Raw genomic sequence first — 115,343 nt, forward strand, 5'->3', positions numbered from 1 at the left:
GGCGCATGGCCCGGCTGGATAGAGGCGACAATATCGAGCGCATTCAAGCGGGGGATATCGGCGGGATGCATAACTTCAAGATGCTCGATCCGGTGGCGGCTGTCGCGCTTGCCATTTGTTTCCCGCGCAACCTCGAAGGCGTCGATTGTGCGGCGCACGCCCGCGTCACCGATGGCATGGACGGCGATTTGAAAGCCGTGTTTGTCAGCTTCGCATGCAGCGGCGACGAAATGATCCTGCGTGAAGACCTCTTCGCCGGTGTTGCCGCCCGCGCCCATATCGCCGGGATAGGGCTCTAGCATCAGCGCTGTGCCGCTTTCGACCACACCGTCGATGAACATCTTCATATGCCCGCACCAGACCTTGTCCCCTTGATAGGCATCGCGCATCGGTACGCCTTCGGTCACGATCCGGGCGATGTCATCCGTGCCCTTGAAGTGAAACGGTACCATCGTCCGACAGTGCAAACGACCTTCGACCTCAAGTTCGCTCAGCAGTTCCAACTGGTAGCGGTTGCCGTCCATCAAGTGCAGGCCGGTGATGCCCTGCCCCGCGCAATGCAGCAGGCCCTGTTCGATGGCATCCTTATCCATTTCGCGCTCGGCCGGCGTCGCTGCGGGAAATGGGTCGCGCCCCGTGACCAGCCCCAACATGTCGCGCCCCTTGTTGCGGGTCATCTCAAGGATCGGGCCGTAGGCTCCCGGTTCAAGCAATGCCCCGCTGGCTTTGCCATCCGCGCCCATGACGATCTGCGACCCCGCATCCACCGTGCCACCATCCAGCAGATTTGCCGCTTGCAAAGCCGCCGTATTGGCCCAAATCGTATGGTGATCCGGCGCGAATACGGCGAGCGGACGATCCGCGATAATCTGGTCAAGGTCGTGGCGCGTCAGCGTCTGTCCGGTGCCCAGAATGTCATAGTCAGCCATGACGCAGAACACCAAGTCATCATCGGGGTTGGCCTCCGCATAGGGCAGGATATGCGCCTTCTTCTCGTCCAGCCCCTGCACGCCATAAAGGCTAAGCAGGGACAGTTCGACCGACCCGCCAAACAGATGCACATGGCTGTCGATGAACCCCGGCAGCACCGTGCCGCCCTGCGCGTCGATGATGCGGGTATTCTCGCCAGCGAGAGCAGCGATTTCTGCATCGTTACCTACCGCGCTCAGCGTGCCGCCCGTGATGGCAAGGGCCTGCGCATCTGGCTGTTCGGGATCAAAGGTGATCAACCTCCCGTTGCGAATAATGATATCTGGGGCTTCAGTCATGGCCGGTCTCCGGTTGGCACTGCCGCCTTGCTATCAAAGCGGTGCCTTGCCTGCCAAGGCCCCGAGAACCACCGCGCTCAACAATCCGTTGCCCGACAGATAGCCACTGTCGCCCGCACCGGACACGCCACAAGCCGCACCACCGCCTGCATAGAGGTTGGTTATGGCGCTGCCGTCCTGCCGCAGCACCTGTGCGGCGTCATTGATCCGTAGTCCGCCCTGGGTGTGGAAAAGCGCCCCCGTCACGCGCACCCCGCAAAAGGGCGGCGCGAGCGGTTTGCCCTGAAACTTCCGGCCAAAGGCGTCCGGCCCTTCCGTGGGTATATTTGCCAAGGTTTCGCGCAGGGTGTCCGCAGGCAGACCCAGATCCTGTGCGAGCGCATCAATTGTGTCGTGCTGGCGCACGGCACCTACTGATTGCGCCTGTTTGAAATCCTCGAACTGGCCAGCAATCTCGGCGATGCGCCCATCGAAGATTGCAAAGGCTTCGCCACCCTCCTGCGCCAGCACCGCGCGCGCCGCTTCGGAATAGCCTTGCGCCTCGTTCCAGAACCGTTCGCCTGCACGGTTCACCTGCACGCCGCCTTCGCTCATTGTCGCCCATGTGATCAGGATGCCGTGCGGGTGAGCCACATTGCCGTGTCCTTGGTAAGCGCCCATGTGTATCAATGCCGCGTCAAGTTCAGCACCCCAGCGCATGGCGTCGCCCTGATTACCGTCATGGCCGAACCACTGCCCCTCCGCGATGTCCGGCATGTTCTCGGCCACCATGTCGCGGTTGCCGCCAAAGCCGTTACAAGCGAGGATCAGCTTGCGGCATCCGATATGTTCCTGCCCGCCATCCGGGCGGCTGACGCTGACACCGCGCACCAGTGTGCCGTCCGCATAAAGCGTCTTGGCCCGGCGTTCGCAGATGATGTCGATGCCCTGCGCCTCGCAAGCGGCGCGCAATGCGTTAATCAGCTCCGCCCCTGCCCGCGTAGGCAATCCGTGCATCCGGCGGCGGCTGTGGCCGGGGTAGGCAAAATTGGTGACGACAGAGAAAGGCAGGTCATGCGCCGCCATCAGCCAATCGATCACTCGGGCGGCATTCCCTGCTAACAGATCAACCAGCGCCGGGTCGTTTTCGTTGTGCGCCTTGGCCTGAATGTCAGACGCAAACAGCGCGGCGCTATCATCAATGCCGGCCGCCTTTTGCACCTGCGTGCCTGCCGCAGGAATCAAACCAGCCGATAGCGCGGTAGAGCCGGAAGGCACTGCGTCAGCCTCGATCACCAGCACCTCTTGGCCCGCCTCATGGGCCGACAGAGCCGCGACCAATCCGCAGGCACCTGCTCCAATGATCAGCGTCTCGACCTCGAAATCAAAGGCGTCGGGTGGGGAGGCGATGGCGTCAGTCATGGCTGTCGTAGCTTTGTCCCTTGGCCAGCATTTCGTCGGTGCCGATCACCTCGTTCAACCCGTCGAAATCAAACATTCGGTCAGCAAAGGGTTTGTTGCTGCCGTTCTCGTGCAGGCTGGCATAATAGGCTTGCGCGGTTTTCGCCAAGGCCCGCACAATGCCGCCGGGGAAGATCGCGATGGAGAACCCCTGTGCCTGCAAATCCGCAGCGCTGCTGATGGGGGTCGCCCCGCCTTCGACCATATTGGCCAAAAGGGGCACACGGGCCCCGAAGGTCCGGGTGATCTGCTCCATCTGGTCGCGGCTTTGCGGTGCTTCGATAAAGAGCACGTCCGCCCCCGCTTCAAGATACCGCTCCGCGCGGTCGATGGCCGCCGTCAGCCCTTCGACAGCAATCGCATCAGTGCGCGCCACGATCAATGTGTCCTCGGATGCCCGCGCATCAGCCATCGCAGCAACTTTGCCCGCCATCTCTCCCACCGGAATGAGCGACTTGTCCTTCAGATGACCACAGCGTTTCGGGTATGTCTGGTCTTCGACCTGCAAGGCGGACGCCCCCGCGCGTTCATAAAGCCGCATCGTGCGTTGTGCGTTCAGCGCATTGCCAAAACCGGTATCGGCGTCAATGATTACAGGCAGGTTCACGCGGTCGGCGATTAAGGTCATCGTGTCGGCCATTTCGCTAACCGAACTCAGGCCAATGTCGGGCCGCCCCAGCCGCGTATAGGCCACGGCAGCACCACTAAGATACAGCGCCTCGAACCCGGCAGCTTCGGCCAGTGCCGCGGTCAGCCCGTCATAGACACCGGGCGCGGTGAGGATATCGGTTTGGGTCAGACGTGCCTTGAAGCTCATGCTGAGCCCTCCAGCCATGCCAGCGCCTGCGCGCATGTCATCTGATGCGTGACCGTGCCGAGCGACAGAATGGTGGCATCATGCACCTCGTCCCGAAACGCCGCGCAGCCATCGGTCAACATCGCCGTTTCAATATTGCGCAGATGCGCGTCGCGCAGGGTGGAGGCGACGCCGCCGTTGGTCACGATCCCGCCGACGATCAGATGGTCGATGCCCATCGCACGCATGATGTATTCCAGGCGGGTCTGGTAGAAGGCGGAGTAAGCCACCTTTTCGATCACAAAATCCGCCGGATGCAGCGTATCCACAACTGTATGGCCAAAGCTGCCGGGTTCAAAGTCACCTTTCGCAAGAAAGGGACGCAATTCCTTGAGGTGCGGCGCGATCAACGGCTCGCCATCGGGGCCCGGCACCAGTGTAAACTGTGCCGAGATGTAATGTCCTCCCTTGGCTCGCAACGCCTTGACCAACGGCGCGACGCGGTCGGGCAAAGCGGCGATACTGTCCGCCACCTGCCCGGCGCGACCATAGGCCCCTTCGGGATGGATAAAGTCGTTTTGCAGATCAATCGTCAGCAAAGCAGTGCGGGCGGGGTTCCAGCCGGTGGGATCGCTCATGCTGTGTCCTTTGCGGGTTCGATGATGGTATTGCCGAAATCGTCCACACGGCCCTTGAGGCCCGGTTCGATCAGGACGGTTGTGTCGGGCTGTTCCAGAATGGCGGGGCCGTTGATGATTGTGCCCACGGGCAAATTAAGCCGGTCGTAAATCGCCGTCTCGTGCCATTCAGTGCCGAAATGCACAGCGCGCGTCGCCTTGGGACTGACCGCGACTGTTGACGTGGGGGCCAGCGTGGACAGATCGAACTTTGGCCGCTTGCCCGTTACAGCAGAGCGCAGATTGATGATCCGCCGTGTGCCGTTTTTCAGCAGCCTGCCGAAGGTCGCCTGATAGGCGGTGTCGAAGGCGGCCTCAACTTCGGCCTTGGTGGGCAGTGTCACTTTACCATCCTTCACTTCAACGCTCAGCGGGACAGAAACCGTATGCGTCTGCCCGACATAGGCCATGTCCAACTCGAACCCGACCTCGCGTGCTTCGAAGGTGGTGCGAGCGGCATCCAGCAAGGCCATACCACCATCCGTGTGATCTTGCATGAACTGCGCCAATGCGGCTTCATCCAGCGTCGAGACCAGTGTGTTCACCGTCTGCACAAAATCCTGCCGCATGTCGGCAATGACGCACCCCATTGCGGAAGTTACACCGGGATATCGGGGAACAATTGCACTGGCGATGCCGACCTCTGCCAGCATGGCCCCAGCATGCAGCGCACCGCCGCCTCCGAAGGGCATGAAGGCAAAGCGTTTTGGGTCAAAGCCGCGCTCAATGCTGACCAGACGGATCGCTCCGGCCATGCGGGAATTGGCGACCTTCAGGATTGCCTCGGCCGCCGCCAGCGTGTCTAACCCCAGCGGTTGGCCCACATGCACATCAATTGCCTTTTTTGCAGCCTCCACGTCCAGCCGCTCCAGCTTGCCGCCGATGGGGTTTTCCGGATCAATCCGGCCCAGCACCACATTAGCGTCCGTCACCGTGGGGCGATCATTGCCCAGACCGTAGGCCACCGGCCCGGGATCCGATCCGGCGCTTTCGGGGCCGATGTTCAGCAAGCCGCCTTTGTCCACCCAAGCAATGGAACCGCCACCCGCGCCGATTGTGGTAATCTCGATCATCGGCGCACGGACGACCATGCCAAAATCGATGGCGGTTTGCGGCGACAGCATCGATTTGCCTTCGGAGATCAAGGACACATCAAAGCTGGTGCCGCCCATGTCACCTGTGATGACATTGTCGAAGCCAGCGGTGGACGCAATGTAGGCCGCCGCGATGACACCCGCAGCAGGGCCAGAGAGCGCCGTGCGTACCGGCAGGCGGCAGGCAGTGTCCACCGCCATCACGCCGCCGTTCGACTGCACGATCATGAACTCACCGTCAAAGCCGCCCTTTTTGAGGGCCGCTTCCAACCGGCCCAGATAGCCGGAAACCTCGGGTTGCAGATAGGCGTTAAGAGCGGTGGTGGAAAAGCGTTCAAACTCACGGATTTCCGGCAGGATTTCCGAGGATGCCGATACATGGGGGTTGGGCCAAATCTCGCGCACCGCCGCCACAGCATGTGCTTCGTTTTCGGGGTTGGCATAGGCGTTGGCAAAGAGGATCGACACCGCCGCGCAGCCGTCTTCCATCAATTGCTGCGCCGCGTTGCGCACAGCTTCCAGATCGACGGGTGTGCGGATATCGCCGCTCGCCAAGGTCCGCTCCGGCACTTCCAACCGGTTTCGGCGGTCCACCACCGGCTCGAAATCGCCGCGCAGCCCCCATGTGCGGGGCCGGTCGCGGCGGCGCATTTCCAGCACGTCGCGCAGGCCTTCGGTGCAGATCACGCCTGTCTTGGCACCCTTGCGTTCCAGCAGCGCGTTGGTGCCGGCCGTGGTTCCGTGCACCACCACAGAGATCTCTGATAGGTCCGCGACCTCGCGCCGGATGCCGTCCAGAAACCCGCCCGATTGGTCGGGCCGCGTTGTCGGCACCTTGGCGACCGCTGCCGTGCCATCAGCCTCGTTCAGCACGAAAACATCCGTAAAGGTGCCGCCCACATCAACACCGATCATGCGGCCCTTGCTTACTGCGCTCATTGGTCTGCCTCCCGCCATGCGGTGCCATAGGTTTCATCTGCCTTGGTATCTGTCATCAGCCCCCGCGCCACATCGCGAGCGATAGCGCTTGCCGCGCGGTCCGCTGTCGCGCCGTATCCGCCGCCACCGGGGGTTTCCAGCCGCACAGCCTGCCCCTGCTTCAACTTGATACCGCGCATCTTCGAGGCCAATGGCGGGCTGTCCCAGCCGTCGTCCTGTTCAAAATGAAAGACATTCATTGCCGCGTCGCCGCCACCCGCAATTCCTTTGGGCGCAAAGCGACCGCGTTCGCCAAACAGAAACGCCTCGGCACCATTCTTCTCCAGCACTTCAATTTCGTAGGTGGCACCCACCCCGCCGCGATGCGCACCTGTGCCGGCGCTATCAGGCCGCAGTGCCCATTGCCGGAACATCACGGGATAGGCCGCTTCCAGAATTTCCATCGGCGGGATCGTCGCGGTCGAAATGGGCGCATTGCCGTGGTTCAAACCGTCACTTTCTGGAGAGCCGCCGTGGCCGCCCCCGTAAAAGCTGAACATCACCCAGGGCTGCCCGTTGCTGCGCTTGCCTGCAATCGAAAGGGCGTTGATCGTGCCATAGGCATTGGCCACCACGCGGTCCGGTGCCGCACCTGCAAAGGCACAGAACACCACGTCGATCATCCGCAGGATCGTTTCGGTATAACCACCAGTCGGAGCGGGAAATTCCGCCGACAAAAGCGAGCCTTCGGGTACAACCACATTGATTGGGCGCATCACGCCTGCGTTGGCGGGCAGGCTGGGAAAGATATGTTTGATCGCCACATAGGCCGTCGCCACAGTGGTTGGCAGCGCGATGTTCACGGGCCCCGCGCATTGTGGCGCTGATCCGGTGAAATCAAGCGTCATCGTATCGTCCTTGATCTCAAGCGCGACCTTGATCTTCAGCGGCTCATCCACGATGCCATCGTTGTCCAGAAAATCCTCCGCCTCCCAGCGGCCATCCGGCAGCCCCTCCAGCTCCGAGCGCATCAACGCTTCGGCGCGGTGGCCCAGCGCCTCAAGTGCCCCACTCACCGTTTCGGCCCCGTATTCATCCAGCAGTTCGTCCATCCGCCGGATGCCTAGATCAAGCGCGCCCATCTGGCCGTTCAGATCGCCCATCGCTGATTGCGGCAGGCGGGTGTTGCGTAGCAGGATGTCGATGATGTCCTGATTGGTCTTGCCTGCACTGGCCAGCTTGACGGGCGGCAGGACAAAGGCCTCCTGAAAGACTTCGGTCGCGGCAGGGTTGTAGTTGCCGGGCACGTTACCGCCCACATCGTGCCAATGGCCGACCGACGCCAGATAGCAGAACAGCTTACCATCGCGAAAGTAGGGGCGCACCAGCCGCATGTCGCTGAGGTGCGTACCGCCGATATGGGCATCATTGAAAATATAGATGTCACCGTCGGCCAGATCACCATCGGCGGCGGCCTTTTCGATCACAGCCTGTACGGCAAATGACATCACGCCGACGAAAATCGGCAGGCCGGACTTACCCTGCACCAGCGTATCGCCGGACACCGCGTGATACAGCCCATGACTGGCGTCATGCGCTTCGGCGATGATGGGGTTGAAGGCAGCACGGAACAAGGTCGCGTCCATTTCATCGGCGATCTGCTCCATCCGGCCTGACAGGACAGAGAGCGTGATTGGATCAATCTGCGGTTTCGCTTCGGTGCTCATACGTTTGCCTTTACCTCTGCCATGTCGTTCCAGACATCTTGATGTGTGATTTTGCCGTCGATGATTTCGAAGCGGTCAATGAAGCGGATGCCATCAAAGGTTGTGCCGTCCAGCCAGACGCCATGCAATATGCCGCGCGCATAGACTACGGCGGCGGCCCCTTCGGATTGCATTGCGTCAAACCCTTCGTAGGTTTTCGCGACCGATTTATAGCGCGGCTTGGACCATGCGATCAGCTCAGAGAGCCGGGTCATCGGGGCGGCACCGGGAAACTGCATTGCAAAATCAGGGGCCAGCATCGCCTCCGCGGCCCCAAGATCACGCTGCTCCATCGCTGAAAGATAGGTCCGAACGACCGCGACCGGATCGGGCAGCGCTGCGGCCCCTTTGCGCGTGGTGCGCCCCCGGTAATAATGATCGGATTCCATTTCGTGCATCATGATGGTGACGGCGTCCGGCGGCGCTGGCAAAACAAGACGGACCGCATCGGTCAAAGCCTCGCCAAGACGGCGCTTGTCATCGGCGGTATAGCCTTTCAGGATATGCAGTTCGACAATCGGCATCACACCTCCCCTCACAAGTTGTATTATTTATAATACCAGATGCAGGATATTGTGAATACATTATCTTGCATTTCTAGGATTCGCCGATAATGTGAAATGGAACCGAAGGGAGATTGATTTCGTGAACGGGGCGGCACCATCCAGATTGCCAGAAGGCGCCAAGGCGCAGCGCGTCTACCTGTCCTTGCGCGATCAGATCACTGGCGGGGCGCTTGCCTCGGGTGACAGTCTTCCGGGCGAACAACGGCTGGCCGAAAGCTTTGGCGTGTCGCGTGTCACTGTGCGCCGGGCACTTGATGCGCTGGCGGGCACCGGGTTGATCGACAGGAGGGCGGGCAGCGGTACAGTCGTGCGAGACAGAGGTGGCGCGGAGATGCCCGTGGCGATGAACCTCGCCACGCTGATGCCGCAACTGGTCGAGATGGGGCACAGCACTACGGCGCGGCTGTTGGCGTTTTCCTATGGTACAGCACCTGAATTTGTCGCTCGTTCGATGGAGCTGGAAGCGGATGCGGACATCCAGATCGCCATCCGCGTGCGCAGCGCCGATGACACGCCGTTTTCGCATCTCACCACCTATGTCCCGGCCAATATCGCCCGCAATTACTCGGAGGACGATCTCGCCAACCATCCGCTTTTCACCTTGCTGGAACGCAGCGGGGTCGAGATCGCTCATGCCCATCAATCGGTGACAGCCACGCTTGCCGGACCCGAGGTTGCAGAGGCATTGAACGTCGCTGTGGGCACTGCGCTCTTGTCGCTCAAACGGGTGGTGCGGGATGTGGATGGCAAAGGGGTCGAATACCTCTCGGCGCTTTACCGGCCCGATATGTTCCGGCTTGAGATGCCGCTGACCCGCGTTGGCACAGGGGCCGGGCGCCATTGGGAACCCGCCATCGGCAAAGACGGCGAGGCATCGGAATGACCGCGCCGCTCACGCTTCTGGACCGCTTGTGGTCAGCGCATGAGGTGCTGCGCCGTGAGGATGGCACTTCGCTCTTGTGGGTGGACCGGCACTTGGTGCACGAAGGATCGCACCATGCCTTTGCCAAGCTTGCCGCACGTAAAGCAGCCGTGGCAGAGCCTGCACTGACCTTTGGTGTTGTGGATCACTATGCGCCCACACGGGGCCGCGAAGGCGCGATGGCTCCCGATGTGGCCCGCATGATCGACACGCTACGGCGCAATGCGGACCAGCACGGCATCCGCCTGTTCGATCTGATGGACCCTGCGCAGGGGATCGTTCATGTGATCGGGCCGGAACAGGGGCTGACCCTCCCCGGACTGTTGATCAACTGCGGCGACAGTCATACGTCAACACACGGCGCCTTTGGCGCTTTGGCCTTTGGCATCGGTGCCACCGAGGTTGCTCATGTCCTTAGCACCCAGACGATCTGGCAGAAAAAGCCGGATGCGATGCGGATCACGGTGGAGGGTGCGCTGGGACCGGGCGTATCGGCCAAGGACATCGCCTTGCATTGGATCGCCCGTCTGGGGACAGGCGGCGCGCAAGGTTTTGCGGTCGAATATGCCGGATCAGCGGTGCGTGACCTGAGCATGGAAGGACGCATGACTCTGTGCAACCTCTCTATCGAGGGCGGTGCACGGTTTGGGATGATCGCACCGGATGACACAACCTTCGCGTATCTCAAGGGGCGTCCCCATGCGCCAAAGGGTATAGCATGGGACGATGCCTGTGCCGATTGGTCGAAACACCGCAGCGATCCGGATGCCGCATTCACCCGTGAGGTGCATATCGACGCGGCCCAGATCGCGCCGACCGTCACATGGGGCACCAGCCCCGAACAGGCCGTTCCCGTCGATGCCGATATACCAACCCCCGCCGCGTTAGAGGCGGACAAGGCCAAGGCAGCCAGCGCAGCGCTTGAGTACATGGGGCTGACAGCTGGCAAGCCGATTGCGGGCACGCCGGTGGATCAGGTGTTTATCGGGTCCTGCACCAATGGCCGCATTGAAGATTTGCGGGCCGCCGGGGCTGTATTGACGGGTCGCCGCGCGAAAGTGCCCGGCATCGTTTCTCCCGGTTCTGCCAAGGTCAAGGCGCAGGCGGAAGCCGAAGGGTTGGACCGCATCTTTATCGAGGCAGGTCTCGAATGGGTCGCTTCGGGCTGTTCGATGTGCGTTGGAATGAACGGGGATCTGGTTGAGTCCGGAAAGCGCTGTGCCTCTTCCACCAACCGCAACTTTCGCGGACGGCAGGGGCGCGGGGCGCGCACGCATCTGATGTCGCCTGCAATGGTTGCCGCCGCCGCCGTAACTGGAGCAATCACCGATGTACGCCCGATGCTGCAAGGACGGGCGGCGTGATGGCGGGCTGGAGCACATATCGCGGGTCTGCGGTATCCTTGCCGCTTGCCAACGTCGATACCGATCAGCTGATCCCCGCGCGGTTCATGTCCGCACCGCGCAGCGAGGGCTATGGTAAGTTTCTGCTGCACGACATGCGCCGGGATGATAGCGGCGCAGACAGCGCAGATTTCGTTCTGAACCGTCACCAAGAGGCAGGCGTCCTCGTCGCGGGGCGCAATTTCGGCAGCGGATCATCGCGCGAAGCTGCGGTCTATGCATTGGTGGATGCAGGCTTTCGCGCTGTGATCGCGCCGGCCTTTGGCGACATATTTGCCAGCAATGCGGTGAACAACGGATTGCTGCCCGCACAGGTCACCGCCGAAGATGCCGAGGTTCTGCACGCCACACTTGGCAAGGACTGCGCCGAGATGACCATCGACCTTGAAACGGGCGTCATGACCCTTGGCAACCGCTCGATTCCGTTCCAGCTGCGCGACAGCTGGCGCACCAAACTGATCAACGGTTGGGATGACATCGACCTGACGCTGCACCACGCTGGCGCCATCGCAGCGTACAAAGACAAACGACATTCGCAAACGCCCTGGGCCTGGCCCAGCGCTGCAGATTAAGACCAGCCGGCCCAGCGTCGGCACACCCGGGCAAAGGGAGTTGCCCGTCACCAAAAGCCGCAGCACAGCGGCACCAACAGGAAGGAAGAAAAATGAAAATGAATATTCTGGGCGGCTTTATCGCCGGATCGACATTGGTGGCCAGCGCCGCCTATGCCGAAGACACTGTAACGGCGGTCCACGCCTTTCCCGAAACGCTGATCTATACGCAGAGCTTTCTGTCCTTTGTGGACAAGGTGAACGAGGCCGGTAAAGGCGTCGTACAGATCGAAGTGCGCGGCGGGCCAGAGGCCATCGGCATGTTCCAGCAGCCCGATGCGGTGCGCGACGGGATCGTCGACATGGTCTATACCCCCGGCTCATTCTACGGTGGTGCGCTGCCCGAGAAAGACGCGATGGTGACGTCGAACCTGACCGCCATCGAGACCCGCGAGAATGGTGGCATCGCGCTGATCGACGAAATCCATCAAGAGAAAATGGGTCTGAAATACCTCGGTTGGTTTGATTCCGGTGTCTGCTACAACCTATGGACCCGTGATGAGCCCACGTTCGATGCCGATGGCAACCTCGACGTTGATGGTCTGAAGCTGCGCGGCAACAACGTCTATAACGCGTTCTTTACCAACTACCTCGGCGCACAGGTCATCGATCTGCCAACAGGCGAAGTATACTCCGCGCTTCAACGTGGCGTGGTGGACGCGACAGGCTGGACCCAGATCGGTTTGATCGATCTTAAGTGGAACGAGTTCCTCAACTACCGGATCGAACCGTGTTTCTTCTCCACCGACCTTGGCGTCATCGTGAACAACGAAAAGTGGGAGAGCCTGTCGGACGAGTCCAAGCAGATCCTGCAGGACGTGGCGATCCAGCACGAGAAAGACAGCGTCGAAGCCTTGCGCACCAAGCGGGACGAAGATTTTGCAGCCCTTGAAGAAGCGGGAATGAAGGTTGTGACGCTGGAAGGCGAAGCAGGCGCCAACTATCTGGCTGCGGCCCGTGAAAAGACATGGGAGCGGATGAAGGAAGTCATGGCCGAACAGCCTGGCGGCACTGACAACTATGACCGTCTGGTTGAGCTGTTCTACAAGCTCGATTGATCGAATAACGACACTGGGGGGCCTGCCAAACCGGCGGGCCCTTTATCTATAAAAGGCAGGCAGCATGACAGCGATCAGCAGAACCTACACGGCACTTCTTTATGCGATGGCGATTGTGTCGGGGGCCACTTTGGTCTGGCTGATGGTATCGGTCATTGCCTCGGTCACGATGCGAAATCTGGGGCTGCAACCGGCGGCCTGGCTCTTCACCTCCGCAGAATACGGCATTCTTTACATGACGATGCTGGGTGCCCCGTGGCTGGTCCGCGAAAAAGGGCATGTGCACATCGAACTGGTCACAGCCGCCCTTCCTGAAGTGTTGCGCCGCATCGTCAGCCGGGTTGTAGCGGCGGCCTGCGTGCTGGTCTGTGTGATCCTCGCGTGGAAAGGGGCTGACCTGTTTCTGACCAATATCGAACGCGGGGATTTTGACACGCGGGCCTATTACTATCCCCGCTGGCTACTGACCATCGCCTTCCCGCTCAGCTTTGGCATCATGGCGATCGAATTTTCCCGCTTTTTGTTTGGCCGCGACCTGATGCATTCAGGCGAAGCAGGGATTCACGAATAATGGAATGGTATGAAGCACTTGGCCTTCTTCTGGGGGCTATCATGTTCCTCATGGCCCTCGGCATGCCTGTGGCGCTGGCATTCCTCGCAGCCAACATCTTTGGCGCGTGGATATTCATGGGGGGCGAGCGCGGCATCGGGCAACTGCTGAACAACGGTTTGGGGTCACTGACCACCTATGCACTGGTGCCGATCCCGCTGTTTTTGCTGATGGGCGAGATTTTCTTTCACACCGGCCTTGGGGGCCGGATGTTTACTGCCATCGACAAGCTCTTGGGCCGCCTGCCCGGCCGATTGAGCTATGTCACTGTGCTGGGCGGTACGGCGTTTTCAACACTGTCAGGATCTTCGATGGGGTCTACGGCCCTGCTCGGCTCGCTCATGGTGCCCGAGATGAAGGCGCGGGGGTATAAAACGCATATGAGCATCGGGCCAATCCTTGGCACCGGTGGTCTTGCGATCATCATCCCGCCCTCGGCCCTTGCCGTGCTGCTGGCCACGCTGGCGCAGATTGACGTGGCCGCCTTGCTGATTGCCGGGGTGATCCCCGGTCTGATCCTCGCCGCATTCTATATCGGGACGATCTGGCTTCAGACCAAGATCGACCCGGATGCGGCCCCTGCCTATGACGTCGAACCGATGAGCATCGTCACCAAGCTGACGCTACTGATGACCGAAGTGGTGCCGATGGTGGGCGTCATGGTGGTGATCATCGTGCTGATGATCAACGGCATCGTCACCCCGTCAGAGGCGGCGGCCTTTGGGGCCTTCGGCGTGCTGATCCTTGCGGCAGTGTTTCGCTGCCTCACATGGGAAACGATGAAAAAATCAGTGGTTGGCGCGCTGCGCGTGACTTTGATGGCCTACCTCATCGTCTTTGGCTCGGCCACGTTCAGCCAGCTTCTGGCCTTCTCTGGCGCGTCGCGCGGGTTGGTCAACTGGGCCACGTCTTTTGATCTGGCGCCGCTCGTGATGCTGTTGGTGATGTTCGGGGTTCTGCTGCTGCTGGGCATGTTCATGGAGCAGATCTCCATCATGTTGCTGACCGTGCCGATCTTCTTCCCGCTCGCGCAAACGCTGGGGTTTGATCCGATCTGGTTCGGGCTGATCATGCTGCTTGCGCTTGAAATCAGCTTTACCACGCCGCCCTTTGGATTGCTATTATTCGTGATGAAGGGGGTCGCGCCACGCGGCACGACCATGCGCGAGATCTATCTCTCCGCCTTTCCCTTCATCGGGTGTTCATTGCTGGTGGTGGCGCTGTTGGTGGCTTTCCCGCAAATCGCGCTCTGGCTGCCCGGACTTTAAAGTGTCGCCATATGTGCGGCGGTATCCAGCATCCGGTTCGAGAAGCCCCATTCGTTGTCATACCAGCTGACCACACGCACCATGCCCGCGCCCGTCACGCTGGTCTGTGCGGGGGCAAAGACCGAGGACAGGGGGTTGTGGTTGAAGTCACTTGAAACCAGCGGTGCAGGCTCGTAACCCAGCACGCCTTTCATGGCGCCTATAGCGGCCTCTTGCATTGCGGCGTTCACTGTTTTCACCGTGGCGGCGCGCTCGGGCATGATTGTCAGATCCACCATTGATACGTTGGCGGTCGGCACGCGGATGGCTGACCCTTCAAGGCGTCCTTCCAGATGCGGCAGCACAAGCGAGATCGCCTTGGCCGCACCGGTGGAGGTGGGCACCATCGACAGTGCAGCAGCACGCGCGCGATATAGATCGCTGTGGTCGCGGTCATGGGTCGGCTGGTCGCCGGTATAGGCGTGGATGGTGGTCATGTAACCGGTTTGAATGCCGAAGGTATCATCCAGAACCTTGGCCACCGGGGCCAGGCAATTGGTCGTGCACGAGGCGTTTGACACAATCACATCCGACGCGGTCAACTCGGTGTGGTTTACCCCGTAGACAACCGTGCGGTCCGCGCCAGAAGCAGGTGCCGAGCAGAGCACGCGCTTTGATCCGTTCTCAAGGTGAGCTTTCGCTTTGTCGTTGCTGTTAAAGCGGCCGGTACATTCCAGCGCAATATCCACGTCGGACCATGGCAGGTCTGCGGGGTCAGGAATGGCCGTCAGTCTGATCTTGTGGCCCGCAACCACCAGCATGTCACCTTCGACGCTGACATCATGGGCGAACACCCCGTGAACGCTGTCGTATTTGAACAGATGCGCCAGATGCTCCGGCTTGGCCAGATCATTAACCGCGACCACCTCAACATCCGTGCGCCCGCTTTCGAAAACAGCCCGCAGGGTACAGCGGCCAATCCGTCCAAATCCATTGATTGCGATTTTTGTGGTCATGATGAGGGCTCCCCTATTCGTTTGGGGAATAGTTAGCGCTAACAAAGCCGTATTTCAAGGAAAGAGTGAGCGCCGCTTCAAAGCGCTAAAACCAGATCGCGACGAAATTGACGCCCATGCCGGCGACCACCAGCGCACAACGACGCATAGCCGCCCCTTTGCCGATCAGCCCATAGGAAATCAGCGACAGGCCCAAGGCCATGCGCAGAGCAGCCCAAAGCGCGGGCAGTGGTGCTTCGCCCAGGCGGATCAGTTGATCATTGGCGATCATGCCCAGCGGGATCAGGTACAGGCCCACACCCAACGCCATAGCCGTCAGCGCCACGCGCAGCCAGTTCTCGCCAATCATGCCCGCGGCGATAAAGACTGCGCCGCAAACGGGCGGCGTTATGGTCGACAACAGGGCGAACCAGAAGACGAAAAGATGCGCCTGCAGGGGGGCCAACCCCAGTTCGATCAACGCAGGGCCGACCACGGAAACGCAGATCACATAGGCGGCGGTTGTCGGAACCTCCATCCCCAAGAGTAAACAGGCGAGTGCCGTCAGCAGGAGCGCAGGCCAAAGCATCCCGCCCGAGCCGGATAGAATCACACTTGTCAGCTTCACCCCCAACCCGGTGATCCCCAGCACGCCAATAATGATGGACGCGCAGATGATGATAGAGCCGATCATGGCGACCTGCTTGCCCGCGCTTATCGCAGCATCGGCCAGCCTGCTCGGCCATTGCCGCAGGTTCAGTCCTTGCTTGCCGTCAAATGCAAGCGCCAGCACACCGACCAGAACCGCCAGACAAGCGGCGTATTGCGGTGTGTAACCCAGTGCGAACATTGCACTCAACAAGACGGTGAAAGGGACCAGAAAAAACGCGGAGGTGATGAGGACGTCTCGTGCGCCAGGGCGTTCGTCTTCGGGCACACCGCGCAGATCATAGCGCCCTGCATAGGCGTTGATACCCATCCACACTGCAAAGAAATACAGGACCGCAGGCAGGATCGCCGCGACCATGATCTGGGTGTAGGGGACGCCTGTGAGTTCGACCATGACAAAGGCACCTGCCCCCATCAGCGGCGGCATGATCTGCCCGCCTGACGAAGCCACGGCTTCAACCGCGGCGGCCAAGCGCTTGGGGTAGCCCAGCTTGGTCATCGCAGGCAGGGTAATCGCGCCAGTGGAGGCAACGTTGGCAGAGGCCGAACCGGAGATGGACCCGAAAAGCGCAGACGACAACACCGAGACCTTGGCCGCTCCGCCTTTCAAACGCCCCGCCGCCGCAGAGGCCACATTCATGAACCCCTGCCCCGCTTCGCCCGCGTTCAAAACGGCACCGAAAATCACGAATATCGCGACCACGCTCACGGAAACGCCCGTCAGGCTTCCCCAAAGCCCCCCTTCGGCGATTGTCAGCGTGCCGAGAAAGCTGGGCAGCGGCGTGCCGGAATGGCCGAATTCGCCGGGCAGGTATTGACCCAGCAAGCCGTAAGCCAGCGCCGTGATGGCGACGAGCGGCAAAGGCCAGCCGATCATCCGGCGTGCGCCTTCGATTGCGATCAGCAGAAGGGCCACTGCGATCCAGATCTGCGCACGCCCCTCTAGAAAGCCATACTGGTTGCGCAGCATCTGGTGGCTCCAGGCGATCCAGAAACAACAGGCCAGCCCGATCAGGGTGATTACTGCGCCGCTGGCCAATGCCAGCCGCCCCTGCACTGGAAACAGGAAGACCCAAGGCAGCAGCAAGGCCATGTGCAGTGGGCGACTGACCAGATTGGGCACCAGCCCGTAAAAGATCAGCCCGAGGTGAAAGACGCAGGTCAACACGCCAAGCGCGACCCATAGAACGGGGCGGGAGAATTCACTCATGTCGGGGGGCTTTCACAAAACAGATTGCTCCGGCAGCATCCACCGCCGGAGCAAAGCGCGATCACGTATGGTCGTCGCTCAAGCGCGCGCCGATTTCCTCGTAGTACTTCAGTGCGCCGGGATGGATCTTGGAGTTGATGTTAAAGAGCATCTGCAAGTTGACACCGCCCCACCATGCGGCTGAACCCTTGAGCAGCCCCTGACGCTCCCAATAGGTTTTGGTCAGCAGATACGCCGTGTCGTCATCCATCTTGGTCGTGGTAAAGGCTGCAACCGGCAATGATGTTGTGACGATTTCATTGTCTTGGCCTGCGTAAGTGCCTGCCGGGATGACAAGGCGCGTGCGCTTGGATGCGGCGACCTGATCTTCGCTCAGCGAAATCACGTTCACCGGCGTGGATGCCGCCGCTTCGATCACATTGGGTGCCGGATAGGACCCGGCGGTGACAAAGCCGTCAATCTGACCGTTCTTCAACGCCGATACTGCGTTCGACAGTTCGCTGTCGGCAATGGTCACCTTGCCTTCAAGACCGAACAGACCGAGATATTTCTCCCCTTCACGCGCACCAAAGGAGCCACTGCCCAGCAGTATCGTCTTGCCCTCCATGCCGGCGAAATCTGTGACGCCTGAAGCCTCGGACATCACAAAGTGCATGGTCAGGGACGGAATCGGAAAGAGCGCGCGGATCTCGGCAAAAGCAGGATCACCCTTACCTTCGAACATTGCCTTGCCACCTTGGGCCAACCCGACCAAAGCGGGAGGCGTGGTGAAAACGTAGTCCCCGCCGCGTGCGCGCACTTCCATAACATTCTGTACCGAACCCTGGCTTTCCTCGACCGTCACGATCACGTCGCCATTGGTACCTGTCTTCATGGCCTCGGCAATCTGCACGCCCATCTGGTAATAGGACGATGCTGTCTTGGCCGATTTGTAGGTGATCCGCGTTTCGGCCCAAGCGGCCGGTGCGATCAGCGCCAGCGCCACGGCTGTGGCGCTTAATATCTTTGTCAGTTTCATCTGGTGTCCTCCCAATATCTGACGCGCATCCTTTCAATTCGGCGGCAGGGAGACAAGCCTGAACGTCTCGTCGCATTCTGACCCGTGTCGAAAACCTTTTTGTCGGTGTCGTCCGTTCCCACTTGCTCTGTACAGGGTGTGATAGCCGTCAGGCAGCAGCTTCTGCGCGACTTCACGCCACCTAAAACCTGCGCATCCGTCACCGATCGTCTAGCTATCTATATGAAAAAGTCACCGCAGCCGGGGGGGCGCCGCCGCTAGAATAGCGCAGCCAGGCTGCACCAGCATATTTCCGACTGTTTTAATAAGTCATGTTGCCTTTCGCTAGAATCCTGATACTTGAGTATTTAAGTCAACTACTCAGCCATCAGGAGACACCTTATGCGTCGACATATTTCCCTTGCCCTTCTTGCCGCTACAACGGCCCTGTCCGGGGCATTTGCCGCCCAAGCGCAAGATTTGAACCTTTATTCCTCGCGCCACTATGACACGGACGAGCGGCTTTATTCCGATTTCACCGAAGCCACCGGAATCACCATCAACCGGATTGAAGGCAATGCGGACGAGTTGATTGCGCGGATGCAGGCCGAAGGTGCGAATTCGCCTGCCGATGTGCTGCTGACTGTAGACACCTCGCGTCTGCAGCGGGCAAAGGAAGCGGGCGTTCTGCAAGCCATCGACAGTGCAACACTGGAAGAACGTGTGCCGGCAAATCTGCAAGACAGCGACAACCATTGGTTCGGCTTTTCGCAGCGTGCGCGGATCATCTTTTACGCTAAAGACCGGGTCGAGAACCCGCCGATGGATTACCTTTCGCTTGCTGACCCACAATACAAAGGCATGGTCTGTCACCGCTCCTCCTCCAACGTCTACAGCCAGACGTTGCTTGCCTCTGTCATTGAAAACCACGGCGTCGAAGCGGCGCGTGATTGGGCTGCTGGCGTGGTCGACAACTTTGCCCGCGACCCCGAAGGCGGCGATACGGACCAGCTGCGCGGTCTGATTTCCGGCCAGTGCGATATCTCCATTGCCAACAGCTATTACTTCGCGCGTGCCTTGCGCACCGATGTCAGCGGGTTGAGTGCGGATATCGAACAGATCGAATGGGTGTTCCCCGCAGCAGACGCCGAGGGTGCGCACATGAACCTCTCAGGTGGCGGTGTGGCAGCAAATGCACCCAACCGCGACAACGCCATCGCCTTTCTGGAATACCTCACCTCGGAGCAGGCACAGGTCTATTTCTCGGCCGGTAACGACGAATTCCCCGTTGTACCGGGCGTTGAGCTTAGCGAAAGCGTGGCCAAGCTGGGTGAATTCAAGGCCGACGACGTCAACCTTTCCGAAGTCGCCAAGAACCTGCCGGAAGCACAGAAGATCTTTAACGAGGTTAGCTGGAAGTAACGCCAGCGTATTTGTGATACAAAGAAAGGCCGCGCGTCGAAGCGTGGCCTTTTTTATTTGCAGATGGCGCTAAGACGTGGCGGAAACACAATAGACCACTAGACATGCTGCATTGCGGCATTACTTGTAAGAACGGGAGGGCAAATCGCTGTCGGCATAGCTGACATTACAGAAGGTCCGAACCGATGCTTACTGCGTCAAAACTTATCCAGCACAATATCCGCCGCCTTCGGCCCGCAGACCAATCAGAAGTCATGGCGCATTTTCAGCGGCTGGATCGTCCCACACGGCGGCTCAGGTTTCTGGCGCAGGTCACTGATACCTATCTCGCAAAATATGCCAGCGAGCTGCTGTCATCAGACTCTATCGTCTTTGGCGCATTTCCGGATGGTGAGTTGCGCGGCGTTGCGGAATTGCGAGGATTGCACGACAGCTGGCCACGCTCCGCAGAACTGGCGCTGTTGGTTGAGCCGGACTGGCAGCACGCCGGCATCGGGGACGCAATGTTTAACCGCATTATCTCCGCTGCCCGGAACAGGCACATCAGGTCGATCCAGATGTTGTGCCTGCGTGAGAACAAACCGATGCAGACCCTCGCCCGCAAACACGCGGCAGTCCTGAAGTTCGATACCGGCGAAGTGGAGGGCACGCTATCTACCCCATGGCCCACTCCCCTGTCTGTGTTCGGAGAGATCTTCGGCGACCCCAGCGATTATTTCCGCTCTATGATGCATCTGGCAGACCGGAACGCCTGACGGCCTGCCAGATCAACTAAGCTCAGGTCGTCTTTTTATCGTCCACAATGTTCATCGACGCGACCCCGCTGTTGCCCAACTCGACCGAGGCGAAAGGCCCGCCGTGGCACATATGGCCGGGGTCTTGCGGGTCCATCTGTGGTTCGTCGGCCAGAACTTTCTCGGCAAACTGCTCCGCATTATCCTGAGGGCGGTAGCCCAGAAAGCTGGCGCGCGCATTGTCCACCGGCACGCGGTCGTTGTTTGACACGCCGTAGACCACCGAAAAGCCGGTGACCGGCGTCTCAATCGACCGTTTTACCAGCTGGATCAGATCATCGTAGGACAGCCACGATCCCAGTGCACGCGCGTTGTTGACCTGGGCACACGAAAGGATGCGCATGTGAACACTCTCCAACCCGCGTTTGTCCCAATACATGCTGCCCAAATCTTCGGCAAAACACTTGGCTAGCCCGTAAAACGTATCGGGCCGGTGCGGCGCATCGGTACCAATGAAATCGTTCTTGGCGTGCATGCCCACCGCGTGGATCGAGCTGGCATAGACGACGCGGCGCAACTTGTGCCGATACGCCGCCTCCCAGATATTATAGGCTCCCACAAAGTTTGGCCCCAGCAACTCCTCAAAGGGAGCCTCGTCAGCGATGGCCCCGAAATGGACAACCATCTCGGCCCCTTCAAGCACCTGCATCATATCATCAAGGCTGGCCAGATCGCCTTTGACATAGGTCTCGCCAGGATAGAGCGTGCCAATGTCATCGGCCAGGTCGGTCGACACCAGCGTCTCGCACATCTTGGACAATGGTTCGCGCAGATACGATCCCAGCCGCCCGGCGGCCCCTGTCAAAACCAGTTTCTTCATCGCTGTGTCCTTCCAACTTTCATGTCAATTTGCCTTTTACTGTCGCCAGCAAGCTGTCCGTGGCCTTGGCCAGCAGGGACGCATCAGTGCCGCAGGCAACGAAGGTGAAGCCGTCATTCAAAAGCTCTGCCGCAAAATCCGGGTCGAGCACCAGCGTACCTGTGGCCACGCCCTTGTCGCTCAACCGCTTGACCGTGGCGCGGATCAGTTCCCAGACTTCGGCATCCATTGCCTGCCCCACTTTGCCCATATCAGCGGCGATGTCGGCCGGTCCGAAAAACACGCCCGAGACGCCATCCACTGCCGCAATCGCATCGGCCTGTTCAATCGCGGCCTGCGTTTCAAGCTGCAGAATCACGGTGGTTTCCTGCTCTACCCGGGCCACATAATCTGTCATCCGGCCAAACTTGTTGCCGCGCATCGCCCCCGATACCCCGCGTATGCCACGCGGAGGATAACGCGTCGCAGCGACCGCCTGCTCGGCTTCTTCGACCGACTGGATCATAGGGAACAACAAACCGGGCGCGCCCAGATCCAGCAGACGTTTGACCATCACCGGGTCGTTCCATTCGGGCCGCACAATCGCGGTCGTGCCCGAGGCAGCAAAGGCCTGCAGCTGCCCCAGCACGCTGAAATATTCGTTCGGCGCGTGTTCCATGTCGATGAGCGCCCAGTCAAACCCAGCATGCGCTGTCACCTCGGCAACAAACGGGCTGGACAGGCTGATCCACAGGCCCAGCTGCTTTTGCTGCGCAGCCAGCGCGTGGGTGAAAGGGTTGCGCGGCATCTGCATCAGAAATCCTCTCCCTTGGTGATCGCGTCTTGCACCGCCGCGATATCCTGCGGGCTCAACCCATAAATCTCCACTGCATCCTCGGCAGTGATATACCCACGCAGCAGATCGCGGCGTATGGCACTTGGATCACGTGCCTTAGCATCGCCATATCCACCGCCCCCAGGAAAGGCCATGACAACGCGTCGCCCCGGCGGCACGAATTGTTTGCCCTTGCCCTGCATGGCGGGGCCGTCATCCTGCGCGATGGTGGTTGCCGCCCCTGCTCCGCCGCCACGGCGGCCCTGGGCGGGGTGGCGCACGCGGTCGAACATGGCCTGAAAGTCAAACTCATGGCCCTCGCGCGCGCCCACTTCCATATGCTGGCCCAAGCCGCCGCGTTGCTTGCCCGCACCCCCCGATCCGGGGCGCAACTCCTTGCGCCAGATGATCACGGGGCCTGCGTGTTCCGTCGCCTCGACCGGCATGGTCATTACTCCCGAAGGAAAAGCCGTGGCGTTCAACCCGTCAAAGCCGGGGCGCGCGCCGGAACCGCCTGAATTGAAAGTCAGCACCTCGGCCCGCACGGCACCTTCGGGTGCTGCCATATCCGTACGAGGCCGTAGCGACAGCTGGAAATTGCACAGACACCCGGCCCCCTCGGCTGGCACGGTGTCGGGCAGGATCTTGTCCAAAGCGTTGTACACGGTGTCGGGCACGAAATGCCCTACGATGTGGCGCAACGCGACAGGGGCAGGATGCACCGCATTGACGATGGTGCCTTCCGGCGCGAAGATCTCGAAGGGTGCAAGGGAGGCTGCATTGTTGGGGATTTCCGGTGCGATCGCACATTTCAGCGCGTAGCAGGCATATGCTTTGGCGTAGACAAGTGGACAGTTGATGCCTTTCTTGTCCACGCCTGAGGTACCTGTAAAGTCCGACAGGATGCGGTCTTTTTCGATGGTCAGCTTCACGCGCAGGGTAATCGGTGCCGAGAACCCGTCGACCGTCATTTCGCCTGTGGCTTCCGCCTGCGGCAGCGATGCGATCCGCTCCAGCGTGGCGCGACGGGAGTTATCCAAGATGAAGCTCGCAACGCCAGTGAGGTCGTCCAGCCCGAATTCCTGCAGCATTTCGGTCAGCCGACGGTGGCCGATCTCGTTGCAAGTGGCCAATGCATAGATATCACCGACAAGCTGATCCGGTTCGCGCACGTTGCCGCGCACAATTTGCATCAGCGTCTTGTCCACCACGCCGCGCTCCGCGAACTTCATGATCGGCAGATACAGCCCCTCTTCATACACACTCGCCGCGTCTGCACCAAACCCACGTCCGCCGATGTCGACCACATGGGCCGTACAGGCAAAGAACCCGACCAAAGCACCGCCGTAGAAAGAGGGCGTGACCATGGTGATGTCATGCAAATGGCCGGTGCCTTCCCAGGGGTCATTGGTGATATAGACGTCACCCTCGAATATATTCTCGCGCCCGATGCGGCGGATGAAATACGCGACCGCATCGGCCATCGCGTTCACATGCCCCGGTGTGCCGGTCACTGCCTGCGCCAACATCCGCCCTTCGGTGTCGTACACCCCCGCCGATAGGTCACCCGCCTCGCGGACCGATGTCGAGAACGCAGTGCGCACCAGCGCTTGGGCCTGTTCCTCTACCACGGAAATCAGACGGTTCCACATCACCTGATAGGCGACATTCGAGATGTCCTGCGTCATGCGGCGCTCCCTTCGGGCTTGATGTGAATGTCCAGACAACCATCTGGTTGCACCACCAGATTTCGGCTAGAGGGGAGGATCACCGTTGTTTCCGGCTCTTCGATCACTGCCGGACCGCTGACCGCATGGGCTGCGATCTGATCGCGGGCAAAGACCCCGGCAGTGACAAAACTCTGCAACCGGGCATCAAACACTTCACGCGTTTTAACCGTCTGTGCTTCCGGTGGCTTGGCGGTCTGATCGACGGAGGCAACGTCCTGCGGCGGAGTTGTGGCATTGACCGACCAGACGGTCATCTCGATATCCAGCCCCACCACCGGGCGGCCAAACAGCTTTGTGTAATCTTCGGCAAAAATTGTCTCGAGCGTGGCAGCATCAGGCGCCTTAGCCTGCGGCTGCGTCAGGCTGATCGGGATTTCCCAGCCCTGCCCCTTGTAGCGCATATAGACCTTGTATTCAGACAGGACCGTCGCATCGCCGGCACAACTGCGCACAAAGCCTTCGGCCTCTGCCTGTAACTCGGTCAGCAAGGTTACGACCCGTCCGGCGTCAAAGGATGCAAGGGTCATATAGGCCGAGCGTGTCGCTTCAAAACTGAAGGGTGCCCGCAGGAAACCGATGGCAGAGCCCACACCCGCGCCGGGTGGCACAAGACAGCGGTCGATACCCAGCTTTTCACACAAACGCGCGGCATGCAGCGGGGCGGCACCGCCAAAGGCGATCATCGTATAGCCGCTGAGGTCTTCGCCATTCTCGACTGCGTGCACCCGAGCCGCATTAGCCATGTTTTCATCCACCACTTCGGCCAGTCCGAAAGCAGCCGTCGGCGCGTCCATCTCGAGGGTCTGTCCGATGTGCTCCACGAGAGCCGTGCCTGACGCGCTTGCATCCAATGCAATCGAACCACCGGCAAAGAAATCCGGATCGAGCTTGCCCAATACCAGATCGGCATCTGTCACCGCAGGGCGCGTGCCGCCACGGGCGTAACAGGCCGGTCCCGGCTCTGATCCGGCACTTTCCGGCCCGACGCGGATCTGGCGCATTGCGTCCACATGGCCCAGCGATCCACCGCCAGCGCCAATCTCGACCATGTCGATCACCGGGATTGAAATGGGCATGCCCGAACCCTTCTTGAAACGGTAGGTCCGTGCCACTTCAAACACTCGGCTGGTTTTGGGCGTCTGGTTCTGAATCAAACAAATCTTGGCCGTAGTGCCACCCATGTCGAAGCTCAGCACCTTATCCAAACCGTAGCGCGCGGCGATATGCGCGGCAAAGACCGCGCCCCCTGCGGGGCCGGATTCAACCAGCCGCACGGGAAATTCCGCTGCGCTTTCGATAGATATGATCCCGCCGCCGGAGTGCATCAGAAAGACCGGGCAGCCCACCCCTTCACCCGCCAATCGCCCGCGCAAGCGGTCCAGATAGCTTTTCATAAGGGGCTTGATATAGGAGTTGGCAACGGTGGTATTGAACCGCTCGTATTCCCGCATCTGGGGCGAAACTTCGGATGATAGAGACACCATTACATCCGGCAGGCGCTCCGCCAGCACATCGCGCACAAGCCGTTCGTGTGCGTCGTTCAGGTAGCTGTGGATCAGACCCACCGCGACGCTTTGGTATCCGGCCTTGGCAATCGCATCGACCACCGGTTCGATCTGATCGCGCGTCAGCGGCACCAGTTCCGCACCGCCCGCATCCATCCGCCCCGGCACGACATAACGCATCTGGCGCGGCAGCAGTGGTTCGGGCAGCACGAGGTTCAGGTCATATTGCTCGAACCGCGATTCCGTGCGCATTTCGATCACGTCGCGAAAGCCTTCAGTGGTGATCAATGCCGTCTTTGCCCCGCGCCGTTCAATCAGCGCGTTGGTGGCCAACGTGGTGCCATGAATGATCTGACCGATGTCGGACGGTGCAATGTCCGCCTTGGTGCAGACCTGATGTAGCCCGTCGATGATGGCATCTTCAGGCGCGGCATAGGTGGTCAGCACCTTGGTCGAGAAAACGTCTGCGCCGGTTTCCAACACCACATCCGTGAAGGTGCCGCCAATATCCACGCCCAGTCTGATTGATTTTTGTTGCAAGGGACTCATCCGATCTTTTGCACTTACCTTGCGCCACGAAATCAGCGGATGAAACCCCCATCAGACCGGGTTCGGCACGGGCTCTCCATTCGCGAAAGCAATCAGGTTGGCCACGGCCATCATTCCCATCTCTTCGCGGACCTCCTGCGCGGAAGTGCCCAAGTGCGGCAGCAATGTTACATTATCGAGTGCGACCAGTGCGGCGGGTACCTTGGGTTCAAATTCATAGACATCCAGCCCGGCACCCGCGATCTTGCTGTTTTCAAGCGCGTCGATCAAGGCTGCTTCGTCCACCACATCGCCGCGTGCAATGTTGATTAGATACCCCTGCGGCCCAAGCGCGCTCAGCGCCTCTGCGTCAATCAGATGGTGCGTCTGGGGGCTGGCAGGCACGGCCAGCACGACCACGTCGGCGGCTCGCATCACCTCTGTGACACTCTCCAGCTGGGTCGCCTCCACGCCCGGCTCGGCCACTTTCGACCGGTTGTGGAACACCACTTTCATCCCGAACCCCGCCTGTGCGCGTTTGGCAATCGCCTTGCCGATACGGCCCATGCCGATCACGCCCAGCGTCTTACCCGATACATGCAGGCCAAGCAGCTGCGTCGGGTGCCAGCCTTGCCATTCGCCCGCCCGTACCATCCGTTCGCCTTCACCCGCGCGGCGACAAGTCATCAACATCAGCGTCATGGCGACGTCAGCGGTGGCATCGGTCACGGCACCGGGCGTGTTGGTGACTTCAACGCCAGCGGCACGGGCGGCCTTGGCATCGATGTGATTGAACCCCACACCGAAGTTCGCAAGGATCTTGCAGCGCGGGGTGTCCGGAAAAACCTCTGCGGAAAAGGCATCGCCCAAAGTTGGCAGCACCGCGTCATAATCGCTTAGCGCATGCACCATTTCGTCTGTGCTAAGCGGCGTGTTGCTGGAACGTACTGTCACATCAAAAGCATCGCGTGCCGCCGCAATCACGCGGTCAGGCAGAGGGCGGGTGATTAGAAGGGTTTTGGGCATGGGCGCTCTCCGTGGCAGACTGGTCTGCCCCTTGCTTAAGTGCTGGTGCCGTGAGTTGCAAAGCCCTCAGGCGATATGCTGTATCGTGGTGAACCCTTCAAAGACCGGTGTCCCTTCGTGCAACTTACCCGTGGTCCCAGCGCTTTTGTGCGAGGACCGAAAGGCGTCGCTGCGGGTCCAACCGCGAAAGGCTTCTTCCGACGCCCATACCGTATGAGAAGCAAAAAGCACGAAACCGTCCACCTCGGGGCCGCGCAGCATGTGAAATTCCACAAAGCCTTCCATCTCTTTAAGATGGCTGTCGCGGTTCAGCCAAAGCGCCTCGAAGGCTTGGGCGTTTTCGGGCTTCACCAAAAAACGGTTCATGGCAATATACATCTGGCATCCTCGTTTAGTTGTTGAAAGCAGCACAAGGGTCGCTGCGTTGTGCCGGTGCAGTCACGATTGTCGCATCGAAGCGGGCATCGGGGGCCGACACCGGCGCTTCGATAAAACCAACGCTATAGGTTGATACCGCCGGATCCGCCTGCGCAATCGCAAAAGGCACACCCCAGTCGCGCCGCGCGTGTCCGTTGCCGGTGATCACCACCACAGACGCACCGTATTCCGCCAATGCATTAAGTGTGACTTTGGCAAATTGCGCATCGCGCAGACGTTGGGCTTCAACCATGCCGCCCATCATCTCCAGTGGCATTGCCTGACAATGGGCCTCGAATTGCGCGGTCACGCGGGTTTGCAACTGATCTTCGGGCAAAGGATCGGACAAACCAAAACGCTCTGCCTGCGGGCCAAAGACAGCCGCCGCCCCCTCGGCAAACGCCGCGCGCACCGTTTCACGCGGGGCAGCGGCACCGACGGCGGGGGCATCACCCAAAGCCTCGAAGATGGGCTGGTAGATCGCGAAGTCGGGCCAGCCGGCGGCTTCCCAACCGATTATCGCGCCTAACTCAGCCAGATCGCCCGCGTAGGCATTCACGGTAGCCGCCATTTCCGGCGTCAGCATCTCGAACACCACTGCTTTGGGGGCTACCTGCCGCAACAGATCGGCCTGGCCAAGATGATGCAGGGGATTGTCGTGCAATTCGCCCAGCAGCACCACGTCAGCAGACTGCATCGCCTTGGTTTGCACCAGCGACAGATCAGCTGCACATACCGATAGAGGCAGGATTGCCAAGAAAACGGCGGCCATACTTTCGCCTCGCATCTGTACCTCGCTCCGGATTGCCTGGCCCAAACATAGGGCAGTCGCGCAGCAAGACGATGGGTCAGGAGAAATCTACGGCGGCGCTGCCGAAACTCCCGAAATCGGCAATGATCTTGGACCCCGGCGGGCATTCGACCGGACGGATAAAGCTGCCCGACAGGATGACCTGCCCGGCCTCGATCCGCTGACCATATTGCCCCATGCGGCGCGCAAGCCAGACCACGCTTTTGACAGGATCATTCAGCACGCCTGCACCAAGCCCTGTCTCCTCAACCTCACCGTCGCGAAACACCATCGCGCCGGTCCAGCGCAGATCGATATCTTCCAGCGCATAGCGTTCCTTGCCCAGCACAATACCTGCGTTTGCCGCATTGTCGCTGATCGTGTCGAACACCTTGCGCGGCTGGCCTGTGTCAGGATCGGCCCGTAGGATACGGGTGTCCAGTATCTCGATCGACGGTGCGACATAATCGGTTGCATTAATCACATCCTCGCGGGTCACTTCCGTGCCGCCCAGCGGGGCCTTCATAACAAAGGCAATCTCTGCCTCGATCCGGGGCTGGATGAACCGACCCTTTGGTACCAATGCGCCATTCTCGAAAAGCATGTCGTCAAACAGGATGCCGCTGTCGGGAATGTCGATGCCCAGCGCTTGCTGCATCGCTTTGGACGTCAGCCCGATTTTCCAGCCGATCACCCCCCGGCCCGCCGCCAGCTTGGCTTGATACAGCGCTGACTGGATCGCATAGGCATCGTCCATGCTGATATCGGGGTAGCGGACCGACAGTAGACCAATCTGGCTGCCGCTTTCCTCGGCCCCTAACAGGTCGGCGGCGGCGGCTTGATGTTCTGCGGGCGTCATGCCTCGTCCTCCACGGTGTTGCGCAGCGTACCGATGGTATTCACCTCAACCTCGACTACATCGCCGGGTGTCAGAAACCGAGGCGGGTCAAACCGTGCGCCAGCACCGGTAGGCGTGCCGGTGACGATGATGTCACCGGGCTGCAACGTCATGAAGGTCGAGATATAGGCGATCTGTTCGCGGATGGGAAACATCATGCGGCTGAGCGTATCGTTCTGGCGTTCATCACCATTTACACGTGTGATGATCTGGGCGTCGTCCAGTTGTGCCGCGTCCGTAAAGGGCACGATCCACGGGCCCATCGCACCCGAGCGGTCCCAGTTCTTGCCCTGCGTGACGTTGAATTTCGCATGCCGTACCCAGTCACGTATGGTGCCTTCATTGCAGATGGTCAGAGCTACGATGTGATCATAGGCATCCTCTTGCGCGATGCGCCGCCCTGCCTTGCCGATGACAATCGCCACCTCGCCTTCGTAGTCCAGTTGCGGGCTTTCAGGCGGCCGGATCAACGGGTGGTTATGCCCGGTGAACCCGCTGGCAAAGCGCGGAAACAGGGACATGTGTTCGGGCTGCGCGGTGCCATCTTTGTACTCCGCATTACGGTCGGGAAAGTTGACGCCAACACATAAGATGCGCCGGGTGTCCGGCAGCACCATATCATAGGTAAAATCACGATGTGTCGCCTCGCGGCCCTGTGCGGCTTCGCTCAACTTGTTGAGCCCGCCACTGATAGTCGCCGCGTGCAGGCTGGGCCAATCGGGGAAATCTGCGGACAGGTCAATCATGCCGTCATCGGTCACAGCGCCGTAGTGCGGCTGGCCCGCGACACTGTAGCTTGCGAACTTCATGGTGCCACGATCGGCGCAGCTTTCAGCACCGCCTCTTGTGTGTCGGCTCCGACAAACTCGGTGCCATGTTCAAACCAGCTTTTCGGTGCCGGTGCGCCCCAAAGCGTCTGACGCTGCGGGTCTTTGAGATCCCAGTGGATCGGTTCGTGATCAGGATCGACGGTTTGGTAATCGGAACAGTAGATCTCGATCCGGTGGCCATCGGGGTCGAGGATGTAAAGGAAGAACGCGTTGGAAATGCCGTGCCGACCGGGGCCACGTTCGATGTTGCCGACATAGCCGGTGGTCGCCATCAGATCGAGCAGATCAATGATGTTCAGCGGTGTCGGCACCCAGAACGCCACATGGTGCATGCGCGGGCCGGTGCCATTGGTAAACGCCATATCATGCACGCCGCCCTTACGGTGCATCCACGCCGCCCAGAGCTTTTTGCTCTCGTTGTCTTCGGTGTATTCCGTCACACGGAAACCCATGTCGGTGTAGAACCCCACGCTGGCGTCCACATCGGGCGTAAAGCAGTTGAAGTGATCAATCCGCAGCGGTTTGACCCCGCGATAAAGCGCGTATTGCTGATGGATCGCCGGCAGCCGGTCCATCTTGTGATAGAATTCCAGCGGAATGCCGACGTTGTCACGGGTCAGCAAGGTACGGCCCTGATAGGGGCGCTCGACCCATTCGGTGGGCTGGCCCTTGGCTTTGAAAAACACCTCCGCGCGGTCCAGATCATCCTCGTCATAGGTCTTGAAGCCCATCACTTCGACGGTGCCCGGCTGGTCTGACTTTTGCAGGATCACACAATGATGCCCGCGTTCTTCCATGGCACGCAAGTAGACGCGATTGTCGTCCTCATCAGTAACCTGAAGGCCAAGTATGGTTGTATAAAACGCCTTGGATGCAGCAAGGTCGGCCACATTCAGACAGGTGTGGCTCAACCGGATGACATTGAAGTCCGGGTAAAGGTTCGGGGCGGGTACGGGCATGATGCTCTCCTGTGCTCAGACGCCGAGGCGGGAAATTTTGTGCTGTCCGGTGGCAAAGCCGACGTGCTTTTGCTCCATGTAGAATTCGAAACTCCAGTCCCCGCCGTCGCGACCAATGCCGCTGGCCTTGACCCCGCCAAAGGGCGTGGGCAGGTGACGTACGTTCTCGGAATTGACCCAGATCATGCCCGCCTCAAGCTTGTCGGTAAAGCGCAGCGCGCGGGTTAGATCATTGGTCCAGACATAACCGGTCAGGCCATAATCCGTGTCATTGGCGATCTCCAACGCCTCTTCTTCGGTGCCAAAGGGGATGGAGGTCAGGACGGGACCAAAGATTTCCTCTCGTGCAATCCGCATCTGGTTGTTGGCATCCGTAAACAGCGTAGGCCGTACGAAATAGCCCGCATCGCCGACGGTCTCTCCGCCCGCCGCTATGGTTGCGCCGTCCTCTTTAGCGATGTCGAAATACGAGGTGACCTTTGTAAAGTGTTCTTCCGATATCAGCGGGCCAATCTCTGTGTCGGGGTCCAGCGGGTGCCCTACCTTGATGTTGTTGACCCGCGCGACCAGCTTGGCTTCGAATTCCTCGCGGATGGTCTCCTGCACCAACAAGCGCGACGACGAGGTACAGCGCTCGCCGTTGATCGAATAGATCATAAAGATGACCGCATCCAAGGCACGCTCCAGATCAGCATCATCAAAGACGATCACGGGGTTCTTGCCACCCAGTTCCAGATGTACCCGCTTGAGCGTATCGGCCCCCTGCTTCGTGATCATACTGCCGGTGCGGCTTTCGCCGACAAAGGCGATGGCTTTGATATCCTTGTGTTCTGTCAGCGCCTTGCCCGCATCTTCGCCGAAACCGTTGACGGTGTTCAGCACACCGGGCGGCAGGCCGGCTTCTTCGGCGATTTCCACCAGAAGACGCGCGCTGAGCGGCGATGCTTCGGCAGGTTTGTGCACCACCGTGCAGCCCGCTGCCAGCGCGGGCGCGATCTTCCATGTGGACAGCATAAAGGGCGTATTCCACGGGGTGATCACGCCGATGGGGCCAATCGGCGTACGGGTCGTGATGTTCATCAACGTGGGCGATTGCAGGTGCTTGCCGTCGCGGGCGGCGGTGACCTGATCGGCGAAATAGCGGAAGTTTTCCGCGCCACGCAAGGCGGCTTTGGACATAAAGCGCCAAGCCTGACCTGTATCCCAACATTCGCACAGGGCGATCTCTTCGGCACGGGCCTCAATCCCTTCGGCGATGCGTATCAGTATCTTTTTGCGCTCCAGCGCGGGCATATCACGCCAGTCTGCAAAGGCTGCCTTGGCCGCCTTGGCGGCGGCGTCGATATCGGCGGCGGTGCCATGGGCCACATCGCAGATCATGCTTTTATCAACCGGTGAAGTATTTGCGAAGAAGCCGCCGCTGCCCGCAACGTCCTGCCCTGCCACCCGGTTCAGGATGCCGCCCTCGCGAAACCGCGCCAGAAGACCGTCCAGTTTGGTGATGTTTTCTTGCAGCTTGCTCATGTCATGTCCTTCAGATGGTCGCGGATTGTGCCGGTGATGGGCGAAAGTGCGGGGTCTATGTCGCGTGTCTCGAAGGACAGGGCGATGGGCTGTTTCGCCATCACCGGCGCGATGAAGTCGCGGGCCACAGCAAAGAGCGCCTCGGTCGCGGCCTCTTTGTCGGATTGCGCACGGCCCGCCCTGAGGCGCAGAGAAATATCGATATAGCCATGCGCCGGATTTCCGTCAGCGATACTGTAATGCAGGGCTGGAATGGCGCGGACGCGCACGCCCGCCGCCGGAAAGACCGGCATTTGGGTCATGGATTTGCGCAAAGCCTCGCAAAGCGCTGACATGTCAATCACTTCTTCAAGATTTGCAGAGTAGTCCAAGATAAGATGAGGCATAATTTAATTACCATGTTAATCAATTCCACCCTACAATGCCCGAACCCCGAGTCAAGAATTTTGTTCACATGTGAAGTAATTTACTTCATAACAGGCCTATGTCCATGCGTCCCCTCCCCCCTACCGAACGCTCCCTGCCCATTGCGCTGATCCGCGCGCGGGAGCGGGTGATGGCCCCGATCCGTGACATGTTGTCAGAGACCGGCATCACCGAACAGCAATGGCGTGTGCTGCGGGTTCTGTCCGAACACGCTGATCTCGACGCAACGGCGCTGGCCGAACGCGCAGCCCTGCTGCAACCCAGCCTGACGCGCATTTTACGCACGCTGACTGAACGAGGGTTCATCACGCGGGTCCAGGACCCGTCAGACAAGCGCAAACAGGTCGTCACGCTTACCTCTGAAGGGCGCAGCATGATCGCGAGCAACGAGAAACAGGCCGGACATATCGCTCAGGCAATGCGAGATACTCTGGGCGATGGTGCGTTTGATACCCTGCTCGATCTATTGGCACAACTTGACCACTTCGACCCAAAGGGAAGCCCCTAAGCCGAAAGCAATGGCATGCTTGCATCACCGTGACGCTCTGTCGCACAGAGCGTAACAGGCAGAGTTGCCAGAAACTGTCGAATGTGAAAACACAGTCGGCAAAACCGCGTAGGGCAGCAAAGCATGAAAATCGCAGTATTCGGGATCGGCTATGTAGGGCTGTCCAACGCCGCCTTGCTGGCACAACACAATAACGTTGTTGCAGTCGATCTGTCCGCCGACCGCGTCGCGCAGATCAATGCACGCACCTCCCCCATCGAAGAGGCGGCGCTTTCGAAGTGGCTGGCCGAGCAGCCTTTGCAGCTGAGTGCGACAACAGACGGCAAAGCTGCTTGTGAAGGTGCGGAGTTCGTCATCGTGGCCACTCCCACAGACTATGACCCGCAAAGCGACTTCTTTGACACGTCATCGGTCGAACAGGTTTTGGCGCTGGCGCATAAGACAAACCCGGATGCGGCGCTGGTTGTAAAATCAACGGTACCTGTCGGCTTTGTCAGCCGGATGCGGGCAGCGCTGGGCAGCGAGAATATCTTCTTCTGTCCGGAATTCCTGCGCGAAGGTCAGGCCCTTTACGACAACTTGCACCCCTCGCGGATTGTGGTGGGGGCCGATACACAGGCTGCGCGTATCTTTGCCCAACTGATGGCTGATGGAGCAGAGAAAGCGGATGTGCCGATCCTCTTTACCGGTGCCGAAGAGGCTGAATCGATCAAGCTCTTCGCCAACACCTATCTCGCGATGCGGGTGGCATTCTTTAATGAACTCGACAGCTATGCGATGGCTCAGGGTATGGACACGCGCCAGATCATCGACGGCATCGGGCTCGATCCTCGGATCGGGACACATTACAACAACCCGTCGTTCGGCTATGGCGGCTATTGTTTGCCAAAAGACACCAAGCAACTGCTCGCCAATTTCTCTGATGTGCCGCAGAACCTGATGCGGGCGGTGGTTCAGGCCAACAAGACCCGCAAGGAATTCATCGCCGCTCAGGTGATTGCCCGGAACCCCGATACCGTGGGCATCCACCGGCTGGCGATGAAGGAAGGCTCCGACAACTTTCGCCAGACCTCCGTGCGCGGCGTGATCCGCGAGATCCGTGATGCGGGCATCCGGGTGCTGGTTTTTGAACCCAGCCTCGACAAGAAGAAATTCATGGGCTGCGAAGTGGTGACGGATCTGGACGCTTTCAAAGCGCAAAGCGATGTGATTGTTGCCAACCGTGCCGCGCCGGAGCTTGACGATGTGGACGGCAAGGTGTTCACCCGTGATATTTTCGGCGTCAGCTGAGGAACAGGAAAACACATGGACCAAGCCGCCCGCGATTTTCTAAGCCGCTTGTTCCACAGCGCTGTTGCCGCCGCCGATCCGGTTGAAGCACTGCGCGGCAAGTTGCCAGCACCGCCCAAGGGGCGCACCGTCGTGATTGGCGCTGGTAAAGGGTCCGCGCAACTGGCGCAGGCGTTCGAGGCGCTGTGGGAAGGGCCATTCGAGGGCGTTGTCGTCACCCGCTATGGCTATGCCGCGCCCTGCGAGACAATCAAGGTTATGGAGGCTGCACACCCGGTGCCAGACGAGGCCGGCCTGCGGGCCGCAGCTGCGCTGAAAGACGCGGTAAGCGGGCTTGGCCCGGACGATCTGGTGATTGCCCTTATCTGCGGGGGCGGCTCGTCGCTGCTCCCGGACCCACCAGCGGGCCTTAATCTGTCAGATTTGCAAGCCCTCAACCAGGCGCTCCTCGCCTCGGGCGCGCCTATCTCGGTGATGAATGATATCCGCAAATGTTTCTCGGGGATCAACGGGGGCCGCTTGGCCGAACTGGCTGCACCGGCACAAGTATGTTCCCTCATCGTCTCGGACGTGCCGGGCGACGCGCCGGGTGAGGTTGCCTCAGGCCCCACGGTGCCGGGCCGTCCGGCTTCCGCCGATGTGCAGGAGATGCTGAATGCACGGGGCATTGTTCTGCCTGACAAGCTCCTCACCCATCTCAGCGCGCAAGAGGCACCCGCAGTCATACCTCATGATCCCCGTATCAGCACCCGGATTATCGCCTCTGCCGCGATGTCGCTTGAAGCCGCTGCCGCAACGGCCCGCGCTGCTGGCGTCAACGCGTGGGTGCTCTCGGACCGGATAGAGGGTGAAGCCGAAGATGTGGCCCTTGTTCATGCTGCGCTCGCGCGGCAGGTGGCAGACACTGGCTTTCCGCACCCCGCACCTGTGGTGCTGCTGTCGGGCGGAGAAACCACCGTGACCTTGCGCCACAAGGGCCGGGGCGGCCGCAACAGCGCGTTCCAGCTCGCGCTGGCCTTGGCGATCGAGAATCTGCCCCACATTACCGCTTTGGCAGCGGACACCGATGGCATCGACGGATCAGAGGACAACGCAGGGGCCTTTGCCGATGGCTGCACTGCGGCCAAAATGCGCAAAGCAGGAATCGATCCGCAGCTTTACTTGCAAAAGAACGATGCGTACTCGGCCTTTGAGGGGACGGGCGATCTGTTTATGACCGGCCCAACGGGGACAAACGTGAACGACTTTCGCGCCATCCTGATTGGCGAGTTGCTGACAGGCTAGGACCGTTCCGCCACATGGTTGCGGATCAGCTCCTTGTAGAGCGCCTGAATCCGAGCTGTCACCGGACGTTCCCTGGTACCGATGGGCTTGCCGTCGATCTCGGCCACGGGGGTCTGCGCACCAAAAGTCCCTGTCAGAAAGGCCTCATCGGCACCATAGGTCTCGTAGAGCGAGAAGTTCTTTTCAAAAACCGGAATGCCGTTTGCGCGGCACAGGTCAATCACCTTTTGGCGGGTGACGCCATTCATGCAGTAATCGCCCGTCGAGGTCCAAACCTCACCACGCCGCACGATAAAGAAGTTGCAGGCGTTGGTGGTGTTCACAAAACCATGCGGGTCCAGCATCAGCCCTTCATCCGCCCCCGCCTGTTCGGCCTGAAGGCATGCTATGATGCAATTCAGCTTGGAATGGCTGTTCAACTTGGGGTCCTGGGCCATCGGCAGGCCGCGCACCTGCGGCACGGAGGCCAGCCGGATGCCAGCCGATTGCAACCGGTCCACAGGTTTGGAATGCTCCATGATGATAACCAGCGTCGGCCCTGATGTGCTAAGCCCCGGATGCTGGAAGGGTTTGTTCTTGATACCCCGTGTCAGCATCAGACGGCAATGCACATCATCGGTCATGCCATTGGCCGCCGCTGTTTGCGCCAATGCATCCGCGATCCCCGCCTTGTCCATCCCCACGTCCAGCGAAATGGTTTTGCAGGAATTGAAGAACCGATCCATGTGTTCGTCAAAGAATGCCCAGACACCTTGGTAAAGGCGCATCCCTTCCCAAATTCCGTCGCCCAGCATGAAGCCTGCGTCATAAACCGAAACCTTGGCCGCATCGCGGTGCACGATGTCACCGTTTACATAGATTTTGATATCGCGGTTGCGGATGTCTTCGTCGGCTTCGTGGGTGGTGGTCATACTGGGGGCCTTCTGTTGCTGCCTCTTGATAGCAGGTTATATCCCTCTGGCCAGCGCCCCTTAAAGGTGGTCGAGAAAATGCAACAACCGCCCTTCAGCCAGTTGCAAATCGGCACGATCGTACCCTTCCACCGAAACCGGTTTTTCTCCGGCCAGATCAATGACGGCTGGATGGATATAGCTGTTGCGCGCGATGGTCGGGGTATTACTCAGCGTTTGTGCCGCAGCCTCGGCCATGGCTTTGATCGTGGCATCGCCTGCTTCGGCGATCTCATAGGCTGCTAGCGTTCCTTTCCAGGTACGGAACGTCTTGGCCGTAATGCCCTCTACCCCTGCGGCGTCGGCGATATAATTGTTCAGCGCTTGTGACGAGAGGGTATGGCTCTCACCATCCTCATCCATCCAGGTCAGTAACTCGGCACCTGGCAGATCGCTGATGCGTTCCAGCAACTTCGCCAGTCGTTTGTTGGTGATCTGTCGGCGTACTTTTTTGCCGCCCTTCGCCGTATAGCGAAGCCCGATGTTACTGCCGTCCAGTGTGATGTGTTTGGTTTGCAGCGTGACAGCGCCGAAGCTGCCGTTCTCGCGGGTGTAGTCTGCGTTACCCACACGAATTGCCGTGTTGTCGATCAGCGTTACAGCGCTGGCGAGTGCGAAATCTCGTTCGCCCACGTCTTCGCCCAAGTCACGTCGCAGACGACGCCGAATGCGCGGCAGTACGTTGCCAAACTCTGTAAGGCTGTCGAATTTTGTTTTGGACTGTGCCTGTGCCCATTCGGGATGATAGCGGTATTGCTTGCGTTTACGGTCATCTCGGCCAGTGGCTTGCAGATGTCCGTTCGGCAAAACGCACATCCAGACGTCTCTATAGGCAGGCGGCACGGCCAGGGCTTCAAGTCTCTGGCGCTCTGCACCGCGTGCGATGGTGGTGCCGTCGGGCGCAATATAGGTGAAACCGCGCCCGCGCTTTTGTCGGCGGATACCGGGTTGATCATCGGTGACATAGACAAGATCACCGGGGATCGGATCACCCGGTGCTGTCATGCCTTACGTACTTCCGATGCGAGTTTCAGGACGTTATCGCCATCTGATTGCTCAATATAGAGCGCCGGGTCGTCTTTGGTTCCATTGCGTGTAACCTCGGAGCCGTCGATCTTGCGGGTCGTCTTTTCAGCAAAGGTGCTTTGGACTTTGCCGCTGGCCGTCCCGTTGCCCCAGTCCCATTCTACTTTGTCGCCTTCGTTAATGCTGGCCATGTCGGCACCTCTCTATCTGGTTTCAGACAGACAACACCGCGTGGCGCTGCTTGGTTCCCGTCAGACCCGCCAGCGCAGCACGCGCCGTTCGATTATGCCGATGACACCAGAGACCAGCACCCCCAGCACCGACAGGATCACCACACCTGCAAACAACCGCTCCAGATCATAGAGGCTGCCGGCCTGCAGGATGTAGGCACCAATGCCGTACTCGGCGCCCAGCATCTCGGCGGCGACCAACAGAATGATGGCGATTGTTAGCGAAATGCGCAGCCCCGAGAGGATGCCGGGCATGGCACCGGGCAGTACAATCTTGCCAACGATAGACCGCCAGCTTAGTCCGAAGCTTTGCCCCATACGGATGAGCGTGCGGTCGACGTTATCAACGGCGGCGTAGGTCGCGACGACAGTGGGGGTGAAAGTGCCGAAGGCAATCAGCGCGTATTTACTGGCCTCGTCAATGCCGAACCAGATCACAAAAAGCGGCAAAAGCGCGATTTTCGGTATCGGAAAGATCGCCGCAATCAGGGGCACCAGACCCGCCCGCACCAGTGAGAACAATCCGATGAAAACACCAAGCGCGATGCCTAGTGAAGCGCCGATGGCCGCACCGACGATCAGCCGCGTCAGCGATGGTATAAGGTGCTTGAAGAGGAGCCCGGATTGATAGAGTTCCCCAAAAGTTGCCAACACGTCGCTGGGACGCGGCAGGGTCAGTTGCGAAATGAACCCCGTGCGCGTGCCCCATTCAGCGAGCAAAAGCAGCACGACAAATACGGCCAGTCCCACACCGCGCCTGCGCTGTGCGACAAAACCACCACCGCGAAACGAAACCGGCTGTGCAGGATCAGACATTTATCAACTCCGCATCCGCCGCCGCTGCCTCGTCCCGCATCAGCCCCCATAGGTGCTGCTGCTGCGCTTCAAGTCCTGCATCGCCATACTGGCGCTCGGCCAACGGTGTGGTCAGCTCGACCACCTCCCTGATCTGCCCCGGACGGCGCGACAGCACGACAATCTTGTGCCCCAGCCGCACGGCTTCGGCCAGATTATGCGTGACATAAACAGCCGTGAAAGGTTGTCGCGTCCAAAGGGCGATCAAGTCGTCCATCAGCAACTCGCGGGTCTGACTGTCCAGTGCCGAGAGCGGTTCGTCCATCAGCATCACCGCCGGGTTCACGGCGAGCGCCCGCGCAATAGCGACCCTTTGTTTCATACCACCTGAAAGTTGCTTGGGCAGGGCCGCGCCGAATTCGGTCAGCTTGGTGCGGGCCAGAACATCGTCGATAATCGCGTCGCGTTTTGCGCGGGGCAGGCCGTGATCTTCCAGCACCAACTCCACATTTCCGCGGACGCTGCGCCACGGCAATAGGGCGAAATCCTGAAAAATGAATGTAAGCGGATTCAGGCAATCCGCTGGTGGTTCTCCCAACTGAAGGATATCGCCGGATGCGGGCCGCTCCAACCCACCGAGCATGCGCAGCAGGGTGGACTTGCCACAACCCGATGGCCCGACAATGCAGACGATCTGCCCCGAGGGCACCTCAAGGTCGATGCCGCGCAGAACTTCGGTGTCGCCATAGCTGTGGCTGACGTTTTGCAGACGCAGGTCCATTGATATTCCTTCAAGCGCAAAAGGCCGGGCGCTTTGCCCGGCCCCTGATGCGGTATTGGTATAGACTAGGCGCCAATCGTGTCCACATAGGAGGTATCGACCAAGGTATCCATCGTGATGCCCGCATCGACCAGCCCTTCGGACTGGAACCATGTCAGCTGATCTGCCACAGACGCCACATTCAGCGCCGCACCTTCATTCAGGCGCATGGTGCCGTTAATGATCGACGGGGCCGCCTTTTCCAGTGGTCGGTCCGTGTAGACGTACTTGTGGATCAGGCTGACCATGTCGTTCACGCCTTCATCCCCACCCGCTTTGTCGATCATGGCGCTGTTGTAATCCGCCACGCCCTTGGAGAATCCGGCAAGGAAGCTCGTCGTCATCTCGCGCTCGTCGGCGGCGTTCTTGGCCGAGGTAAAGACCGTCGTGACCTGATAATTGTCAATATAGTCGGAGACATTGCCGATGATATGGACGGCACCCGATCCCGCCAACGGCTTGGCAATATGGGGCACAATGGCCCAGCCGTCAATCTGGCCCGACTTCAGCGCACCGATCACCGCGCCAACCTTCTGCAGCGGCTTGAAGCTCATCGAGATGTTCTCTTTTTGCGCAATCTTCGATCCGATATAGTGGAAGGATGATCCCGCCTGCGTCACACCCCAGCTTTTGCCGTCCAGCATCGCGGGGGCCGTGACACCCGCCTGGAACGCCGCGTCCGACACCAAAATCTTTTGCCCGTCGATCCCCGGCTCTTCCTGCAACGCGCCGCCGATTACCTTGATCGCGCCTTTGTCAGCCAGTGATACAAGCCCACCGGAAATCGCCGTGACCGCGTAATCTACGTCACCGCTGGCGATCGCCACGGCCATCGGCTGTGCCGCCTCAAAGAACCGCAGTTCCACATCCAGACCAGCTTCCTTGAAATAACCGCGCTCGAAGGCGACAAAGCTGGCCGAATGGCTGGTAAAGCGCAGCGCACCCACTGTGATCTTGCGGTTCTGCGCCAGCGCAGGCGTGGCAAGGCCCACGGCCGTTGCGGCGCCAAGCGTGGCAATGGCCTGACGGCGGTTGAAATCTGTCATGGTGTCCTCCCGGATGTTTCGCGCAAAGATGAGTGGCGACCCGAGCCGAGTCAAGCGCCCACTGGTTTTTGGCATCGGTCTATGGCACCTCTGACAGATGAAGATGTTTTCCTCGAAATCCCGCCCTGTGCATCTGGGCGGCTTCCCGCTGGAGCGGTTGCGGCGGCTGGACGCGCCGCTGACAGTCCTGCCTTCCATCCCTTTCCCCACGCTTGATTTTGCGCGACCAGAGACGCCTGAAAGCATCGTAAACGCGATGGCCCCGTTTCAGGCGATGATGGACGTGCTGCGCAGTGGCAAGGTCAACCCGGTCCGTGCCGTGATTCCCGAAGACCCGACAGCCCGCGCCAACCACCTCAAGGCGTTCGGCTATTACAACGACGCGTCGATGATGGGCATCTGCGCCCTGCCCGATGCGGCGCGCCTGTCCAGTGCCCGCCGCAATCCTGGCACCGCCGCTTTGGTGCGCGACCTGCGCGAGCGTCAGACCAAAACGCTGGCTGCTGGGGTCGATGTAATCATGGCCAATCTGCGCGAGGCGGCAGCCGCGCCCGCAACGGCCCTGCCCGCCCACACACACGCGCTTATAATCCTTACCGCCTACCCCCCGCGACCCGCGCCGGGAGGAGGCCGGAGCCGCGTGGATCATGGATGCCCAAGCCGAACGTGCCTGCCTGCGCGGTACAGAAAACGCCACTGTGCTGGCCGAATACATTCGTCAGTTGGGCTTTGATGCGCGGGTCCATTCCACCACGACCTCCGACATCAATCCGGGACTTTGTGCCTTGGCGGCAGGATTGACCGTCTGGCAGGACGGTGCCCTGCAAGCACCCTGGATCGGCACACGATTTGGCCTCGCCGTTGTCACCACAGATATGGCGCTCTCCCCCGATATGCCGCTTGCCCCGCTCAAGGATCAACCGTGGTCGGTGGCCCATGGCCCCGTCTGGCAATTCGGCACCCACGGCGGGCTAAGCGCCCGCACGGCCGATCCTTTCGCCAAACGCGGCTTTGCGCAGGGCATCCACCCGTTCGAAACCCTCAAACGCGTGGACAATCCGACCACCTTCATCGACGCGCCCAATGTGCCGCGCATCCCCAAGCGCACCGATATGTTCGCCCGTGGTCAGTTCGGCGATATGGGGCCAAAGGTGCAGGACGCCATGAAAGGCGGCCAGCACGTCATCAAATCCGCCCCTTCCGCAGCCCAGCGCCGCCTGCTGGGGGCGCTGATCTTGCTGCAGGATGGCCCGGTATCATCAGCGTCAGCCGCCACCGACCCGCAGGAAAACGCCGCCAACTTCAAGGCCGCAAGCTATTTCCTCGGTGCGGACGCGGCGGGGCTGTCGGCCTGCCCCGACTGGACGTGGTACAGCCATGACGCCACCGGCACGCCCATCGACCCGCCGCATGACCAGGCGCTCTCGATGATCATCGACCAGGGGTACGAGACGATGGAGGGCGCATCCGGCGACGACTGGATCAGCGTCAGCCAGTCCATGCGCGCCTACCTGCGCTTTGCCGTTCTGGGCGGCGTGATCGCACAGCACCTGCGCAACCTCGGCTTCGCTGCCAAGGCTCACACGGTGATGGACGGCGATGTGCTGCAACCCCCGCTCTTGCTGCTGAGCGGGTTGGGCGAAGTCAGCCGGATCGGCGAGGTGATCCTGAACCCCTTCCTCGGCCCCCGCCTCAAATCGGGTGTGGTAACCACGACAATGCCCGTGACCCACGACAAACCCATCGACTTTGGCCTGCAATCCTTTTGCGAGGCCTGCAACAAATGCGCCCGCGAATGTCCGTCAGGTGCCATCACCGCCGGGCCGAAGAAAATGTTCAACGGTTACGAGATCTGGAAATCCGACAGCCAGAAATGCGCCACCTACCGGATCACCAACCAGGGCGGTGCCATGTGCGGCCGCTGTATGAAGACCTGTCCGTGGAACCTCGAAGGGCTGTTCGCCGAAGCCCCGTTTCGCTGGGCCGCGACACATATTCCAAAGGCCGCTCCCCTTCTGGCAAAACTCGACGACAAAACCGGGCGTGGCGGGCTGAACCCGACCAAGAAGTGGTGGTGGGATCTCGAAATCGGCGCGGATGGCGGATATGGCATTCCCAATGCTCCGGTCAACGCCCGTGACCTGCAAACCGATCTGGACCTTAAATTCGAGGACCAAACCCTCGCCGTTTATCCGGCCCCCCTTGCCCCGCATCCCTGGCCCTACCCCGACCCGATGCACCGCGAATCGGGGATCCGCGCCCATGCCGCATTGCTCAGCGCCGATGAACACCGCGCCCGCAGTGCCGCCGGAGAAACCGATCACCTGCACCTCTATGACGCGGGCAGCGACACGCCCGTACTCGACCTGCGCATCACCGGCATCGACCAACTGACCGATGCCGTCACGCTTTACACCCTCACTCACCCCCAAGGTCACACCCTGCCCGAATGGACCGTAGGCGGGCACCTCGATCTGGTCGTCGCCCCTGAATTCCTGCGCCCCTATTCTATAATGAGCGACCCGGCTGACCGGTCTTGTTACCAAATCGCCGTTCTGCGCGAAGACGACGGCCGCGGCGGCTCCGCTCTGCTGCACCGGGTCTTTACCCCGAACCGCCGTGTCTTTGTCTCGAAACCCGTCAACCACTTCGAGCTGAACGAAGATGCGCCGCACTCCCTGCTTATGGGCGGCGGCATTGGTGTCACCCCGATGATTGCCTTTGCGCACCGCCTCCATGCGCTGGGCCGTCCTTTCGATCTGCATTACTCTGCCAGCACCCGCGCCTCTGCCGCTTTCTGCGATATTCTCGCGGCGATGCCCTGGGCCAAAAACGTCCACCTTCATTTGTCCGACGAAAAGACCCGAGCCGATCTGCCCCTGCTCATGTCTGCGCTGCCACGCGGTGCCCACGTTTACACCTGCGGCCCGGATGCCTACATGCAAGCTGTCATGACCGCAGCCACCCATGCCCATATCCCCGAAGAGCGCCGGCATCTTGAGTATTTCTCGACGCCGGAAGTGCTGGATTATGTGAACCACCCCTTCAAGCTACGCCTTGCCTCGGGCCGCGAGATTGACGTTGCGGCCGATCAATCGGCCTCTGACGCGCTGATCGCCGCTGGCATTCCCATCGACATCAAATGCAGCGACGGCATCTGCGGTGTCTGCAAATGCGGCGTGACTAAGGGCGCGGTCGAACACCGCGACTTTGTCCTTTCTGCCGCCCAGCGCGAGACATCGATGATCCTGTGCCAGTCCCGCGCCGCCGATGCAGGTGCCACGCTGGAGATTGACCTGTGAGAGCCGCACGGACCTGCAACATTTCGTCGACTGGTACCGGGAGTATTACGGGCCCTGCCCCCCAATTCACCCTTTTACAAATACCCGCCACCATCCTATCAGCCCTTTCAAACGCTCCGTTCATCGCCACCCGAAAGACATGCCCATGACCTTTGACCGCTCCATCAAAATCGCACCGTCCATCCTTGCCGCCGACTTCGCCAACTTTGGTGCCGAATGTGCCGCTATCGAAGCCGAGGGCGCAGACTGGGTCCATGTGGATGTGATGGACGGTCATTTTGTGCCCAACATCACCTTCGGCCCCGCGACCTGTGCGGCGATCCGCCCGCACATCAAAGGCGTCATGGACGTTCACCTGATGATTGCGCCCGTTGATCCCTACATCGACGCCTTCGCGCAGGCCGGTGCGGATGTGATCACTGCTCATATCGAAGCAGGCCCGCACATCCACCGTACATTGCAGGCAATCCGGGCCAGCGGGCCCAAGGCTGGCCTGGCGCTGAACCCCGGCACGCCAGCAGAAAGCGTGGCAGAGCTTTTGGACCTTACGGACCTTGTTTGCGTGATGACGGTGAACCCCGGCTTTGGCGGGCAAAAATTCATCGACATGAGTGCCAAGATCAAAACCTTGCGGTCCATGATCGGCGACAGGCCCATCCACATCGAGATTGACGGCGGCGTTGACCCGACAACCGCCCCCATCGTGGCGGCTGCGGGGGCCGATGTGCTGGTCGCTGGATCGGCAGTGTTCAAAGGCGGCTCGGTCACCAACCCGGCCCCCTACGGCGAGAACATCAAAGCCATCCGTGCGGCGGCGGAGGGCGTCTACGTCTAGCGATGACAGCCGCAGGGTGGAAGAGCGCCCTTAGTTGAGTTGATCCGCAAAGGTCTCAAGCAGCTTGTGCTTGAGCAATTTACCCGTCGGTGCAGCAGGCAAGCTGGTCGCAACCACGATCTGTGAAGGCCGTTTGTAGCCCGCCAGACGTTCACCCACAAAACGGCGCAGGTCTTCGGGATCCAGCTGGTCGCCTTCGGCAATCTGCACAAAGGCAAGCACCTGTTCATCCCCGTCCCGCGTGCGACCAACGACACCGGACTGGATCACCTGCGGGTGATCGTTCAGCGCAGCCTCCACCTCTGGCGGATAGACGTTGAACCCCCCGTGAATAATCAACTCCTTTGACCGACCCAGGATATGGATGTGGCCAAGCTCATCAATTTTGCCCAGATCGCCGGTACGCAGCCAACCGTCGGCATCAAGTGCTTTTTTCGTCTCAACCGGATTGCGATAATACCCCTTCATCACATGCGGTCCCCTGACCATCAGTTCGCCTTCGCCCGCCCCATTTCCGCCGGGTGCCTGATCATCAATTTTGACTTCCGTTCCCGGCGTCTTGGGCCCAACGGAAATATCGGATGATCCCAGCGGGTTATCCGTGGCCGACGCGCCCGAGCATGTCTCGGTCATGCCAAAGCCGTTCTGAAGCGGCAGTCCATAGAATGCTTCCGCCTTGCGCTTCCATGCCGGGTCAAGCGGCGCGCCACCTGAAGAGACATAGCGCAAGCTGGGCGAGCCAAGCTGCGTCAGCCCTTGCTCCTTGGCGTATTGCATGACCAAAGCATGCATCTGCGGCACTGCAGGCAGGACTGTGACGCCATTCATCACCGCATCATAAAGCGCCTTGGCCGAGAAACGAGAATCCTGCTGCACAGTGGCCCCGGTAAAGACAGCGCCCGTGATCACAGACACCAGCCCGAAGACATGGGTCAGCGGCAGCACGCCGTAAATCACATCGTCCGGCGTCATACGGCGCAGACCGCTGGAGGCCATACCGCCAAAGCGCATGTTTTCATGTGTCAGCATCACGCCTTTGGGATCACCCGTGGTTCCGGTGGTATAAAGCAGCACCGCCACGTCATGCAGTTCCGCATCGGGATTCGACGCGCGTACCGCCATGTGCAGCGCCCCAAAGGCCCCCGTGATCTCACTTGCACCAAGCCTTTCGGCATGGGCCGCTGCATCCTTCGATACCTGAGTGGTCATCACCACGGCAGCGGGTGTCGCGTGATCCAGAATGCGTTTCAATTCGCCTTCGGTTTGGCGTGCATTCACCGGGATTGCCACCGCGTCCATTTTCCATGCCGCAAACAGCACCGCAACTGCGGCCGCGCAGTTTTCAGACAGCATCAGAACTCGGTCATTGGCCTGCACCCCCGCCGCGCGAAACTGCTCAACCAACGCGTCACTTGCGGCATCAAGCGCCGCAAATGACCAACGCGTCCCAATACTGTCGGTCAAGGCAGGTGCCTCCGGTCGCGCCGCAACCTGATCTTTCAAAAAGTCTTCTACCCGTGCCATGCTCGTCTACCTCCCCCTTATCGCGCCGTCCTCACCGATAGGCGGGGGCGCGTTTTTCCAAAAATGCTGCAATGCCTTCGGCGGCCTCGTCCCGCCCAGCGGCAGCGGCCATCGCATCACGCTCTGCATCAAGCTGATCGGCTTCGCTAGCCTCATAGGCATCCGCGACCAGATCGCGGATCACACCCTGCGCGTCCCGTGGGCCAGCGGCAAGCGCGTCGGCCAGTACCATCGCTTCTTCCAATGTCTTGCCTGATCCGGCCAGTCGGTTGACCGCCCCAAGTTCAGCAAAGCGGGTGGCCATCACCGGGCGCCCCATCAGGCACATTTCCATCGCCAACGGGCGTGGCAACAGCCGGGCCATCGCCGAGGTCAGGCCGCCATCCGGCACCAGCCCCGCCTTAACATAGGCAGCCGTGAATTTCGCGTCCTTGGCTGCGACGATCATATCACAGGCCAGCGCAAGGCTGAGGCCCGCACCTGCGGCGCCGCCTTCGACGGCAGCAATCAGCGGTACGGGGCAGGCCCGCATCGCCCGCAAAAGATCGTGCAGCTCGTCAACTTTACCACGCCGCGCCTCTTCGGACATGCCGCGCCGTTCAATTAGAACATTCAGGTTGCCGCCCGCACAAAAGAACGGCCCTTCCGAGGTCAGGATCACTGCGCGAATGCGTGGGTCTTCGGCCTGTTTCATCGCTGTAAGAATACACTCGTAAAGCTCGGGCGACAGGGCACCGCGCTTTTCTGTATTGCCGTTCAAGATAATCAGGCGGTCACCTGCATCTTCGATCCGTGCGCTCATGTCAGTTTCTCCTGCGGCACACGTTTGAACACGCCTGTCGCTGTGGCGATCAAGGTGCCGTCTTCGTGTCTCAGTTCGCCGTCGATATAGAGAATGCTGCGCCCGCCCCCTTTTATCGTGCCTGTGGCCCAAACGCGGCCTGCCCTGCCGGGTGCGATGAAATGCGTGGTCATCGAGACTGTCAGAAATGGCGCACGCCCAGTTTTGTCCACTGTCAGCGAGCCGGTACAGCCGCAGGCATTATCCAGCATTGCTGCTGCGATGCCGCCGTGCAGAACGCCGTGGCGATTGGTATGTTGCGGCCCGATGTCGAGAAAACACCGGCCCTGTTCCCCGTCGGATATGTCGACGACATATCCGATCAGGGTCTGGGTACCGGTCTCATCCCGAATGAGCTGGCTTTCGTCAGGCTGCTGCAAGGTTGATAAACCGCTCAAGGTGGTGGTCTGTATCGCCAAAGCGGTGATCTGCCATGACGATGCGCTTGGCGATATGGGCCAGTTCGTATTCCTGCGTCATGGCGATACCGCCATGCAGCTGGATGCTGTCCTCGGCCACAAGACGGCCCGCGCGGCCCATCAAGTTCTTCGTAGCCGACACATTGCTTTCACGCGATTTGCGATCCGACTCAAGGTGACCAGCAGCGTTGATCACGGCAGAGCGTGCCTGCTCCATCTCGATCAGCAGATCGGACATGCGGAAGGCCAGCGCCTGGAAGGTGCCGATGGGACGGCCAAACTGCTTGCGCGTCATCAGGTAGTCTTTGGTCAGCTGCGTGGCCGTGTCCATCGCGCCAAGCGTCTCGGCGCACTGGGCGACATTGGCCGCAGCCGTCCGCGCTTCGATCGCGGCAAAGGCTTCGCCGGCCTTGCCCAAACGGGCGGAGGCTGGCAGGCGCACATCGTCCAGCATGACCTCGGCAGCACGACCACCGGCCAGCAGGGCATAGCCTTGCACCGTCACACCCTTGGTGTCCGCTGGCACAAGGAACAGGGAAATCCCTGCCTCGTCGTCGATGTTGCCGCTTTCGCGAGCGGAAACCACGATATGATCCGCGGCTTCGGCGTTTACGACAACTGCCTTGTGACCGTTCAGCACGATATCATCGCCATCTGCTTTGGCAGTGGTCTGAACGCGGTTCAGGTCATAGCGGCTGGTCGGTTCGCCGTGGGCGAATGCCATCTGGCACGTCCCGCCGATGATCTCTTCGATCAGCGCCTTTTGATCATCGGTGCCCAGATCGGCCACCAGACCACCGCCCAACACGGCCGTATCCAGGAATGGCTCGACCACGCCTGCGCGGCCCAGCTCTTCGAACACCACGGCGATGTCGAAACCTTTACCGCCAAAGCCGCCCTGCTCTTCTGTGAACAAGGCACCGATGACGCCCAACTCTGCCAATTCGTTCCAGATGTCGGTGGACATGCCGGTGTCACTGTCGAGGATCTTGTTCCGCGTCGCCGTATCGTAGCGGTCGCGCAGGAAACGCCGCAGCGTGTCCTGCAACATTTGCCGTTCTTCTGTCAGATCAAAGTTCATTTATGCGCCCCCGCTCATGGTCACTTTGGCGATGATGCCACGTTGGATTTCGTTGGAACCGCCAAAGATCGACAGTTTGCGGTTATTGAAGTATTTCGCCGCCACCGGGCCTGCGCCCAGCGGATCGGGCAGACCGGCGTTCGATCCTTCCACAGCCTCGGATGCGAAAGGCATCGCATAGGCACCTGCCGTGCGGCGGGCCAGATCGTTGATTTCCTGACGGATCACTGTGCCTTTGACCTTAAGCATCGACGCCTCGACACCGGGGGCCGAGCCTGCCGCCGCTTTGGAAATGATCCGCATGTTCGTGGTCGCCATCGCCTTGAGATCAATCTCAACCTGCGCCACACGCGCGGCGAAATGCGGGTTCTGGATGAGCGGCTTGCCGCCCGCCATCTCGGATTTCGCCAAGCGCTTCACGGTGTTCAGACCCGCCTGCGAGAAACCAACGCCTGCAATGTTCGTGCGCTCGTGGGTCAGCAGATACTTGGCATAGGTCCAGCCCTTGTTCTCTTCACCGACCAGATTTTCGACCGGCACTTTGACATCTGTGAACCAGACTTCGTTCACCTCGGGCGTGCCGTCGAGCAGGATAATCGGGCGCACTTCGATGCCCGGTGTGTCCATGTCGATCAGCAAAAAGGAGATGCCCTCTTGCTGTTTGACGTCCTTATCGGTGCGCACCAGACAGAAGATCATGTTGGCGTGTTGGCCCAGCGTGGTCCATGTTTTCTGGCCGTTGACGATGTAGTGTTTGCCATCGTCGGATTTCACGGCAGTCGTCTTGAGCGAGGCGAGGTCGGAACCGGCACCCGGCTCTGAATAGCCCTGACACCACCAATCGTCGCCGTTCAACATGCGCGGCAGCCAATAATCGTTCTGCTCTTTGGAGCCGAATTTCTGCAGCACAGGCGCGAGCATCGAGAACCCGAAGGGCACAACGCGCGGCGTGTTGGCAGCGGCACATTCCTCTTCCCAGATGTGGCGCTGAACGGCATTCCACTCGGCACCGCCAAATTCTTTGGGCCAGTTCGGCACCAGCCAGCCCTGTTCGTTCAGGATCGCATGCCAGCGCTCCATATCATCTTTGGTCAGGTCGTCGCCGTCATTGCCGGCAACCTTGTCCGCCAGATCTTTCGGCAGTTTTTCGTCAAGAAACGTCCGCACTTCATCGCGGAAGGCTTTTTCTTCGTCGGTATAACTCAGGTCCATTTCAGCACTCCTTATGAGTAGATTTCAAACAGGCCAGCGGCACCCATGCCGCCGCCGATACACATGGTGACAACGCCCAGTTTCGCGCCACGGCGCTTGCCTTCCAGCAGCAGATGCCCGGTGCAGCGTGCGCCGGTCATCCCAAAGGGATGTCCGATGGCGATTGAGCCACCGTTGACGTTATATTTTTCCGGGTCGATGCCCAGCGTATCACGGGAATAGAGACATTGTGACGCAAAGGCCTCGTTCAGCTCCCAAAGGTCAATGTCGTCGACCTTGAGGCCATGACGCTCCAGCAGGCGCGGTACCGCGTAGATGGGGCCAATGCCCATCTCGTCCGGCTCGCAGCCCGCAACAGCAAAGCCCTTGAAAGCACCCAGCGGCGTCAGCCCCTGTTTTTCAGCATCTTTGCTGTCCATCACCACCACAGCGGCGGCACCATCCGACAACTGGCTGGCATTGCCCGCAGTTACAAAGCCGCCCTCGCGCACGGGCTGCAGTCCAGAGAGACCTTCGAGTGTCGTACCAGGGCGGTTGCATTCGTCCTTATCGACGGTCACCTCGTGCTGCGTGATTTCGCCGGTTTCCTTGTTCTGCATACCCATTGTGGTCTGCATCGGAACGATCTCGTGGTCGAATTTGCCCGCTTGCTGCGCCTCGTGGATCAAACGCTGGCTGCGCAGACCAAATTCATCTTGATACTCGCGGCTCAAACCATAGCGTTCCGCCACGATATCGGCGGTCTCGATCATCGTCATATAGATGGCCGGTTTATGCTCTTCCAGCCACGGGTCTTTTACGCTCTTGGAGTTTGGCGCGACCATCGAGATGCTCTCGACCCCGCCTGCAACCATCGGGCCTGCGCCCTCTTGGGTGATTGCATTGGCGGCCATGGCGATGGATTGCAGACCGGAAGAGCAAAAACGGTTGACCGTCACACCGGCAGCAGTGATCGGCAGCCCCGCGCGCAGCGCGATCTGGCGGGCGATATTGCCGCCGGTCGCCCCTTCGGGTGTGGCGCAGCCCATAACGACGTCTTCGATCTGTGCGGGATCAAGACCGGCGCGTTCCACGGCGTGTTCGACCACATGACCGCCCATTGCGGCACCGTGGGTCATATTGAACGACCCCCGGAAAGACTTGGCAAGCCCGGTGCGGGCAGTAGAGACGATGACAGCTTGTTTCATTTTGCAGCGTCCTTATTCAGATCATCAAATGTGCGGCCCTGCGCCGCGAGGTCTTCGAGAAGGGGTGCGGGTTGCCAAAACCAGGCGTCATCCTGCGCATAGCGCTGGATGTCAGCCAGCACAGACGGCAAGCCCTGAATATCGGCCCATTTCATGGGTCCCCCCCAATAGCGCGGAAAGCCGTAGCCGAAGAGCAACGTCATATCGACGTCCAGAGGACGGCGTGCGATGCCTTCGCCGACAACTTTCGCGGCTTCGTTCACCATGGCACACATATAGCGGCGCACAATATCTTCGTCTGTAAAAGGACGTGGCGTAATTCCCAACTCGGCCTGTTCGGCGGCGATCAGTTCGGCAATTTTGGGGTTGGGCACGCCCGCGCGTTTTCCCGCGGCGTAGATATAATAGCCCTCTCCCGTCTTCTGTCCGAAGTGCCCCTCTTCGCAGAGTTTGTCGATGTAGGTCGGCACCCGTTCATCAGGATGACGGTCCGGCGCTTTGCGTTTGCGGGTCATCCAGCCGATGTCCAGCCCAGCAAGGTCCGCAACCGCAAAGGGCCCCATCGCAAAACCGAAATCCACCAGCGCCTTGTCGATCTGATAAGGCGAGGCACCATCAAGCACCATGTGATCCGCCGCCGTGCGGTAGGTCGCCAGAATGCGGTTGCCAATGAACCCGTCACATACGCCCGCGCGGACCGAGATCTTGCCCAGCGCCTTGCCCAGCGCAAAACCGGTGGCGACGACATCCTTTGCTGTCTTTTCAGCGACAACGACCTCCAGCAGCTTCATGATATGTGCCGGCGAGAAAAAGTGCAGGCCGATTACATCAGCAGGACGCGATGTGGCGGCGGCAATTTCGTTCACGTCAAGATAAGAGGTGTTCGTGGCCAACACGCAGCCCGGCTTGCAGACGGAATCGAGTTTGGCAAAGACCTCTTTCTTGACGTCCATGTTTTCGAACACGGCTTCGACGACCAGATCGACATCACTCAGGCTGTCGTAATCGGTGGAAACGGTAAGTGCCTTTTCAGTAAGTGTATCGAATTTGTCCTGACTGATCTTACCACGCTTGAGCGCCCCCGAGAGGTTGCCAGAGATGCGCTCGTGCGCGGCTCGGGCAGCTTCCGGTTTCATCTCGATCAGGACCACGTCCATGCCCGCCAGCAGTGCGGCAGTGGCAATGCCTGCCCCCATTGTCCCACCACCGATAACGCCAATCGTGTTCAGGCTGCGCGGCTCGACGCCCTTGAGTTCAGGCAGATTGCTGACAGCGCGTTCGGAGAAGAAGGCGTGGATCATGCCTTGGCGTTGGTCTGTCTGCATCAGCTCCATGAACAGATCGCGTTCTTTTTGCAGGCCTTGCTCAAAAGGCAGTTCCGTCGCGACCTGCACGGCACGCACGGCTGTCGCCGGACTAATCTGGCCACGGCCCTTTGCCAGCACCGCATCATAGGTTGCGTCCCAGTCGATAGCATCGGCGGGTGGCAATTCACTCACCGGGCGGCGGGTCGCGCCATCCGCCAGCAATTCGGCCGCGTAGGCCAGACCGACGGCTTCGGGGTCGCCTTCGGCCACACGGTCGAGGATGCCCAGATCGCGTGCAGCCTCGGCTTTGATCGGTGCGCCGCTGGTGATCATTTCCAGCGCCTTTTCAGCACCAGTCAAGCGCGGCAGCCGCTGTGTTGCACCGGCCCCGGGGATAAGGCCCAGATTGACCTCGGGCAGGCCGACTTTGGCAGAAGGCTGAGCGATGCGGTAATGCGCCGACAGCGCCACCTCAAGCCCGCCGCCCAGCGACACACCGTGCATGGAAGCCACCACGAGCAAAGGCGACGCTTCGATACGGTTGCACAGAATTGGCAGATACGGCTCCGTCGGCGGCTTGCCGAATTCAGTGATGTCTGCCCCTGCGATAAAGGCGCGGCCTTCGCCCACGATGACCACCGCCTTTACACCCGCATCCGCTTCGGCGCGTTCCATTGCGTCCCACAGGCCCTGTCGCACGGCTTGGGACAGCGCGTTAACGGGGGGGTTCTGGATGCGCAGGACGGCAATGTCGTCGTGGCGGGTGTAGGCGATTTTATCTGTCATCTGGGTCTCCTGTTGATGCAAAGCGGTGGGCCGGGGTGTGTCCTAGCCGTAAATGAAACACGCGTTTTCGACCGCATCGGCCGGCAACGCCACTTCGGTCAGGTTTTCAAAATACATCCGGTCACTGGCAACCATCAGCCCGCCTTTGGCCAGCAAGGGCTCGATCAGCGGGGAAACGGCGCGAGCGAAATCATCGTTCTTGGCCGGATTGTGCCCGCCGAGATCGGCATGGATCAGCGAGGCCGTCGGGCCGAAGCGCTCTAAGGCCTGCGGAAGTGTTTCATGCACATCCCCCATGATCAACATCTCGTCGGGCGGCGTGCTTTTGGGGTGCGAGGCAATGGCGCGTTCAAAGACGAACACGTCGCGCCCCGGCATGATCTCGACCATGTGGTGATAGGTGCGGCCATTGCCCAGACCCAATTCCAGCACCGGGCCAGACATGTCTTTGGTCTGGTCGGCGGCAAAGTTCAGGCAGGCGCGTTGCGATACCATGCGGTTGATGAATGCATCCAGTCGGCTCATGTCGGGCTCCTTGTTGGCGGGGCGCGAATGGCCCTGCGGGGTGCGCGACGGTATCTAGCCCGATCGCCAAGGGAGTGCCAGTGGCGCGCAATTTTACGTCAGGGGATTTTCCGTTTTTGACCTGAGCCTTGGCGCGATGCGGCTTAGCTCGACAACCGTTCGCGCAGGTCTGCGATAATTTCCGGAATGATCTTATCTACCGGCCCGGATGGGGCTGACAACGCGTTCCCGGTCTGGGAGTCGTGCGAAAGAAAAACCGTGCGTCCGGGCAAGACCACTTCGAATTTGGCCGCAAAGCCGGTGTCATGCAGTTCCTTGATTTCTGCCTGCCAGTATTTTTCAAGATAGCGGCACAGACTGTGGCAATCTTCATGCGTTGGCGCAGCGACAATGTCGCAAATGACGGTACCGTCTGCTTGTTCGATAAGAGTTACAGCGTTCATTCTAATCCCAGACTTCTGTTAACGCTTGGCCGCGAGCGTTGCGACGAGCCGATGATTTCCCGGAAGATATCATCTCCGGTGAAGCCTTTGTCCACCGTGCGACTATAGATCTGATCCCAGGTAAGGTTCGGGTTGTCACGGGCCAATTGGGCGGCAAGATTACGGTCAGCCATCAGGTCGCGTGCCTGAGTACGCGCGGCGTTGCGCAGCTGGAACGCCTGCCGCGCCTGCGCTTCGAGCGGCGCATCAGCCTCGAGTTGCCCGGGAATCAGTCTTTCTTGATTGAGGTACCATTCCCGCGCCTCGCGATTGGTAAGGGTTCCGGGCCGCGGATTGCCCGTGATCCGCCCCCAAATCCGTGTCCGCGACACACCGCGTGCGATCAGCACGCCTGCGCCGGACAGGACAGCACCAGCCATGCCGCCTGTGATCCCGCCGATGGCCGCGCCGTCCAGACGGTCGATCACGCCCCCCTCGTCGTGGCCCGCCCCCGAGAGCGCGCCGGTCGCGGCACCGGTGCGCGCACCTGCCACCACAGCACCGCGCAACCCGTTGCCCGCGCGCGCGGCATTCGCGGCCGCACCGCCCACGGGCACGAACATTGTCGGCACCATTCCGGCAACTTCGCCTCCGACATACCAGTTCGGGTTTGCAATACGCTCGGCGTTCATCAACTGGCGGCGCTCTGCCACCAGCTCTTCATAGGACCTGTCCGAGAACAGCGAATCGAGCCGTGCCATCCCTTCCTCGCCGAAGCCGAAGGTCAGGCCCTGCCCCCCGCCGCCAAAAAAGCTTTCAGCGTCCGAGGCCCGACGGGCGTTGGTCGCAAGCTCGTATTGATCAAAGTTGCGGCGACGATCATCGAGATAAAGCTGGTTCAGCATGTGATCGGAGTCAAAGCCGGAGCTGACATAGTCCCACAACATATTGGCCCCGTAACCGGCACCTTGAAAAAACCCCACGCTTGGTTTTTCGTACTGCCCCGCCTCGCGGGCGATCTGATCATAGGCGCTGTTGAAACCGTCCTGATCCAGGCCTGCCGGAATACCGCGCCAGTCTTCTACTGCGTTCGCTTCCAGCTCCCGCTCGCGCTGGACTTCACCGATTTGTGCTTCGGCCGCGTCCATTGCCTCTTCTGTTCCGTAAATGACGTAAAGCTGCGTGATAGGCATTGCCAGCGGATGGCGCGGGGATTCGCCTTGGTCATTCAGCGTTCCGGAAGCGACCATATCACCCGAAGCCAGATCGTAGATGCGGTACCCGATTCCGGCGATCGGCTCGCCTGTGGTGTCGTCGATGGCCCCTGCCTCGACCCAATTGTCACCGCACCCTTCGCAGACCTGGCCGACTGTGCCGCTGGGCTGTTGTTCGGCGACAAGCATCCCTTGCCGCAACTGGGCCGGGCTGGCTGGATCTTCGGGGTCCATCAGGCAATCCCGTCGTAGAAGGTCTGCAGCTGATCGCAGAGGTCTTCTCGGGCTGCGCTTTCGACAATTTTGCGCAAATTGCGCATCAGCGGATCATCGAACCAATAGATACCGTGTATCAGGGCAACGCCCAGATAGGCCGTCCGCCGAACCGGATCGCTCAGCCCGTAGCCATCCGCATGTGACGCGGAATGCGCAAGGAACACATCGGTATCACGCTGTGTCGAAAGGCCGGGATGGTGCGGCGTCAGGTTTGCCAAAGCTGTCTGCGCGTCCTGATGTGTCCGTAGTCTGGCCACCAGCCGCGTGCCAAAGTGCCCGGTACCGTGGCCGGTCCAGGTGCCGGACAGCCAGTCCTGCACAAACTCGGTAAAAAGAACGAGCCGGCGGTCCTGCGGAATGTCGCCCCGCATCAGCGAGGTGCTGATACCCTTTTCAAGCCGGCTGTCCTGAGGAAAATGCGCGCCCAGCGTCACGCCCATGACAGCCAGTTTGAAAGTCTCACGCTTGGCAGTGATAGCAAAAGCCAGCGCATAATCCCGGACGGTCTGCACGAATGTCTCTGCGATCTCGGGCGTCGCACCAAGGGCGGCCATATGTGCGGGGTAAAGTTTGATCAAAGCTGCGCCGGTGTCCCGGTTCCAATCGGCACTCGCCTGCGCCTCGAAGGAGGCAAATTGATCCCTGGAAAACTTCATACCCATACGCAAAAATGCCAATCTGTTCCCTTTGAAGAAAACGTTGCCTCTCCGACCACAACCTCAGGTGAGACTATCGCCAGATCAGCGGAACGCAAGAATAGCGTGCAAAATTTAAGCCTGCGGAGAGCGCAAGCGCCCCGCGGCGCGGCAAAGGCGTCGATCCACCGGATTCGCTAGACGATCTGGTTCAAATCGGCTTCACTCCGAATCCGAAACCGTAGCCTGCTTGAATGGATCCATATGACCGCCTTGCTGGACGTAGATGCGCTGACCATTGGGTTCGGCAACGCCCCGCCAGTGGTGTCGGACGTCAGCTTTTCCGTGCAGCCGGGCGAGACGCTGGCGCTGGTGGGCGAAAGCGGGTCGGGCAAGACGCTGACCTGCCGCACCGCGCTGCGGGTGTTGCCTGAGACGGCGCAGGTCAGAGGGGGGTCGGTTACTTTCGCCGGGCAGAACGGCCCTGTCGATTTGCTGCATGCCCCGGAACGCGAGATGCGGCGGATCAGGGGCAACCGCATCGCGATGATCTTTCAGGAGCCGATGCGCTCGCTGTCGCCGCTGCACCGGCTTGGCAATCAGGTGGGCGAAGTTTTGCGTCTGCACCGGGATATGGGCAAGTCCGAGGCAAAGCGGCGGGTGCTGGAGCAATTCGAAAAGGTAGGCTTTGCCGACGCCGAACGCGCCTTTCGCAGCTATCCTTTCGAGATGTCGGGCGGGATGCGTCAACGCGCGATGATCGCCATGGCAATGGTGGCGCAGCCTGAACTGCTTATCGCGGACGAACCGACGACCGCGCTGGATGTGACCACGCAAGCGCAGGTGTTGGGGCTGATCAACAGCTTGCAGCAAGAAACCGGGATGGCGGTTATTCTTGTCACGCACGATCTGGGTGTGGTGGCGAATATGGCCGAACATGTGGTGGTGATGAACAAGGGCCGCGTGATGGAGGCAGGCCGCGCCGAGCATATCCTGCGCAATCCGTCTCATGGCTATACCCAAAAGCTTTTTGCGGCGGCTCCGATGATCCCGACAGTGGCGACCCCGGCGCCAAAGCTTGAATACGACGATGTGATCCTTGATCTGAAATCGGTGACCAAGACCTACACGATGCGGGCCAGCGGCTGGCGCAGCCCGGTCCAGATCACAGCCTGCCGCGATGTGAACCTGCAGGTACCGCGCGGCAAAACGCTGGCGGTTGTGGGCGAAAGCGGGTCAGGCAAAACGACCTGTGCGCGGGTGGCGCTTGGTGCGGAGCATCCCGATCCGGGCGGCGAAGTGATGTTTCGGCCCGTAGCCGGAGAGCCCGCGCTGCCGGTTCATGACATGACCCGAGAGCAACGGACCACCTTTCAGCGCGAAGCGCAGATGGTGTTCCAGGACCCCTACTCATCGCTCAGCCCCCGGATGAGGGTTCTGGATGCGATGACCGAACCGATGGACATCCACCACATCGGCAGCCGGTCGGAGCGGCGCGACAAAGCTGCCGAGATGTTGCGTCTGGTGGGCCTCGACCCTGATATGCTGCGGCGCTATCCGCACGCGTTTTCAGGCGGGCAGCGCCAGCGCCTATCGATTGCCCGCGCACTTACGCTGGACCCCAAGCTGCTGATCTGCGACGAGCCGACCTCTGCGCTTGATGTTTCTGTGCAGGACCAGATCCTGAGCTTGCTGGAAGACATCCGCGCTCAGGCGGGCCTGAGCTACCTGTTTATCAGCCATGACCTCGCCGTGGTTGCGCGGATTGCCGACGAAGTTGCGGTGATGCGTGCAGGTGTGATCGTCGAACAGGCGCCGCCCGACACGCTGTTCTTCAACCCGCGCCACCCCTACACCAAGGCACTGATCGCAGCCCAGCCAGAGCCGGATGTGACGCGACCCATCGACCTTGATCTGGTGTCGAAAGGGGCCGGTGCGCCGACAAACTGGCCTGAAATGTACCGGTTTGATGGCGACACAGCCCCCGACTTGCGTGAGCTGGAGCCGGGTCATAAGGTGCGGTGTCATGCGTAGATTGATTGCCCTACTGGCCTTCGTCGCGGCCCCTGTGCTTGCCCAGACCCCGCTTCAGGAAACGCCGTTCTGGCAACCCGAAGTCGATGCCGGGACCATGCCCCCGATCTTTGAGCGACTGCCGGACACGCCGCTGGTTGTCGATCTGGAGGCCAAGGGCCGCAGCTTTGGCACCCAGGGCGGGACATTGCGCACGATGGTCACCCGGTCCAAGGACGTGCGCCAGATGGTTGTGTACGGCTATGCACGGCTGGTGGGGTATAACCCCCAATACGACCTGTACCCCGACATCCTGCGCGATGTTGAGGTGATCGAGGACCGCCGCTTTGTGCTGCATCTGCGCCCCGGACACCGTTGGTCAGACGGAGAGCCTTTCACTTCTGAAGATTTCCGCTACTGGTGGGAAAAGGTGGTCGGCAATAATGAGATTACCCCGTCCGGCCCCCCTGAGTTCATGATCGTGGACGACACACTTGGGCGTGTCACCTTCCCCGATCTTTATACGGTTGTATTTGAGTGGGACCGTCCCAACCCCAATTTCCTGCCGCTTCTCGCGCAGGCTTCCCCGCCCTTCATCTACCGCCCAGCACATTACCTGAAACAGTTCCATATCGACTTTGCCGAGCCTGATGCGCTGGCCGAAGAGGTCCGCAGTGCACGGGTCAAAAGCTGGGCTGCGCTACACAACCGGCGCGACAATATGTACAAGTTCGACAACCCGGACCAGCCCACCTTGCAGCCGTGGCTGAGCGCCAGTGATCGCGGGTCGCGCCAGTTGTTCGTGCGTAACCCCTACTACCACCGGATCGACGCCCGCGGGAAGCAGCTTCCCTATATCGACGTCGTGAATATGACGATTGTCGGGGGCGGGCTGGTCGCGGCCAAGGCCAATGCAGGCGAAGCAGACCTTCAAGCACGCGGGCTCGATTTCTCCGATGTCTCGATCCTTAAGAAAGGGGAGCAGGACGGCGGAAACTATCGCACCTTCCTTTGGGCGAATGGCGTGGCCAGCCAGATCGCAATTTATCCGAACCTCAACTTCAAGGACCCTGTCTGGCGCGAGGTTATGCGCGATGTGCGGTTCCGGCGGGCGCTGAGCATGGGGATCGACCGACGGATGATCAACCGCGCGCTGTACTTCGGTCTGGCGAATGAAGGCGGGATGGCGGCGCTACCCTCCAGCCCGCTGTTCGATGAACAAGACCTCAAGATGTGGTCCGATATGGACATCGAGGCGGCCAACGCGCTGTTGGACGACATGGGCCTGACCCAGCGCAACCCTGCGGGGCTGCGGCTCTTGCCTGACGGGCGGCCGATGGAATTCGTGATCGAGACCGCAGGCGAACGTCAGGAAGTCGAGAATGCACTGGCCATCGTCACGGACACATGGCGTGATCTGGGCATCCGGTTGGTGCTGCGCCCGTTGGACCGCGACATCCTGCGCAACCGGGTCTATGCCGGGATCAGCATGGCGGCGATCTGGTATGGCTGGGACAACGGCTTGCCCACCTCGGGCACCTCGCCCGACTATCTGGCACCGACCAATCAGGAATTCTTTGCCTGGCCCAAGTGGGGTCAGTTCTACGTTACCGGCGGCGAAGCAGGTGAAGCGCCCGATATTGAACCCGCACAGCATCTGTTGAAGCTGTACGACGATTGGTTCCACACCTCTGTTCCCGCCGAACGCAAAGCGATCTGGCGAGACATGCTGGACATCCATGCAGATCAACAATTCGCCATCGGCATTCTGTCGGGTGCCCCCCAGCCCGTGGTCGTGTCAAAACAGCTGCGCAATGTGCCTGAAACAGGCATCTGGGCCTATGATCCGGGGGCCCATTTCGGAGTGCACCGGGTGGACGAATTCTATTTCGAGAACCCCGCCCCGCAGGTGACGCAATGATGTTGCTGCGCTACGCAGTTTACCGTTTCATCACCATGTTGCTGACGCTCTGGGTGGTGTCGATCCTTGTCTTTATCATCATCAACCTGCCGCCCGGTGATTACCTCAGCAACCAGATCGCCGAGCTGCGCGCCACGGGTCAGGCCGAAGGCATCGCCAAGGTCGAATTCCTACGCCAGGAATATGCATTGGACCGGCCCATCTGGGAACAGTATTTCATTTGGGTCGGTATGATGCCGGGGCCGAACGGGTTTTCCGGCCTGTTGCAGGGCGATTTCGGCTGGTCTTTTGAGTTCGACCGCCCCGTGGGTGAGATTGTCGGCGATGCGCTGTGGATGACAGTTCTGGTCAATCTGGCTGCGGTGCTGTTCGTCTATGCCGTGGCCCTTCCGCTGGGTGTGCTGGCGGCAGCAAAGTCTGAGACCTGGGTCGACTACACCGCCGGTTTTCTGGGCTATCTGGGCCTTGCCACGCCGAACTTCCTGCTGGCGCTGATCCTGTTCTACTATGGGAACAAGTACTTTGACCTGCCTATTGGCGGTCTGATGGACCCGGTGTTTGAAGGCGAGCCAATGTCCTGGGCAAAGGTTAAATCCATGCTGCTCCACCTCATTGTCCCAACCTTTGTGATCGGCACCTCGGGTGCTGCTGCCATGATGCAGCGATTGCGCGCCAATATGCTGGATGAACTTAGCAAACCCTATGTGGAAACCGCCCGCGCCAAGGGCATGGCCCCTGCCCGCCTGCTCGCCAAATACCCACTGCGCATGGCTTTCAATCCTTTCGTGGCCGACATCGGCAACCTGCTGCCTGCCATGGTCTCCGGTTCTGTTCTGGTCTCGGTCGTGCTGGGCCTGCAAACCATCGGGCCCTCCTTGCTAACCGCGCTGAAGTCACAAGACCAGTTTCTTGCGGCTTTCGTATTGATGTTCGTGGCGCTCCTGACGCTGATCGGAACAATGATCTCGGACGTGCTGCTGGTCCTGCTGGACCCCCGCATCCGGTACGGAGAACGCGGTAAATGAGCACCCAACCGGACAACAGGTTCGTCGATACCGCGCCCTGGCAGGACGACACGGATATCAGCGCCCCCGACCGGGCCGAGATGGACGCACCGGCTTGGCGGCTGACATGGCGCAAGTTCCGGCGGCACAAGCTGGCACTGGTCTCGGCGATCTTTCTGCTGACCTGCTATCTGATCCTGCCCATCGCGGGCTTCATCGCACCCTATACGCCCAATGAACGCAGCGCCGACTACCTCTATGCCCCACCGCAAAGCATCAACCTCTGGCACGAGGGCGATTTCATCGGCCCCTACGTCTATCCCATCACGGCAGAGGCCGATCTGGTCAATTTCCGCTGGACATATACCACCGATGAAACCACCCCAATGCCGCTTGAGTTTTTCTGCGAAGGCCAGACCTACCGGCTCTTCGGCTTGATCCCCTCGGACACGCATCTGTTCTGTGCGCCAGAGGGCGCAACGGTGTTCATCTGGGGCTCGGACAGGCTGGGCCGCGATGTCTTCAGCCGCATCCTCTATGGTGCGCAACTATCGCTCACAGTGGGCCTGATCGGGATCACAGTCAGCTTCCTTCTGGGTATCACCTTTGGAGCAATAGCGGGCTACTTTGGCGGCAAAACCGACTGGATCGTCAACCGCGTGATCGAGATTTTGCGCTCGCTGCCGGAACTGCCCCTCTGGCTGGCACTATCGGCGGCGGTGCCCTCGAACTGGGGGCCAGTGGCGGTGTTCTTCATCATCTCGATCATTCTGGGCATCCTCGATTGGCCGGGGCTGGCCCGCGCCGTACGCTCCAAATTCCTGTCCCTGCGCGAAGAGGAGTATGTGAAAGCCGCCGAAATGATGGGCGCGAAGCCGGGCCGTGTGATCCGCAGACACCTCCTGCCAAACTTCATGTCTCACCTCATCGCAAGCGCCACCCTGTCGATCCCCGCGATGATCCTTGGCGAAACAGCACTCAGCTTTCTGGGCCTCGGCCTGCGCGCGCCTGCCGTCAGTTGGGGCGTAATGCTGAACGACGCCCAAAACCTCGCCAGTATCGAAATCTACTGGTGGACTGCCATTCCGATGCTGCCGATCATCGTTGTCGTCCTCGCCTTTAATTTCCTCGGCGATGGTCTGCGCGCCTCACTCGACCCCTACAAAGGCTAAGCTCAGCCCGTTCCCTCTACCTTTCTCTTTTTGGCCCTTATATCCCGCGGGGAGTCGATCTTGATCGACGGGGCAGAGCCCCCGAATTTGCTCTGCAAACTTAATAAAAACTCCCTCGCCATATGATGGTTGGAACCCGATTCCCGATCATCAAGATAATAAAAAGCGGGGGCGTCAGCCCCCGCTCCGGTCGGGTCGCATCAGCGACCCGAAATCCCTTACCCTATCACATATCCCTGACGCCAACACCTCTCCGGCAACCGTTTCACTCCCTGTTGCTCTCACCCAAAGGCAAAACAAACCCTATTTCAGCGATCATCTCCGCTGGCCCCGCCATCCAGAATATCCTCGTCGAGCGAGGCTTGGGCCGCCGCTGTGACCGTCTTCTTTTCCTCTTCGCTCAGGTCGTCGACCTTGCCATCGGCCAACCGCACCGTGACCTCGCGATGGGCGAACTTGATGCCTTCGCGCTCAAACAGGATACGAATTTCCTCATAGACCTTTTTGCGGATCACCCATTGATCGCCGGGCTTTGTCATGAACTTCACGCGAATGATCATCGCGCTGTCCTGCATCTCGATCACGCCCTGCGATTTTAGTGGCTGGATGAAATCCGGCCCGATCACCGGGTCTTCCAACATCTGCTGGCCCAGCTTCTTGATCAGCTTACGCACCTTTTCCACGTCCGTGTCATAGGTCACGCGCAGGGGCAGTTTCATCATCACCCAATCGCGGGAGTAGTTCGTCATCACCTGCAATTCCCCAAAGGGGATCGTGTGCAACGCACCCAAATGGTGGCGCAGTTGAAACGACCGCACGGAAATCTTTTCAACTGTCCCTTTCACCCCGCCCACATCAAGGTATTCCCCTTTGCGAAAAGCGTCATCGAACAGAAAGAACGCACCTGCAAAGATGTCACGCACCAAGGCCTGCGAGCCAAAGCCGACCGCGATCCCGATGATGCCGGCACCGGCAAAAAGGGGGCCGACATTGACGCCAAACTCCATCAATACAATCAGCAGGATCGAGATCAGAACAGCGATCAGGACAATGTTGCGAAATAGCGGCAAGAGGGTCGCAAGCCGCGAGGCAGAGCTGCCACCGCCTTCATCGCCCAGCTCGGCCTCGACCACATCGCCGGTTTCTTCGCGGATCTTGCTGTCGATCCAGATGCGAAAAGCGTGATAGATGATGTAGCCGATGAAGATGATCACCATGACATCCAGCAGCCTGTCGGCATAGCTTTCGACCATCTGGGCGCTGCCGTTGTTGTCCCAGATGTAGAAAAACGCATAGACACCCGAAACAAATGCCAGGATACCGGCAACGCGCCGGGCCAGAGCCTCGAAACTGTGCATGCCCGGTGCTTGGCTGATCGCCGCACGGGCTTCCCTTTCTTCTTCACGGGTTTCTTCAAGTTCTTCCGTCAGACGCGCCACTTCGACCTCGCCGGCACTTTCTTCCGCCTCGGCTAGCGCCGCTTCCTGGGATTCTTCTTCACGCATAATCTCATTCATGCGCCGGACCGCCCGGGCGCGGGCAAAGCTGCGTTCAATAGCAAAGTTGATTACGCCATAGACCACGATGATCGAAACAAGGATGCCATAGGCACCGGCAATCAGCGGCACCGTCCCGGGGTTCCCCAACACCAGATCATAGGTCAGTTCGAACCAGGCAAAGATCACGTAGAGAATCACCAATGGTGCCCAAATCTGGCTGAGGGCACGCAGAACAGGTGTTGTATTCTCGGGTTGTTTGCCGTTGCGCAAGGCTTGGGAAATAGCGCGTCGGTTGACCAGCACCATGAGGATGTTCAGCAGAACCACGCCGACTGACAAAAGCGCAAAAAGGAAGGCATAGACGTCGTAGTTCAGCCCGAGTTCAGCGATCCAGACGCCAAACAGGATCACACATATATCAAGGCTGCCCACGCCCCAGAGCCAGCGATGCAGACGGATGGCTGCACGGTCGCTGAAGGCCGGAATGCGGTATTGGGACAGATAGGGCGACAGGATCATCCGCCAAAGGGTCGCGAGAAAGCGGCTGGTAAAGTAGCCCACATTCACAAGGGTCGCGGTAAACTGCATGGCTGTGTCCTGTAGTTCACCAAAGATCGCCCAGCCCAATAAATAGGCCACCACCATAGACACAATGATGCCGCCGATCCCAGCCAGGAACCGCAGGACAAGAAAGGGCATCTTCTCTGAATATCCCTGTGGCGCGTCCATGATCCGCGCCACGATGAAGCTTTTCATCAACCGCTTGCCATAAATTTCGCGTTCAAACAGGATACCGACCGCGAACAGGCCGAGCGAATAGAGTACAACTTTGGCAAATGCGAAAAGCGTGCCATCCGGGCTGGCCGCGCGCAGAATATATAGCACCTCGTTAAAGGCTGCGGGCATATCCAGCAGTCGGGCAATGAGGGCACCGCGAAAGCGCACCGCATTGTCCTGTACGCGCATCAGCGCAGAGCCTTTCTCTGTGTCATCCACGGTCTGGGTTTGCGCCTCTGCGGGCCGAACCTGAGACACCACATTGCCCTCGGTATCGACAACGATCACCTCAATCCCGCTGCTGGCCGCTTGCGCAATTGCATCCGTCACTGCCGTGCTGCCATTTGTTGAGGCATCAGTGCTCCCGGTGAAAAGCGATCCGGCAGTTTGGGCGGCAATGCCCTGAGGGTCTGGCAGAAACAGCAGGCCTATCAGCAAAAGGATGGTATAAAACAGTCGCATAAAATACTCCGCATCATGCGATTAATTGCGCCATTTTTGGCCGCCCGCGCTTGCGCAGGCTAGGCCAGCCCTGCCCTCAAAGCAATTGCATCGCGGTTCAAATCACACTGCCCAGAAAAAGTAGCCCACAAGGTTTTACAATTCGGGCCATTGCGTGCATTAGAGGCACGGAGATGAGGTGCTATAGTGCATCTTGGACATTTACACGAACGCGCCCCTCTATCGGGACCGTCCGTCCTGCACCGCCCCCGGGCACGCGGCGACAGGCAGCGGGAAGATCGGGCACAGGACTTGCTTATGGGGCCATCGCTCTCCCCGGCCAATCGTGCCGTAACGGCCTCGCGCCGTGTGATGTTTTACAGCCATGACACTTTTGGTCTGGGCCATTTGCGGCGCAGTCGCGCTTTGGCCACGGCGCTGATGCAGGGCAATCCGCAGGCTTCTGCCATCATCCTGACAGGCTCGCCGGTGGCAGGGCGGTTCACCTTTCCCGAACGGGTCGATCACATTCGGCTGCCCGGTGTCACCAAACTTTCGGATGGAACGTATATCAGCCAGACACTCGGGCTGAACATCGACGACACTACGTCGCTTCGCGCCGGCCTGATCCAGTCGGCCGTTGAACGCTACGAGCCTGATCTGCTGATCGTGGACAAAGAACCAACGGGATTTCGGGGCGAACTGCTGCCCACGTTGGAATATCTTCGGATGCGAGGGCGCACACGGGTGGTGCTGGGCCTGCGCGATGTGCTGGACGCGCCTGACGTGCTGGCCAGCGAATGGGATCGCAAGGGCGCTCTGGCCGCTGCCGAAAATCTTTATGACGAGATCTGGGTATACGGTATGCGCGACGTCTATGACCCCACCAGCGGTCTGGACCTGTCGGATGAAGCCCGTGCGAAAACGCATTGGACAGGCTATCTGCGCCGCGAGATCACCGATGCGTCCGACACACCGGATACCCCCTACATTCTGGTTACCCCCGGCGGCGGTGGGGATGGTGCCGCAATGGTGTCTCTGGCGTTGTCTGCCTATGAACAAGACCCCGATCTTGGGCCGAATGCAGTGCTGATCTATGGGCCGTTTCTATCGGGCGATGTGCGCGACGCTTTTGATGCGCGGGTGGCAAAGCTGGACGGCCGCGTCACCGCCGTCGGTTTCGACAGTCGCATCGAGGCCTTGTTTGCCGGTGCCGTCGGTGTCGTCTGCATGGGGGGCTACAACACCTTTTGCGAGGTACTGTCCTTTGACAAACCTGCCGTAATTGTGCCGCGTACCAAGCCCCGGCTGGAGCAATGGATCAGGGCCAGCAGGGCCGAGGAACTGGGTTTGGTCCGGATGCTGGATGAGGGTCGCGACGGGTTGACCACCACATCCATGATTGCCGCGATCAAGGCGCTGCCGGATCAGCCGAAGCCATCGGCGGCGGGGGCGGACGGGCTGTTGGACGGGCTCGACGTTGTCGTGCGCCGCGCGCGCGATCTGATGCAGGGAGAGTAATCATGACCGCGCGTCTCGCTGTCGTTGTCAAAGGCTGGCCGCGCCTGTCCGAGACCTTTATCGCGCAAGAACTGGTGGCACTTGAGGAAGCCGGATTGAGTTTCGACATCTGGTCGCTGCGCCATCCAACAGACACCAAGACGCATCCCCTACATGATCGTTTGCAGGCGCCAATCCGCTATCTGCCGGAATACCTGCGCGATGACCCCGCCCGTGTGGCGCATGCCATGGGGGCTGCGGCCACGATGCCGGGGTTCGATACCGCAGCTGCTGCTTTCGTCGCGGATCTGGAACGGGACGACACCGTTAATCGCCGCCGTCGCTGGGGTCAGGCCTGTGTCATGGCGCATGAACTGCCTGACAATGTGCAAGGCATTTACGCTCATTTCCTGCACACGCCCTCTTCGGTGGCGCGGTACGCGGCGATCCTGCGCGGTTTGCCGTGGTCATTCTCGGCCCATGCCAAGGACATCTGGACCTCACCGGAATGGGAGCTGCGCGAAAAGCTATCGGCGGCACATCATGGGGCGGCCTTTGGCGCAACCTGTACGCGCTTCGGCACCGAGCATCTGCAGGGCTTGGCAGATACGCCTGACCGGGTTGATCTGGTCTATCACGGGTTGGACCTCTCCCGCTTTCCTGCACCGCCGGACCGTCTGCCGCGTGCCGCAGATGCGCCATTTCACATGATGTCCGTGGGACGGCTGGTCGAGAAGAAGGGTTTCGACAATCTGATCGACGCGCTTGCCCTGCTGCCCGCCACGCTCGACTGGCATTTCACCCATATCGGGGGTGGCGCGCTGGATACAGAAATGCGCGCCCGCGCCGAAGCATTGGGCCTGACGCCGCGCATCACTTGGCGCGGGGCCTGCGACCAGCCTGAGGTGATCGAGACCATGCGTGCCGCAGACCTGTTCGTGCTGCCCTCGCGCATCGCGGCGGATGGCGACCGCGACGGCCTGCCCAATGTGCTGATGGAAGCGGCCAGTCAGAAGCTGCCGATCCTCAGCACGCCCGTCTCTGCTATTCCTGAATTCATCGAGGACGGCGTGCACGGTATCCTGAGTGACGATGCACCCGCCCGATTGGCAGATGCCATGCTACGCGTGGCACAAGACAGCGCCTTTGCACTGCGGATGGCGGATGCAGCTTTTGACCGGCTGACGGCAGACTTCCTGATGCATCCCGGCATCAGACATCTACACGCCCGCCTGACCGCGATGATGGCGGATGCGGACTGATGCTTCTGGCGTTCTACGCTCCGATGAAGCCCCCTGACGATCCTGTACCTTCGGGCGATCGCACGATTGCCCGCAATTTGCTGAAGGCGTTCGAGGCTTTTGGCGCAGAGATGACACTTGCGAGCCGGTTTCGCAGCCGCGACGGGCAAGGCGATCCTTTCGTTCAACGGAAGACACTGGATGCGGCCGAGGCCGAGGTCGAGCGGTTGATTGCAATGGAATGCGCTGCCGATTGGGAGGCTTGGGTCACCTATCACAGCTATTACAAAGCGCCCGATCTGCTTGGCCCCAAGGTCAGCCGTGCGCTGAATATTCCCTATATCCAAATCGAAGCGACCCGCGCCCGCAAACGTCTTAATGGGCCTTGGGCGCTTTTCGCACAAGCTGCCGAGGCAGCAACGGATGCGGCGCGCGTTGTGTATTATTTCACTCAACGCGATGCTGAGAGTTTGGAAACCCATGCGCCGTCCGGCCAGCATTTGCTGCATCTAAAGCCCTTTTTGCCGCGTACCGAACTCGGTCCGCGCAGCACCCTCGGCGGTCCGATGCTGAGCGTCGGAATGATGCGCAAGGGGGATAAACTCGCTTCCTACACTTTGATTGCAGAAACGCTTGCTGCTTTGGAACACGACGACTGGGCGCTGGAGATCGCGGGGGATGGTCCCGCGCGGGTAGAGGTTGCTGCGCTGATGGCACCTTTCAAAGACCGCATCCGCTTTCTTGGACAATTGCATCCAGATACGATGCAGGACGTCTACGCGCAGGCTAAACTGCTGTTCTGGCCTGGCGTGAATGAGGCGCTCGGTATGGTCTACCTTGAAGCTCAAGCAGCAGGACTTCCCATTGTAGCCCAGGACCGTCCCGGCATGAACGAACTGTTGGGGGGTGGCCCGCATCCCGCACCGGGAACGGGGGCTTCAGGGCTTGCGCAGCGATTGTCTGTCTTGCTCTCGGATCAGACGGCGTTAAAAGACGAGGGCGATACCGTACGCCACCGTATTGAAACGGGCCACCTCATGCCCGCCGCCTCTACAACCCTGCGCAACGGCTTGCGGCTTGCCGGGGTGGCATCATGATCAGGCTCGCTCTGCTACGGCATGGTCACACCCAATGGAACCGCGAAGGTCGCGTTCAAGGCCGCACCGATATCTCACTCGATCCCATCGCCCGCGATGAACTGGGCCGGCGGTCTTTGCCCACACCTTGGGCGCACGCTGATCTTGTATCCAGCCCCCTGTCCCGCGCGGTCGAGACGGCCAAACTGGTGTCAGGGCGCGCGCCACGCACAGAGGCGGCGTTGATGGAAATGGACTGGGGTGATTGGGAAGGCCGCAGGGCCGAGGAACTGCGCGCCGATCCTGATTGTGATCATCGTGATATCGAAAGCTGGGGTTGGCAATACACCCCTCCCAACGGCGAAAGCCCTGACGCTTTGCGCCGCAGGCTGGATCCATGGGTACGCAGCCTTACAAACGACACAGTCGCGGTCTGCCACATCGGAGTGATGCGGGTCATCCTAGGGATGGCAACTGACTGGAACTTCGATGGGCCAGCACCCTTCACAATCAAGCGGAACCGCCTGTTCGTGGTGCGTATCGACAAAAGCGAATGGATGCTTGAGCCGGAACAGCCGCGCTTGGTGGAGGACGGCGCATGAGGGTTATAATCCTTGTGACGCATCTCTTGGGAACGGGGCATCTGGCCCGGGCGGTCACCCTGGCCGAAGCATTCGGCGCAGAACACCATGATGTTGTTGTCGCATCTGGCGGCACCTCTGTGCCCCGGCTTGAGAACCGCGGCGTAAGAATTGTGCAGCTGCCGCCAGTCAGATCAGATGGAGTGGACTTCAGTCGTCTGTTGAAAGCAAATGGGCAACCTGTCGATCCTGAGTTTATGGCTCAACGCCAGAAACAACTGCTTGATGTCTTCACTGACGACCAACCCGATGTGTTGATCACCGAGCTTTTTCCGTTCGGGCGAAGAATACTTAGAGAAGAATTCCGGGCGGTGTTGGAAGCGGCGGAAAACAGCGAGCGAAAGCCGCTTATCTGCGCTTCGATCCGTGACATCCTCGCCCCTCCGGGCGCAGAGAAGAAACGCCTTTTTGCGCAAGAGATGATCGCGCAACATTATCACGCCGTGCTGGTGCATTCCGACGCGGAAATCACCCCCCTCGATCTCAGCTGGCCTGTGACAGACAGCATTCGGGCGCTTCTGCATTACACCGGCTTTGTGGCCCCTCCCCCTGCCGGGGCACACCCGGACAGGCTCGGCCATGGCGAGATATTGGTGAGCGCTGGCGGCGGTGACGTGGGAGACAGACTGTTCGCCTGCGCTCGCGATGCGGCAGCATTGATGCCGGATTATAGATGGCGCATTCTGGTCGGCGGGCGCACAGCACATGACCGCATCGCAACGCTGCAACGGGATGCCCCCCCGAACGTCATCATCGAGCCCGCCCGGGACGACTTTCGCCAGATGCTGTACCACGCAACGGCGTCCGTTTCCTTTTGCGGCTACAACACCGCGCTGGACTTGTTGCAGAGCGGATGTCCTGGCGTTCTGGTTCCCTTCAACGATGGCAATGAGGTCGAGCAATCCATCCGGGCGCAGGCTTTGGCGCGACAGGAGGGGTTCACCGTAATCAGCAGTCAGGATCTGACCGCAAGGACGCTCGCGGATCGTGTGGCACCCATTATTTCAGCCCGACGACCCACGGCAAACCATAGGCTTGCGGATGGCGCACTGACGACCGTGAGAATTGTCGAAGATTTGAGGAACGCTCATGCCGAAATCTAACTGGTCTGCTTTAACACATGAATTGACCTGTTGGAGAGCCGAAGGCATGCGGCTGCCGATTTGGTGGCGCGACGACGATGCAATTGCGCCGACACCCGAATTGGATCGTTTGACGCGAATGGCAGGGGATCTGTATCTGCCCGTCCATCTTGCGGTGATCCCTGAACCCGCGACCTCCGCGCTGGCGAGTTACTGCGCCGGGGCTGAAATGCTCATCCCGCTGGTGCACGGGTGGCGCCACAAGAACCACGCGCCAGAGAGTGCTAAAAAGGCCGAGTTTGCGCACCCGCGGTCTGGAATTGAAGGTGAACTCAAAGCCGCACTGGCGCGCATGAAGACGCTTTTTTCTGCAAACATGGTGCCGGTATTTGTGCCACCGTGGAACAGGCTGGATCCGTCAATTATGGAAAAGGTCGCGCTTGAGGGGTATCGTGGGGTGTCAACCTTCACACCGCGAACGTCGAAATTCGCCGCTGCTGGTCTGGTGCAAATCAACACGCATCTTGACCCGATCAACTGGCGCGGCGGTGGCGGGTTGGTTGCAGAGGATGTGCTGATCGACCGTCTCGTCACCTTGCTGCGAGACCGGCGCGAGGGCCGAACGGACCTTGAGGAACCCCTAGGTTTGCTGACCCATCACCTTGTACACGATGCTGCCATTTGGGACTTTACCCGCACCTGTCTATCCCGCCTGTTGGACGGCGGCGCTGTTGCTGTCGATCTGCGCCTCGGCCCGCTGCCCTGATCAGGCCGGACGGAGCCCAAGTATCTCGCGGGCCTGCGCAGGTGTGGCGACAGGTCTGTCGTATTTCGCGCAAAGGTCCGCCGCACGTTGGATCAACGCCGCATTGCTGGGTGCAAGCGTGTCCTTGTCCATGCGCACGTTGTCTTCAAGACCCGCACGGGTATGGCCGCCTGCCGCAATGGCCCATTCGTTCACGACAATCTGGTTGGGACCGATCCCGGCAGCGCACCACGCAGCATCCGGAGCCAGACGGTTGAGGGTTTTGATATAGAAATCAAAGGTCTCTTTATCCGCTGGCGTGGCATTTTTGACGCCCATGACAAACTGCACGTAGAGCTGACCCGGAATGCGGCCATCGCGGTTCATCTCGGCAGCTTTGTGAATATGGGACAGATCAAAAGCCTCGATCTCCGGCTTGATTTCATAGGTCCGCATTTCGCCCGCAAGCCAATCGACAAGCTGTGGCGGGTTCTCATACACGCGGGTCGGGAAGTTGTTTGACCCAACGGAGAGGCTCGCCATATCGGGGCGCAGGGACAGCATCCCGCCGCGTTCTTCACCCGCGCCAGAGCGGCCCCCGGTTGAAAGCTGGATGATCATATCAGGGCAGTGCTTCTTCAACCCTTCCATCAGCGCCGCGAACTTTTCAGGATCGGAGGACGGGGTTTCATCAGCATTCCGCACATGCGCGTGGCAAATGGCGGCACCGGCTTCATAGGCTTCCTGCGTGCTTTCGATCTGTTCGGAGATCGTCGTCGGCACAGCGGGATTGGCCGCCTTGGTGGGAACAGAGCCGGTGATGGCGACGCAGAGGATGCAGGGGTTGGACATGAGACAAAGCCTTGGGATTGTTCCGTTTGCAGCGTGAGCCAATCCGTTTGTTCAACTGCGGACCGGCTGACACGGATCGTACACCGACTGTGCACCGCACGTACACCCCGCCATCTGCGGAACCTTTGCCGAGCTCGCGCATTATCCATTGAACGAATGGAGAACATCATGACCGGCAACCCAAAGACAAACCCGACCGACAACGCAATCAAAGACCCCGATGACTGGGTGACAGGCGACGAGGAAATGACCGGCGCACAAGCGAGTTACTTGAAAACGTTATGTGAACAAACCGGAGAGGAATTCGACGACACACTGACAAAAGCGCAGGCGTCGGAGCGGATTGATGCCTTGCAGGATGCCGACAAGCGCTAATTGAGGGAACTTGCTGTTCAGTGGAGCGCTTATGCTGCGAAACCGGATGGAGAATTGATATGTTAAGAATTGTAGCAATGACTGTGGCACTGGCTTGATTGGCAGCCTGCGAAACGACAGAGGGCTTCGGCCGGGATGTGCAGGATGTGGGTCAGGCAATTGAGGAAGAGTCGGAGTAAGCGATTTCGCTTTTGAAGACTAAAGCCGTCCACGTGTCTTCGTGGGCGGCTTTTATTTTCTGGGTGTGGCATTGGGAATGAGCAGCATGTGAATATTGCCGTCTTCATTCGGCGCAGAATTTTTTCTTATACGACAAGCTTCCGATGCGAGAAGCTGAAGTTAAAGGCCAGATGCAAGTGGGTTTTGATCGCTACTATGCGATATGATGGCGTTTTCAACCATGCTGGTCTTCTCCAGCACAGTCAAAGTTGGTCAAGGCGCTTACCCATCCATCTTCAGCGCGCTGATGAAAGCCTCCTGTGGAATATCGACTTTCCCGAACTGGCGCATCTTCTTCTTACCCGCCTTCTGTTTTTCCAACAGCTTCTTCTTACGCGTGGCGTCGCCGCCGTAGCATTTTGCCGTCACGTCTTTGCGCATCGCGCTCAGCGTCTCGCGGGCGATGACCTTGCCGCCGATGGCCGCCTGGATCGGGATTTTGAACATGTGGCGGGGGATCAGGTCTTTGAGTTTTTCGACCATGGCGCGGCCACGGGTTTCGGCGCGGTCGCGGTGGACCATCATCGACAGGGCGTCGACGGGTTCGTCGTTGACGAGGATCGACATTTTCACAAGGTTATCTGTCCGGTAGCCGACCATCTGGTAGTCGAAGGAAGCATAGCCTTTGGTGACGGATTTGAGGCGGTCGTAGAAATCGAACACCACTTCGTTCAGAGGCAGGTCATATACGGCCATGGCGCGGGAGCCTGCATAGGTCAGATCCTGCTGCATGCCGCGGCGGTCCTGACAGAGCTTGAGCACGTCGCCAAGATATTCGTCGGGCACGAGGATCGTCGCCTTGATGCGCGGCTCCTCGATGTGATCGACGAGGGTCATGTCGGGCATGTCAGCTGGATTGTGCAGTTGTGTGACCGAGCCGTCCTTCATGTGGATGTCATAGATAACGGAGGGCGCTGTCGTAATGAGGTCGATGTCATACTCGCGCTCGATCCGGTCGCGGATGACTTCAAGATGCAAAAGGCCAAGGAAGCCGCAGCGAAAACCGAAGCCGAGGGCGGCGGAGGTTTCCATCTCGAAGGAGAAGGACGCGTCGTTAAGGGCGAGTTTTTCGATACTGTCGCGCAGGTCTTCGAAATCGTTGGCGTCTACGGGGAAGAGCCCACAAAAAACCACAGGCTGGGAGGGTTTGAAGCCCGGCAGGCGTTCGGTTGTGCCTTTGCGTTCGTGGGTGATTGTGTCGCCCACGCGGGTGTCGCGCACCTGTTTAATTGAAGCGGTGAGGAAACCAAGCTCGCCCGGTCCAAGCTCGTCAATCTCTGTCATGGCGGGTCGGAACACGCCGATGCGGTCCACGTGGTGGGTGCTATCGTTGGAGAGCATGCGGATACGCTCGCCCTTCTTCAGCACGCCATCCATAATACGGACAAGGACGATGACACCGAGATAGCTGTCGTACCACGAATCTACCAGCATCGCCTTGAGCGGCGCATCGCGGGTGCCTTTGGGGGCGGGCAGCTTGGTCACAATCGCTTCGAGTGTTTCGGCGATCCCGACACCGGTCTTGGCAGAGACGCGGATGGCATCCGTGGCGTCGATGCCGATGACGTCTTCGATCTGTTCGGCCACGCGGTCACAATCGGCCGCGGGCAGGTCGATCTTGTTCAGGACGGGCACGATTTCATGATCGGCCTCGATCGCGTGATACACATTGGCCAGTGTCTGTGCCTCGACCCCTTGGGTGCTGTCCACAACCAGCAACGACCCTTCGACCGCACGCATGGAGCGGGATACCTCATAGGCAAAGTCGACGTGACCGGGGGTGTCGATCAGGTTGAGGACGTAATCCTCGCCATCCTTGGCGGTGTAGTTGATCCGCACGGTCTGGGCCTTGATCGTGATCCCGCGTTCGCGTTCGATGTCCATGCTGTCGAGCATCTGCTCTTTCATGTCACGATCAGCGACGGTGTGCGTCGATTGGATGAGGCGGTCCGCCAGCGTGGATTTCCCGTGGTCGATATGGGCCACGATGGAGAAATTGCGGATGTGTGATAAGGGTGTCATGATCTGGATATGATGCGGTTTGACGGGGTGGTCAAGGTGGATGATGTCGCGGGCGGGGCCCGCGTGGCAGTGGTATGGATTTGCCGGTCCGGCGCTAGTTGAAGATCGGTCTCTCAAACAAGCGATTGGCGACGCGAAGTGGCATCATGTTTTGCGGTCCTGCGCGTGCTGGCACATCCTTACTTTTGATGCAGAACCGACCCGGTGGGGTACAACTGCAATGATCAGAACGACAGGAGGTCCTGCCATTCGTTATACGATCACTCCGCCATCCATTGAACTTTCAGACTGTCCTGCGGGGGCTTGGTCTCGAGCAGCTTTGAAATCTCGTTAAGCGGCAGTCTATGGGACACGGCGCGGTCAATGTCCGACCCCAGACCGGCGATGACGGCAAGGGATTTCGGGATATTGTGGTTCAGCGAATGGGACCCCGCGAGCGTCAGCTGCCGGCGGAAGACCTCGAAAGGTGAGACGTCAATTTTTGCGTCGGACGGGCAAACGCCGAAGTAGAGGCCTTTGCCGCCATTCGCCATATAGCTGGTCAGGCCGGAAGCAACGGCCGGAACGCCGGTAGCCTCGACGGCCAGATCGGCGCGGTGGTGCCAGTCTTGCAACTCGGCTGATCCGGCGGGGACGGCATCGAAACCAAAGCTGGCAGCGAGATCAAGGCGGCTTTGGGCAATATCGACGAAGGCGACTTTCGAGACGCCTTCGGCTTTCAGCGCCATACCCATGAGCAATCCCATCGGGCCTGCGCCAAAAATAAGAGCCTCTTTCATCCAGGGGGCGTGTACCGCATCAACACCGTTCAGCACGCAGCCCATAGGTTCGGCCAAGGCGGCCTGAAGAAAGCTCATGTCGCCGATGGGATGAACGGCCGAGGCTTTGACGACGCTCAGCTCTGCAAAGCCGCCATTTGTGGTGACCCCATAGGCACCGAGGTTTTCGCACAGATGCGCCCAGCCTCGCGCACAGGCGCGGCAGGTGCCGCACTCCAGGTTCGGATCAACGGCAACCCTGTCCCCCGTGGCAACGCCTGTCACATCGGCTCCGACTTCGACAACAACCCCTGCATATTCGTGGCCGGGGACAACCGGAAAGGCACCTGTCCCGTAATTGTCTTTCAAGACCTCGTAGTCGGTGTGGCAAATGCCGCTTGCCTTGACCTGCACCACAACTTCACCCGCACCGGGTTTCGGATCCGGAAGATCGGTGAATTGAACGTCGTTCTTTCCTGCGAAAACAATAGCTTTCATGGTCTCTTATCCCTGCACATAGGCGCGCAGCGCTGTCTCTAGCCCCTCGGACCAGATCAGCGTTAGCCAGTGGCAAAAGCGGTCCGCGAATGCTGCATTTTCGGCAAGATCGCCATAAAGGTCCCGTTGATCCAGCCAAACCTGCGGCTCGGATTTTGCGGCCTGTGCTGCAGTTGTCAGCTTTTCCCAGATCGGGTCATTGGGAGCGATTTTTGTGCCGTCCTCCCGCGTGCCTTCGCACATCCGCGCCCAAACCGCTTGTGACAGCGCCAGACCTTCGATCGGGTCAGCTTTGGCAAGTGCTTCCCGCAGCGTAGGAAGTATAAAACCGGTCTGGCGCGACGATCCGTCAAAGGCGACGCGGCGCACTGTGTCGATGATCTGCGCGTTCGAGAACCGGCGATCGACGAGATCGACGTAAGCCGCAGGCGTCATGCCGGGAACGGCGTCAACTTGCAGCGCAATCTCGGTCTTTGCAACCTTGCCCACGTAGTCGCCGATTACAGGATGGTTCATGCAATCAGAGATAACCTCGACCGACAGAACCTCGCCCGCGTTTGCGATCAACTGGTGGCTGCCGTTCAACAGCCTGATTTTCATCGCCTCAAAGGCATGCACGTCATCGGTAAAAGTGGCACCTGCCCTATCCCAATCGGGACGTCCGGCGCAGAAGTCATCCTCAATCACCCACTGGCGAAAATTCTCATGGGTAACGGGGGTCGTGTCTTCTATGCCAAAGCTCTTGACCAATTCCAGCTCTTTGGGTCCGGTGGCAGGTACGATGCAATCGACCATAGCATTGGGGAATGTGCAATTTGTGTCGATCCACTCGGCGAGGTCCGCATCGGAAAGGCGCGCCAACGAAACCAGCGTCTGGCGCAGGATTGCACCGTTGCCTTGCAGATTGTCACAGCTTTGACCCGTAAAGGGGCCAATGCCATCGGCGCGGCGCAGTTTCAGGGCCGCGACCATCGCGCCGAAGGCCGTGCGCGGGCTGTCCGGATGCGCGGCGTCATGCTGCATATCAGGGTGATCCGCATCAAACGCCTTGGTGACCGGATCAATGTAATAGCCCCCTTCGGTGACCGTCAGTGCGACGATGCGGATGGCGGGGTCGGCCATTTGGGCAATCAGCGCTGCGTTGTCTTCTTGTACAGGCACAAACCCGATCATCGCACCCACAATCTCTGCCGACCGGCCTTTCGGGTCCAGCTCGATCAGCGTGGTCAGATAATCCTGAGCCTGCATCCGCTTGCGTTGCGCTTCGTCGCCGGCCCGCACCCCGGCACCGATGATGCCCCAATCCATCGCCAGCCCCTGCTGCATCAAGCGGTGCAGGTACCATGATTGATGCGCACGGTGAAAGTTGCCCAAGCCGATGTGCACAATCCCGGGCGTAATGGCCGAGCGGTCATAGGTCGGGCCGCTGACCCCTGCGGGAAGGTCACTCAGCGTAGCGTTTGAAAGTTTTAGCATCGAATCCTGCATCAGATCACACGTCTCCAGCCGTCAACGCACGGCCATACTACATCGGTTGGGGTTTAGATCAGGCGCAGGCCGTCCGCGCCAAATTTGTGGATCAGCGCAGGGTTCGGTGTCAGGAAGACCGTGTCGCCGTGCTTGACCGCGATATCACCGACTGTCCGCACTGTCATCGGATCGCACCCCGGTACACCGTGGATATGGATAAAGGTGTCCGAGCCCAGATGCTCTGACACGCCGACGGTGCCTTGCCACTGGCCTTCGGTTGTCGAGACGTCGATGTGCTCGGGGCGAATGCCGATGGTATGGGCATCATGTTTGGCGGCCTCGGACCCTTCGATGAGGTTCATCTTGGGGCTGCCGATAAAGCCGGCAACAAACTTGTTGCGCGGCGCGCGGTAGAGCTCCAGAGGGGTGCCGACCTGCTCGATCACACCGGCCTGCAGGACAACGATCTTGTCGGCCATTGTCATGGCTTCGACCTGATCGTGGGTCACATAGATCATCGTTGTTTCAAGCTTCTTGTGAAGCTCGCCAATTTCCATCCGCATGCCGACGCGCAAGGCGGCATCAAGGTTGGACAGCGGCTCGTCAAAGAGAAACGCGGCGGGTTCACGCACAATGGCGCGACCGATGGCAACGCGCTGGCGCTGGCCGCCCGACAGTTGGCCAGGCTTGCGATCAAGGTAGTCCGTCAGGTTCAGCGCTTTCGCGGCGCTTTCGATCCGGCGGTTCTGTTCGTCTTCGGGCATCTTTGCCATTTTCATGGGAAAGGCAATGTTCTTGCGCACCGACATATGCGGATAGAGCGCATAGGACTGGAACACCATCGCCAGACCACGCTTGGCGGGTGGCAGATCCGTGGCGTCGGCACCGTCAATCTCTATATTGCCGGCAGAGGTGTCCTCAAGGCCCGCGATCAGGCGCAAGAGAGTGGATTTACCACAGCCTGAAGGGCCGACGAACACGGTGAACTCTCCGTCCTCGATCGTCAGATCCAGCGGCGGAATGACTTCGACTTCGCCAAATTTCTTCTGAACCTGTTTCAGCTGAATGCGTCCCATGGTGTTTTTCCTTACTTAACGGCGCCGAAGGTCAGACCCCGGACAAGTTGTTTCTGGCTGAACCAGCCCATGATGAGAATCGGCGCGATGGCCATGATGGAGGCCGCGCTGAGTTTGGCGTAGAACAGACCTTCTGGGCTTGAATAGCTGGCGATGAAGGCGGTCAGCGGGGCCGCGTTTGCCGCCGTCAGGTTCAGCGTCCAGAAGGCTTCGTTCCAGGCCAGAATGATGCACAGCAAAACGGTCGATGCCATGCCGGGGATCGCCATCGGCGTCAGGACATAGATGACTTCCTCGCGCAGCGACGCACCGTCCATCCGCGCTGCCTCAAGGATCTCGCCGGGGATTTCCTTGAAGTAGGTGTAGAGCATCCAGATGATGATCGGCAGGTTGATCATCATCAGCACAAAGGTCAGGCCAATGCGGCTGTCCAGAATGCCCAGATCGCGGAAGATCAGGTAGATCGGGATCAACACGCCGACGGGCGGCAGCATCTTGGTCGACAGCATCCACATGAGCACGTCCTTGGTGCGCTTTGCGGGCACGAAGGCCATCGCCCAAGCCGCCGGGATGGCGATCAGAAGGCCCACCAGAGTAGAGCCGACCGAGATGATGACCGAGTTCATGAAGTGCTTGAAGTAATCCGAGCGCGCCTGAACGGCGGCAAAGCTGTCCATGGTCCAATCCGAGGCGAACAGGACTTCCAAAGGTGCGCGAATGGCGTCTTCTTCGGTCTTGAACGACAAAACGAGGATCCAGAGGATCGGAAAGAACATCAGAAAGCCAAGCGTTCCGGATGTGACCGTGTTCCAGACTTTGGTTTTGTTGGTGACTGCGCGTGCCATGTCTGTGCCCTCCCTATGCGTCTAGGTTCTTGCCAATCATCCGCATCAGGAAGAATGCGACGATATTGGCGAGGATGATTGCAACGACACCACCGGCGCTGCCGATGCCGACATCAAATTGCAGCAGCGATGAGACGTAGATCAGGTAAGTGAGGTTGGTGGTTGCCACACCCGGACCGCCGTTGGTGGTCACGAGGATTTCGGCAAAGATCGACAACAGGAAGATGGTCTGGATCAGAATCACCACCGTGATCGCCCGCCCCAGATGCGGCAGCATCATGTACCAGAACCGATTGAGCCAGTTTGCCCCGTCCATCTCGGCGGCTTCCAGCTGTTCCTGATCCAGCGATTGCAGGGCGGTCAGCAAGATCAGTGTCGCAAACGGAAGCCACATCCAGGACACGATGAAAATGATCGACGCCATGGGGTATTGCCCGAAGAAATCAATCGGTTGAAATCCGAGGCCCGAGGCGATTTTGCCGAAGATACCGTTCACCGGGTTCATGAACATGTTCTTCCAGACAAGGCCTGATACCGTGGGCATGACGAAAAACGGGGCGATGACCATGATGCGGATGATACCCTGTCCGAACATCGGACGGTCCAGCAAAAGCGCAAAGCAGATACCGCCTAGCGTCGTGATTGTCAGCACACCACCGACAAGAACCAATGTGTTCCACATCGCAGCGCTAAAACTGGGGTCGGTAAAGAACCAATAGTAGTTTTCCCAGCCAACAAACGGATTGTCGCCCGGCTGGAGCAAATTGTACCGCAGGAAAGAGAAGTAGAGCGTCATTGCGAGGGGGATAATCATCCACCCCAGCAACAGGATCACCGCAGGGGCAATCATCAAACGCGCAGAGGATCTGGAAGCTTTGGTCGCCATGTGGTTCGCCCTCCCAAACGAAAATTCGACAGCATTTTAGGAAAGACCCTAAACCGGGCCCTTGCTGAAACGCTAGTTATAGTTGAAAAAACCTTGAGGCGGACCGGATCGCTTGTTCCGGTCCGCCCAAGAAAGAAGGTTACTTGATGTAACCGGCCTTGGTCATTTCGCGCACTGCGAACTTCTGGCTGTTCGCCAGCGCTTCTTCGACGGTGGACTGACCGGCGAGTGCGGCAGCAACCTGCTGACCCACATAGTTACCAATGCCCTGGAACTCAGGGATCGCGACAAACTGGACGCCTGTGTAAGGGACCGGGTCGCGTGTCGGGTCTGCGGGATTAACCGACAGGATCGCTTCGACAATTGTCTCTGCGAAAGGTGCCGCTTCAAGGCGACGCGCGTCTTCTTCGACGGATTTGCGGGTACCGGAGGGGACCGCGACCCAGCCTTTGGCTTCGCCAACCGCTTCAAAGTACTCTTTGGAGGTTGCCCACTTCAGGAACTCTTTGGCAGTGTCTGTTTTCTGCGAACTTGCAGGGATCGCCAGCGCCCAGGACCAGAACCAACCTGTACCCTTGTCGGTCACCTGCTGAGGTGCCTGGAAGAAGTCGGTTGTATCCGCAACGGAGGAAGTTTCCGGGTTGCGCACGTCGCCAGCGGCTGATGTCGCATCAACCCATGTGGCGCATTTGCCGTCTTTGAACAAAGCACGGTTTTCGTTGTGCCCATTTGCAGATGCACCGGGAGGGCCCGAGTTGGTCATCAGGTCGACGTAGTATGTGACGGCTGCGTTCCACTCTGGTGAATCCAGCTGTGGGTTCCAGTCCATGTCGAACCAGTCCGCGCCGAATGCGTTGGCGACTGTGCCAACGAAGGCCATGTTCTCACCCCAGCCGGCCTTGCCGCGCTGGCATGTACCGTAGATGCCGTTCTCTGGATCGTGCAGCTTGGCTGCCATCTCAGCGAACTCTTCGTAGGTTGGCTGCGATGTTGGCGCTTCAATGCCAGCCGCCTCAAACAGGTCGGTGCGGTAGAATGTGAAGGATGTCTCGGAATACAGCGGCAGCGCGTAGAGGTTGCCGTCTGCGGACAGACCGTTGCGGACCAGCGGGAAGACGTCTTCCAGATCGTAATCTGCATCTTCAGCAAAATCGTTCAGCGGTGTCAGCCAACCCTTGGCACCCCAGATCGGTGTCTCGTAAGCACCGATGAACATGATGTCGAAAGAGCCGCCACCTGTTGCGATGTCTGTTGTTGTGCGCTGGCGCAGCACGTTCTCTTCCAGAACAACCCAGTTGATCGTGTTGCCTGTTGCTTCTTCCCATGCAGGCGCAAGCTCTTGCATGGTGATCATGTCAGCGTTGTTCACTGTCGCAATCGTAATTTCTTCTGCCATGGCGTTGGCTGCAATCCCCGCAGACAGACCAAAGCCGACCGCAGTGGTCAGTAGTGCTTTCTTAATAGACATTGTCGTCCTCCCTTTTACATGCGTAAACGTACAGGTCGCCTTAAGCGTGAGTCAAGAAATATTTAACGGGTGAATATTGCTGCAATGCGGCGTGGCGCAGGCTCAGGCAGACTCGCGCAATTTCAAAGCGCCGTCGAACAATGTGAGCTCCGGCGTTTCGCTATCCGTTTCGCCATGAATAATTTGCAAAATACGGGAAACCGCTTTTCTTCCAATCGCATCGGTGTCCTGCGCAACGGTTGTCAAAGCCGGATTCATATAAGGGCACAGCGGATAATCATCATGTCCCGCGATACGCAGCCCGCCCTGCTCTGCCCTGCCGGGCTTAAGCCCATGCCGCGATGCAGCGTGCAGAGCGCCGATGGCCACACGGTCATTTGCGCAGAGAATCGAGCTTTCCATCAGCCGCCCGCGCCCGAACTCCGCGTCGAGCACCGCTTCCCCATGCTCCTCGAAATGCCAGTTTTCGCTGAGCAATTGGGTGCCGATTACCCGTGGCTCAAAGCCCAAACGCTGCATTGTTGTGATATAGGCCGTTTCACGCTCCAACGCGTTAAAGTTGACCCGCGGCATGGCCAGAAAGACCGGAGGATCGCCAACACGACACAGGTATTCCGTAATTAAACCAGTGCTTTGCCGGTGGTTTGTACCGACGAAATCAACGTCCGGCATCGTCTTGGGGCGCGAATCCATCAGGACAAAAGGCAATCGCGACTTCAACCTCAGATGGACGGCCTGATCGCTGTGATCCCCTAGCGGCGCGACCAATGCACCATCCACATTCATCGACATAAAGGTCTCGGCCGCCCGTGCCTCGATCGCCGGATCGGAGTGAGAGCACTGGGTGATAACGGTCAGCCCCGCTTCCATCGCGGCGACCTCGATGCCTTGCAGCAGCTTGGTGAAAAACAGGTCATTCAGATAGGGAATGATGACGCCAATGATGCCTCTGGTTTTGCGATTCAACCGCGTGGCAAAGAAGTTTGGTACATATTCAACTTGCGCCAATCCCTGCTCGATCCGCGCAACCGTACTGGCCTTGACCGATTTAGAGTCCTGAAAATACCGCGACAGCGTCGGGCGGGAAACGCCGATCGCCACCGAAAGCTCTTCCATCGTTTTAATCAAAGGCTTTGTCATCGCGCCGATCTCCTATTGTTCTGCCAGCACTATAGCAACGCGATTCCAAAGTGCGAACTTTTTTTGACACGCGATAAATTTATGGCTACATCTTTTTTACAAGCGATATGGGGGAACAATGTCGAACACCGTCAAGATTGTGACTATTGGCGAGATTCTCGTCGAATTTGTCTCTCATTCCACCGATTGCGGGCTGTCGCGAATCGGTAACTATTCTGGTCCATACCCCAGCGGTGCGCCCGCGATTTTCCTGAATCAGGCTGCGCGTATGGGGGCTGTCACAGAAATGATCGGCGGCGTCGGCAATGATGGCTTCGGGCGCTGCGTGCTGGACCGGCTCAAGGCTGACGGGGTCGGAACAGCCGGTGTGACCATGCACAAGGACTGTACGACCGGCGTTGCTTTTGTCTCCTATTACGCCGACGGCAATCGCGACTTTATCTTCCACATGGAAAACACCGCGTCCGATCACTTTACAGTGCCGGACGGCCTCTTCGATCCGGCGCAAACCATTCTACACGTCTCTGCGGCCTCTCTCGGCAATACCCTCATGCGTACACATATCATGGAAACCATGCGCCGCGTCGACGCCGCCGGGGGGAAGATCAGCTGCGATCCCAACGCGCGTCCCGAACTGATGCAGGACGATGCCGTGCGGGTGGCCCTGATCGAGGTGATGGACCGCAGCACCTACCTGATGCCCAGCACCAGCGACCTGGCGTTCCTGTTTCCCGACCTCAACGAAGAAGCGGCGATCGAGCAGCTACTGAATGCCAAGGCGGAGGTCATCGTCATCAAACGTGGCGGGGACGGAGCAACCGTGGTGGGCGAAGGTGCACGCTTTGAATTTGACGGGCACGCCGTGGAAGAGGTCGACCCCACAGGTGCGGGCGATTGTTTCGGCGGCACATTCATTTCGCTGCTGGCCCAAGGTGTGTCCTTGGAGGAGGCGGGCGCACAGGCGAATGCTGCCGGTGCCCTTGCCGTAACACAACGCGGCCCCATGGAGGGCAATTCCAGCCCCTCCCGGATCGCCGCATTTCTTGAACTTCAAAAAAGTGAGCATGTCGCATGAGCCTTGTCCATGATCTGACCGCGCGGAACCGTGGGGGCGAGGCAATTGGCCTGCCCTGTTTCTGTACTGCCAATGAACACGTTCTGCGGGCAGTGCTGGCCTATGCCAAGCAAACCGGCTTTCCCACCGTGATCGAGGCGACCTGTAATCAGGTGAACCAATACGGCGGCTATACCGGCATGACAGCCGCCGATTTCATGGCATGGCTAGCCGATATGGCGGAGGACGCTGGCGTGCCGATGGATCAGTTGATCCTTGGCGGTGACCACCTTGGCCCCAACGTCTGGAAAGACGAACCACTGGACGTTGCGATGGAAAAATCCCGTGAACTGGTCAAATCCTATGTGCAGTCTGGGTTCAAAAAGATTCACCTTGATACCAGCATGGCTTGCGGCGGAGAGCCGAACCCGACTTTTGCGCAGATCGCTGAGCGTGCGGCTGATCTTTGCGCGGTTGCCGAGGCTCATGCGCCCAATCCCGATGAGCTTTTCTATATTATCGGCACCGAAGTTCCGATCCCGGGGGGTGAAACCGAAGAGCCTGACGCGCTGGATGTGACTTCTGTTGACCGCTTCCGCGACACGATACAGACGCACCGCGATGCATGGGCCGCACGCGGGCTGGACACGGCATGGACGCGCATTGTGTCCGTGGTCACCCAACCGGGTGTCGATTTCGGGCACACCTCGATCTATCCGTTCGAGCCGGAAAAGGCGCAACCTTTGAGCGCCGCAATCCTGTCAGAAGACGGGCTGACGTTTGAGGCCCATTCCACCGATTACCAATCCACAGATGCGCTGGCCGCACTGGTTGAAAACCATTTCTTCTTTCTCAAGGTTGGGCCGGAACTGACATTCCGGTTCCGCGAAGCGGTCTTTGCCCTGACTGCGATTGAAGAACAGATGAATGTTGATAGCCCCTCGAACCTCCGGCAGATCATTCGCGATCAGATGACGGCCAATCCGGGCTACTGGCAAAGCTACTATACCGGCACCGAAGAAGAACTAAGGATACTGAGAACCTACAGCTACAGTGACCGTATTCGATATTACTGGACGGACCCGACTATTGCGTCGGCTTTGGAGCGGTTGCTGGCAGTGCTAAAGGAGAATCCGGCCCCCGAAACCCTGACATCGCAATCGTTCATGGGTTTGGAATTCGGCGAAATGCCCAAGGAGCCGGATCATTTGATCGCACATCATGTGCAGCGCTGCGTGGCCCGCTATTTCAAGGCGGCTGGGTTCAAGGCTTAAAGCCGCAACATCATCTGCAGAAACGGATGGCGCATGAAATTTGCGCCATCCGGCCAGATCAAAAGCCTTCAAGCACCAGTTTGCCTTTCGCCGTGTTACTCTCAAGGATCGCGTGGGCCTTCTTAAGCGTTTCGGCGTCAATCTTGCCCAAAGTCTGCGTTGCCGTGGACTTGATCCTGCCAGCGTCCAGCATCTCAGCGACTTCGTTCAGAATGTCGTGCTGACGCGTCATATCGGCGGTTTGAAACATCGACCGCGTGAACATGAATTCCCAGTGGGTCGAGATTGCTTTGGCTTTGAACGGCTGAATGTTAAGCGTTTCAGGATCGTCGATCAGACCAAAGCGGCCTTGCGGCGCGATGAAATCGGCGATTTGTTCGATGTATTGATCCGTGTGGGTTGTCGAGAAAACATACCCCGGCTGACCAATGCCCAGCGCCTCTATTTGCGCGGCGAGCGGTTTGGAATGGTCAAGCACGTGATGCGCACCCAAAGATTTGGCCCATTCCTGCGTTTCGGGACGTGAAGCGGTAGCTATCACGGTCATATCCGTTTTGGCCCGCAAAAGCTGGATTGCGATAGAGCCGACACCGCCGGCACCCCCAATGATCACAACGGCATTTGCGGCCCCCGGTACGGGGTCAGAAACGCGCAAACGGTCAAACAACATTTCGTAGGCTGTCAGCGTTGTCAGTGGCAAAGAGGCCGCCGCGGCATGGCTTACGGTTGTGGGTGCCGTGCCTACAATGCGTTCGTCGACCAGATGATATTCCGCGTTTGTGCCTGAGCGGTCAATTGCGCCCGCATACCAGACCAGATCGCCTACTTTGAACAATGTTGCCTGTGGGCCGGCCTCAACCACCTCACCGACAGCATCCCATCCGAGGATTGCGGGAGCGTCGTCTTCTGGCGGGCGGTTCTGGCGTATTTTGTAATCGACAGGGTTGACCGAAACGGCCCGCACCTGAACAAGCAGGTCGCGCCCTGTGGCGGATGGTTTGTCGAGCGTGAGGTCCATCAGCGCATCTGTCCGCTCCAAATCGCCTGCGGCTTTATATCCGACAGCTTTCATTTTATGTCCTTTCAAGGGAAGAGATTAGGTGTTCATGAGTTTGTTAGAGATGTCTTTGACCGCCTGAACGACGGCGCGCACTTTGGCGGGATCACTTGCGTCGGCGTGCGGTTGGCCAAACGCGCCCGCATCATTGTCGAAATAGCGGCCGGACACATTGGCGAACTCGTCTTCCAGCGCGGTCCGGTACAGGATCTGCGCACCGATGCTCAGATCGTTTCCAGCGACCCCGAAGCCTTCTTTGACCATCTTACTGGCCAGCAACGAACCTGGATTGACGGCCAATACACTCGGCCCCGTAGTCAATTGCGCAGCTAAATGCTGTGACCACATTGTGATCGCCAGTTTGCTTTGCGCATAGGCTTCCATATCTCCCAAAGCCGCGTCGCCCTTGAGGGCGTCCAGATCAACCGGTGCCTGTGCCGCAGAGGACAGGTTGATGATCCGCCCCCCTGCCCCCATCAGCGGCAGAACTGCCTCTGTCAGGATGTAAGGCGCAATCGTGTTCACCATAAAGCGTGCATCCAGCCCGTCCGGAGTTGTGGCGTTCGGCATCTTCAGGACACCTGCGTTGTTGATCAGCACATCAAGATGCGCGTGATCCTTCGCAATGCTCTGCGCCATCGCGGTGATGTCGGATGCCACTGAAAGGTCTGCGAGATAGCCCAGTGTTGTGCCACCAACTTCGGCACGCGCCGCTTTCAGCTTTGCGTCGCTGCGGCCGTGCATCAGAACCGTATGTCCCTGAGCCGCAAAAAGTTTCGCGGTTTCAAGCCCGATGCCATCTGTAGCACCCGTCAGGAGGATGGTCTTTGTCATTATTCTGATCCCTTGGTCATGAAGGCTGGGAGGATACCTCTGCCGGTTGCCTCATCGTTGTTTCCGTGCCTGCTGCGTTCCCGCGCAGGTGAATCGCCATGTGGTGGCTTGTGCGTTGTCCAACACTTAGATTAACTTTCAGTTCCGCATAAGATGCTCCCTGCGGAATTCATAATTTCGATATGGAAGATAATGACATGGATACTCAAAGCGTCAGACTCTTTGTCCTTTGCGCAGAGAAATTGAACATCAGCGCGGCGGGCCGATCCTTGGGAATGGCACCTGCCGTTGCCAGCGCGCGGTTGGCAAAGTTGGAAAACCTGTTGGGTGCCGACCTGTTTCGAAGATCCACACGCAAGGTGTCGCTTTCGGTAGAGGGGGCTGATTTCCTGCCCTTTGCGAAAGAGATGCTGGCGCAGGAGGATGCGGGCCTTGCCGCGCTTGGCAGGACACAGCCGAACATCAGCGGAAAGTTGCGGTTTGCAGCGCCCAGTACATTCGCCCAACTTTATATCGCGCCGATCTTACCAAAGTTTCTGGCGCTCTACCCTGATATTACCATGGACTTAAGGCTATCGGATACGCAGTTCGACCTTATCGAAGGCAGCTTTGATCTAGCGCTGCGTAATATGGAATTGACGGATTCGAGCTTGAAGGGCCGCAAGCTGGCCGATGACACGCGGATCCTCTGTGCCTCGCAGGACTATCTCGCCAGCCACGGCACGCCAAGTTCGCCTGCCGATTTGCAAAATCACCGTCTGATCGCGTTTCGTAACCTCGCAGACAAGCCGCTGAGGAGCGCACAGGGTGACCAAGCAATCTTCGCCCCCAAAGCATCCAGGGGGCAACTGGTCTTTGACGACGGGCTAAGCCAGAAGATTGCAACGATTGCCGGTGCGGGCATTTCGATCAATTCGCTCTGGAGCGTTCATAATGAACTGCAAAGCGGTGCTCTTACGCGCGTGCTGCCGGACTACGCGCTTGACGAGGCCGCGGGGCTTTGGCTGATCTATCCCCAGTCCAATGTGCTGACCGCCAAAGTACGTGCCTTCATCGACTTTCTGCTGGATGAAGTCGGGCTGGCGCTAAGGCACCTCAAGGCCCCGATCTGACCTTATGCGTCGCTGCTACAATCCTTTTCCCAAGGCCGCCCTATTTCGTGATTTGATCCCTCGCATCAAATCCTGCATACTGGTTTGCAGAGGCAGAAACAGGACCACCCAAGGGGCAAACCCCGTCGGTTCGAGAATAGGCAGCGCGCATGATACGTTTAGGTTTCGCCCTTGGGGCGGTATTGGGATTGGCCGCCTGCGGCGGTGGATCATCGAATGTTACAAGGGGGTATGTGGCACCGTCGCTTTATGCCACTGGCCCGATCCAGAAAGCCTGTCAGGCCCTCGATCGCAGAGCGGCAACGCAGTCCAGATGTGGCTGCGTCCAAGCGGTGGCCAATCAGGAATTGTCCGCTGCCCAGCAGCGGCGCGGAGCAAAGTATTTCAGAGACCCCCATGCGCTTCAGCAAGTCCGACAAAATCAGGACAACAACGCCAGCAACAGAGAGTTTTGGGCAGCTTGGAAGGCTTACGGTCAGACGGCCTCACGGGTCTGTGCGCGGGTTTGACAGGTTAGACGCGAAAAGGCCCCACCGTAGCGTGTTCTGTTGTCACTCCGCGAGCGGTGGGCCAAACCGATCCTGCAACCGTGTCACGATCTGATCGCGGGCGGCACGAAATTGCACCAGTTTGGCTTCGCGACTTTCGCCCAGCCCAGTAGGGTCCAAGATCGGCCAGTATTCGACATCCAGATGAAAAAAGCGTGTAAGTTCAAGCGCACGACGCTGGCTGGCAGGAGAGAGCGCGATCACCAGATCAAAGGATGACAGGTCGTCGCCCCATTGTTCCATCTCATCAAAGCTGCGGCTGCGATGGCGCGACAATTCCACCTCCATCTCCGCGCAGACCGCGATGGAAAAGCCGTCAATCTCAAGGTCGTTCATCACGCCCACGGACTGCACATAGGTGTCGGTGCCGTAGAATTTCTTCATGATCCCTTCGGCCATGGGCGAGCGTACTGCGTTATGATCACAGCAAAAAAGCACCGACTGGGGGAGTGTTTCAGGCACTCAGCCTCCGAAATGAAGAACGCAGATTAGCGTAAAGAGGCGGCGTGCAGTGTCAACGTCAATCTCGGCTTTGCCCTCAAGGCGCTCTTGCAAAACACGCGAACCTTCGTTGTGTATACCGCGCCGCGCCATGTCGATGGTTTCGATCTGGCTGGGCGGCAGCTTTTTCACCGCATCAAAGTAGGACTCGCAGATTTGAAAGTAGTCTTTTACAACCTGACGAAAGGGGCCGAGCGACAAGTGAAACTCGGCAGCTTTTTCGGCGGCTTCTGTTTCGACATCGAATACCAGACGCTTGTCACGAATTGACAGGCCCAGATGATACGGTCCCTGTGGCGGTGTGCGGTCATCCCGCGACGGGATCACAAACGTATTGTCCTCAAGCAAGTCAAAGACCGCAACCTTGCGCTCCTGCTCGATTTCGGGCGTCGGAGGCGGCAGGCCTGCGTCGTCAAGTCTGATATGGCTAATGCGGGACATAGGTCGCAGCCTTTTGAATTAAAACGTTCGCGTAATCGATACGCGAGCGCGAGCAGCAAAGCAATGCCGCGGCGCAGCATGGTGAATCGAAATGCCTAGCGGTTGAGTTTGTCGAGGCGCGCGGTGACTGACAGACCATGTGCTTGCAGACTCTCGGATGTGGCAAGGCGTTCAGCGGCAGGGCCGATGGCACGCAGGGCTTCCGGCGTCATGCGTGCCAGCGTGGTGCGTTTCATGAAATCAAGAACCGAAAGCCCTGAGGAGAACCGCGCCGATCGGGCCGTGGGCAGCACATGGTTCGGGCCGCCGATGTAATCACCAATGGCTTCCGGCGTCCATTGGCCCAGAAAAATTGCTCCCGCATGGGTGATCTTGGCACTCAGGGCGTCAGGGTCGGCCACACACAACTCAAGGTGCTCGGGTGCGATCCGGTTTGACAGGGCGGCGGCGGTGTCGAGGTCGGGCACCGTGATGATCGCGCCAAAGTCACGCCAGCTTGGCCCCGCGATTGCGCGGCGGTCGAGGGTTTCGAGCCGTTTCATCACAGCCTCCCCCACGGCGCGGCCAAAATCCGCATCCGTGGAGATGAGAATGGACTGTGCGCTTTCGTCGTGTTCGGCCTGCGAAAGCAGATCTAGGGCGATCCAATCAGGATCGTTGTCAGCATCGGCGATCACAAGGATCTCGGAGGGACCAGCGATCATGTCGATGCCCACCTTGCCAAAAACGCGACGCTTGGCAGCGGCGACGAAAGCGTTTCCGGGCCCTGTAATCTTGTCCACTGGCGCAATCGTATCGGTGCCGTAAGCCAGCGCCGCCACCGCCTGCGCGCCGCCGATGCGGTAGATTTCATCCACGCCAGAAATATGGGCCGCCAACGGCACCAGCGGGTTCATCACCCCATCGGGCGTCGGCACCACCATCGCAAGGCGCTGCACGCCAGCAACCTTGGCCGGGATCGCATTCATCAGAACGGAGGAAGGATAGCTGGCAAGCCCCCCCGGCACATAAAGACCCGCCGCCGAGACAGGCGTCCACCGCCAGCCAAGGGTTGCGCCCGCCTCGTCCGTCCACTGCGCATCTTCGGGCAATTGACGGGCGTGATAAGCACGGATCCGGGCCGCTGCGAGGTCAAGTGCTTCTTTATCCTCAGGGGCCACCTGATCGGCTGCCGCTGCAATTTCACCCTCGGTGATGCGCAGGGTATCCGGGGTCAGTGTGATGCGGTCAAACTTCGCCGTCAGCTCAATGACGGCGGCATCACCACGGCTGCGCACATCCGCAATGATGTCGGCTACGGTGGCGTCCACATCAGGGCTGTCCTCGCGCTTTGCGGAGAGAAGCGTTGTAAAGGCCGCGTCGAAATCTGGGGTGGAAGCATCGAGGGTCACGGGCATGGCAATTCCAATGCAGTCAAGAAGATGCACACCGAATATCGGGATCGCGCGCAAGGCTCAAGGGATCGCAAGTTTATCCAACGGACAGTAGAAAAAGTGGTCGGTTTGGCGGCGGTCAGGTAGCCACTCTGGGGCTCTTATGTTGAACAGGCGAATGATTTGAAGAAGGATGGGTTGCTAAGAGCAAAGCCACATCCATGGGCTGACTAAATGACACAGAATCGAGTTGGCCCTAGTTTCGTAGGTGCCTGCCTGTTCATTTCCTGCTGTTTCATTTCATAGCTGACCGGTGGTAGCATGCTGATGTTCGTGTGCTTGCGTGCTGGATTGTAGAGCATCTCAGTGTAATCGAACACATCCTGCCTTGCAGTGTCGCGTGTGAGATACGTCTGCCGCCGAATGTGCTCTCGCTTAAAAAGCTGGAAGACGCATTCTGCGACCGCATTGCGATGGCACTTACCACGGCGGCTTAGGTCTTGCCTGGCAGGCGCACGCAGGGCCTTCTGCCAAGAAGGCTGGCGACCAAATTGTATTAGCTTAGGAAGGTTTTTACTCCCCGTCGATAAATTGAGAACCTTGGTTTGAGTGGATTATGGCATTTTGCTTCCGTTTGCGCCGCTAAACAGCCGCCAATAGTGCCTTTCGGGCAAGGCCAGTTGCAATTCGTGACTGCACGAACAATCCAACACCCCGCCTTGAGAGCAGGTCAATTACGACGGTCAGATAAGACCAACCATGGTGGCTTCTAACGTATGTTATGTCGGTAACCTAGAAGCGATCAGGCGCATCGATCTAAAGTTGACGACCCAGCTTGCTACCATTGACGGCAGTAGGCTTTCCGCCGTAGCGACCAGCCCGACGCTTGTATCCGATCTGTGCTATGCTGTCTGCAAGGCTGGCCAGTCGCGCCTCTCGGTACTCGGAGCAGGCCTCGCCCATATTCATTGCCCGGCAGGCGATTGCAAAGCAATCTGTCGATAGGAGCATACATCATCGGTCAGCTTCCGATAGACATAGACGTTCCCCCTCTCTGTCGAAGCTTCGCGGATTAGCATTGTCTGCTGCGCAAATTCACGCGCGCATATGCTTAACGGTTCTATGAATCATGCATAGAACCCGCTGAAAGACACATCCAGCACACCGCACATTGAACGTACAGAAAACCTTGCCCGATGAACCTCAATGAACGCGTTCTTACCTGAGGCTTGCGCACGAGGTACGCGCTCGGATTTTAAAGCGGTGCGCTTCTTGGTGACTGCGGCTAGCTCGCGCTTCAGCCGTTTGATCTCGCCGTCCTGTTCAGCAATCGCTGATCTGTTCCGTAGAGACTTCGCAAACTGAGCCTTCCAAGTGTGAAGCGACTGAGTACCATCCTTAGCGGTTCAGTCACTTCGCTCAACGCATATCCAACCTCCAAACAACTGCGTCACAGTATCTTGTCTGTACTCATCTGCAAACTTAACTCCCTAGCTCATACCCGTCTTTCCTTGGTCCCAAAATCACTGGGCGAAGCATCTAAGAATTTAGATGTACCTCACACTTCCGCAACAGCAGCCCCTCACTTGAGGGGTGCTGAAAAATTAATCAACGCACCCCAGATTGCCGCGCGCAAGACCGCCTAACGGCTTCCCCGGTGGGTTAAGAAAAAAAACAGGCTTGACTGTTTTTTATTTGAGCGCAAGCTTGTCCACCTGAGCAACTGGGTGAAGATGTGCTGATTCAAGACGACGACAAGCAGCCCAACGATGGGAAGACACCAGCCATAGTGAGCCTCAATCCAGATATCGCGCGGGATGGCGAGGTGACCGGAACGCTAGGTGTCCCACACTGCGGTGATCATTCGCCTGCCGAGCACCATTCCCGCCTCCCCTCATTCCCGAAACACCTACATGGACGCAAACAGCCTTCCATCGGATAGAAAGAACCTAGATGACCCTGACGCTTATCAAGAATGCCCGCATTGTGGATGGCACGACAACCGAACCAACAGATCCGATGGGGATCGTGATCGAAGACGGGATCATCCGTGAGGTCGGTGCGAATGTCACAGCCGATGCCGACGAAACCATTGATCTGTCCGGGCTTACCGTAATGCCGGGGTTGGTCGACTGCCATGTGCACGTCATCGCCACGACTGCAAATCTCGGGCTGAATGCATCGCTTCCGCCATCGTTGGTCACAGCACGCAGCGGCATCCTGATGCGCAATATGCTCATGCGCGGCTTCACAACGGTGCGTGATCTTGGCGGTGCAGACCGGGGATTGCAGCTTGCCGTAGAAGAAGGTGCACTGGTCGGACCGCGATTGGTGATTTGCGGCAAGGCCCTGTCACAGACGGGAGGTCATACGGACTATCGCGGGCCCTATGACAACCGCGATGTCAGCTGGTACGCGCAGAGCCTCGGCGCAATGGGTCGCAATTGCGACGGAATCCCCGAAGTCCAGCGTGCCGCACGCGAAGAGATCAAGAACGGGGCGCAATTTGTTAAAGTTATGGCAGATGGCGGCGTCTCGTCACCGTCAGATCCTGTAGGCTACCTCGTATTCTCGGTCGAGGAACTGAAAGCGATGGTCGAGATCGCCAAAAATTTCGGCACCTATGCCACCGGCCACCTTTACGCCGACGAGGCAATTGTGCGGGCTCTTGATTGTGGCTTTGAATGTATCGAGCATGGGAACCTGATTTCGGACGCGACAATCGCGCGTATCGCAAAGGAAGGTATTCCGGTGGTCCCCACAAACATCACGTATGACGTCCTTGCCAAGTCCGGCGCTGAATTCGGATTGCCGGAAGAATCCGTAGCCAAGATTGCCGACGTCCGCGAGGCAGGTCTTGAGCGGTTGGAAAAGATGTACGACGCCGGTGTGACCATGGGGTACGGATCAGATCTTTTGGGTGGTATGCAGACCGAACAGTCGGGTGAATTCATGTTGCGCGGGCAGTACCTTCCTGCTGATGCGGTGATCCGCTCTGCCACAACCGACGCGGCAAAAGTGCTGCGCATGGAAGGCCAGATCGGCACCATCGCACCGGGCGCGTTCGCAGATATCATCGCCGTCGACGGCAACCCGTTGAACGATCTCAATCTGCTCACGGGTCAGGGCGCGCATATGCCGCTCATCATGAAAGACGGTAAGGCTATCAAAAAAGCCGCCTCCCTCTGATGAACACTTGGGCAACATATCCCGCACTCAACTTTGATAATTGCGCCATGTTTGCGGGCCTTTTCCGCTTGCCCGGCCAGCGTAGCAGGGAAATGTCGAAGGCCCATGAGAACGGTCAAGCCTGACCTCAACAATCTAACCATCTGCGCCACGGTGCAGACCAAATAGACGACCAACCAACAGGGAAAAGAAAATGAAAAAACTGATCTTATCAACGGCACTTGCCGGCCTCATTGCCGGAGCGGCCTCTGCGCAGACCGATTTCATCGCCAATAGCTTCTATGACGGCGCCGTGCCGATGTCGGGCGAGGGTTATGTACGCTGGGCCGAGCTGGTCAAGGAACTTTCTGGCGGAGAATTGGCACCTGAGGTGTTTACCGGCACCGTTCTGCTGGCACCACGCGCCGCTCTTCAGGGGATTCAGGACAACGTGGTTCAGGTCGCACACCACGCTGCGGTCTACACGCCGTCCGATCTTCCGGTTGCCAACTCTGTTCAGGAACTGGGGTTTGCCTATTCCGATCCGGTGGCCGCAATCTTTGCAGTCGCTGATTTTTCGATGAACAATGAAGCTCAACTGAAAGAGTGGAAAGACCAGCAGGTCGTCTATCTTGGCGCTTTCGCAACACCGCCTTATGTTCTGATGTGTTCCAGCCCCGTACGCAACCTTGCCGAAATGAAGGGCAAACGGATCAGAACTGCCGGTTCGGCCGTTTCGATCTGGGTCGAGGAAGCCGGCGGCATTCCGGTAAACGTTCCGTCGAGCGAAATGTACACCGGGCTTGAGCGCGGCTCCCTTGACTGTGCAACGAATTCGGCCAGTGATCTTGTGGATCGGTCGCTGCTCGAAGTTGCCGAGCACACCACGCTTCTGTCGACAGGGATGTATTACGCAGGGCCCCAATGGGGTTTCAACACAGCCTTCTGGGAGGGACTTACGAGCGGACAGCGCGAAGCGTTGATGGAGGCATCCGCGCGTTCAATGGCCCGAATCGTCATCGCCTATGGCAACAAAGTGGAAGAAGGTCTCGCCGCGTCGAAAGCCGCTGGTGGCAATGTTTACGAACCTGAACAGGATCTGGCCGAGCATGTTGCTGAATTCCGTGACCGCGCTTCCGCTTCGGCTGTCGAAAAAGCCGGTACGGATTACGGCCTTTCCGATCCTGAAGGGGTTATTGGCGATTTCGAAGCCACGATGCAGAAGTGGTCCGATCTCCTCGATGGTGTCGATCCAAAAGACGAAGACGCGCTGACAGAGATCGCAATGAAGGAAATCTTTAGCAAAATCGATGCAAGCACCTATGGTGTGAACTGATCACAAAGGGCCGGTGCATTGCGCCGGCCCATTTCGATCCCGCCTGCCTTGCGCAACCGGCAGGCTCTATCGCAAACCGAAATATCGAAAGATTGTCGTGATGAAGTACGCTATAGGTGCCATCCGCTGGTTGAATATCGCCATCGCCACCGCTGCCTGTCTGGTCATGATGCTGATGATGCTACACATCACTCTTGATGTCGGGGTCCGTTACTTTGTCAACGGACAGATCGTCGGCACACTTGAATGGGTGTCTTACTATTATATGGTCGGCTTGGTGTTCCTGTCCTTCGGCTATGTCGAGTTCAAGAACGAAAACATCCGCGTCGATCTCTTTGCGCAAAAGATGCCGAAATCGGTGCAACTCGGCCTCTATATCTTTGCCTGTCTGCTTGCGCTCGTGTTTTTTGGAATGCTGTTTTGGCAAACGTTTGTTGACGCCATCCGTGCGACACAGCGCCAAGAAGAAGCAATGAGCAACTTTCGTTTCCTGATTTGGCCCGCACGATGGGCCTTGCCAATCGGGTTCGCAGGCGCGTTTCTTGCCGTTATCGCCAACTTGCTAAGAGCCATCACAACACGGGAAGCACTTTGATGCGATCCCACTTTAAGTACTGGAGTTTCCCGAATGAGTAACCTGGATATCGGGATTGCGGGTGTTGTCCTAGCCCTCCTTCTGATCGCGATCCGCATTCCAATCGGACTGGCGCTTGGTCTGGTATCGATCTTTGGCATTGGCATCATGTTCAACATGGATGTCGCATGGGGCATGGTCTCGGCCACACCCTTTGATTACGTCGGCCAATGGGAACTGTCGGCCGCCCCGATGTTCCTGCTGATGGGGTTCATCTGCTCCTCGACGGACATGACCCGTGGCCTATTCCTCGCCCTCAGGCTGTATCTTTCCCGACTGCCCGGTGGTCTGGCGATTACTTCTGTCGGAGCCTGCGCCTTTTTTGCTGCGGCCTCTGGATCATCGGTCGCGACCGCTTCCGCCATGTCGCGCATGGCCGTGCCAGAAATGCTGGACAACGGCTATGACCGCGGGCTTGCCACAGGAACCATCGCCGCATCCGGCACACTCGGATCCCTGATACCGCCCTCTGTCCTGCTGATCCTATACGGGGTCTATGCGCAGGTCTCTGTGGGTCAACTGTTCATGGCCGGTTTCCTGCCGGGCTTGCTGTCGGCGCTGATCTACATGGCGATGATCGTTATTCGTGTAAAATTCAATCCTTCCCTTGCCGGCAATGTAGAGATCAACCCAACCGCCGAAGAACGGCGCGAGGCGTTTCGCGATGTCTGGCCCCTGCCAACGCTCATCCTTGTGGTACTGGGCGGGATTTTTTCGGGCATCTTTTCACCGACAGAGGCAGGTGCCCTGGGAGCCTTCGCCGCCACTATCATCGCTATCGTGCGGCGCAAGCTCACCCGTAAGGCAATATTCGAAGCCGTTTCCCAGGCCGTGGTGTCCACCGCTTCGATCTTCTTTATCCTGATCGGCTCGCTCTTTTTCACCCGCTTTCTGGCGCTATCCGGTTTTCCGCGCGCGTTCGCTGATGCGATCCTGTCCGTCAGTACCGAAACATGGTGGATCTTGCTCGCCGTCACGATCATCTTCCTGGTGCTGGGAATGCTTATCGACAGCATCGGTTTGCTCCTGCTGACGCTGCCCATTCTTGTGCCGCTGGTGAACGAGGCCGGCATCAATCCGGTATGGTTCGGGATCATCGTTATCAAGTTGCTGGAGATCGGGTTGATCACACCGCCCATTGGATTGAACGTCTATATGATCAACGGGGCGCTGAATAACCGTGTCACCTTGCCGGAAATCTTCAGGGGGATCTCCTGGTTTCTGGCAATGGATATGCTCACTTTGATCATTCTCATTGCCTTTCCGATCATAACGCTTTGGCTTCCGTCACTTGCCTATTGACAAGACAGCAAGTGACAGCCGGACTGGAGGCCCCATGGTAGAAGAAACCGATCACACCCCAAACCGGGAAAAACCGGCGCAATCCCGCAGCGTTGTGATGCGCAAGAACCTGATCGATGCAACGCTCGATGTGATTTATGATCTGGGATACCGTTCAGCGTCGACACCTGAATTCGCGCGCCGGGCGGGTGCGTCGCGCGGCGCGCTTGTGCACCACTTTCCAACGCGGTCTGACATCATTATCGCCGCGATGGAACAACTGCTAGGTGAGGGTATCAGTGAAATCCGCGCCGTTACCGCCAAGATGGCGCAGCTCGAGTTGAGCCTCGATGACTTTGTCGATTTCCTGTGGCAGTTGTTTTCGGGCCGTTTCTTCTACATCTCGCTGGAGTTCATCAACGAAGCCAGAACGGACGAAGAATTGCGCGCCCGCATGGTCCCATTGGTGAAGGATTTTCACGCCGCAGTTGATAGCATCTGGGCGGAGTTCGAAAAGCAGGCGGACGGGACGCCGCAAGCGACCCGCGACGCGTTGAACCTCACGGTTTGTCTTGTGCGCGGCATGGGCGTCCAGACGGTGCTGAAAAAAGACCCCGAATATTTCCGTTCAATGCTCGACGCCTGGAAGGCTATCTTGCCAAGTCTCATGCAGGATAATCCGCACGATACCCTGCGTGATCTGAGCCCCAAGCGCGAACTATAACAGGCGATACGTCAGGCGCTTTCGCGCAATTCCAAAGAAAAGGGCGTGGTCAAATTTCCGGCGGTCCCGGTATCGCCATCGATAAGTAATCTGGCCGCGTTGACCCCAATCTCGTGCGAAAAGGGTGAAATCGTGGTCAGGGTAGGGCTGAGCTCGCGCCCGATATCATAGTCACCCCAGCCCGAAATCGCGATATCACCCGGCACGCTCAACCCTCTTCGCTGGCATTCGAACACGGCTCCTGCAGCGACCACATCCGTCGGGCAAAGCACGGCGTCCAGTTTGGGCTGAAGTGCCAGAAATTCGTCGAGTATCCGCCGTCCCGATGCAAAACCATCTGCTGCGCGCACGGTCAGGACCAGCGAGTCCGATAATCCTGCCGCAAACATCTCCTGCCGGAAGGCAGGCAGGCGCATGCTGTATCGCAACCCGCCGCCACCCGAAACCTGTACGAAACCGATCTGCCGATGGCCTTGTTCGATCAGATGTCTGGTCAAGACACGGCTTGCCGCCCCGACATCATAGCCCACGGCTTTGCCCACCGCATTCTCCCCACCCCAGCTTTCGGCGACAGGAGTCCCTGACAATTCCAGAAAAGACCGCAAATCCACAGAGTGCGGCCCTGCCACCAGCGCAATACCCGCCACCCGCAACCCCAAAAGGGTCTGGGCCGCTGCCAATTCTTCCTCGGGGGTTTCGGCAATCATTGTGATGAGTTCGTGACCGCGTTCTGTCGTTTCCTGCCGAAGACCTGCGACATACCCGAAAAACGACGAGTTTCGGATCGACGGCAGAACAGCCCCGATGACGCGGCTGGTTCCCGCGGCCAGCAGCCCTGCTGACAGATTCGGGACATAGCCAAGCTCGACCGCCACTTTCATAACAGCCATGCGTGTTTTTTCCCGTACACGGTCCGGATACCGGAAACAATTGGACACGGTCATCGGCGATACGCCCGCAGCGCGTGCAATATCCTGCATCGTCAGCTTTCCTGACGCGAATTTCGATTTTTCGCTCATGCATGCCCTCGTTTTACGCAATAAAATGCTTTGTTTTTCGCGATATGGCAAGCAACCCGCCCTTGAGAACATATTACGCTTTACAAAAATTTGTAGCGCTACAATATTGCTACCAATAGCGACCGGAGCCAGTATGTCCAACGCCCCTTCAAGTCTGATCCTCTCGGGGATCCACAAAAAATTCGGCTCGCTTACTGCGGTCGAGGATCTGGATCTTGACGTTGCACCGGGTACTCTTGTGTCCCTCCTCGGCCCTTCGGGTTGTGGCAAGACCACCACATTGCGCATGGTGGCAGGTTTCGATGCCCCCGATAGCGGGACAATCAGGATCCGCGACGAGGACGTCACCCCCCTGCCCCCGAACAAGCGCGGTCTTGGCATGGTCTTTCAAAGCTATTCCCTATTTCCACACCGGACCGTCGCGGAAAACGTTGCCTTCGGATTGCGCATGATGGGTGCCTCCCGACAAACCCAGGCGGATGAAGTCCGGCGGATGCTTGATATGGTCAAGCTTGGCGGGCGGGAGGATATGTATCCGGCACAACTTTCGGGGGGGCAACAACAACGCGTCGCACTTGCACGGGCATTGGTGATCAACCCTCGCGTTCTGTTGCTGGACGAACCCCTTGGCGCGTTGGACAAGGCCTTGCGAGAGTCCATGCAATTTGAAATTCGCGAGATGCAGCAACGGCTTGAGATCACGACCCTGCTGGTCACCCACGACCAGGAAGAAGCGATGTCGATTTCTGACGAAATTGCCGTGATGCAAGACGGACGTATCCTGCAACTTGGCGCGCCGAACGATATCTACGACAAACCGGAAACAGCCTTCGTCGCGACTTTCCTCGGGACTTCGAACCTGTTTACAGGAACCGTTACCACCGATGGGTTGCTTCGGACCCCTGCAGGTAATCTGGCCCTACCCGCTCAGGTTCCACCGGGACGCGAGGTGACGCTCTCCGTCCGGCCCGAGCGTATTATGATGGGCGATGCAGCTGCCGCCCTGCCTCAAGGCCTGAGCGGTCGGGTTATCAGCGCCTCGTTTCGTGGATCCTACGCCGCGTATCGCATCGCGCTGGACGAAACCGGCGTCGAAATCACGAGCTACCGGCAGGCCGATGCCTCCCTCGGTCATACCGGGATGTCACCTGGAGATCGGGTCCCTCTTGGCTGGCCTGTCGATCAAGGCGTCATCGTGACCACCAATGAAAACGCGAACTGACTGTGCAGGAGTTAGACATGCAAAACACCACCCCTCGCACTGCCGGACGGCTTCGCATCGGTATTGATGTCGGCGGGACGTTTACCGACTTTGTTATGGCCGACACACAGACTGGCAAGGTCACGCTCTACAAAGAACCCTCAACCCCGGATGATCCGTCCCGCGCCCTGATTGCAGGGTTGGAAAAATTCCTCCAGCGCGAGGACATGTCCCCTGCTGATGTGGGCGGGCTTATGCACGGCACGACAATCGGGCTGAACGCGATCATCCAGCGAAAGGGTGCGCGGATCGGCCTCGTCGTCACAAAAGGGTTTCGTGACATACTCGAAATCGCACGCTGCCGGATGCCGTCGTCTTTCGATCTTCACGCGGATAAAGAAGTGCCTTTGGTGCCCCGCAGCCATGTGATCGAAATTGACGCGCGCTTTGACGACGACGGCAAACTGACCCGAAACCCTGGCGCGGAGGAACTGGACCGTGTGGCCAAGGCGCTTGCTGCGCTTGACATCGACGCGGCCGCGCTGATGCTCGTCAACGGCTATACCGATCCCCAAGCTGAAGGGCGCATCGCCGATGCACTTTCGGATCAATTGCCAGATCTGTCGATATCCTCTGCAGCATTGATCTGGCCCGAAATCCGCGAATATGAACGCGCCCTCGTGGCCTGCTTGAACGCCTATATCCAGCCGCTGATGGGCAGCTATTTCACCCGGCTTACTGCTGGACTGGAACGCATCGGGGTTGATGCACCATTGCTGGTAACAGCTTCAAACGGCGGGTCGCTTTCTGTGACATCAGCCGTTGACCGTCCGGTCGAGACAATCCTGTCCGGTCCCGCATCCGGTGTCATGGCCGCCGTTCGGCAGGCAAGCCAATCCGGTATGCAGGATATCATCACCTTTGACATGGGCGGGACGTCCTCGGACATGGCGGTCGCGACCGATGGGACGGCAGGTATGGCGACACGCACGGATATCGGCGGGTTGCCACTTGCTCTACCAGTGGTTGATGTGAACGCCATCGGTGCCGGCGGCGGGTCTATCATTTGGGCCGATGCACAAGGGGTGCTGAAGGTAGGACCGCAAAGTGCCGGTGCACATCCCGGCCCCGTGTCTTATGGACGCGGCGGGACGGAACCAGCGGTAACAGACTGTTACATCGCTTGCGGCTTTATCAATCCGGCCAGTTTTGGCGGTGGGAGCATGCCGCTCGACGGTCCAGCGGCGGGTGCGGCACTAGAAAGCGTCGCCAATCGCATCGGAATGCGCGGATCTGACACCGCCGCCCGCATCGCCGAGGGGGCCCTATCTGTCGCTTCCGCAGGAATGGCAGGTTCGTTGTTCCGCACGATGGCGGAACGGGGGCTGGACCCCCGTAATTTCGTATTGCTGCCATTCGGAGGTGCGGGTCCGACCCATGCCAACCTTCTTGCCGAGGAAATCGGGATCGAGCGTATCCTCGTCCCCCAGGCAGCTGGCGCATATTGTGCGATGGGGGCCGCCGGTGCTGATCTACGCCGTGATTTTGTGCGTTCGCTTCGGGTCGAGCTAACCGAAGATAGCGCCGCTGCTGCTGAGACGGCGTTCGAGACGTTACAGAAGGACGGCAACGCATGGCTCGATGCAGAGCTGCCCGATATTTCCGAGCGCCGCGCCGAACGGTCAGCGGATATGCGCTATGCAGGGCAAGCCTATGAATTGCGGGTGGAGATTGAAGCAAAGGCGAACCTCGCCACCTACGCCGAGGCCTTTCATGTCGAACATGAACGGATCTACGGATTTCGCGACAGTGCTGCGATGATCGAAATCGGGACCATCCGTTTGGCCATGATCGGTGCGGGACAACCGCTTTCGACCTCGGCTCCTTCGGTTACCGGAGATCCGACGCAGGATTCCCGTGATATCTACGTCAACGGGGCATGGCGCGAAGCGGCTGTCTACAATCGAGCCGGTCTGGCCGTCGGGGCAAAGCTGGAAGGGCCCGCCATCGTTGAGCAGCCCGAAACCACCACCGTCATTCTCCCCGGCTGGGGCGCTCGTGTTGACCCGCATGGAAACCTGATTATCGAGAGGACACCGGCATGACCCGCCTCGACCCTGTACTGCTGGAAATCCTGGGCAACAAATTCGCTTCGGTGACAGAAGAGATGTGCCTGACGCTGCAACGCACGGGCCGAACACTCTATGTCAAGGAAACCGCGGACTTTGCCTGCGCGCTTGCCGGCGCGGACGGACGCTTCTTTGCCTACCCCCGATCCATCGGCGTTTCGGGATTTGTCGGGCTGGAATGCCTGCCGTCGATCGAGGCGGTGATTGCCCTGCAAGGCGCGCTTGAGCCCGGTGACGTGATCCTGACAAATGACCCCTACCGATCAACAGGCCTTGCCACGCACCTGCCCGACCTGCACATGATCGAACCGTATTTCCACAACGGCGAGATTATCGCCTATGGGTGGTGCTTTGTGCATTGCTCCGATGTCGGGGGACGCGTGGCCTCGTCGATCTCTCCGCTCAACACCGAAATTTTTCAGGAAGGCCTGCGGATTCCGCCCGTTAAACTGATACGCAAGGGGCAGATGTCGAACGAAGTACGCCTGTTTCTTGACGCCAATTCCCGAACACCCGAAGCCAACATGGGCGATATCAACGCGATGCTCGCCTCTCTGGCAACGGGGCGCAAACGCGTAGCGCAGATGCTCGGGCAGCACGACCCGCAAGAGCTGAGCTCAGCGCAGGGCGCATTGATGGACTATGCCGCAGGTAAGGCCGAAGCCGTGTTGCGCAGCATTCCAGAGGGCAAGTACAGCTTTTCGGACTATCTTGATGACGATGCTGCGAGCCGTCTGCCGGTGCGCGTAGCCGTTACGATCGAGATTGCAGACGGCAAAATCCACCTCGACTTCACGGGCACCGACCCGCAGGTCGCGACGGCGATGAACATCCCCTCCTGCGGTCGCCCCCATGCATGGCTGACCCTTAGAATGCTCGCGCTGGTCCTTACCCTCGACCCCTCGGCCCCGCTGAACGCCGGGTTACTGCGGCCCCTTAGCATCAATGCCCCGCTGGGGTCTTTGGTGAATCCCGAAGAACCCGCAGCGACCGGCGTACGGCACGCGGCCGCAATCCGCGTGAACGATATACTGAATGGTGCGTTTGCGCTGGCCTTGCCGGACGTGATGCCCGCTGCGGCCTCCGGCACTGTGATTCCGATCGTTGTGAGCGAACCCAATGCAACGGGCGGCCGAACGGTGCAGGTGGTCGAACCACTAATTGGGGGCACAGGAGCGCGCAAAGGTCACGATGGCGTGGACGGCCGCGATAGCGGCATCTCCAACCTCGCCAACAACCCGGTGGAAACGGTCGAGGCCGAACTCGGTGTCGAAGTTCTGCACTATGGGCTGCGGCCCGATTCAGGTGGGGCTGGCGAATGGCGCGGCGGCTGCGGGATGGAACTGTCGTTCCGTATTCTGACGGAAGGGTCAAACGTGCTGGCGCGGGGCATGGAACGTCTCTTGTTCCGCCCTTGGGGACAATCGGGCGGGCAACCGGGCAAACCCGGATCGCTGGTCATCAACGAAGGTCACCCGCGTGAACACCGCCTGGGCAAAATCGACGTTCTAGAAGTCAGCGCTGGCGACGTTGTGACATTCCGCACGCCGGGGGCCGGCGGTTGGGGCAATCCGTTCGAGCGGGCACCCGAGGCCGTTCTGGCTGATATCGAGGCCGGTTTCGTAACTCCCGAATGCGCACGGCGTGACTACGGGCTGGTACTGTGCAACGGCGTATTTGATGCTGAAGCCACGGCGGCCCTGCGCGAAGCTGCATCCCCAAAGTCGGCTACCGTTTTTGGACCCGAGCGCGACGCGTGGGACAGTATCTTCGCGCCCGGTCTTATGGACCAATTGAACGCAGGCCTCTTGGCTTTGCCGCTATCGCGCCGCCAAAGCCAAAGACGCGAGATACTTGAAACCGTGCTTGCGGATCTACCTTCGAGCTTTCCACGCAGCCCCGCGAACGACACGCAACGAAAGACAGCGATCCACCGTCTTGAAACCTGGTTGAGCAGCCTCTGAACAGCACCGGAAAACCGGTCCAACACGACAAACCCAACGGAGAGAGCACATGACACTGAACAGACGAAAATTTCTTGGCACTGGCGCCGCCGCTGCCAGCTTGGTTGGCCTGAACGGCCTACCGCTTCATGCTCAGGGCAAGACCCTGAATGTCACCGCCTACGGTGGTGTCTGGGAGCAAGCGGTCCGCGACTGCTTTGTTGCGCCCTTCGAGGCGAAAACAGGTGCGAAGGCGACTGTCTCACTCGGCGGTCCCGCCCAATGGCTGGCACAGGTAGAAGCCAGCCCTGACAACCCGCCACTCGACGTGCTGATCATGTCCCCCGACCTCGCTGTTCTCGCAGCTGAAGCGGACCTTATGGATGATTTCACGGTCGAAAAGCTGCCGAACCTTGCGTACATTCCGCAGGAATTTACCGATGCTTGTCTCGGAAAGGGCACGTATTTCGACTACGGCGTCGGCGGCATCACCTACAACAAAGACGTGGTTGCAGAACCACCCCGAAGCTTTGCCGACTTCGTTGATCGCGTGGCCGCGGGCGAGTTCATCGCTTCAATTCCTTCAATCCAGTACGGCCCGACCACTGTCTTCTTCCTCTGGGCACTGAACAACGCACTCGGCGGGGATGTCGACAATACCGACCCCTTCTTTGAAGCGATGGCCAAGATGAAGGACAATCTGGTGTACTGGGCAGGTCCCAATGACTTCTTCAACCACCTTGCTTCCGGCGAAGCCGATCTTGGTATCTACTTTGACGGCCGGACGTGGAACCACGTGGATGAAGGCGTGGACTGGATCGACTGGATCAACCCCGAAGAAGGCGGCGCGATCACTTCTGTGGCGATCCAGAAGCCTAAAAACGCGTCGGACCTGGCGTGGGACTATCTGAACGAGGTTCTGGATGCCGATAACCAGGCCAAGTTCGCGGAGATCCTCAACTACGGTGTGACGAACACGCAGGTCGAATACAGCGAGAAACTGGCCGCGCGGGTCACGCCGCTGTCCGAAGCGAACCTGCCTCCCTATGCGGAAATCGCCCGTGTTCGCAACGACTGGGTCGATCGCTGGAACCGCGAAATCGGCATGTAATCCCCATCCGCCCCCGCCGCTACGGTGGCGGGGGCAACCTCTAGAAACGAAGAAAGAGAGATCATGTTGGATGCTGTAAAAAATTCAGCTCGAGCCCGCCGCGCGCTACTGCTGGCGCCGGCGCTGATCTTTCTTGCGGTATTCTTCGTGATGCCACTTGCAGACAATTCCGCCCGTTCGTTCCTGACGGAAGACGGCGGGTTCACCCTGTCGCGCTATGCCGCCTTTCTGACCGACCGCTTCTATCTCGGCGTCATCCTCGAAACCCTGATCCTGTCGGCCGCAGTCACAGTAATTTCCGTCGTGATCGCCTATCCCGTTGCTTATGTGCTGGTGCGCAAGGCGGGGCGTCTTTCGGGCCTGATCGTGTTTCTCTTGATTGCGCCGCTTCTCACGTCGATCATCATGCGCACCTTCGGCTGGCAGGTGCTGTTTGCGCGCCGTGGGTTGGTGAACCAATGGCTTGTGACCGATCTGGGGCTTCTTGATACGCCATTGCGGTGGCTGAATACGCCGGGCCTCGCCATTGCAGCCTTGGTCCATGTGCTGGTGCCTTTTGCCGTCCTGTCCATCGCGTCGGTGCTGCAAGGCGTCGACCGTCGACTTGAGGAGGGCGCACTTGTCCTCGGTGCATCGCGGATCCGCACATTTTTCGAAGTAACCCTGCCGCTCACAGTCGATGGCATCGGCACCGGCGCGATCCTTGTCTTCATGATCGCCAACGGATCTTTCGTAACACTTGTCCTGCTTGGTGGTGGCTTTCAGACGCTGCCTCTGCTGATCTATCAACAGTTCAACACCACCCGCGATTTCGCGCTGGCCTCGACGATGAGCACAATTCTCCTTGTGATCGCGCTGGCCTGCTTGTGGCTGCAATTGCGCCTGCTGCGCAGACAGGGGGTCTGAGATGCGGTTGTCCGACTGGGCGCTGTGGGTCTTTACCATCGCCTTTTTCATTTTCATGATCCTGCCGATTGCCGTGGTCGTCGTGATCTCTTTCACGTCGGCGGGCTATGCCTCCTTCCCCATCCCCGGCTGGTCACTGAAATGGTTCGCCCGCATTTTTGAATATGAGCCATTCATGAATTCGCTCTGGGTCAGCTTGAAACTTGGCGTGATCGCCACCGCTGCCTCCTGCTTGCTGGGCGTGCCGGCGGCGCTGTATCTATCGCGGTCACGCTCGGGCTGGGCCACGGCAATAACGGCCTTCATGCTCTCTCCGCTGTCCATGCCTATGATCGTGATCGGTTTTGCATCCTTGTTCTTCCTGTCGCGGCTCGGCTTTGGCGTTTCCTTCCTGTCGCTGGTAATCGTCCACACGGTGATCTGCCTGCCTTACGTGATCCGCACAGTCACCGCAGTCTACCGCGCTATCCCACCTGCTTATGAAGAGGCGGCGCAGATACTCGGAGCATCGCGCCTGACGGTATTCCGTGAGGTAACACTGCCGCTGATCCGGCCCGGCATCGCGGCAGGCAGCCTGTTCTCCTTCCTCACTTCCTTTGATAATCTACCGGTCAGCTACTTTTTTGGCTCTGCCCAAACCAATACGCTGCCCGTTGTGATGCTTGCCTATATGGAGCATCAGTTCGACCCCTCCATCGCCGCCCTGTCGACCCTGCAACTGGTTTTCGCCGTCGTGGCGCTCGTCGTTGCGGACCGTTTGTACGGGATACAGAAAATGACAGTCGCCACCTGATACTAGCCGGAGCATGACCATGACACCACTCACACGATTTCGCGCCGCGCTTGACCGACCGGATATTCTCGACCATCTGCGCGAAGGCCTGATTGGACGCGATATGCCGTTCGAAACGCCTTACGGGACGCAGCGACTGCTTTATGCGGACTATGTCGCCTCCGGTCGCGCGTTGAAACAGATCGAGACCTTCGTCACGGACGAAATTCTGCCGTGGTACGCCAACAGCCACACCGAAGCCTCGGCCACAGGTGAGGCGATGACTCGCATGCGGGAAGAAGCCCGCACAACAATCGCGCGTCTCGTCAACGCCGGACCTGATGGTCACGTTATATTCGCCGGAGCGGGGGCAACAGCGGGCCTGAACCGGATTGCCCGTCTGCTGCGGTTAGAGGAGCGGGTCAGAGCAGGCGAACGGATCGTAGTGATCCACGGCCCTTACGAGCACCACTCCAACATCCTTCCGTGGCGGGAAAGCGGAGCCGAGATTCACGTCGCCCGCCCCGGGGCACTGGGTGGCGTAGACCTTGTGCATCTCGAAAACCTCCTGCGAGAAATCGACGCCGATCTGGTCGTCGGCAGTTTCTCTGCCGCCTCCAACGTCACTGGCATCCTGACCGAACCGGATCCGGTCACACTCTTGCTCAAATCCTATGGTGCGTTGGCAATCTGGGACTATGCGGGCGGGGCACCCTACCTTCCAATGGATATGAACCCCAGCGCAGAGGCCAAGAAGGACGCAATCGTATTTTCAACGCACAAGTTTCCGGGCGGCCCCGGCGCCTCCGGTGTCGCGGTTGTCTGTGATAGTCTGGTACAGCGCGCCACGCCGACGGCACCCGGAGGCGGCACGGTCTCCTTCGTCTCGCCTTGGCGGCACGACTATTCGACCCGCGTGGAAGCCCGCGAAGAAGGCGGAACCCCCAACGTCGTCGGCGATATCCGCGCAGCACTGGTGATGCTGGTCAAAGACGCCGTGGGGGCAGAGCGTATCGAATCTATTGATTGGAACCTGCGGAAACGCGCACTGAAAGCATGGGCGGACACGCCCGAGATCCAGCTTCTTGACCAATCCGGTGCGGATGCGCTGCCGATCATGTCGTTCCGTGTGGTTGGAAAGGCGAGTGTCGTCCATCATCAGCTATTCACCCGCATGCTCTCAGACATTCATGGGATTCAGGTGCGGGGCGGCTGTGCCTGTGCGGGTCCTTACGCCCACCAGTTGCTTGGCATCGACGAAACCGGATCTGACGCGCTTTTCTCGCGGCTGGCGGAAGGGCACGAAATAGAAAAGCCCGGTTGGGTGCGGCTGAACCTGTCGTGGCTGCACTCCGAAGACGAAGTCTCCCGCATTATCGACGGTGTCCGCGATCTGGCCCGCACGGCCGAACAGCACGCCTCGAATTACACCTGCGACACGGCAACCGCACGCTTCCGCCACCAGAATGCGAGACACAGCGCATGAGCCTGGACGATCTGAAATCCCGCTTGGCAGAAGACCTGCGCTTTCTCAATCTTCCGGCGGCCTCTTGGGTACCACCGCGTGACGGTGTAGTAGATGTGCTTGTCGTCGGGGCGGGCATGTGCGGCTTGGCCGCGCTTGCCAACTTGCAATTCCTTGGCATCACGAACAGCTTTGCTATTGATGCCGCACCGATGGGTCTTGAAGGGCCATGGGACACTTTTGCCCGTATGGAGACCCTGCGCTCACCTAAGACCCTGACCGGTCCCGCACTCGGGCTTCCTGCGTTGACCTTCCAGGCTTGGTTCATGGCGCAATGGGGGCCAAAGGAGTGGGAAAACCTCGACAAAATCCCCAAGGGGCAGTGGATGGAGTATCTGCGCTGGTACCGCGATGCGCTTGAACTGCCAATTCGCAACGAGACCCGCCTTACAGGGCTTAAAGGCGATGACGGCGGGCTTCTGGTGACACTGAAGTCACCCGAAGGCATGGAACAGGTTCGCGCAAGGCGCGTGGTTCTGGCAACCGGCCGGTCCGGTCTTGGGGGCGGTGCAGTGCCTGCGGCGTTGGAAGAATTGGACCGCCGATACTGGGCGCATAGTGCCGACGATATCGACTTTTCGGCTCTCAAGGGCCGCTGCGTCACCGTAATTGGAGCGGGCGCATCAGCCTTTGATAATGCTGCCACAGCATTGGAAAAAGGTGCCGCGCGTGTCGACATGTTGATCCGGCGCGAGACGATTCCTGCGATCAACAAGTTGACCGGTATCGCAAGCCCGGGCACCGAGTATGGGCTTGGCCACGTACCCGACGACTGGAAGCTGCGTATCCATCACTACGCCGCAGATCAGCAAGTTCCGCCACCCGCACATTCGGTCAGGCGGTTCACCCGGCATCCGAATGCCTTCCTGCACCTCGGCTGCGCCCTGACGGGTGCTGAGGAAAAGAATGGGCAGCTGCGCGTCAAAACTGCCCGCGGGGATTTCGTGTCCGATTTCGTAATTGCGGGTACAGGATTCCGCAACGATTTTGCCGGGCGCGGCGACCTGAACGAGATCGCGCCGCATGTGCTCTCTTGGAAGGATCGCGCAGACTTTCCCGCGCATCTCTCCAAGGACGGACCGCTCGGTTCTTCGCCCTACCTTGCGCCCGATTTTACATTTCTTGAAAAGACCCCCGGCACCTGCCCTGCCCTGTCGTTGATCCACTGCTTCAACGATGCTGCGATGCTGAGCCACGGCAAGGTGTCGGGTGATATTCCTGCCGTCAGCGTTGGTGCCAAACGCCTGGGCCGCGCCATTGCTGCAGCTTTCTTCAGCGAGGATATCGAGACGCAGTTCGAGCGATTGAAAGCCTATGATACGCCGGAACTGGCTGGCGACGAATATGTCCCTGCGCCCTGTTTGCCCCCTTTGGAACCCAAAGCATAGAAAAGGGTTTCGTGATGCGGTTCGCAATGCAACGGCTTTGCATACCTTCTACCGCGGGTCCTTGAGCGACAATACGGAACCGATGATCCGGTCGGACGTTTGTCTGCCGGAGGTTTCCAAATGACCAGTTTTCGCGCCCGCACGCTCACCAAGCCCATTCACGCATGGGCCAAGGGCGTTTTGCCCGCCCTGTCTGAAACTGAAAGCGAGGCGCTGAACGCCGGGGAGGTCTGGTGGGAAGCCGAGTTATTCTCCGGCAACCCTGACTGGTCAAAGCTCCATAAGATCAAAGCACCAGAATTAACGGCAGAAGAGCAGGCATTCTTTGACGGGCCGCTACGGGAATTGTGCGGCATGATCGACGATTGGGAGATCAATCACGAAACCGGCGATCTGCCCGCCGAAGTCTGGCAATTCCTCCGCGACAACAAGTTCTTTGGCATGATCATCCCAAAAGAGCACGGCGGACTTGAGTTTTCCGCCTTCGCTCACTCGGAAATCGTGCGCTACATCTCAACCCGTTCGGTCGCTGTAGCCGTCACGGTCATGGTGCCAAATTCGCTCGGGCCGGGTGAACTGCTTCATCAGTTTGGTACAGACGAGCAAAAACATTACTGGCTCCCCAAATTGGCGGAGGGTACAGAGTTACCTGCCTTCGGCCTGACCAGTGCCGAGGCCGGGTCCGACGCCGGCGCGATGGTTGACGAGGGGGTGATCTGCAAAGGCCAATGGCAGGGCGAAGAAGTTTTGGGCATTCGTCTGAATTGGGCCAAACGGTATATCACCCTGTCGCCTGTCTGCACGGTACTAGGCCTTGCCTTCAAACTGCGCGATCCGGATGGATTATTCGGGGATACCGAAGATATTGGCATCACCTGCGCTTTGGTGCCCACCGATCTTGACGGTGTCGATACCGGCCATCGGCATATTCCATCATCCACAATGTTCATGAACGGTCCAACTGTTGGCACAAATGTGTTCATACCGCTAGAAAACATCATCGGCGGGCCTGAGTACGCGGGCAAGGGTTGGATGATGTTGATGTCTGCGCTGGCGGCTGGGCGGGGTATCTCGCTGCCGTCCATGGGGTGCGCCGCAATTGCGCTCGCTGCCCACACAACGGGGGCCTACGCGCGCATTCGTCAACAATTCAACATGCCGATTGGCAAATTCGGCGGCGTCCAGAACCGGCTGGGGCGACTGGCAGCCGACGCATATGCGATGGATGCTGCCCGCCACCTGACTTGCGCCGGGCTGGATGAGGGCCGTGCATTGTCTGTTATTTCAGCCATCATGAAAGCCCACGCGACATTCCGCATGCGCGAGGCAGTCGACGACGCAATGGATGTTCATTCCGGCAAGGCGGTGATCGACGGCCCATCAAATTACCTGCTTCCGCTATACCGGGCGGTACCCATCGGCATCACTGTTGAGGGAGCCAATATTGTAACCCGCAGTCTGATCATTTTCGGACAGGGGTCGATCCGGGCACATCCGCATATGCTGGACAACGTGCTGGCGCTGCAGGAAGACGATCCGCAAAAGTCCCTCGACGCCTTTGACAAGAGCTTTTGGGCCCATGTCGGCCACACGACAAAAACCATCTTCCGCGCCTTCGGCCATGCTGTGACGGGGGGGCGTTTCGCTCCTGCACCCGCGGCAGGAAAGGCTACGCCCATCTACCGCCGCTTGTCTCGCTGGTCTGCTGCCTATGCCCTTACGGCGGACGTCCTGTTCCTGACGCTGGGCGGAGCATTGAAGCGCAAAGAAATGATATCGGGCCGGATGGGTGATATTCTATCCGACATGTATATCCTCTCTGCCGCCTTGAAACGGTGGGAAGATGAAGGGCGGCAGGATGCAGATTTGCCCGTGCTCAGCTATGTCGCTGCCGATGCATTCCACAGCATCCAGACCGCGCTGGACGAGGTGATCGCCAGTATGCCTGCCCGCTGGGCCGCGTGGATCCTGCGCGCGATCACACTACCGGGGTCCCATCAGCGCAAGCCCGACGACCGTCTGACTGCCGAGGTCAGCGATCTGCTCTATGATCCCAGTGCCACCCGCAACCGGATCACCGGACACATCGCAAGCGGCTGCAACCGCGACGGTGTGCAGGTGCTAAATGAGTGTTACGCCAAGGTCACAGAAATGGCGCCCGTGATGAAACGGTTGCGGGAGGCGAAGATGACCCCGCAACAAGCTTTGGAAGCCGGTATCTTGTCGAACACCGAAATGGCAGACATCAAGACGATGCAAAAGCTGGTCGATGAAGTCGTTGCGGTGGATGAATATGCGCCCGAAAATTTTGCCGCATTGTTCCCCGCCCCTCCCCAGCAAAGCTTTACCCCGAAGGAGGCCGCGGAATGAATGCTCAAGCCCGACAGCGCGTCTTTCTGGTGGACGGGGCACGCACCCCATTTTTGAAAGCAGAGGGCAAGCCCGGCCCGTTCACCCCCGTCGATCTCGCAGTACAATGCGGGCGACCTTTGCTTGCGCGACAGCCGTTCGACCGCTCAGCCTTTGATCTAGTGGTCCTCGGCTGCGTCAACGTGATCGCCGATGAAATGAACCCCGCCCGCGTTGCCGCCCTGCGGCTGGGTTTGCCTGAAAACACGGTGGCATTCTCTGTTCAAATCAATTGCGGGTCGGGAATGCAAAGCATCGACACGGCCTACCGCTATATTCGCGACGGATCCCATCAGATGATCCTTGCTGGCGGAACCGAGGCGTTGAGCCATGCACCACTGACCTTGCGACAGTCTGCCGTGGAATGGTTCGGGCGGATGAACGCCGCAAAGGGACCCTTGGAACAGGCAAAGGCTATGGCTGGCATCCGGCCTGAATTCTTTAAGCCTGTCGTTGGCCTTGAGCGTGGGTTAACCGACCCGATTACAACCCTGAGCATGGGCCAGACAGCCGAAGTCTTGGCGCACCATTTCGACATTGATCGTAAGACGGCCGATACCTATGCGATGCAAAGCCACCACCGTCTTGCTGCCGCTCATTCCGAGGGGCGGTTGGAAGGTGAGCTCATGCCCGCGTTTGACCGCGACGGGACTGTCTACGATCATGACAACGGTGTGCGCCCCGACAGCGATATGGAGGGCCTCGCCAAGCCTAAACCGGTGTTCGAACCGCCCTACGGCAAGGTCACCGCAGGCAACTCGAGCCAGATTACCGACGGTGCAAGCTGGTGTATTCTTGCGTCCGAACAAGCGGTAGAGCTGCACGGGCTAGAACCACTGGCGGAGGTCACAGACAGCGAATGGGCTGGGCTCGATCCGTCCATCATGGGCTTGGGGCCGGTCATGTCGGCCACCCCGATTGTGCAACGTCACGGGTTCGGGGTCGACGATATTGAATTGTGGGAACTCAATGAGGCCTTCGCAGCTCAGGTGCTGTCTTGCCTTGCCGCGTGGAACGACACCGAATTCTGCCGCGAGGTTCTGGGCTTTGATGCTGCCTTCGGGCGTATCGACCGCGACCGGTTGAACGTTGACGGCGGGGCAATCTCGCTGGGGCACCCTGTAGGCACCAGTGGCAACCGGATCGTGTTGCATCTGGCTAATGCAATGAAGCAACGCGGTGCCAAACGAGGCATCGCCACGGAATGCATCGGCGGTGGCCTTGGCGGTGCCATGCTACTGGAGGCCGTGTGATGACCGGACATGTTCTGAACTTTTTGGGTGAGACGAAACTCGAGCTTGGCCCCACCGATAAGGCGAATGGTAACTGGCGGACGGGTCGCGATGATGCGGGAGTGTTATGGTTGGTGTTGGATAAAACCGACAGTGGCACCAATACCATCTCGGAGGCTGTGATCCGCGAGCTAGATCGCCATATTGCCGAGGCCGAAGCTGATTTACCCAAAGCGCTGGTCATACGCTCGGCCAAAGACACAGGTTTTGCAGCGGGGGCAGACATCAGCAGTTTCGACGAAATGGGTCGAAGCGGTGCAGATGATCTGCTGAGCGACGCCCACAAGGTACTGGACCGGATCGAAAATCTGAATTGCGCGACAATTTGCGTCGTTCACGGTGCGGCCCTCGGCGCGGGGTTCGAATTGGCCCTTGCCTGCGATTATCGTATCGCGACCCCCGGTGCATCCTTCGGCTTTCCCGAAGTGCAGTTGGGCCTGCATCCGGGCCTTGGCGGCACATTCCGGCTTCCCGCACTGATCGGTCCGACCGACGCAATGACCATGATGTTGACCGGCAAGACAGCGCATACAAAACGCGCCAAAGACCAAGGCATTGTCGATACAGTGATCGAGGAACGCCACGTCGCGGCGGCCGTTGCCGCAATGGTCAATGGAGATGTCGACGAACACAACCCCCGAGTCACATCCCGCGCGTTTGAGTTCGGTCAGGCCCGCGCCATCGCCGCGCGGCAGATGCGCAGCCGGACGGAAAAGAAAGCTCCGAAAGATCACTATCCAGCACCCTACGCGCTGATCGACCTTTGGGAAGAGCACGGTGGCGACCGCGAGGAAATGCAAGGGGCGGAAATAGAAAGCTTTGTACAACTGCTGGACAGCGAGACATCAAAGAACCTGCGGCGCGTCTTTTTCCTACGTCAAAGACTGAAAGAGGCCGGGCATGGTGACGATGACATCTCCCATGTGCATGTCGTCGGTGCCGGTGCCATGGGATCGGAAATCGCGGCGATGTCGGCGATCAGGGGCAAGATCGTGACGCTGGGTGACATTGATACTGATGCACTGGGCCGCGCGATTAAACGTGCGGTGCAGATTTGCAATGACAAGCATCTGAGCGGAACCGAAACACGCGACGCCCTCGACCGCCTCATGCCTGACCCACAGGGATACGGCATTGCCAGTGCTGATCTTGTGATTGAGGCCGCGAGTGAGGAGAAAAAGATAAAGGAAAAGATATTCAAGGGTATCAAGAGCAAGCTGAAGAAGGACGCGTTGCTTGCCACGAACACCTCGAGCCTGTCAGTGGACGATCTGGCAAGCAATGTCCTCGCCAAGTCGCGCTTTGCGGGGCTGCATTTCTTTAATCCCGTTTCCAAGATCGACCT

At 59.2% G+C, this 115,343-nt stretch carries 98 protein-coding genes and 2 pseudogenes (2 of these 100 cut by a window edge); 44 read left to right on the forward strand and 56 right to left on the reverse strand.

The annotated features are described in order from the left end of the window. The 7 genes in view from Z945_RS0104575 to Z945_RS0104605 are tightly spaced (at most 33 nt apart) and all read right to left on the reverse strand, a layout consistent with a single transcriptional unit that may run on beyond the window. Window positions 1–1,268, reverse strand: partial view of an amidohydrolase gene (locus Z945_RS0104575; protein WP_025050934.1) — the 5' portion only. The gene continues 421 nt to the left of window position 1, outside the view; the window shows 1,268 of its 1,689 coding nt (coding positions 1–1,268); it begins with the start codon at window positions 1,266–1,268; the stop codon falls past the left edge of the window. A gap of 33 nt (window positions 1,269–1,301) precedes the next feature. Next, entirely contained in the window at window positions 1,302–2,669 is a 1,368-nt protein-coding gene (locus Z945_RS0104580; protein ID WP_025050935.1) for an FAD-dependent oxidoreductase, read from the reverse strand. Next, the gene (locus Z945_RS0104585) at window positions 2,662–3,525 is read right to left on the reverse strand and encodes an isocitrate lyase/PEP mutase family protein (protein ID WP_025050936.1); all 864 of its coding nucleotides are present in this window, start codon (window positions 3,523–3,525) and stop codon (window positions 2,662–2,664) included. Before Z945_RS0104585 ends, Z945_RS0104580 begins: the two co-directional genes overlap by 8 nt. Further along, window positions 3,522–4,142, reverse strand: coding sequence for a cysteine hydrolase family protein (locus Z945_RS0104590; protein WP_025050937.1), 621 nt, complete (start codon window positions 4,140–4,142; stop codon window positions 3,522–3,524). The genes Z945_RS0104585 and Z945_RS0104590 overlap by 4 nt, the downstream gene beginning before the upstream one ends. After that, window positions 4,139–6,214, reverse strand: a complete 2,076-nt coding sequence (locus Z945_RS0104595) for a hydantoinase/oxoprolinase family protein (RefSeq protein WP_025050938.1) — start codon at window positions 6,212–6,214, stop codon at window positions 4,139–4,141. Before Z945_RS0104595 ends, Z945_RS0104590 begins: the two co-directional genes overlap by 4 nt. Then, on the reverse strand, window positions 6,211–7,920 hold the full coding sequence (locus tag Z945_RS0104600) for a hydantoinase B/oxoprolinase family protein (RefSeq protein WP_025050939.1): 1,710 nt from the start codon (window positions 7,918–7,920) through the stop codon (window positions 6,211–6,213). The genes Z945_RS0104595 and Z945_RS0104600 overlap by 4 nt, the downstream gene beginning before the upstream one ends. Beyond that, window positions 7,917–8,483 carry a tautomerase family protein gene (locus tag Z945_RS0104605; RefSeq protein WP_025050940.1) on the reverse strand — a complete coding sequence of 189 codons (567 nt, stop codon included), beginning with the start codon at window positions 8,481–8,483 and terminating at the stop codon, window positions 7,917–7,919. Before Z945_RS0104605 ends, Z945_RS0104600 begins: the two co-directional genes overlap by 4 nt. Before the next feature lie 91 nt (window positions 8,484–8,574). Here Z945_RS0104605 and Z945_RS0104610 point away from each other — a divergent pair, with 91 nt between their 5' ends. From Z945_RS0104610 to Z945_RS0104635, 6 genes are all read left to right on the forward strand, one after another. Further along, on the forward strand, window positions 8,575–9,408 hold the full coding sequence (locus Z945_RS0104610) for a GntR family transcriptional regulator (protein ID WP_241434459.1): 834 nt from the start codon (window positions 8,575–8,577) through the stop codon (window positions 9,406–9,408). Further along, complete coding sequence (leuC, locus tag Z945_RS0104615; RefSeq protein WP_025050942.1) at window positions 9,405–10,811, forward strand: 3-isopropylmalate dehydratase large subunit; 1,407 nt, start codon at window positions 9,405–9,407, stop codon at window positions 10,809–10,811. The genes Z945_RS0104610 and leuC overlap by 4 nt, the downstream gene beginning before the upstream one ends. Continuing rightward, the gene (leuD, locus tag Z945_RS0104620) at window positions 10,811–11,422 is read left to right on the forward strand and encodes a 3-isopropylmalate dehydratase small subunit (protein WP_025050943.1); all 612 of its coding nucleotides are present in this window, start codon (window positions 10,811–10,813) and stop codon (window positions 11,420–11,422) included. Before leuC ends, leuD begins: the two co-directional genes overlap by 1 nt. A 92-nt stretch (window positions 11,423–11,514) precedes the next feature. Further along, a complete protein-coding gene (dctP, locus tag Z945_RS0104625; protein WP_025050944.1) occupies window positions 11,515–12,519 on the forward strand; it encodes a TRAP transporter substrate-binding protein DctP in 1,005 nt (334 codons plus the stop codon). Between the two features lie 64 nt (window positions 12,520–12,583). Beyond that, window positions 12,584–13,090: a TRAP transporter small permease gene (locus tag Z945_RS0104630; RefSeq protein WP_025050945.1), complete on the forward strand. Its 507-nt coding sequence runs from the start codon at window positions 12,584–12,586 to the stop codon at window positions 13,088–13,090. Beyond that, window positions 13,090–14,397, forward strand: coding sequence for a TRAP transporter large permease (locus Z945_RS0104635; protein WP_025050946.1), 1,308 nt, complete (start codon window positions 13,090–13,092; stop codon window positions 14,395–14,397). The genes Z945_RS0104630 and Z945_RS0104635 overlap by 1 nt, the downstream gene beginning before the upstream one ends. Here the strand turns inward: Z945_RS0104635 and gap are convergent. The 3 genes from gap to Z945_RS0104650 all read right to left on the reverse strand — a co-directional run bounded on the left by gap (window position 14,394) and on the right by Z945_RS0104650 (window position 18,268). Beyond that, entirely contained in the window at window positions 14,394–15,392 is a 999-nt protein-coding gene (gene gap, locus Z945_RS0104640; protein ID WP_025050947.1) for a type I glyceraldehyde-3-phosphate dehydrogenase, read from the reverse strand. The two genes, Z945_RS0104635 and gap, sit on opposite strands and share 4 nt — an antisense overlap. Window positions 15,393–15,477: 85 nt before the next feature. Continuing rightward, window positions 15,478–17,250 carry a TRAP transporter permease gene (locus tag Z945_RS0104645; protein WP_025050948.1) on the reverse strand — a complete coding sequence of 591 codons (1,773 nt, stop codon included), beginning with the start codon at window positions 17,248–17,250 and terminating at the stop codon, window positions 15,478–15,480. 61 nt (window positions 17,251–17,311) lie between these two features. Further along, the gene (locus tag Z945_RS0104650; RefSeq protein WP_025050949.1) at window positions 17,312–18,268 is read right to left on the reverse strand and encodes a TAXI family TRAP transporter solute-binding subunit; all 957 of its coding nucleotides are present in this window, start codon (window positions 18,266–18,268) and stop codon (window positions 17,312–17,314) included. A 381-nt stretch (window positions 18,269–18,649) separates the two neighbouring features. Here Z945_RS0104650 and Z945_RS0104655 point away from each other — a divergent pair, with 381 nt between their 5' ends. Further along, entirely contained in the window at window positions 18,650–19,669 is a 1,020-nt protein-coding gene (locus Z945_RS0104655) for a Fe(3+) ABC transporter substrate-binding protein (RefSeq protein WP_025050950.1), read from the forward strand. 185 nt (window positions 19,670–19,854) lie between these two features. Next, window positions 19,855–20,424, forward strand: a complete 570-nt coding sequence (locus Z945_RS0104660; RefSeq protein WP_025050951.1) for a GNAT family N-acetyltransferase — start codon at window positions 19,855–19,857, stop codon at window positions 20,422–20,424. Window positions 20,425–20,446: 22 nt separating this feature from the next. Here the strand turns inward: Z945_RS0104660 and Z945_RS0104665 are convergent, their stop codons facing one another. The 12 genes from Z945_RS0104665 to Z945_RS0104720 all read right to left on the reverse strand — a co-directional run bounded on the left by Z945_RS0104665 (window position 20,447) and on the right by Z945_RS0104720 (window position 32,690). After that, window positions 20,447–21,283: an NAD-dependent epimerase/dehydratase family protein gene (locus Z945_RS0104665; RefSeq protein WP_025050952.1), complete on the reverse strand. Its 837-nt coding sequence runs from the start codon at window positions 21,281–21,283 to the stop codon at window positions 20,447–20,449. 19 nt (window positions 21,284–21,302) lie between these two features. Next, entirely contained in the window at window positions 21,303–22,076 is a 774-nt protein-coding gene (locus tag Z945_RS0104670; protein WP_025050953.1) for an HpcH/HpaI aldolase family protein, read from the reverse strand. After that, complete coding sequence (locus Z945_RS0104675) at window positions 22,076–23,785, reverse strand: hydantoinase B/oxoprolinase family protein (protein WP_025050954.1); 1,710 nt, start codon at window positions 23,783–23,785, stop codon at window positions 22,076–22,078. The genes Z945_RS0104670 and Z945_RS0104675 overlap by 1 nt, the downstream gene beginning before the upstream one ends. Beyond that, window positions 23,782–25,872 carry a hydantoinase/oxoprolinase family protein gene (locus Z945_RS0104680; protein ID WP_025050955.1) on the reverse strand — a complete coding sequence of 697 codons (2,091 nt, stop codon included), beginning with the start codon at window positions 25,870–25,872 and terminating at the stop codon, window positions 23,782–23,784. The genes Z945_RS0104675 and Z945_RS0104680 overlap by 4 nt, the downstream gene beginning before the upstream one ends. A 60-nt stretch (window positions 25,873–25,932) precedes the next feature. After that, window positions 25,933–26,886 (reverse strand): 2-hydroxyacid dehydrogenase, encoded by a 954-nt coding sequence (locus Z945_RS0104685; RefSeq protein ID WP_025050956.1) that lies wholly within the window; start codon window positions 26,884–26,886, stop codon window positions 25,933–25,935. A gap of 66 nt (window positions 26,887–26,952) precedes the next feature. After that, window positions 26,953–27,264: a heme-degrading protein HmuQ gene (hmuQ, locus tag Z945_RS0104690; RefSeq protein ID WP_025050957.1), complete on the reverse strand. Its 312-nt coding sequence runs from the start codon at window positions 27,262–27,264 to the stop codon at window positions 26,953–26,955. 13 nt (window positions 27,265–27,277) lie between these two features. After that, entirely contained in the window at window positions 27,278–28,075 is a 798-nt protein-coding gene (locus tag Z945_RS0104695; protein WP_081780947.1) for a ChaN family lipoprotein, read from the reverse strand. Between the two features lie 76 nt (window positions 28,076–28,151). Continuing rightward, entirely contained in the window at window positions 28,152–28,952 is an 801-nt protein-coding gene (gene hpaH / locus Z945_RS0104700) for a 2-oxo-hept-4-ene-1,7-dioate hydratase (protein ID WP_025050959.1), read from the reverse strand. After that, window positions 28,949–29,800: a fumarylacetoacetate hydrolase family protein gene (locus tag Z945_RS0104705; RefSeq protein ID WP_025050960.1), complete on the reverse strand. Its 852-nt coding sequence runs from the start codon at window positions 29,798–29,800 to the stop codon at window positions 28,949–28,951. The genes hpaH and Z945_RS0104705 overlap by 4 nt, the downstream gene beginning before the upstream one ends. Next, the gene (hpaD, locus tag Z945_RS0104710) at window positions 29,797–30,780 is read right to left on the reverse strand and encodes a 3,4-dihydroxyphenylacetate 2,3-dioxygenase (RefSeq protein ID WP_025050961.1); all 984 of its coding nucleotides are present in this window, start codon (window positions 30,778–30,780) and stop codon (window positions 29,797–29,799) included. The genes Z945_RS0104705 and hpaD overlap by 4 nt, the downstream gene beginning before the upstream one ends. A gap of 15 nt (window positions 30,781–30,795) precedes the next feature. Continuing rightward, complete coding sequence (gene hpaE, locus Z945_RS0104715; RefSeq protein ID WP_025050962.1) at window positions 30,796–32,304, reverse strand: 5-carboxymethyl-2-hydroxymuconate semialdehyde dehydrogenase; 1,509 nt, start codon at window positions 32,302–32,304, stop codon at window positions 30,796–30,798. Continuing rightward, the gene (locus tag Z945_RS0104720) at window positions 32,301–32,690 is read right to left on the reverse strand and encodes a 5-carboxymethyl-2-hydroxymuconate Delta-isomerase (protein WP_025050963.1); all 390 of its coding nucleotides are present in this window, start codon (window positions 32,688–32,690) and stop codon (window positions 32,301–32,303) included. Before Z945_RS0104720 ends, hpaE begins: the two co-directional genes overlap by 4 nt. A gap of 104 nt (window positions 32,691–32,794) precedes the next feature. Here Z945_RS0104720 and hpaR point away from each other — a divergent pair, with 104 nt between their 5' ends. From hpaR to Z945_RS0104735, 3 genes are all read left to right on the forward strand, one after another. Next, complete coding sequence (gene hpaR, locus Z945_RS0104725) at window positions 32,795–33,238, forward strand: homoprotocatechuate degradation operon regulator HpaR (RefSeq protein WP_037970576.1); 444 nt, start codon at window positions 32,795–32,797, stop codon at window positions 33,236–33,238. A 123-nt stretch (window positions 33,239–33,361) separates the two neighbouring features. Further along, window positions 33,362–34,528, forward strand: a complete 1,167-nt coding sequence (locus Z945_RS0104730; RefSeq protein ID WP_025050965.1) for a nucleotide sugar dehydrogenase — start codon at window positions 33,362–33,364, stop codon at window positions 34,526–34,528. Window positions 34,529–34,543: 15 nt separating this feature from the next. Next, on the forward strand, window positions 34,544–35,812 hold the full coding sequence (locus tag Z945_RS0104735; protein ID WP_025050966.1) for a glycerate kinase type-2 family protein: 1,269 nt from the start codon (window positions 34,544–34,546) through the stop codon (window positions 35,810–35,812). Here the strand turns inward: Z945_RS0104735 and Z945_RS0104740 are convergent. The 6 genes from Z945_RS0104740 to Z945_RS0104765 form a co-directional block, all read right to left on the reverse strand. Next, on the reverse strand, window positions 35,809–36,723 hold the full coding sequence (locus Z945_RS0104740; protein ID WP_025050967.1) for an aminotransferase class IV: 915 nt from the start codon (window positions 36,721–36,723) through the stop codon (window positions 35,809–35,811). The two genes, Z945_RS0104735 and Z945_RS0104740, sit on opposite strands and share 4 nt — an antisense overlap. A gap of 60 nt (window positions 36,724–36,783) precedes the next feature. Beyond that, window positions 36,784–37,767 carry a DNA topoisomerase IB gene (locus Z945_RS0104745; RefSeq protein ID WP_037970579.1) on the reverse strand — a complete coding sequence of 328 codons (984 nt, stop codon included), beginning with the start codon at window positions 37,765–37,767 and terminating at the stop codon, window positions 36,784–36,786. Beyond that, window positions 37,764–37,979, reverse strand: coding sequence for a hypervirulence associated TUDOR domain-containing protein (locus Z945_RS0104750; protein WP_025050969.1), 216 nt, complete (start codon window positions 37,977–37,979; stop codon window positions 37,764–37,766). The genes Z945_RS0104745 and Z945_RS0104750 overlap by 4 nt, the downstream gene beginning before the upstream one ends. A 60-nt stretch (window positions 37,980–38,039) precedes the next feature. Continuing rightward, window positions 38,040–38,834, reverse strand: coding sequence for an ABC transporter permease (locus Z945_RS0104755; RefSeq protein ID WP_025050970.1), 795 nt, complete (start codon window positions 38,832–38,834; stop codon window positions 38,040–38,042). Continuing rightward, window positions 38,827–39,594 carry an ABC transporter ATP-binding protein gene (locus tag Z945_RS0104760; protein ID WP_025050971.1) on the reverse strand — a complete coding sequence of 256 codons (768 nt, stop codon included), beginning with the start codon at window positions 39,592–39,594 and terminating at the stop codon, window positions 38,827–38,829. Before Z945_RS0104760 ends, Z945_RS0104755 begins: the two co-directional genes overlap by 8 nt. Window positions 39,595–39,659: 65 nt before the next feature. Next, window positions 39,660–40,679, reverse strand: coding sequence for an ABC transporter substrate-binding protein (locus Z945_RS0104765; protein WP_025050972.1), 1,020 nt, complete (start codon window positions 40,677–40,679; stop codon window positions 39,660–39,662). A 97-nt stretch (window positions 40,680–40,776) separates the two neighbouring features. Here Z945_RS0104765 and Z945_RS19365 point away from each other — a divergent pair. Together Z945_RS19365 and rpe are read left to right on the forward strand one after the other, a co-directional pair. Next, window positions 40,777–43,981, forward strand: a pseudogene (locus Z945_RS19365) (2Fe-2S iron-sulfur cluster-binding protein). A gap of 145 nt (window positions 43,982–44,126) precedes the next feature. After that, entirely contained in the window at window positions 44,127–44,816 is a 690-nt protein-coding gene (rpe, locus tag Z945_RS0104775; protein ID WP_025050973.1) for a ribulose-phosphate 3-epimerase, read from the forward strand. Window positions 44,817–44,846: 30 nt separating this feature from the next. Here the strand turns inward: rpe and Z945_RS0104780 are convergent, their stop codons facing one another. The 11 genes from Z945_RS0104780 to Z945_RS0104830 form a co-directional block, all read right to left on the reverse strand. After that, window positions 44,847–46,340: a class I adenylate-forming enzyme family protein gene (locus Z945_RS0104780; RefSeq protein ID WP_025050974.1), complete on the reverse strand. Its 1,494-nt coding sequence runs from the start codon at window positions 46,338–46,340 to the stop codon at window positions 44,847–44,849. 31 nt (window positions 46,341–46,371) lie between these two features. Then, complete coding sequence (locus Z945_RS0104785) at window positions 46,372–47,142, reverse strand: oxepin-CoA hydrolase, alternative type (RefSeq protein ID WP_025050975.1); 771 nt, start codon at window positions 47,140–47,142, stop codon at window positions 46,372–46,374. Continuing rightward, window positions 47,139–47,579, reverse strand: coding sequence for a PaaI family thioesterase (locus Z945_RS0104790; RefSeq protein WP_241434460.1), 441 nt, complete (start codon window positions 47,577–47,579; stop codon window positions 47,139–47,141). Before Z945_RS0104790 ends, Z945_RS0104785 begins: the two co-directional genes overlap by 4 nt. Next, a complete protein-coding gene (locus Z945_RS0104795) occupies window positions 47,548–48,681 on the reverse strand; it encodes an acyl-CoA dehydrogenase family protein (RefSeq protein WP_025050977.1) in 1,134 nt (377 codons plus the stop codon). The genes Z945_RS0104790 and Z945_RS0104795 overlap by 32 nt, the downstream gene beginning before the upstream one ends. Further along, the gene (locus Z945_RS0104800) at window positions 48,682–49,893 is read right to left on the reverse strand and encodes an acyl-CoA dehydrogenase family protein (RefSeq protein ID WP_025050978.1); all 1,212 of its coding nucleotides are present in this window, start codon (window positions 49,891–49,893) and stop codon (window positions 48,682–48,684) included. It lies immediately after the preceding gene. Between the two features lie 11 nt (window positions 49,894–49,904). After that, the gene (locus Z945_RS0104805) at window positions 49,905–51,080 is read right to left on the reverse strand and encodes an acetyl-CoA C-acyltransferase (RefSeq protein ID WP_025050979.1); all 1,176 of its coding nucleotides are present in this window, start codon (window positions 51,078–51,080) and stop codon (window positions 49,905–49,907) included. Then, a complete protein-coding gene (locus Z945_RS0104810; RefSeq protein ID WP_025050980.1) occupies window positions 51,077–53,173 on the reverse strand; it encodes an FAD-dependent oxidoreductase in 2,097 nt (698 codons plus the stop codon). The genes Z945_RS0104805 and Z945_RS0104810 overlap by 4 nt, the downstream gene beginning before the upstream one ends. Window positions 53,174–53,215: 42 nt before the next feature. Further along, window positions 53,216–53,698 (reverse strand): class I SAM-dependent methyltransferase, encoded by a 483-nt coding sequence (locus Z945_RS0104815; protein WP_025050981.1) that lies wholly within the window; start codon window positions 53,696–53,698, stop codon window positions 53,216–53,218. 143 nt (window positions 53,699–53,841) lie between these two features. Then, window positions 53,842–54,141: a hypothetical protein gene (locus Z945_RS0104820; RefSeq protein WP_025050982.1), complete on the reverse strand. Its 300-nt coding sequence runs from the start codon at window positions 54,139–54,141 to the stop codon at window positions 53,842–53,844. Continuing rightward, window positions 54,138–55,568 carry a hypothetical protein gene (locus tag Z945_RS0104825; protein WP_025050983.1) on the reverse strand — a complete coding sequence of 477 codons (1,431 nt, stop codon included), beginning with the start codon at window positions 55,566–55,568 and terminating at the stop codon, window positions 54,138–54,140. Before Z945_RS0104825 ends, Z945_RS0104820 begins: the two co-directional genes overlap by 4 nt. Further along, window positions 55,568–56,287, reverse strand: coding sequence for a hypothetical protein (locus tag Z945_RS0104830; protein WP_152541063.1), 720 nt, complete (start codon window positions 56,285–56,287; stop codon window positions 55,568–55,570). Before Z945_RS0104830 ends, Z945_RS0104825 begins: the two co-directional genes overlap by 1 nt. A 222-nt stretch (window positions 56,288–56,509) precedes the next feature. Here Z945_RS0104830 and Z945_RS0104835 point away from each other — a divergent pair, with 222 nt between their 5' ends. From Z945_RS0104835 to Z945_RS0104850, 4 genes are read left to right on the forward strand one after another with little or no spacing between them, the layout of a single operon-like run. Beyond that, window positions 56,510–58,279 carry an ABC transporter ATP-binding protein gene (locus tag Z945_RS0104835; RefSeq protein ID WP_025050985.1) on the forward strand — a complete coding sequence of 590 codons (1,770 nt, stop codon included), beginning with the start codon at window positions 56,510–56,512 and terminating at the stop codon, window positions 58,277–58,279. Further along, on the forward strand, window positions 58,272–60,179 hold the full coding sequence (locus tag Z945_RS0104840; RefSeq protein ID WP_025050986.1) for an ABC transporter substrate-binding protein: 1,908 nt from the start codon (window positions 58,272–58,274) through the stop codon (window positions 60,177–60,179). The genes Z945_RS0104835 and Z945_RS0104840 overlap by 8 nt, the downstream gene beginning before the upstream one ends. Beyond that, a complete protein-coding gene (locus Z945_RS0104845; RefSeq protein WP_025050987.1) occupies window positions 60,176–61,204 on the forward strand; it encodes an ABC transporter permease in 1,029 nt (342 codons plus the stop codon). The genes Z945_RS0104840 and Z945_RS0104845 overlap by 4 nt, the downstream gene beginning before the upstream one ends. Beyond that, window positions 61,201–62,355 carry an ABC transporter permease gene (locus tag Z945_RS0104850; RefSeq protein WP_025050988.1) on the forward strand — a complete coding sequence of 385 codons (1,155 nt, stop codon included), beginning with the start codon at window positions 61,201–61,203 and terminating at the stop codon, window positions 62,353–62,355. The genes Z945_RS0104845 and Z945_RS0104850 overlap by 4 nt, the downstream gene beginning before the upstream one ends. A gap of 308 nt (window positions 62,356–62,663) precedes the next feature. Here Z945_RS0104850 and Z945_RS0104855 read toward each other — a convergent pair whose 3' ends face one another. Further along, the gene (locus Z945_RS0104855; RefSeq protein ID WP_025050989.1) at window positions 62,664–65,093 is read right to left on the reverse strand and encodes a mechanosensitive ion channel family protein; all 2,430 of its coding nucleotides are present in this window, start codon (window positions 65,091–65,093) and stop codon (window positions 62,664–62,666) included. Between the two features lie 297 nt (window positions 65,094–65,390). Here Z945_RS0104855 and Z945_RS0104860 point away from each other — a divergent pair, with 297 nt between their 5' ends. Genes Z945_RS0104860 through Z945_RS0104885 form a run of 6 tightly spaced genes read left to right on the forward strand, consistent with a single transcriptional unit; the run spans window position 65,391 to window position 71,378 of the window. Further along, window positions 65,391–66,593, forward strand: coding sequence for a glycosyltransferase family protein (locus Z945_RS0104860; protein ID WP_025050990.1), 1,203 nt, complete (start codon window positions 65,391–65,393; stop codon window positions 66,591–66,593). 2 nt (window positions 66,594–66,595) lie between these two features. Further along, entirely contained in the window at window positions 66,596–67,834 is a 1,239-nt protein-coding gene (locus Z945_RS0104865) for a glycosyltransferase family 4 protein (RefSeq protein ID WP_025050991.1), read from the forward strand. Beyond that, window positions 67,834–68,910, forward strand: coding sequence for a glycosyltransferase family 4 protein (locus tag Z945_RS0104870; RefSeq protein ID WP_174412327.1), 1,077 nt, complete (start codon window positions 67,834–67,836; stop codon window positions 68,908–68,910). The genes Z945_RS0104865 and Z945_RS0104870 overlap by 1 nt, the downstream gene beginning before the upstream one ends. Then, the gene (locus Z945_RS0104875) at window positions 68,907–69,491 is read left to right on the forward strand and encodes a histidine phosphatase family protein (RefSeq protein ID WP_025050993.1); all 585 of its coding nucleotides are present in this window, start codon (window positions 68,907–68,909) and stop codon (window positions 69,489–69,491) included. Before Z945_RS0104870 ends, Z945_RS0104875 begins: the two co-directional genes overlap by 4 nt. After that, window positions 69,488–70,633: a glycosyltransferase family protein gene (locus Z945_RS0104880; protein WP_025050994.1), complete on the forward strand. Its 1,146-nt coding sequence runs from the start codon at window positions 69,488–69,490 to the stop codon at window positions 70,631–70,633. Before Z945_RS0104875 ends, Z945_RS0104880 begins: the two co-directional genes overlap by 4 nt. A 46-nt stretch (window positions 70,634–70,679) precedes the next feature. Continuing rightward, complete coding sequence (locus Z945_RS0104885) at window positions 70,680–71,378, forward strand: polysaccharide deacetylase family protein (protein ID WP_025050995.1); 699 nt, start codon at window positions 70,680–70,682, stop codon at window positions 71,376–71,378. Here Z945_RS0104885 and Z945_RS0104890 read toward each other — a convergent pair whose 3' ends face one another. Continuing rightward, a complete protein-coding gene (locus Z945_RS0104890) occupies window positions 71,379–72,209 on the reverse strand; it encodes a 3-oxoadipate:acetyl-CoA acetyltransferase (RefSeq protein ID WP_025050996.1) in 831 nt (276 codons plus the stop codon). It lies immediately after the preceding gene. 168 nt (window positions 72,210–72,377) lie between these two features. Here Z945_RS0104890 and Z945_RS0104895 point away from each other — a divergent pair, with 168 nt between their 5' ends. After that, on the forward strand, window positions 72,378–72,584 hold the full coding sequence (locus Z945_RS0104895; protein WP_025050997.1) for a DUF3072 domain-containing protein: 207 nt from the start codon (window positions 72,378–72,380) through the stop codon (window positions 72,582–72,584). A gap of 98 nt (window positions 72,585–72,682) precedes the next feature. Next, on the forward strand, window positions 72,683–72,763 hold the full coding sequence (locus Z945_RS20255) for an entericidin A/B family lipoprotein (protein WP_081780948.1): 81 nt from the start codon (window positions 72,683–72,685) through the stop codon (window positions 72,761–72,763). A 262-nt stretch (window positions 72,764–73,025) separates the two neighbouring features. On the opposite strand, the gene lepA is transcribed toward Z945_RS20255, so the two are convergent. The 8 genes from lepA to Z945_RS0104935 form a co-directional block, all read right to left on the reverse strand. Continuing rightward, window positions 73,026–74,825 carry a translation elongation factor 4 gene (gene lepA / locus Z945_RS0104900; protein ID WP_025050998.1) on the reverse strand — a complete coding sequence of 600 codons (1,800 nt, stop codon included), beginning with the start codon at window positions 74,823–74,825 and terminating at the stop codon, window positions 73,026–73,028. 260 nt (window positions 74,826–75,085) lie between these two features. Continuing rightward, window positions 75,086–76,081, reverse strand: coding sequence for a zinc-dependent alcohol dehydrogenase family protein (locus Z945_RS0104905; protein ID WP_025050999.1), 996 nt, complete (start codon window positions 76,079–76,081; stop codon window positions 75,086–75,088). 6 nt (window positions 76,082–76,087) lie between these two features. Continuing rightward, window positions 76,088–77,557, reverse strand: a complete 1,470-nt coding sequence (locus Z945_RS0104910) for a mannitol dehydrogenase family protein (protein ID WP_025051000.1) — start codon at window positions 77,555–77,557, stop codon at window positions 76,088–76,090. A 65-nt stretch (window positions 77,558–77,622) separates the two neighbouring features. Beyond that, window positions 77,623–78,627 (reverse strand): ABC transporter ATP-binding protein, encoded by a 1,005-nt coding sequence (locus tag Z945_RS0104915; protein WP_025051001.1) that lies wholly within the window; start codon window positions 78,625–78,627, stop codon window positions 77,623–77,625. An 11-nt stretch (window positions 78,628–78,638) separates the two neighbouring features. After that, window positions 78,639–79,472 (reverse strand): carbohydrate ABC transporter permease, encoded by an 834-nt coding sequence (locus tag Z945_RS0104920; RefSeq protein WP_025051002.1) that lies wholly within the window; start codon window positions 79,470–79,472, stop codon window positions 78,639–78,641. A gap of 13 nt (window positions 79,473–79,485) precedes the next feature. Next, window positions 79,486–80,358, reverse strand: coding sequence for a carbohydrate ABC transporter permease (locus Z945_RS0104925; RefSeq protein WP_025051003.1), 873 nt, complete (start codon window positions 80,356–80,358; stop codon window positions 79,486–79,488). 139 nt (window positions 80,359–80,497) lie between these two features. Then, window positions 80,498–81,826 (reverse strand): ABC transporter substrate-binding protein, encoded by a 1,329-nt coding sequence (locus Z945_RS0104930; RefSeq protein WP_025051004.1) that lies wholly within the window; start codon window positions 81,824–81,826, stop codon window positions 80,498–80,500. Between the two features lie 102 nt (window positions 81,827–81,928). Further along, on the reverse strand, window positions 81,929–82,966 hold the full coding sequence (locus Z945_RS0104935) for a LacI family DNA-binding transcriptional regulator (RefSeq protein ID WP_025051005.1): 1,038 nt from the start codon (window positions 82,964–82,966) through the stop codon (window positions 81,929–81,931). Window positions 82,967–83,084: 118 nt separating this feature from the next. Here Z945_RS0104935 and Z945_RS0104940 point away from each other — a divergent pair, with 118 nt between their 5' ends. Next, on the forward strand, window positions 83,085–84,041 hold the full coding sequence (locus Z945_RS0104940; protein ID WP_025051006.1) for a carbohydrate kinase family protein: 957 nt from the start codon (window positions 83,085–83,087) through the stop codon (window positions 84,039–84,041). Continuing rightward, the gene (locus tag Z945_RS0104945) at window positions 84,038–85,294 is read left to right on the forward strand and encodes a class II D-tagatose-bisphosphate aldolase, non-catalytic subunit (RefSeq protein WP_025051007.1); all 1,257 of its coding nucleotides are present in this window, start codon (window positions 84,038–84,040) and stop codon (window positions 85,292–85,294) included. The genes Z945_RS0104940 and Z945_RS0104945 overlap by 4 nt, the downstream gene beginning before the upstream one ends. Window positions 85,295–85,352: 58 nt before the next feature. Here Z945_RS0104945 and Z945_RS0104950 read toward each other — a convergent pair whose 3' ends face one another. Together Z945_RS0104950 and Z945_RS0104955 are read right to left on the reverse strand one after the other, a co-directional pair. Next, a complete protein-coding gene (locus Z945_RS0104950; RefSeq protein WP_025051008.1) occupies window positions 85,353–86,366 on the reverse strand; it encodes a zinc-binding alcohol dehydrogenase family protein in 1,014 nt (337 codons plus the stop codon). A gap of 24 nt (window positions 86,367–86,390) precedes the next feature. Beyond that, window positions 86,391–87,185, reverse strand: coding sequence for an SDR family NAD(P)-dependent oxidoreductase (locus Z945_RS0104955; protein ID WP_025051009.1), 795 nt, complete (start codon window positions 87,183–87,185; stop codon window positions 86,391–86,393). 197 nt (window positions 87,186–87,382) lie between these two features. Here Z945_RS0104955 and Z945_RS0104960 point away from each other — a divergent pair, with 197 nt between their 5' ends. After that, on the forward strand, window positions 87,383–88,297 hold the full coding sequence (locus Z945_RS0104960) for a LysR family transcriptional regulator (protein WP_025051010.1): 915 nt from the start codon (window positions 87,383–87,385) through the stop codon (window positions 88,295–88,297). Window positions 88,298–88,848: 551 nt separating this feature from the next. On the opposite strand, the gene Z945_RS0104965 is transcribed toward Z945_RS0104960, so the two are convergent. From Z945_RS0104965 to Z945_RS21020, 4 genes and pseudogenes are all read right to left on the reverse strand, one after another. Beyond that, window positions 88,849–89,307, reverse strand: coding sequence for an arsenate-mycothiol transferase ArsC (locus Z945_RS0104965; RefSeq protein ID WP_025051011.1), 459 nt, complete (start codon window positions 89,305–89,307; stop codon window positions 88,849–88,851). Further along, entirely contained in the window at window positions 89,308–89,787 is a 480-nt protein-coding gene (locus tag Z945_RS0104970) for a UPF0262 family protein (RefSeq protein WP_025051012.1), read from the reverse strand. It abuts the gene before it with no gap. A 95-nt stretch (window positions 89,788–89,882) separates the two neighbouring features. Then, window positions 89,883–91,184, reverse strand: a complete 1,302-nt coding sequence (gene hisD, locus Z945_RS0104975; protein WP_025051013.1) for a histidinol dehydrogenase — start codon at window positions 91,182–91,184, stop codon at window positions 89,883–89,885. 206 nt (window positions 91,185–91,390) lie between these two features. Beyond that, window positions 91,391–92,614: pseudogene (locus tag Z945_RS21020) on the reverse strand (IS3 family transposase). 499 nt (window positions 92,615–93,113) lie between these two features. On the opposite strand from Z945_RS21020, the gene Z945_RS0104980 reads away from it, so the two are divergent. From Z945_RS0104980 to Z945_RS0105005, 5 genes are all read left to right on the forward strand, one after another. Further along, window positions 93,114–94,349: a metal-dependent hydrolase family protein gene (locus tag Z945_RS0104980; protein ID WP_025051014.1), complete on the forward strand. Its 1,236-nt coding sequence runs from the start codon at window positions 93,114–93,116 to the stop codon at window positions 94,347–94,349. A gap of 193 nt (window positions 94,350–94,542) precedes the next feature. Continuing rightward, complete coding sequence (locus Z945_RS0104990; protein WP_025051015.1) at window positions 94,543–95,664, forward strand: C4-dicarboxylate TRAP transporter substrate-binding protein; 1,122 nt, start codon at window positions 94,543–94,545, stop codon at window positions 95,662–95,664. A 100-nt stretch (window positions 95,665–95,764) separates the two neighbouring features. Further along, window positions 95,765–96,259: a TRAP transporter small permease subunit gene (locus Z945_RS0104995; protein WP_025051016.1), complete on the forward strand. Its 495-nt coding sequence runs from the start codon at window positions 95,765–95,767 to the stop codon at window positions 96,257–96,259. A 33-nt stretch (window positions 96,260–96,292) separates the two neighbouring features. Beyond that, window positions 96,293–97,600, forward strand: a complete 1,308-nt coding sequence (locus Z945_RS0105000) for a TRAP transporter large permease (RefSeq protein ID WP_025051017.1) — start codon at window positions 96,293–96,295, stop codon at window positions 97,598–97,600. Between the two features lie 34 nt (window positions 97,601–97,634). Beyond that, window positions 97,635–98,303, forward strand: coding sequence for a TetR/AcrR family transcriptional regulator (locus Z945_RS0105005; protein ID WP_025051018.1), 669 nt, complete (start codon window positions 97,635–97,637; stop codon window positions 98,301–98,303). Between the two features lie 11 nt (window positions 98,304–98,314). On the opposite strand, the gene Z945_RS0105010 is transcribed toward Z945_RS0105005, so the two are convergent. Further along, window positions 98,315–99,322: a LacI family DNA-binding transcriptional regulator gene (locus Z945_RS0105010; protein WP_025051019.1), complete on the reverse strand. Its 1,008-nt coding sequence runs from the start codon at window positions 99,320–99,322 to the stop codon at window positions 98,315–98,317. Between the two features lie 133 nt (window positions 99,323–99,455). Here Z945_RS0105010 and Z945_RS0105015 point away from each other — a divergent pair, with 133 nt between their 5' ends. The 11 genes from Z945_RS0105015 to Z945_RS0105065 all read left to right on the forward strand — a co-directional run. Continuing rightward, a complete protein-coding gene (locus Z945_RS0105015) occupies window positions 99,456–100,544 on the forward strand; it encodes an ABC transporter ATP-binding protein (RefSeq protein ID WP_025051020.1) in 1,089 nt (362 codons plus the stop codon). A gap of 17 nt (window positions 100,545–100,561) precedes the next feature. Continuing rightward, window positions 100,562–102,628: a hydantoinase/oxoprolinase family protein gene (locus Z945_RS0105020; RefSeq protein ID WP_025051021.1), complete on the forward strand. Its 2,067-nt coding sequence runs from the start codon at window positions 100,562–100,564 to the stop codon at window positions 102,626–102,628. After that, on the forward strand, window positions 102,625–104,616 hold the full coding sequence (locus Z945_RS0105025; protein WP_025051022.1) for a hydantoinase B/oxoprolinase family protein: 1,992 nt from the start codon (window positions 102,625–102,627) through the stop codon (window positions 104,614–104,616). The genes Z945_RS0105020 and Z945_RS0105025 overlap by 4 nt, the downstream gene beginning before the upstream one ends. Before the next feature lie 49 nt (window positions 104,617–104,665). Then, window positions 104,666–105,706, forward strand: coding sequence for an ABC transporter substrate-binding protein (locus tag Z945_RS0105030; protein WP_025051023.1), 1,041 nt, complete (start codon window positions 104,666–104,668; stop codon window positions 105,704–105,706). Between the two features lie 63 nt (window positions 105,707–105,769). Further along, window positions 105,770–106,612, forward strand: coding sequence for an ABC transporter permease (locus Z945_RS0105035; protein WP_052862604.1), 843 nt, complete (start codon window positions 105,770–105,772; stop codon window positions 106,610–106,612). A gap of 1 nt (window position 106,613) precedes the next feature. Then, window positions 106,614–107,405, forward strand: a complete 792-nt coding sequence (locus Z945_RS0105040; protein WP_025051025.1) for an ABC transporter permease — start codon at window positions 106,614–106,616, stop codon at window positions 107,403–107,405. Between the two features lie 19 nt (window positions 107,406–107,424). Then, window positions 107,425–108,870: an aminotransferase class V-fold PLP-dependent enzyme gene (locus Z945_RS0105045; RefSeq protein ID WP_025051026.1), complete on the forward strand. Its 1,446-nt coding sequence runs from the start codon at window positions 107,425–107,427 to the stop codon at window positions 108,868–108,870. Then, entirely contained in the window at window positions 108,867–110,297 is a 1,431-nt protein-coding gene (locus tag Z945_RS0105050; RefSeq protein WP_025051027.1) for an NAD(P)-binding domain-containing protein, read from the forward strand. Before Z945_RS0105045 ends, Z945_RS0105050 begins: the two co-directional genes overlap by 4 nt. Before the next feature lie 120 nt (window positions 110,298–110,417). Further along, window positions 110,418–112,667: an acyl-CoA dehydrogenase gene (locus Z945_RS0105055; RefSeq protein WP_025051028.1), complete on the forward strand. Its 2,250-nt coding sequence runs from the start codon at window positions 110,418–110,420 to the stop codon at window positions 112,665–112,667. Further along, window positions 112,664–113,959, forward strand: coding sequence for an acetyl-CoA C-acetyltransferase (locus Z945_RS0105060; protein ID WP_025051029.1), 1,296 nt, complete (start codon window positions 112,664–112,666; stop codon window positions 113,957–113,959). Before Z945_RS0105055 ends, Z945_RS0105060 begins: the two co-directional genes overlap by 4 nt. Further along, window positions 113,959–115,343 carry the 5' portion of a 3-hydroxyacyl-CoA dehydrogenase NAD-binding domain-containing protein gene (locus Z945_RS0105065; RefSeq protein ID WP_025051030.1) on the forward strand. The gene runs 691 nt beyond the window's last position, so 1,385 of the gene's 2,076 nt are visible here — the first part of the coding sequence; it begins with the start codon at window positions 113,959–113,961; its stop codon lies off the right edge, out of view. Before Z945_RS0105060 ends, Z945_RS0105065 begins: the two co-directional genes overlap by 1 nt.

This window comes from Sulfitobacter noctilucae, from assembly GCF_000622365.1.
Lineage (GTDB): Bacteria > Pseudomonadota > Alphaproteobacteria > Rhodobacterales > Rhodobacteraceae > Sulfitobacter > Sulfitobacter noctilucae.

What these genes read in the sequence shown, in the direction of transcription:
- Z945_RS0104945 (WP_025051007.1), top strand. Translation starts at nt 84,038, where the DNA reads ATGAGCCTTGTCCATGATCTGACCGCGCGGAACCGTGGGGGCGAGGCA.
- Z945_RS0104860 (WP_025050990.1), top strand. Translation starts at nt 65,391, where the DNA reads ATGGGGCCATCGCTCTCCCCGGCCAATCGTGCCGTAACGGCCTCGCGC.
- Z945_RS0104920 (WP_025051002.1), bottom strand. Translation starts at nt 79,472, where the DNA reads ATGGCACGCGCAGTCACCAACAAAACCAAAGTCTGGAACACGGTCACA.
- Z945_RS0104785 (WP_025050975.1), bottom strand. Translation starts at nt 47,142, where the DNA reads ATGAGCGCACGGATCGAAGATGCAGGTGACCGCCTGATTATCTTGAAC.
- Z945_RS0105030 (WP_025051023.1), top strand. Translation starts at nt 104,666, where the DNA reads ATGACACTGAACAGACGAAAATTTCTTGGCACTGGCGCCGCCGCTGCC.
- Z945_RS0104995 (WP_025051016.1), top strand. Translation starts at nt 95,765, where the DNA reads ATGAAGTACGCTATAGGTGCCATCCGCTGGTTGAATATCGCCATCGCC.
- Z945_RS0104760 (WP_025050971.1), bottom strand. Translation starts at nt 39,594, where the DNA reads ATGGACCTGCGTCTGCAAAACGTCAGCCACAGCTATGGCGACACCGAA.
- Z945_RS0104935 (WP_025051005.1), bottom strand. Translation starts at nt 82,966, where the DNA reads ATGACAAAGCCTTTGATTAAAACGATGGAAGAGCTTTCGGTGGCGATC.
- hpaE (WP_025050962.1), bottom strand. Translation starts at nt 32,304, where the DNA reads ATGAGCAAGCTGCAAGAAAACATCACCAAACTGGACGGTCTTCTGGCG.
- leuD (WP_025050943.1), top strand. Translation starts at nt 10,811, where the DNA reads ATGGCGGGCTGGAGCACATATCGCGGGTCTGCGGTATCCTTGCCGCTT.
- hpaR (WP_037970576.1), top strand. Translation starts at nt 32,795, where the DNA reads ATGCGTCCCCTCCCCCCTACCGAACGCTCCCTGCCCATTGCGCTGATC.
- Z945_RS0104675 (WP_025050954.1), bottom strand. Translation starts at nt 23,785, where the DNA reads ATGACGCAGGACATCTCGAATGTCGCCTATCAGGTGATGTGGAACCGT.
- Z945_RS0104580 (WP_025050935.1), bottom strand. Translation starts at nt 2,669, where the DNA reads ATGACTGACGCCATCGCCTCCCCACCCGACGCCTTTGATTTCGAGGTC.
- Z945_RS0104585 (WP_025050936.1), bottom strand. Translation starts at nt 3,525, where the DNA reads ATGAGCTTCAAGGCACGTCTGACCCAAACCGATATCCTCACCGCGCCC.
- rpe (WP_025050973.1), top strand. Translation starts at nt 44,127, where the DNA reads ATGACCTTTGACCGCTCCATCAAAATCGCACCGTCCATCCTTGCCGCC.
- gap (WP_025050947.1), bottom strand. Translation starts at nt 15,392, where the DNA reads ATGACCACAAAAATCGCAATCAATGGATTTGGACGGATTGGCCGCTGT.
- Z945_RS0104740 (WP_025050967.1), bottom strand. Translation starts at nt 36,723, where the DNA reads ATGACCACCACCCACGAAGCCGACGAAGACATCCGCAACCGCGATATC.
- Z945_RS0104825 (WP_025050983.1), bottom strand. Translation starts at nt 55,568, where the DNA reads ATGGACCCCGAAGATCCAGCCAGCCCGGCCCAGTTGCGGCAAGGGATG.
- Z945_RS0104815 (WP_025050981.1), bottom strand. Translation starts at nt 53,698, where the DNA reads ATGAGCCGACTGGATGCATTCATCAACCGCATGGTATCGCAACGCGCC.
- dctP (WP_025050944.1), top strand. Translation starts at nt 11,515, where the DNA reads ATGAAAATGAATATTCTGGGCGGCTTTATCGCCGGATCGACATTGGTG.
- Z945_RS0104765 (WP_025050972.1), bottom strand. Translation starts at nt 40,679, where the DNA reads ATGACAGATTTCAACCGCCGTCAGGCCATTGCCACGCTTGGCGCCGCA.
- Z945_RS0104840 (WP_025050986.1), top strand. Translation starts at nt 58,272, where the DNA reads ATGCGTAGATTGATTGCCCTACTGGCCTTCGTCGCGGCCCCTGTGCTT.
- Z945_RS0104915 (WP_025051001.1), bottom strand. Translation starts at nt 78,627, where the DNA reads ATGGGACGCATTCAGCTGAAACAGGTTCAGAAGAAATTTGGCGAAGTC.
- Z945_RS0104910 (WP_025051000.1), bottom strand. Translation starts at nt 77,557, where the DNA reads ATGCTAAAACTTTCAAACGCTACGCTGAGTGACCTTCCCGCAGGGGTC.
- Z945_RS0104655 (WP_025050950.1), top strand. Translation starts at nt 18,650, where the DNA reads ATGCGTCGACATATTTCCCTTGCCCTTCTTGCCGCTACAACGGCCCTG.
- Z945_RS0104865 (WP_025050991.1), top strand. Translation starts at nt 66,596, where the DNA reads ATGACCGCGCGTCTCGCTGTCGTTGTCAAAGGCTGGCCGCGCCTGTCC.
- Z945_RS0104705 (WP_025050960.1), bottom strand. Translation starts at nt 29,800, where the DNA reads ATGAAGTTCGCAAGCTACAGTGTCGCGGGCCAGCCGCACTACGGCGCT.
- Z945_RS0104835 (WP_025050985.1), top strand. Translation starts at nt 56,510, where the DNA reads ATGACCGCCTTGCTGGACGTAGATGCGCTGACCATTGGGTTCGGCAAC.
- Z945_RS0105055 (WP_025051028.1), top strand. Translation starts at nt 110,418, where the DNA reads ATGACCAGTTTTCGCGCCCGCACGCTCACCAAGCCCATTCACGCATGG.
- Z945_RS0104970 (WP_025051012.1), bottom strand. Translation starts at nt 89,787, where the DNA reads ATGTCCCGCATTAGCCATATCAGACTTGACGACGCAGGCCTGCCGCCT.
- Z945_RS0104950 (WP_025051008.1), bottom strand. Translation starts at nt 86,366, where the DNA reads ATGAAAGCTGTCGGATATAAAGCCGCAGGCGATTTGGAGCGGACAGAT.
- Z945_RS0104670 (WP_025050953.1), bottom strand. Translation starts at nt 22,076, where the DNA reads ATGCAGATGCCGCGCAACCCTTTCACCCACGCGCTGGCTGCGCAGCAA.
- Z945_RS0105040 (WP_025051025.1), top strand. Translation starts at nt 106,614, where the DNA reads ATGCGGTTGTCCGACTGGGCGCTGTGGGTCTTTACCATCGCCTTTTTC.
- Z945_RS0104980 (WP_025051014.1), top strand. Translation starts at nt 93,114, where the DNA reads ATGACCCTGACGCTTATCAAGAATGCCCGCATTGTGGATGGCACGACA.
- Z945_RS0104895 (WP_025050997.1), top strand. Translation starts at nt 72,378, where the DNA reads ATGACCGGCAACCCAAAGACAAACCCGACCGACAACGCAATCAAAGAC.
- leuC (WP_025050942.1), top strand. Translation starts at nt 9,405, where the DNA reads ATGACCGCGCCGCTCACGCTTCTGGACCGCTTGTGGTCAGCGCATGAG.
- Z945_RS0104780 (WP_025050974.1), bottom strand. Translation starts at nt 46,340, where the DNA reads ATGGCACGGGTAGAAGACTTTTTGAAAGATCAGGTTGCGGCGCGACCG.
- Z945_RS0105015 (WP_025051020.1), top strand. Translation starts at nt 99,456, where the DNA reads ATGTCCAACGCCCCTTCAAGTCTGATCCTCTCGGGGATCCACAAAAAA.
- Z945_RS0104940 (WP_025051006.1), top strand. Translation starts at nt 83,085, where the DNA reads ATGTCGAACACCGTCAAGATTGTGACTATTGGCGAGATTCTCGTCGAA.
- Z945_RS0104925 (WP_025051003.1), bottom strand. Translation starts at nt 80,358, where the DNA reads ATGGCGACCAAAGCTTCCAGATCCTCTGCGCGTTTGATGATTGCCCCT.
- Z945_RS0104745 (WP_037970579.1), bottom strand. Translation starts at nt 37,767, where the DNA reads ATGACAGCACCGGGTGATCCGATCCCCGGTGATCTTGTCTATGTCACC.
- Z945_RS0104665 (WP_025050952.1), bottom strand. Translation starts at nt 21,283, where the DNA reads ATGAAGAAACTGGTTTTGACAGGGGCCGCCGGGCGGCTGGGATCGTAT.
- Z945_RS0105035 (WP_052862604.1), top strand. Translation starts at nt 105,770, where the DNA reads ATGTTGGATGCTGTAAAAAATTCAGCTCGAGCCCGCCGCGCGCTACTG.
- Z945_RS0104845 (WP_025050987.1), top strand. Translation starts at nt 60,176, where the DNA reads ATGATGTTGCTGCGCTACGCAGTTTACCGTTTCATCACCATGTTGCTG.
- Z945_RS0104645 (WP_025050948.1), bottom strand. Translation starts at nt 17,250, where the DNA reads ATGAGTGAATTCTCCCGCCCCGTTCTATGGGTCGCGCTTGGCGTGTTG.
- Z945_RS0104635 (WP_025050946.1), top strand. Translation starts at nt 13,090, where the DNA reads ATGGAATGGTATGAAGCACTTGGCCTTCTTCTGGGGGCTATCATGTTC.
- Z945_RS0104730 (WP_025050965.1), top strand. Translation starts at nt 33,362, where the DNA reads ATGAAAATCGCAGTATTCGGGATCGGCTATGTAGGGCTGTCCAACGCC.
- Z945_RS0104820 (WP_025050982.1), bottom strand. Translation starts at nt 54,141, where the DNA reads ATGAACGCTGTAACTCTTATCGAACAAGCAGACGGTACCGTCATTTGC.
- Z945_RS0105000 (WP_025051017.1), top strand. Translation starts at nt 96,293, where the DNA reads ATGAGTAACCTGGATATCGGGATTGCGGGTGTTGTCCTAGCCCTCCTT.
- Z945_RS0104885 (WP_025050995.1), top strand. Translation starts at nt 70,680, where the DNA reads ATGCGGCTGCCGATTTGGTGGCGCGACGACGATGCAATTGCGCCGACA.
- Z945_RS0104855 (WP_025050989.1), bottom strand. Translation starts at nt 65,093, where the DNA reads ATGCGACTGTTTTATACCATCCTTTTGCTGATAGGCCTGCTGTTTCTG.
- Z945_RS0104600 (WP_025050939.1), bottom strand. Translation starts at nt 7,920, where the DNA reads ATGAGCACCGAAGCGAAACCGCAGATTGATCCAATCACGCTCTCTGTC.
- Z945_RS0104685 (WP_025050956.1), bottom strand. Translation starts at nt 26,886, where the DNA reads ATGCCCAAAACCCTTCTAATCACCCGCCCTCTGCCTGACCGCGTGATT.
- hisD (WP_025051013.1), bottom strand. Translation starts at nt 91,184, where the DNA reads ATGCCCGTGACCCTCGATGCTTCCACCCCAGATTTCGACGCGGCCTTT.
- Z945_RS0105010 (WP_025051019.1), bottom strand. Translation starts at nt 99,322, where the DNA reads ATGAGCGAAAAATCGAAATTCGCGTCAGGAAAGCTGACGATGCAGGAT.
- Z945_RS0104735 (WP_025050966.1), top strand. Translation starts at nt 34,544, where the DNA reads ATGGACCAAGCCGCCCGCGATTTTCTAAGCCGCTTGTTCCACAGCGCT.
- Z945_RS0104905 (WP_025050999.1), bottom strand. Translation starts at nt 76,081, where the DNA reads ATGAAAGCTATTGTTTTCGCAGGAAAGAACGACGTTCAATTCACCGAT.
- Z945_RS0104595 (WP_025050938.1), bottom strand. Translation starts at nt 6,214, where the DNA reads ATGAGCGCAGTAAGCAAGGGCCGCATGATCGGTGTTGATGTGGGCGGC.
- Z945_RS0104750 (WP_025050969.1), bottom strand. Translation starts at nt 37,979, where the DNA reads ATGGCCAGCATTAACGAAGGCGACAAAGTAGAATGGGACTGGGGCAAC.
- Z945_RS0105005 (WP_025051018.1), top strand. Translation starts at nt 97,635, where the DNA reads ATGGTAGAAGAAACCGATCACACCCCAAACCGGGAAAAACCGGCGCAA.
- Z945_RS0104755 (WP_025050970.1), bottom strand. Translation starts at nt 38,834, where the DNA reads ATGTCTGATCCTGCACAGCCGGTTTCGTTTCGCGGTGGTGGTTTTGTC.
- Z945_RS0104720 (WP_025050963.1), bottom strand. Translation starts at nt 32,690, where the DNA reads ATGCCTCATCTTATCTTGGACTACTCTGCAAATCTTGAAGAAGTGATT.
- Z945_RS0105050 (WP_025051027.1), top strand. Translation starts at nt 108,867, where the DNA reads ATGAGCCTGGACGATCTGAAATCCCGCTTGGCAGAAGACCTGCGCTTT.
- Z945_RS0105045 (WP_025051026.1), top strand. Translation starts at nt 107,425, where the DNA reads ATGACACCACTCACACGATTTCGCGCCGCGCTTGACCGACCGGATATT.
- Z945_RS0104955 (WP_025051009.1), bottom strand. Translation starts at nt 87,185, where the DNA reads ATGACAAAGACCATCCTCCTGACGGGTGCTACAGATGGCATCGGGCTT.
- Z945_RS0104875 (WP_025050993.1), top strand. Translation starts at nt 68,907, where the DNA reads ATGATCAGGCTCGCTCTGCTACGGCATGGTCACACCCAATGGAACCGC.
- Z945_RS0105020 (WP_025051021.1), top strand. Translation starts at nt 100,562, where the DNA reads ATGCAAAACACCACCCCTCGCACTGCCGGACGGCTTCGCATCGGTATT.
- Z945_RS0104590 (WP_025050937.1), bottom strand. Translation starts at nt 4,142, where the DNA reads ATGAGCGATCCCACCGGCTGGAACCCCGCCCGCACTGCTTTGCTGACG.
- hpaH (WP_025050959.1), bottom strand. Translation starts at nt 28,952, where the DNA reads ATGACGCCCGCAGAACATCAAGCCGCCGCCGCCGACCTGTTAGGGGCC.
- Z945_RS0104850 (WP_025050988.1), top strand. Translation starts at nt 61,201, where the DNA reads ATGAGCACCCAACCGGACAACAGGTTCGTCGATACCGCGCCCTGGCAG.
- Z945_RS0105025 (WP_025051022.1), top strand. Translation starts at nt 102,625, where the DNA reads ATGACCCGCCTCGACCCTGTACTGCTGGAAATCCTGGGCAACAAATTC.
- Z945_RS0104650 (WP_025050949.1), bottom strand. Translation starts at nt 18,268, where the DNA reads ATGAAACTGACAAAGATATTAAGCGCCACAGCCGTGGCGCTGGCGCTG.
- Z945_RS0104880 (WP_025050994.1), top strand. Translation starts at nt 69,488, where the DNA reads ATGAGGGTTATAATCCTTGTGACGCATCTCTTGGGAACGGGGCATCTG.
- Z945_RS0104960 (WP_025051010.1), top strand. Translation starts at nt 87,383, where the DNA reads ATGGATACTCAAAGCGTCAGACTCTTTGTCCTTTGCGCAGAGAAATTG.
- Z945_RS0104930 (WP_025051004.1), bottom strand. Translation starts at nt 81,826, where the DNA reads ATGTCTATTAAGAAAGCACTACTGACCACTGCGGTCGGCTTTGGTCTG.
- hpaD (WP_025050961.1), bottom strand. Translation starts at nt 30,780, where the DNA reads ATGCCCGTACCCGCCCCGAACCTTTACCCGGACTTCAATGTCATCCGG.
- Z945_RS0104800 (WP_025050978.1), bottom strand. Translation starts at nt 49,893, where the DNA reads ATGGACCTGAGTTATACCGACGAAGAAAAAGCCTTCCGCGATGAAGTG.
- Z945_RS0104810 (WP_025050980.1), bottom strand. Translation starts at nt 53,173, where the DNA reads ATGACAGATAAAATCGCCTACACCCGCCACGACGACATTGCCGTCCTG.
- Z945_RS0104870 (WP_174412327.1), top strand. Translation starts at nt 67,834, where the DNA reads ATGCTTCTGGCGTTCTACGCTCCGATGAAGCCCCCTGACGATCCTGTA.
- Z945_RS0104795 (WP_025050977.1), bottom strand. Translation starts at nt 48,681, where the DNA reads ATGAACTTTGATCTGACAGAAGAACGGCAAATGTTGCAGGACACGCTG.
- Z945_RS0104695 (WP_081780947.1), bottom strand. Translation starts at nt 28,075, where the DNA reads ATGGCCGCCGTTTTCTTGGCAATCCTGCCTCTATCGGTATGTGCAGCT.
- hmuQ (WP_025050957.1), bottom strand. Translation starts at nt 27,264, where the DNA reads ATGTATATTGCCATGAACCGTTTTTTGGTGAAGCCCGAAAACGCCCAA.
- Z945_RS0104630 (WP_025050945.1), top strand. Translation starts at nt 12,584, where the DNA reads ATGACAGCGATCAGCAGAACCTACACGGCACTTCTTTATGCGATGGCG.
- Z945_RS0104660 (WP_025050951.1), top strand. Translation starts at nt 19,855, where the DNA reads ATGCTTACTGCGTCAAAACTTATCCAGCACAATATCCGCCGCCTTCGG.
- Z945_RS0104605 (WP_025050940.1), bottom strand. Translation starts at nt 8,483, where the DNA reads ATGCCGATTGTCGAACTGCATATCCTGAAAGGCTATACCGCCGATGAC.
- lepA (WP_025050998.1), bottom strand. Translation starts at nt 74,825, where the DNA reads ATGACACCCTTATCACACATCCGCAATTTCTCCATCGTGGCCCATATC.
- Z945_RS0105060 (WP_025051029.1), top strand. Translation starts at nt 112,664, where the DNA reads ATGAATGCTCAAGCCCGACAGCGCGTCTTTCTGGTGGACGGGGCACGC.
- Z945_RS0104805 (WP_025050979.1), bottom strand. Translation starts at nt 51,080, where the DNA reads ATGAAACAAGCTGTCATCGTCTCTACTGCCCGCACCGGGCTTGCCAAG.
- Z945_RS0104890 (WP_025050996.1), bottom strand. Translation starts at nt 72,209, where the DNA reads ATGTCCAACCCCTGCATCCTCTGCGTCGCCATCACCGGCTCTGTTCCC.
- Z945_RS0104990 (WP_025051015.1), top strand. Translation starts at nt 94,543, where the DNA reads ATGAAAAAACTGATCTTATCAACGGCACTTGCCGGCCTCATTGCCGGA.